This window comes from Streptomyces sp. NPDC052036 (assembly GCF_040680495.1).
Taxonomy (GTDB): Bacteria; Actinomycetota; Actinomycetes; order Streptomycetales; family Streptomycetaceae; genus Streptomyces.
In genome coordinates this window covers 129,549-244,891 of sequence record NZ_JBFAWW010000003.1, presented here as the reverse complement: position 1 = coordinate 244,891, position 115,343 = coordinate 129,549, and the positions used below count along the sequence as shown (strand labels likewise).

General features: G+C 70.1%; 99 protein-coding genes and 3 tRNA genes (2 of these 102 cut by a window edge). 62 read left to right on the top strand and 40 right to left on the bottom strand.

All coding sequences use genetic code 11. The features are described 5' to 3' along the window. Nucleotides 1-630: the 5' end (the start) of a transglycosylase domain-containing protein gene (locus AB0L95_RS07420; protein ID WP_365158341.1), read on the bottom strand. Its footprint begins 2,052 nt before the window's first position; only the first 630 of its 2,682 coding nucleotides appear in the window; it begins with the start codon at nt 628-630; its stop codon lies beyond the left edge, outside the window. A gap of 374 nt (nt 631-1,004) precedes the next feature. Between AB0L95_RS07420 and AB0L95_RS07415 the strand changes: the two genes are divergently transcribed. The 4 genes from AB0L95_RS07415 (at nt 1,005) to AB0L95_RS07400 (ending at nt 4,797) form a co-directional block, all read left to right on the top strand. Beyond that, complete coding sequence (locus tag AB0L95_RS07415) at nt 1,005-1,685, top strand: helix-turn-helix transcriptional regulator (protein WP_365158338.1); 681 nt, start codon at nt 1,005-1,007, stop codon at nt 1,683-1,685. Nucleotides 1,686-1,729: 44 nt separating this feature from the next. Beyond that, nucleotides 1,730-2,812, top strand: a complete 1,083-nt coding sequence (locus tag AB0L95_RS07410; RefSeq protein ID WP_365158335.1) for an inositol-3-phosphate synthase — start codon at nt 1,730-1,732, stop codon at nt 2,810-2,812. A gap of 80 nt (nt 2,813-2,892) precedes the next feature. Next, on the top strand, nt 2,893-4,155 hold the full coding sequence (locus AB0L95_RS07405; RefSeq protein ID WP_365158332.1) for an MFS transporter: 1,263 nt from the start codon (nt 2,893-2,895) through the stop codon (nt 4,153-4,155). A gap of 117 nt (nt 4,156-4,272) precedes the next feature. Then, nucleotides 4,273-4,797 (top strand): hypothetical protein, encoded by a 525-nt coding sequence (locus AB0L95_RS07400; protein WP_365158329.1) that lies wholly within the window; start codon nt 4,273-4,275, stop codon nt 4,795-4,797. A gap of 103 nt (nt 4,798-4,900) precedes the next feature. Here AB0L95_RS07400 and AB0L95_RS07395 read toward each other — a convergent pair whose 3' ends face one another. After that, nucleotides 4,901-6,370 carry a CCA tRNA nucleotidyltransferase gene (locus AB0L95_RS07395; protein WP_365158326.1) on the bottom strand — a complete coding sequence of 490 codons (1,470 nt, stop codon included), beginning with the start codon at nt 6,368-6,370 and terminating at the stop codon, nt 4,901-4,903. A 244-nt stretch (nt 6,371-6,614) separates the two neighbouring features. On the opposite strand from AB0L95_RS07395, the gene AB0L95_RS07390 reads away from it, so the two are divergent. The 7 genes from AB0L95_RS07390 to trxA all read left to right on the top strand — a co-directional run bounded on the left by AB0L95_RS07390 (nt 6,615) and on the right by trxA (nt 16,429). Further along, nucleotides 6,615-9,041, top strand: a complete 2,427-nt coding sequence (locus AB0L95_RS07390) for a DUF6049 family protein (protein WP_365158323.1) — start codon at nt 6,615-6,617, stop codon at nt 9,039-9,041. A 46-nt stretch (nt 9,042-9,087) separates the two neighbouring features. Then, nucleotides 9,088-11,388 (top strand): murein biosynthesis integral membrane protein MurJ, encoded by a 2,301-nt coding sequence (murJ, locus tag AB0L95_RS07385; RefSeq protein WP_365158320.1) that lies wholly within the window; start codon nt 9,088-9,090, stop codon nt 11,386-11,388. Nucleotides 11,389-11,506: 118 nt separating this feature from the next. Beyond that, on the top strand, nt 11,507-13,225 hold the full coding sequence (locus AB0L95_RS07380; RefSeq protein WP_365158318.1) for a protein kinase family protein: 1,719 nt from the start codon (nt 11,507-11,509) through the stop codon (nt 13,223-13,225). Nucleotides 13,226-13,249: 24 nt separating this feature from the next. Then, nucleotides 13,250-13,963, top strand: coding sequence for an RNA polymerase sigma factor SigM (gene sigM, locus AB0L95_RS07375; RefSeq protein WP_365158315.1), 714 nt, complete (start codon nt 13,250-13,252; stop codon nt 13,961-13,963). After that, on the top strand, nt 13,960-14,892 hold the full coding sequence (locus AB0L95_RS07370) for a hypothetical protein (RefSeq protein ID WP_365158312.1): 933 nt from the start codon (nt 13,960-13,962) through the stop codon (nt 14,890-14,892). The genes sigM and AB0L95_RS07370 overlap by 4 nt, the downstream gene beginning before the upstream one ends. A gap of 186 nt (nt 14,893-15,078) precedes the next feature. Then, on the top strand, nt 15,079-16,050 hold the full coding sequence (trxB, locus tag AB0L95_RS07365; RefSeq protein WP_355906678.1) for a thioredoxin-disulfide reductase: 972 nt from the start codon (nt 15,079-15,081) through the stop codon (nt 16,048-16,050). A gap of 43 nt (nt 16,051-16,093) precedes the next feature. Beyond that, the gene (gene trxA, locus AB0L95_RS07360; protein ID WP_355906675.1) at nt 16,094-16,429 is read left to right on the top strand and encodes a thioredoxin; all 336 of its coding nucleotides are present in this window, start codon (nt 16,094-16,096) and stop codon (nt 16,427-16,429) included. Between the two features lie 92 nt (nt 16,430-16,521). Here trxA and AB0L95_RS07355 read toward each other — a convergent pair whose 3' ends face one another. From AB0L95_RS07355 to rpmH, 9 genes are all read right to left on the bottom strand, one after another. Next, complete coding sequence (locus AB0L95_RS07355) at nt 16,522-17,139, bottom strand: GNAT family N-acetyltransferase (protein ID WP_365158307.1); 618 nt, start codon at nt 17,137-17,139, stop codon at nt 16,522-16,524. A gap of 342 nt (nt 17,140-17,481) precedes the next feature. Beyond that, complete coding sequence (locus tag AB0L95_RS07350; RefSeq protein ID WP_365158304.1) at nt 17,482-18,582, bottom strand: ParB/RepB/Spo0J family partition protein; 1,101 nt, start codon at nt 18,580-18,582, stop codon at nt 17,482-17,484. Beyond that, entirely contained in the window at nt 18,579-19,652 is a 1,074-nt protein-coding gene (locus AB0L95_RS07345) for a ParA family protein (protein WP_365158751.1), read from the bottom strand. Before AB0L95_RS07345 ends, AB0L95_RS07350 begins: the two co-directional genes overlap by 4 nt. A 306-nt stretch (nt 19,653-19,958) precedes the next feature. Continuing rightward, nucleotides 19,959-20,675: a 16S rRNA (guanine(527)-N(7))-methyltransferase RsmG gene (rsmG, locus tag AB0L95_RS07340; RefSeq protein WP_365158301.1), complete on the bottom strand. Its 717-nt coding sequence runs from the start codon at nt 20,673-20,675 to the stop codon at nt 19,959-19,961. A gap of 161 nt (nt 20,676-20,836) precedes the next feature. Further along, nucleotides 20,837-21,349 carry a R3H domain-containing nucleic acid-binding protein gene (locus AB0L95_RS07335; protein ID WP_365158298.1) on the bottom strand — a complete coding sequence of 171 codons (513 nt, stop codon included), beginning with the start codon at nt 21,347-21,349 and terminating at the stop codon, nt 20,837-20,839. Nucleotides 21,350-21,364: 15 nt separating this feature from the next. Continuing rightward, nucleotides 21,365-22,642, bottom strand: coding sequence for a membrane protein insertase YidC (yidC, locus tag AB0L95_RS07330; RefSeq protein ID WP_365158295.1), 1,278 nt, complete (start codon nt 22,640-22,642; stop codon nt 21,365-21,367). Nucleotides 22,643-22,645: 3 nt separating this feature from the next. Next, nucleotides 22,646-22,999: a membrane protein insertion efficiency factor YidD gene (yidD, locus tag AB0L95_RS07325; protein ID WP_365158292.1), complete on the bottom strand. Its 354-nt coding sequence runs from the start codon at nt 22,997-22,999 to the stop codon at nt 22,646-22,648. Next, on the bottom strand, nt 22,996-23,370 hold the full coding sequence (rnpA, locus tag AB0L95_RS07320; RefSeq protein ID WP_365158289.1) for a ribonuclease P protein component: 375 nt from the start codon (nt 23,368-23,370) through the stop codon (nt 22,996-22,998). The genes yidD and rnpA overlap by 4 nt, the downstream gene beginning before the upstream one ends. A gap of 18 nt (nt 23,371-23,388) precedes the next feature. Further along, nucleotides 23,389-23,526: a 50S ribosomal protein L34 gene (rpmH, locus tag AB0L95_RS07315; RefSeq protein WP_003956500.1), complete on the bottom strand. Its 138-nt coding sequence runs from the start codon at nt 23,524-23,526 to the stop codon at nt 23,389-23,391. 423 nt (nt 23,527-23,949) lie between these two features. Between rpmH and dnaA the strand changes: the two genes are divergently transcribed. The 9 genes from dnaA to AB0L95_RS07270 all read left to right on the top strand — a co-directional run bounded on the left by dnaA (nt 23,950) and on the right by AB0L95_RS07270 (nt 36,768). Further along, nucleotides 23,950-25,845 (top strand): chromosomal replication initiator protein DnaA, encoded by a 1,896-nt coding sequence (dnaA, locus tag AB0L95_RS07310; protein WP_365158285.1) that lies wholly within the window; start codon nt 23,950-23,952, stop codon nt 25,843-25,845. Nucleotides 25,846-26,818: 973 nt separating this feature from the next. Further along, nucleotides 26,819-27,949 carry a DNA polymerase III subunit beta gene (dnaN, locus tag AB0L95_RS07305; RefSeq protein WP_365158282.1) on the top strand — a complete coding sequence of 377 codons (1,131 nt, stop codon included), beginning with the start codon at nt 26,819-26,821 and terminating at the stop codon, nt 27,947-27,949. Nucleotides 27,950-28,127: 178 nt separating this feature from the next. Then, nucleotides 28,128-29,003: a phosphogluconate dehydrogenase (NAD(+)-dependent, decarboxylating) gene (gene gnd, locus AB0L95_RS07300; protein ID WP_365158279.1), complete on the top strand. Its 876-nt coding sequence runs from the start codon at nt 28,128-28,130 to the stop codon at nt 29,001-29,003. 54 nt (nt 29,004-29,057) lie between these two features. Then, nucleotides 29,058-30,182: a DNA replication/repair protein RecF gene (gene recF, locus AB0L95_RS07295; protein ID WP_365158276.1), complete on the top strand. Its 1,125-nt coding sequence runs from the start codon at nt 29,058-29,060 to the stop codon at nt 30,180-30,182. Further along, the gene (locus tag AB0L95_RS07290) at nt 30,179-30,712 is read left to right on the top strand and encodes a DciA family protein (protein WP_365158273.1); all 534 of its coding nucleotides are present in this window, start codon (nt 30,179-30,181) and stop codon (nt 30,710-30,712) included. Before recF ends, AB0L95_RS07290 begins: the two co-directional genes overlap by 4 nt. 361 nt (nt 30,713-31,073) lie before the next feature. Continuing rightward, nucleotides 31,074-33,149: a DNA topoisomerase (ATP-hydrolyzing) subunit B gene (gene gyrB, locus AB0L95_RS07285; protein WP_365158269.1), complete on the top strand. Its 2,076-nt coding sequence runs from the start codon at nt 31,074-31,076 to the stop codon at nt 33,147-33,149. Nucleotides 33,150-33,191: 42 nt separating this feature from the next. Beyond that, nucleotides 33,192-35,783 carry a DNA gyrase subunit A gene (gene gyrA / locus AB0L95_RS07280; protein ID WP_365158266.1) on the top strand — a complete coding sequence of 864 codons (2,592 nt, stop codon included), beginning with the start codon at nt 33,192-33,194 and terminating at the stop codon, nt 35,781-35,783. Between the two features lie 18 nt (nt 35,784-35,801). Beyond that, entirely contained in the window at nt 35,802-36,545 is a 744-nt protein-coding gene (locus AB0L95_RS07275) for a DUF3566 domain-containing protein (RefSeq protein ID WP_365158263.1), read from the top strand. A gap of 146 nt (nt 36,546-36,691) precedes the next feature. Then, nucleotides 36,692-36,768, top strand: a tRNA-Ile gene (locus tag AB0L95_RS07270). Between the two features lie 646 nt (nt 36,769-37,414). Here AB0L95_RS07270 and AB0L95_RS07265 read toward each other — a convergent pair. Further along, a complete protein-coding gene (locus AB0L95_RS07265) occupies nt 37,415-37,780 on the bottom strand; it encodes a DUF6344 domain-containing protein (protein ID WP_365158260.1) in 366 nt (121 codons plus the stop codon). Nucleotides 37,781-38,116: 336 nt separating this feature from the next. Between AB0L95_RS07265 and AB0L95_RS07260 the strand changes: the two genes are divergently transcribed. Both AB0L95_RS07260 and AB0L95_RS07255 read left to right on the top strand, forming a co-directional pair. Further along, nucleotides 38,117-38,245, top strand: coding sequence for a DLW-39 family protein (locus AB0L95_RS07260; protein WP_003999697.1), 129 nt, complete (start codon nt 38,117-38,119; stop codon nt 38,243-38,245). Between the two features lie 180 nt (nt 38,246-38,425). Further along, nucleotides 38,426-39,853: a hypothetical protein gene (locus AB0L95_RS07255; protein WP_365158257.1), complete on the top strand. Its 1,428-nt coding sequence runs from the start codon at nt 38,426-38,428 to the stop codon at nt 39,851-39,853. A 7-nt stretch (nt 39,854-39,860) separates the two neighbouring features. Here the strand turns inward: AB0L95_RS07255 and AB0L95_RS07250 are convergent, their stop codons facing one another. Beyond that, nucleotides 39,861-41,630, bottom strand: coding sequence for a serine/threonine-protein kinase (locus AB0L95_RS07250; RefSeq protein WP_365158254.1), 1,770 nt, complete (start codon nt 41,628-41,630; stop codon nt 39,861-39,863). Between the two features lie 86 nt (nt 41,631-41,716). After that, nucleotides 41,717-42,265, bottom strand: coding sequence for a DNA-binding protein (locus AB0L95_RS07245; protein WP_365158251.1), 549 nt, complete (start codon nt 42,263-42,265; stop codon nt 41,717-41,719). 180 nt (nt 42,266-42,445) lie between these two features. Here AB0L95_RS07245 and AB0L95_RS07240 point away from each other — a divergent pair. Beyond that, nucleotides 42,446-42,518 (top strand) — tRNA-Ala (locus AB0L95_RS07240). A 473-nt stretch (nt 42,519-42,991) separates the two neighbouring features. Here AB0L95_RS07240 and AB0L95_RS07235 read toward each other — a convergent pair. After that, on the bottom strand, nt 42,992-43,687 hold the full coding sequence (locus tag AB0L95_RS07235; RefSeq protein WP_365158248.1) for a DUF5324 family protein: 696 nt from the start codon (nt 43,685-43,687) through the stop codon (nt 42,992-42,994). 488 nt (nt 43,688-44,175) lie between these two features. Here AB0L95_RS07235 and AB0L95_RS07230 point away from each other — a divergent pair, with 488 nt between their 5' ends. Both AB0L95_RS07230 and AB0L95_RS07225 read left to right on the top strand, forming a co-directional pair. Beyond that, nucleotides 44,176-44,709, top strand: coding sequence for a peptidylprolyl isomerase (locus tag AB0L95_RS07230; protein WP_365158245.1), 534 nt, complete (start codon nt 44,176-44,178; stop codon nt 44,707-44,709). A 97-nt stretch (nt 44,710-44,806) separates the two neighbouring features. After that, the gene (locus AB0L95_RS07225) at nt 44,807-45,718 is read left to right on the top strand and encodes a rhomboid family intramembrane serine protease (protein ID WP_365158242.1); all 912 of its coding nucleotides are present in this window, start codon (nt 44,807-44,809) and stop codon (nt 45,716-45,718) included. 303 nt (nt 45,719-46,021) lie between these two features. Here the strand turns inward: AB0L95_RS07225 and crgA are convergent, their stop codons facing one another. Continuing rightward, nucleotides 46,022-46,276, bottom strand: coding sequence for a cell division protein CrgA (crgA, locus tag AB0L95_RS07220; protein ID WP_365158239.1), 255 nt, complete (start codon nt 46,274-46,276; stop codon nt 46,022-46,024). A 142-nt stretch (nt 46,277-46,418) separates the two neighbouring features. Between crgA and AB0L95_RS07215 the strand changes: the two genes are divergently transcribed. The 6 genes from AB0L95_RS07215 to AB0L95_RS07190 all read left to right on the top strand — a co-directional run bounded on the left by AB0L95_RS07215 (nt 46,419) and on the right by AB0L95_RS07190 (nt 50,789). Continuing rightward, complete coding sequence (locus AB0L95_RS07215; protein WP_365158237.1) at nt 46,419-47,222, top strand: DUF881 domain-containing protein; 804 nt, start codon at nt 46,419-46,421, stop codon at nt 47,220-47,222. 37 nt (nt 47,223-47,259) lie between these two features. Next, nucleotides 47,260-47,934 carry a class E sortase gene (locus tag AB0L95_RS07210; protein ID WP_365158234.1) on the top strand — a complete coding sequence of 225 codons (675 nt, stop codon included), beginning with the start codon at nt 47,260-47,262 and terminating at the stop codon, nt 47,932-47,934. Nucleotides 47,935-47,986: 52 nt separating this feature from the next. Next, nucleotides 47,987-48,148: a hypothetical protein gene (locus AB0L95_RS07205; RefSeq protein WP_355906606.1), complete on the top strand. Its 162-nt coding sequence runs from the start codon at nt 47,987-47,989 to the stop codon at nt 48,146-48,148. Next, on the top strand, nt 48,145-48,783 hold the full coding sequence (locus AB0L95_RS07200; RefSeq protein WP_311693748.1) for an aminodeoxychorismate/anthranilate synthase component II: 639 nt from the start codon (nt 48,145-48,147) through the stop codon (nt 48,781-48,783). The genes AB0L95_RS07205 and AB0L95_RS07200 overlap by 4 nt, the downstream gene beginning before the upstream one ends. After that, nucleotides 48,780-49,931 carry a class E sortase gene (locus AB0L95_RS07195; RefSeq protein ID WP_365158230.1) on the top strand — a complete coding sequence of 384 codons (1,152 nt, stop codon included), beginning with the start codon at nt 48,780-48,782 and terminating at the stop codon, nt 49,929-49,931. Before AB0L95_RS07200 ends, AB0L95_RS07195 begins: the two co-directional genes overlap by 4 nt. A 93-nt stretch (nt 49,932-50,024) precedes the next feature. Further along, a complete protein-coding gene (locus AB0L95_RS07190) occupies nt 50,025-50,789 on the top strand; it encodes a class E sortase (RefSeq protein WP_365158227.1) in 765 nt (254 codons plus the stop codon). A gap of 261 nt (nt 50,790-51,050) precedes the next feature. Here the strand turns inward: AB0L95_RS07190 and pknB are convergent, their stop codons facing one another. From pknB to AB0L95_RS07160, 6 genes are all read right to left on the bottom strand, one after another. After that, nucleotides 51,051-53,027, bottom strand: coding sequence for a Stk1 family PASTA domain-containing Ser/Thr kinase (pknB, locus tag AB0L95_RS07185; protein ID WP_365158225.1), 1,977 nt, complete (start codon nt 53,025-53,027; stop codon nt 51,051-51,053). 170 nt (nt 53,028-53,197) lie between these two features. Next, nucleotides 53,198-54,685, bottom strand: coding sequence for a penicillin-binding transpeptidase domain-containing protein (locus tag AB0L95_RS07180; RefSeq protein WP_365158222.1), 1,488 nt, complete (start codon nt 54,683-54,685; stop codon nt 53,198-53,200). Then, the gene (locus tag AB0L95_RS07175) at nt 54,682-56,118 is read right to left on the bottom strand and encodes an FtsW/RodA/SpoVE family cell cycle protein (protein WP_365158219.1); all 1,437 of its coding nucleotides are present in this window, start codon (nt 56,116-56,118) and stop codon (nt 54,682-54,684) included. The genes AB0L95_RS07180 and AB0L95_RS07175 overlap by 4 nt, the downstream gene beginning before the upstream one ends. A gap of 27 nt (nt 56,119-56,145) precedes the next feature. Beyond that, entirely contained in the window at nt 56,146-57,687 is a 1,542-nt protein-coding gene (locus tag AB0L95_RS07170; RefSeq protein ID WP_365158748.1) for a Stp1/IreP family PP2C-type Ser/Thr phosphatase, read from the bottom strand. A 90-nt stretch (nt 57,688-57,777) separates the two neighbouring features. Then, a complete protein-coding gene (locus AB0L95_RS07165) occupies nt 57,778-58,290 on the bottom strand; it encodes an FHA domain-containing protein (protein WP_365158216.1) in 513 nt (170 codons plus the stop codon). A 10-nt stretch (nt 58,291-58,300) separates the two neighbouring features. Next, nucleotides 58,301-59,155, bottom strand: a complete 855-nt coding sequence (locus tag AB0L95_RS07160) for a DUF3662 and FHA domain-containing protein (RefSeq protein ID WP_365158213.1) — start codon at nt 59,153-59,155, stop codon at nt 58,301-58,303. A 667-nt stretch (nt 59,156-59,822) separates the two neighbouring features. On the opposite strand from AB0L95_RS07160, the gene AB0L95_RS07155 reads away from it, so the two are divergent. After that, nucleotides 59,823-59,909 (top strand) — tRNA-Leu (locus AB0L95_RS07155). Nucleotides 59,910-60,188: 279 nt separating this feature from the next. Here the strand turns inward: AB0L95_RS07155 and AB0L95_RS07150 are convergent. Next, nucleotides 60,189-60,554 carry an MmcQ/YjbR family DNA-binding protein gene (locus tag AB0L95_RS07150; protein ID WP_365158210.1) on the bottom strand — a complete coding sequence of 122 codons (366 nt, stop codon included), beginning with the start codon at nt 60,552-60,554 and terminating at the stop codon, nt 60,189-60,191. A 217-nt stretch (nt 60,555-60,771) separates the two neighbouring features. Between AB0L95_RS07150 and AB0L95_RS07145 the strand changes: the two genes are divergently transcribed. The 4 genes from AB0L95_RS07145 (at nt 60,772) to AB0L95_RS07130 (ending at nt 64,891) form a co-directional block, all read left to right on the top strand. Next, nucleotides 60,772-61,626 (top strand): calcium-binding protein, encoded by an 855-nt coding sequence (locus tag AB0L95_RS07145; protein ID WP_365158207.1) that lies wholly within the window; start codon nt 60,772-60,774, stop codon nt 61,624-61,626. Between the two features lie 184 nt (nt 61,627-61,810). Next, nucleotides 61,811-63,289, top strand: coding sequence for a DUF2252 domain-containing protein (locus AB0L95_RS07140; RefSeq protein WP_365158205.1), 1,479 nt, complete (start codon nt 61,811-61,813; stop codon nt 63,287-63,289). A gap of 337 nt (nt 63,290-63,626) precedes the next feature. Next, the gene (locus tag AB0L95_RS07135) at nt 63,627-64,475 is read left to right on the top strand and encodes a hypothetical protein (RefSeq protein WP_365158746.1); all 849 of its coding nucleotides are present in this window, start codon (nt 63,627-63,629) and stop codon (nt 64,473-64,475) included. 86 nt (nt 64,476-64,561) lie between these two features. Then, complete coding sequence (locus AB0L95_RS07130) at nt 64,562-64,891, top strand: rhodanese-like domain-containing protein (RefSeq protein ID WP_365158743.1); 330 nt, start codon at nt 64,562-64,564, stop codon at nt 64,889-64,891. A 46-nt stretch (nt 64,892-64,937) separates the two neighbouring features. Here AB0L95_RS07130 and AB0L95_RS07125 read toward each other — a convergent pair whose 3' ends face one another. The 6 genes from AB0L95_RS07125 to paaA all read right to left on the bottom strand — a co-directional run bounded on the left by AB0L95_RS07125 (nt 64,938) and on the right by paaA (nt 69,886). After that, nucleotides 64,938-66,077 carry an acyl-CoA dehydrogenase family protein gene (locus tag AB0L95_RS07125; protein ID WP_365158202.1) on the bottom strand — a complete coding sequence of 380 codons (1,140 nt, stop codon included), beginning with the start codon at nt 66,075-66,077 and terminating at the stop codon, nt 64,938-64,940. A 120-nt stretch (nt 66,078-66,197) separates the two neighbouring features. Beyond that, nucleotides 66,198-67,262, bottom strand: a complete 1,065-nt coding sequence (locus AB0L95_RS07120; RefSeq protein WP_365158200.1) for a 2Fe-2S iron-sulfur cluster-binding protein — start codon at nt 67,260-67,262, stop codon at nt 66,198-66,200. After that, a complete protein-coding gene (gene paaD / locus AB0L95_RS07115; protein WP_365158197.1) occupies nt 67,262-67,834 on the bottom strand; it encodes a 1,2-phenylacetyl-CoA epoxidase subunit PaaD in 573 nt (190 codons plus the stop codon). Before paaD ends, AB0L95_RS07120 begins: the two co-directional genes overlap by 1 nt. Beyond that, a complete protein-coding gene (paaC, locus tag AB0L95_RS07110) occupies nt 67,828-68,547 on the bottom strand; it encodes a 1,2-phenylacetyl-CoA epoxidase subunit PaaC (RefSeq protein ID WP_365158194.1) in 720 nt (239 codons plus the stop codon). The genes paaD and paaC overlap by 7 nt, the downstream gene beginning before the upstream one ends. After that, the gene (gene paaB, locus AB0L95_RS07105; RefSeq protein ID WP_365158191.1) at nt 68,544-68,831 is read right to left on the bottom strand and encodes a 1,2-phenylacetyl-CoA epoxidase subunit PaaB; all 288 of its coding nucleotides are present in this window, start codon (nt 68,829-68,831) and stop codon (nt 68,544-68,546) included. The genes paaC and paaB overlap by 4 nt, the downstream gene beginning before the upstream one ends. A 2-nt stretch (nt 68,832-68,833) precedes the next feature. Continuing rightward, on the bottom strand, nt 68,834-69,886 hold the full coding sequence (paaA, locus tag AB0L95_RS07100) for a 1,2-phenylacetyl-CoA epoxidase subunit PaaA (protein ID WP_365158188.1): 1,053 nt from the start codon (nt 69,884-69,886) through the stop codon (nt 68,834-68,836). A 292-nt stretch (nt 69,887-70,178) separates the two neighbouring features. Here paaA and AB0L95_RS07095 point away from each other — a divergent pair, with 292 nt between their 5' ends. From AB0L95_RS07095 to AB0L95_RS07085, 3 genes are all read left to right on the top strand, one after another. Then, a complete protein-coding gene (locus tag AB0L95_RS07095; protein WP_365158185.1) occupies nt 70,179-71,006 on the top strand; it encodes a DUF5819 family protein in 828 nt (275 codons plus the stop codon). Next, nucleotides 71,003-72,226 carry an HTTM domain-containing protein gene (locus AB0L95_RS07090; RefSeq protein WP_365158182.1) on the top strand — a complete coding sequence of 408 codons (1,224 nt, stop codon included), beginning with the start codon at nt 71,003-71,005 and terminating at the stop codon, nt 72,224-72,226. Before AB0L95_RS07095 ends, AB0L95_RS07090 begins: the two co-directional genes overlap by 4 nt. A 120-nt stretch (nt 72,227-72,346) precedes the next feature. Continuing rightward, nucleotides 72,347-73,117 carry a TrmH family RNA methyltransferase gene (locus tag AB0L95_RS07085; RefSeq protein WP_365158179.1) on the top strand — a complete coding sequence of 257 codons (771 nt, stop codon included), beginning with the start codon at nt 72,347-72,349 and terminating at the stop codon, nt 73,115-73,117. A 7-nt stretch (nt 73,118-73,124) separates the two neighbouring features. Here AB0L95_RS07085 and paaN read toward each other — a convergent pair whose 3' ends face one another. Further along, entirely contained in the window at nt 73,125-74,816 is a 1,692-nt protein-coding gene (gene paaN, locus AB0L95_RS07080) for a phenylacetic acid degradation protein PaaN (protein ID WP_365158176.1), read from the bottom strand. 148 nt (nt 74,817-74,964) lie between these two features. Here paaN and AB0L95_RS07075 point away from each other — a divergent pair, with 148 nt between their 5' ends. Both AB0L95_RS07075 and AB0L95_RS07070 read left to right on the top strand, forming a co-directional pair. Further along, nucleotides 74,965-76,479 (top strand): 3-hydroxyacyl-CoA dehydrogenase, encoded by a 1,515-nt coding sequence (locus AB0L95_RS07075; protein WP_365158173.1) that lies wholly within the window; start codon nt 74,965-74,967, stop codon nt 76,477-76,479. After that, complete coding sequence (locus AB0L95_RS07070; RefSeq protein WP_365158170.1) at nt 76,476-77,066, top strand: TetR/AcrR family transcriptional regulator; 591 nt, start codon at nt 76,476-76,478, stop codon at nt 77,064-77,066. Before AB0L95_RS07075 ends, AB0L95_RS07070 begins: the two co-directional genes overlap by 4 nt. Before the next feature lie 59 nt (nt 77,067-77,125). Here AB0L95_RS07070 and AB0L95_RS07065 read toward each other — a convergent pair whose 3' ends face one another. Beyond that, the gene (locus tag AB0L95_RS07065; protein ID WP_365158740.1) at nt 77,126-77,611 is read right to left on the bottom strand and encodes an Lrp/AsnC family transcriptional regulator; all 486 of its coding nucleotides are present in this window, start codon (nt 77,609-77,611) and stop codon (nt 77,126-77,128) included. Between the two features lie 189 nt (nt 77,612-77,800). Between AB0L95_RS07065 and pdhA (AB0L95_RS07060) the strand changes: the two genes are divergently transcribed. The 6 genes from pdhA (AB0L95_RS07060) to AB0L95_RS07035 all read left to right on the top strand — a co-directional run bounded on the left by pdhA (AB0L95_RS07060) (nt 77,801) and on the right by AB0L95_RS07035 (nt 85,195). Then, nucleotides 77,801-78,946: a pyruvate dehydrogenase (acetyl-transferring) E1 component subunit alpha gene (gene pdhA / locus AB0L95_RS07060; protein WP_365158167.1), complete on the top strand. Its 1,146-nt coding sequence runs from the start codon at nt 77,801-77,803 to the stop codon at nt 78,944-78,946. Continuing rightward, nucleotides 78,943-79,947: an alpha-ketoacid dehydrogenase subunit beta gene (locus tag AB0L95_RS07055; protein ID WP_365158165.1), complete on the top strand. Its 1,005-nt coding sequence runs from the start codon at nt 78,943-78,945 to the stop codon at nt 79,945-79,947. Before pdhA (AB0L95_RS07060) ends, AB0L95_RS07055 begins: the two co-directional genes overlap by 4 nt. Beyond that, on the top strand, nt 79,947-81,437 hold the full coding sequence (locus AB0L95_RS07050) for a dihydrolipoamide acetyltransferase family protein (protein ID WP_365158162.1): 1,491 nt from the start codon (nt 79,947-79,949) through the stop codon (nt 81,435-81,437). Before AB0L95_RS07055 ends, AB0L95_RS07050 begins: the two co-directional genes overlap by 1 nt. Before the next feature lie 102 nt (nt 81,438-81,539). Then, complete coding sequence (locus AB0L95_RS07045; protein ID WP_365158159.1) at nt 81,540-82,496, top strand: NTP transferase domain-containing protein; 957 nt, start codon at nt 81,540-81,542, stop codon at nt 82,494-82,496. Continuing rightward, on the top strand, nt 82,493-84,052 hold the full coding sequence (locus AB0L95_RS07040; RefSeq protein WP_365158157.1) for a molybdopterin molybdotransferase MoeA: 1,560 nt from the start codon (nt 82,493-82,495) through the stop codon (nt 84,050-84,052). Before AB0L95_RS07045 ends, AB0L95_RS07040 begins: the two co-directional genes overlap by 4 nt. Nucleotides 84,053-84,214: 162 nt before the next feature. Further along, nucleotides 84,215-85,195, top strand: coding sequence for an NAD(P)H-quinone oxidoreductase (locus AB0L95_RS07035; protein ID WP_365158154.1), 981 nt, complete (start codon nt 84,215-84,217; stop codon nt 85,193-85,195). Between the two features lie 40 nt (nt 85,196-85,235). On the opposite strand, the gene AB0L95_RS07030 is transcribed toward AB0L95_RS07035, so the two are convergent. Then, nucleotides 85,236-85,973, bottom strand: a complete 738-nt coding sequence (locus AB0L95_RS07030) for a hypothetical protein (protein ID WP_365158151.1) — start codon at nt 85,971-85,973, stop codon at nt 85,236-85,238. Between the two features lie 215 nt (nt 85,974-86,188). Here AB0L95_RS07030 and AB0L95_RS07025 point away from each other — a divergent pair, with 215 nt between their 5' ends. From AB0L95_RS07025 to AB0L95_RS07005, 5 genes are all read left to right on the top strand, one after another. Continuing rightward, nucleotides 86,189-86,734: a bacterial proteasome activator family protein gene (locus tag AB0L95_RS07025; RefSeq protein WP_365158149.1), complete on the top strand. Its 546-nt coding sequence runs from the start codon at nt 86,189-86,191 to the stop codon at nt 86,732-86,734. A 767-nt stretch (nt 86,735-87,501) separates the two neighbouring features. After that, a complete protein-coding gene (locus AB0L95_RS07020) occupies nt 87,502-89,076 on the top strand; it encodes a protein kinase (protein WP_365158146.1) in 1,575 nt (524 codons plus the stop codon). A 712-nt stretch (nt 89,077-89,788) separates the two neighbouring features. Continuing rightward, nucleotides 89,789-90,979: a pyruvate dehydrogenase (acetyl-transferring) E1 component subunit alpha gene (pdhA, locus tag AB0L95_RS07015; protein WP_365158143.1), complete on the top strand. Its 1,191-nt coding sequence runs from the start codon at nt 89,789-89,791 to the stop codon at nt 90,977-90,979. Between the two features lies 1 nt (nt 90,980). After that, entirely contained in the window at nt 90,981-91,958 is a 978-nt protein-coding gene (locus AB0L95_RS07010) for an alpha-ketoacid dehydrogenase subunit beta (protein ID WP_365158140.1), read from the top strand. A 10-nt stretch (nt 91,959-91,968) separates the two neighbouring features. Beyond that, nucleotides 91,969-93,396 carry a dihydrolipoamide acetyltransferase family protein gene (locus AB0L95_RS07005; protein ID WP_365158137.1) on the top strand — a complete coding sequence of 476 codons (1,428 nt, stop codon included), beginning with the start codon at nt 91,969-91,971 and terminating at the stop codon, nt 93,394-93,396. Between the two features lie 75 nt (nt 93,397-93,471). Here the strand turns inward: AB0L95_RS07005 and AB0L95_RS07000 are convergent, their stop codons facing one another. Then, on the bottom strand, nt 93,472-94,365 hold the full coding sequence (locus AB0L95_RS07000) for a serine hydrolase (RefSeq protein ID WP_365158134.1): 894 nt from the start codon (nt 94,363-94,365) through the stop codon (nt 93,472-93,474). A 206-nt stretch (nt 94,366-94,571) separates the two neighbouring features. On the opposite strand from AB0L95_RS07000, the gene AB0L95_RS06995 reads away from it, so the two are divergent. Next, a complete protein-coding gene (locus tag AB0L95_RS06995; RefSeq protein WP_365158132.1) occupies nt 94,572-95,249 on the top strand; it encodes a GntR family transcriptional regulator in 678 nt (225 codons plus the stop codon). Further along, on the top strand, nt 95,246-96,562 hold the full coding sequence (locus AB0L95_RS06990; RefSeq protein WP_365158129.1) for an MFS transporter: 1,317 nt from the start codon (nt 95,246-95,248) through the stop codon (nt 96,560-96,562). Before AB0L95_RS06995 ends, AB0L95_RS06990 begins: the two co-directional genes overlap by 4 nt. A gap of 34 nt (nt 96,563-96,596) precedes the next feature. On the opposite strand, the gene AB0L95_RS06985 is transcribed toward AB0L95_RS06990, so the two are convergent. Then, a complete protein-coding gene (locus AB0L95_RS06985; RefSeq protein ID WP_365158126.1) occupies nt 96,597-97,391 on the bottom strand; it encodes a carbon-nitrogen family hydrolase in 795 nt (264 codons plus the stop codon). A gap of 178 nt (nt 97,392-97,569) precedes the next feature. On the opposite strand from AB0L95_RS06985, the gene AB0L95_RS06980 reads away from it, so the two are divergent. Further along, a complete protein-coding gene (locus AB0L95_RS06980) occupies nt 97,570-98,394 on the top strand; it encodes a maleylpyruvate isomerase family mycothiol-dependent enzyme (protein ID WP_365158124.1) in 825 nt (274 codons plus the stop codon). Between the two features lie 174 nt (nt 98,395-98,568). On the opposite strand, the gene AB0L95_RS06975 is transcribed toward AB0L95_RS06980, so the two are convergent. Then, nucleotides 98,569-99,063, bottom strand: coding sequence for an LURP-one-related family protein (locus tag AB0L95_RS06975; protein WP_311693665.1), 495 nt, complete (start codon nt 99,061-99,063; stop codon nt 98,569-98,571). Nucleotides 99,064-99,191: 128 nt separating this feature from the next. Further along, nucleotides 99,192-99,446 carry a hypothetical protein gene (locus AB0L95_RS06970; RefSeq protein ID WP_365158121.1) on the bottom strand — a complete coding sequence of 85 codons (255 nt, stop codon included), beginning with the start codon at nt 99,444-99,446 and terminating at the stop codon, nt 99,192-99,194. A gap of 143 nt (nt 99,447-99,589) precedes the next feature. Between AB0L95_RS06970 and AB0L95_RS06965 the strand changes: the two genes are divergently transcribed. After that, nucleotides 99,590-101,416 (top strand): NHL domain-containing thioredoxin family protein, encoded by a 1,827-nt coding sequence (locus tag AB0L95_RS06965; RefSeq protein ID WP_365158118.1) that lies wholly within the window; start codon nt 99,590-99,592, stop codon nt 101,414-101,416. 24 nt (nt 101,417-101,440) lie between these two features. Here the strand turns inward: AB0L95_RS06965 and AB0L95_RS06960 are convergent, their stop codons facing one another. The 3 genes from AB0L95_RS06960 to AB0L95_RS06950 form a co-directional block, all read right to left on the bottom strand. After that, nucleotides 101,441-101,683 (bottom strand): DUF6458 family protein, encoded by a 243-nt coding sequence (locus AB0L95_RS06960; RefSeq protein WP_365158116.1) that lies wholly within the window; start codon nt 101,681-101,683, stop codon nt 101,441-101,443. Between the two features lie 196 nt (nt 101,684-101,879). Next, the gene (locus tag AB0L95_RS06955) at nt 101,880-103,178 is read right to left on the bottom strand and encodes a M18 family aminopeptidase (RefSeq protein ID WP_365158113.1); all 1,299 of its coding nucleotides are present in this window, start codon (nt 103,176-103,178) and stop codon (nt 101,880-101,882) included. 156 nt (nt 103,179-103,334) lie between these two features. Further along, the gene (locus AB0L95_RS06950) at nt 103,335-105,161 is read right to left on the bottom strand and encodes an acyl-CoA dehydrogenase (protein WP_365158737.1); all 1,827 of its coding nucleotides are present in this window, start codon (nt 105,159-105,161) and stop codon (nt 103,335-103,337) included. Between the two features lie 145 nt (nt 105,162-105,306). Between AB0L95_RS06950 and AB0L95_RS06945 the strand changes: the two genes are divergently transcribed. From AB0L95_RS06945 to AB0L95_RS06920, 6 genes are all read left to right on the top strand, one after another. Continuing rightward, nucleotides 105,307-105,798, top strand: coding sequence for an SseB family protein (locus AB0L95_RS06945; RefSeq protein WP_234512551.1), 492 nt, complete (start codon nt 105,307-105,309; stop codon nt 105,796-105,798). A gap of 188 nt (nt 105,799-105,986) precedes the next feature. Continuing rightward, on the top strand, nt 105,987-107,927 hold the full coding sequence (locus AB0L95_RS06940) for an Ig-like domain repeat protein (protein WP_365158110.1): 1,941 nt from the start codon (nt 105,987-105,989) through the stop codon (nt 107,925-107,927). 122 nt (nt 107,928-108,049) lie between these two features. Continuing rightward, complete coding sequence (locus AB0L95_RS06935) at nt 108,050-109,030, top strand: pirin family protein (protein ID WP_365158107.1); 981 nt, start codon at nt 108,050-108,052, stop codon at nt 109,028-109,030. 107 nt (nt 109,031-109,137) lie between these two features. Beyond that, on the top strand, nt 109,138-110,202 hold the full coding sequence (locus AB0L95_RS06930; protein ID WP_365158104.1) for an AI-2E family transporter: 1,065 nt from the start codon (nt 109,138-109,140) through the stop codon (nt 110,200-110,202). A gap of 229 nt (nt 110,203-110,431) precedes the next feature. Continuing rightward, nucleotides 110,432-112,195 carry an aspartate--tRNA ligase gene (gene aspS / locus AB0L95_RS06925; protein WP_365158101.1) on the top strand — a complete coding sequence of 588 codons (1,764 nt, stop codon included), beginning with the start codon at nt 110,432-110,434 and terminating at the stop codon, nt 112,193-112,195. Nucleotides 112,196-112,365: 170 nt separating this feature from the next. Further along, the gene (locus tag AB0L95_RS06920) at nt 112,366-113,343 is read left to right on the top strand and encodes an intradiol ring-cleavage dioxygenase (protein WP_365158099.1); all 978 of its coding nucleotides are present in this window, start codon (nt 112,366-112,368) and stop codon (nt 113,341-113,343) included. 343 nt (nt 113,344-113,686) lie between these two features. On the opposite strand, the gene metG is transcribed toward AB0L95_RS06920, so the two are convergent. Next, nucleotides 113,687-115,343, bottom strand: the 3' portion of a protein-coding gene (metG, locus tag AB0L95_RS06915; RefSeq protein WP_365158096.1) for a methionine--tRNA ligase. 59 nt of this gene lie beyond the right edge of the window; 1,657 of the gene's 1,716 nt are visible here — the last part of the coding sequence; its start codon lies off the right edge, out of view — the gene reads right to left on this strand; its stop codon occupies nt 113,687-113,689.

Sequence of the window (115,343 nt, the reverse complement as noted above, 5' to 3'; positions counted from 1 at the left end):
CTTGGGGTCGACGCCGCTGTCCGTCTCGAAGGTCTTGTTCTCCTGCGAGATGACGGCGTACCGCATCTCCCTGGGGATCTGCGCGTAGTTGATGATCTGGCGGTTGATCTCACCGCCGGTGGCCACCATCTGGCTGCCGTCGGCCCAGTAGAAGACGTTGTTCTGGGCTGTCGACGTCTTGGCCACGTCCGGAACGCTCACCAGCGCGTAGCCGACTCCCGCGACCGCCACCAGGCTCCCTATGAAGCCGATGAACAGGCCCGTGACCAGCTTCCACGAGGGCACCCAGCGCGCGGCGCCGTACTTGCCGGCGCGTGGGTAGTCGATGAGGCGTTTCCTGTCGGGTGGGGTGTTTCGTCCTCTGCCCCGGCCGGGACCGGCCCCACCGGGACCGCGCCCCGGGCCGTCGGGCCCTCGGCGTCGGCCGCCACCATTTCTCTGGGCCGCCCGCCGGGCCTCGGCACGGCTGCCGTACGGGCGCTCCTCACCTCCCGTTCCATAGGAATCGGAAGGGGACCCGGTGGCGCCTCGCGGTGCCGCACGGCGGCCGGAGGGCGCCGATTGGCCGCGTCGGGCCGCGGCACGTCCGCCTCCCTGCGGCTGCGGCGGTTTGCGACGGTGCTCGCTCATCGAACGATTACTCCTCGGGCAGGCGCATCCACGCGCGCCTGGAAACGGCGGCTGGTTTCCGGTCCCCCCGAAGTACGGATGCGGTCGTTTGTGCATTCACCCGTACTGCACCAGGGACAAGGACGTCCCCGGGCGTCACTCGGTTCCCGGCGGTGTGCATGCCGCACAGACTACGCACCGCCAAAACCGACCGAGCCCAGAAGTTCACCCCAAATCAGGCAACTTGCATCCGACGAATCGGTGATGTGACCCCGTTCACCCTGCCCCCTCTTGTCGCACCCGGAGGGGCGTTCTATCGTGCTGATGTATCGAGTCGATACATCAGCACGGCATAAAGACCGCGCGGACGAGACAGCGGCAGAGAGGAGGCGCACATGAGCCGGCGTTCCGGGATCCTTGAGTTCGCCGTCCTCGGCCTGCTCCGCGAGTCCCCGATGCACGGCTACGAGCTGCGCAAACGACTCAATACGTCACTGGGTGTATTCCGTGCGTTCAGCTACGGGACGCTCTACCCGTGCCTCAAGACGCTGGTCGCCAACGGCTGGTTGATCGAGGAGACGGGCGGTACCGCCGACGATCCCCACGCCGCTCCGCTCGCGGGGCGTCGCGCCAAGATCGTCTACCGGCTCACGGCCGAAGGTAAGGAGCACTTCGAGGAGCTGCTCACGCAGACGGGCCCCGACGTCTACGAGGACGAGCACTTCGCCGCTCGCTTCGCCTTCTTCGGGCAGACGTCCCGCGACGTGCGCATGCGCGTGCTCGAGGGCCGCCGCAGCCGGCTGGAGGAACGCCTGGAGAAGATGCGGGCCTCCCTGGCGCGTACCCGGGAGCGCCTCGACGACTACACCCTCGAGCTCCAGCGCCACGGGATGGAGTCCGTGGAGCGCGAAGTGCGCTGGCTGAACGAGCTCATCGAGAGCGAGCGGGCCGGACGGGTCAGGGGTTCCACCGCCGACGGGTCCGCTCACGGCAGCACAACATCTGGAGAGACGGGCGGCCTGCCCCGGCACCGGGACAGCACCCGGCCGGATCCGTCCGACGACACCACCACGTGAGGTCCAGTCGGGGCTTCACCTCGCACACACAGGGAGCAACCGGAATGGGTTCGGTTCGCGTAGCCATCGTCGGCGTGGGCAACTGCGCCGCATCGCTGGTGCAGGGCGTCGAGTACTACAAGGACGCCGACCCGGCGTCCAAGGTCCCGGGCCTGATGCACGTCCAGTTCGGCGACTACCACGTCCGTGACGTCGAGTTCGTCGCCGCGTTCGACGTGGACGCCAAGAAGGTCGGTCTCGACCTCGCGGACGCCATCGGCGCCTCGGAGAACAACACCATCAAGATCTGCGACGTCCCCTCCACCGGCGTGACGGTCCAGCGCGGCCACACCCTCGACGGCCTCGGCAAGTACTACCGCGCCACCATCGAGGAGTCCGCCGAGGAGCCGGTCGACATCGTCCAGATCCTCAAGGACAAGCAGGTCGACGTCCTGGTCTGCTACCTGCCCGTCGGCTCCGAGGCCGCGGCGAAGTTCTACGCCCAGTGCGCCATCGACGCCAAGGTCGCCTTCGTCAACGCCCTTCCGGTATTCATCGCCGGCACCAAGGAGTGGGCCGACAAGTTCACCGAGGCGGGCGTCCCGATCGTCGGTGACGACATCAAGTCGCAGGTCGGCGCCACCATCACGCACCGCGTCATGGCGAAGCTGTTCGAGGACCGGGGTGTCGTCCTGGACCGCACGATGCAGCTGAACGTCGGCGGCAACATGGACTTCAAGAACATGCTCGAGCGCGAGCGCCTGGAGTCCAAGAAGATCTCCAAGACGCAGGCCGTCACCTCCCAGATCCCCGACCGGGACCTCGGCGAGAAGAACGTCCACATCGGCCCGTCCGACTACGTGGCCTGGCTGGACGACCGCAAGTGGGCCTACGTCCGCCTTGAGGGCCGTGCCTTCGGCGACGTCCCTCTGAACCTCGAGTACAAGCTCGAGGTCTGGGACTCCCCGAACTCCGCGGGTGTCATCATCGACGCCCTGCGCGCCGCGAAGATCGCCAAGGACCGCGGCATCGGCGGCCCGATCCTGTCGGCGTCCTCGTACTTCATGAAGTCCCCGCCGGTCCAGTACTTCGACGACGAGGCACGCGAGAACGTCGAGAAGTTCATCAACGGCGAGGTCGAGCGCTAAGACGCCCGTTCGCCTACGAACGGTGCGGGGTCCCCGGGCCAGGTGCCCGGGGACCCTGCGCGTATGTGAGGCTGGGCCCCATGTCCGTCGTGCGCGACCTGAGCGTCCTCCTGCGCTTCCAGGGCTTCCGACGCCTGCTCGCCGTGCGGCTGCTCTCCCAGGGGGCCGACGGTGTCTACCAGGTCGCACTCGCCGCCTATGTCGTCTTCTCCCCGGAGAAGCAGACCTCGGCCGCGGCCATCGCCTCCACGATGGCGGTACTCCTCCTTCCGTACTCCCTCGTCGGCCCGTTCGCGGGAGTCCTGCTGGACCGCTGGCGGCGGCGTCAGGTCTTCCTCTACGGCAATCTGCTGCGCACCCTGCTGGCCTGCGGGACAGCCGTGCTGATGCTGGCTCACGTCCCTGACTGGCTCTTCTACGCCTCCGCGCTCTGTGTCACCGCGGTCAACCGCTTCGTTCTCGCGGGACTGTCGGCCTCGCTGCCGCACGTGGTCGACGGCGAGCGCCTCGTGATGGCCAACTCGCTCTCCCCGACGGCCGGCACCCTCGCCGCGACCGCGGGCGGCGGACTCGCTCTCCTGGTGCGCCTGGTGGCCGCGGGATCCGACGCCGCGGTGGTCGTGCTGGGCGCGGCCCTGTATCTGGGATCGGCCCTCGTCTCGCTCAGCCTGGCACCGGACCAGTTGGGGCCCGACCGGACCGCGGTGCCACCACGGCTGGGCACAGCGCTGGCCGGCACTCTGCGCGCCCTGGTGGCGGGCGTACGTCATCTGGCCGAGCCCCTGCGCCGGGAGGCCGCCTGGGCGCTCACCGCGATGACGCTGATGCGGTTCTGCTACGGCGCACTGCTGGTCCTGCTGCTCATGCTGTGCCGCTACGCCCTGGCCTCGGATCCGGCCCACGGGCTCGCCCTGCTGGGGATGGCGCTGGCGATGTCCGGTGCCGGATTCTTCGCCGCGGCCGTGGTGACACCGTGGGCGGCGGGACGGCTCGGTCCCGGCCGCTGGATCGTCGTGTGCGCCGCGGCAGCCGCGGTGCTGGAGCCCGCGCTCGGCCTTCCGTTCGCCACCGGCCCCCTGCTGGTCGCGGCCTTCGTCCTGGGGCTGATCACCCAGGGCGCCAAGATCTCCACGGACACGATCGTCCAGTCGGCGGTCGAGGACGCCTTCCGAGGCCGGATCTTCTCGGTGTACGACGTGCTCTTCAACGCCGCCTTCGTCGGCGCGGCCGGACTCGCCGCTCTGATGCTGCCTCCTGACGGCCGCTCAGCCGCCCTGGTGGTCACGGTCGCCGTGATCTACGCAGCAGTTGCTGTGGCTATGTCCCGCTTCGAACGCCAGTAAGTGTCACATCAAGGCCACGGAACCCCTCTGAGCTTCAAGGTTGTCAGTGGGTGCCGGTAACTTACGTGCGTCTTACTTTCACGCATGACGCATTCACGTTCGAGGGGGACCCCCATAGTGACCACTCCGCCGCCGCCCCAGGGCACGAACCCGTACGCCCAGCAGCCTCCGGCGCCCATGGGACAGCAGGCCGGTCAGCCCGGAGTTCCGCCGCAGCAGGGCGGCTACCCCGGAGCCCCGCAGGCCCCCTACGCCCCGTTCCCGGACCAGGGAGCCCCCGCTCCGATGCCGCCGCAGCCGACTCCCGGCAAGCATGCCGGCAAGAAGGCGCTGCGGATCGTCGGGACCGTCATCGTTGCCATCCTCCTCCTGGCCGTGAAGTTCGGCATCGGCTGGTGGAGCAGCCAGACGGACGCGGAGACCACGTCGGTGGGCTCCTGCATGCACAACGACGGGACGAACTCCAAGGCAGACCTGAATCAGGTCGACTGCTCCTCCAGCGAGGCCCAGTACAAGGTCGTCCAGAAGTTTGACGACACCACCGATGACAGCAAGTGCGAGGCCGTCAAGGACGCGACGATCTCCTACGTCCAGTACGGCAACGGCCACGATGTGGTGCTGTGCCTGAAGGACAACAAGTAACACGGCGGTCCACACAGGCCGGAGGGGCGATGTTTCACGTGAAACATCGCCCCTCCGCACATCCGGGGGCATGTTTCACGTGAAACATGCCCCTCCTTCCATCTCAGGAGCCGCGCTCGGCCCACCACTCCTTGAGTGCCGCCGCTGCGGCGTCGTGCTCCATGGGCCCGTTCTCCAGCCGCAGCTCCAGCAGGAACTTGTACGCCTCACCGACGGTGGGGCCGGGGCGGACACCCAGGATCTCCATGATCTGGTTGCCGTCCAGATCGGGTCGGATCGCGTCCAGCTCCTCCTGCTCCTGGAGCTGGGCGATGCGGTCCTCCAGCCCGTCGTACGCGCGGGAGAGCGCCGCCGCCTTCCGCTTGTTGCGGGTGGTGCAGTCGGACCGGGTGAGCTTGTGGAGACGCTCAAGGAGCGGGCCCGCGTCACGGACGTACCGGCGCACTGCGGAGTCGGTCCACTCTCCGGTGCCGTAGCCATGGAAGCGCAGATGGAGCTCGACCAGCCGGGAGACGTCCTTCACCAGGTCGTTCGGGTACTTGAGCGCCGTCATTCGCTTCTTGGTCATCTTGGCGCCCACCACCTCGTGATGATGGAAGGAGACACGACCGTCCTTCTCGAAGCGCCGCGTCCTCGGCTTGCCGATGTCATGCAACAGAGCGGCGAGCCGCAGGGTCAGGTCCGGGCCCTCGCTCTCGAGCGCCATGGCCTGTTCCAGGACGATCAGCGTGTGGTCGTAGACGTCCTTGTGCCGGTGGTGCTCATCGCGCTCCAGCCGCAGCGCGGGCAGCTCCGGCAGAACATGGTCGGCGAGGCCCGTCTCGGCGAGGAGCCTCAGCCCGCTCCGCGGCTGCGCGGACAGGAGCAGCTTGTTCAGCTCGTCCCGCACGCGTTCGGCGGACACGATCTCGATGCGCCCGGCCATCTCCTTCATCGCCGTGACGACCTCGGGAGCGACCTCGAAGTCCAGCTGGGCCGCGAACCGGGCGGCCCGCATCATCCGCAGCGGATCGTCGGAGAAGGACTCCTCCGGCGTGCCCGGTGTACGCAGCACCCGCGAAGCGAGGTCGCCGAGTCCATGATGGGGATCGATGAACTCCTTCTCGGGCAGCGCGACGGCCATGGCGTTCACCGTGAAGTCACGGCGGACCAGGTCCTGCTCGATCGAGTCGCCGTACGAGACCTCCGGCTTGCGCGAGGTCCGGTCGTACGCCTCGGACCGGTAGGTCGTCACCTCGATCTCAAAGCGCTGTACCGCGTCGCCGACGCGGGCTTCCTTCTGGGCGCCGACCGTTCCGAAGGCGATACCGACGTCCCAGGTGGCATCCGCCCACGGCCGCACGATCTTCAGCACGTCCTCCGGGCGGGCGTCGGTCGTGAAGTCGAGATCGTTACCGAGCCGGCCGAGGAGGGCATCCCGCACCGAGCCGCCGACCAGGGCGAGCGAGAACCCGGCCTCCTGGAAGCGGCGGGCGAGGTCGTCGGCGACAGGGGACACCCGCAGCAGTTCGCTCACCGCGCGGTGCTGCACCTGGCTCAGGGCACTGGGATTGTCTTCGTTGGCGTTCGGCACAACAGAAAAGGGTACGTGCCCCGGGCGAGCGGAGGCGCCTCCATTAAACGTCCACGAGCTTTAGCGTAACCATGCATAAACGCCCTGTGCGGATCCCCTGGTCGATACGCCTTTATATAGGACAGCCCTCCCTCGTTCCTGATCTTGGGAGGCGGACCGCGGCACTTCCCCTCCGCGCGCATCGTTACCATGCCTGGACGCACATTCCGACGACCACTGACGACGACGAGGGACGGGCGAGCGCGTGGCCGAGGCGGCAGACTTCCAGGGGATGAGTCCCTCACCTGCCCGCCGGTGGCTCCGGCGCACCGGAGCACTGCTCATGGGTGCGCCCCTGCTGGCGGGCCTGCTACAGCTGCCCGCCGGGCCGGCGGCACACGCCGCAGAGAAGAGCGCCCCGGTGGCAGCGAGCGGTTCCGGCACGGTCAGTGTCTCCCTCGACGCGGTCACCCCCAGCGCTCCGAGCGACGGCGACACCCTGACCGTCTCCGGCACGGTCACCAACAACGGCAAGCAGACGGTCACGGACGCGCATGTGGGTCTGTGGGTCGGCCCGTCCCTGAACAGCCGCGGGGCGATCGACAGCGCCGCCCGGCGCACCGGCTACGCCCCTGGCCTCGACGGCACCGAACTCGGCGGCAAGTACGTCGAGGACTTCGACAAGATCACCCCCGGGGGGCGGCAGGACTTCAGCCTCTCCGTGCCCGTCAAGGAGCTCGACCTGGGCTCCGACGGGGTCTACCAGCTCGGCGTCTCGCTCTCCGGACAGACCTCCGCGCAGCCGTACGAGCAGGTCCTCGGCATCCAGCGGACGTTCCTGCCCTGGCAGCCGGACGGCGCGGACGCCAAGACGAAGACGACGTACCTCTGGCCGCTGATCTCCTCCGTCCACATGACCGCGGAGACCCTTCCCAACCAGCAGCAGACCCCCGTCTTCCGTAACGACGAACTGGCCAAGGAAATCGCTCCGGGCGGCCGCCTCTCCCAGCTCCTGTCGCTGGGCAGGGGCCTGGACGTCACCTGGGTGATCGATCCCGACCTGCTCGCGTCCGTGGACGCCATGGCGGGCAGCTACAGCGTCAAGGGCAGCGGCGACTCGGTCACGGCGGGCAAGAACCAGGCGGTCGCCAAGCAGTGGCTCGCCGAGCTCGAGCAGGCGGTCCAGGACAAGGAGGTCGTCGCCCTCCCGTTCGCCGACCCCGACCTCGCCTCGCTCGCGCACGACGGCAAGAACGTCACCGGCTCCCTGAGCCATCTCAAGGACGCCACGGATGTGGCCGGGAGCACCGTGGAGACCATCCTCCACGTGAAACCCGAGACCGACTTCGCCTGGCCCGTGGAGGGCGCGATCGACCCCTCGATCGTCAAGGTCGCCACCTCCGCCGGCGCCGACAACATCATCGCCCGCAGCGACAGCCTCCAGGAGACCGGCGGCCTGGACTACACCCCGACCTCGGCGCGCCCCATCGGGGGTGGCACCACGGCGGTGGTCGCGGACGCCGGTCTGTCGACGGCGTTCGAGGACGACATGTCCCCGGCCGGCGCCTCCACACTGGCGGTGCAGAGGTTCCTGGCCCAGAGCCTGATGACCAACCTGGAGGAGCCGCAGAAGCAGCGCAGCATCGTGGTCGCCCCGCAGCGGATGCCGTCCGCGAGCCAGGCTCAGGCGATGGCGCAGGCCCTGAAGACCCTCCAGAGCAGCAACTGGTCGCAGTCCGCCGGGCTGTCCGCGGCCGCCGACGCCAAGCCGGACCCGCAGGCCACGACGCACGTGCCGTCCACCTCCCGCTACCCCTCGTCGCTGCGCCGAGAGCAGCTACCACAGGCGGCGTTCCAGGAGATCGAGGACACGCAGGACAAACTCGACAACTTCAAGGTGATCCTCACCGACCGCGATCGGGTCGTCACCCCCTTCGGGCGGGCCATAGACCGCGCCATGTCCACCTCCTGGCGAGGGCACCCCATCAAGGCCGCGGACTTCCGCCTGGACGTGGGGTCGTATCTCGACGGGCTCACCGACCAGGTCCGGCTGATCCAGAAGTCGGAGACCAAGCTCTCGGGGCGCAGCGCCACGATCCCTGTGACGGTGCAGAACAACCTCATGCAAGGGGTCGACCATCTGGTGCTGCGGCTCACCTCGCAGCAGCCGACGCGTCTCAAGATCGGCAACGGCCCCTACTCGGAGCAGCCCATCAGCGTCTCCGGCGGGCACAGCCAGTCCGTGAAGTTCACCACCACGGCCAACGCCAACGGCCGGGCCACCGTGGTCGCCCAGCTCTTCACCGAGGACGGCCAGGCGTACGGCCCCGCCGTCACCTTCGACGTGAACGTCACCGAGATCACGCCCACGGTGATGCTGGTCATCGCGGGCGGTGTCCTGCTGCTCGTCCTCGCCGGATTCCGCATGTACACCCAGCGCAAGCGCCTGGCCGCACGACAGGCCCAGGAGGAGCAGAGCGACCCGGACGCCACCGCGTCGGAGGGGGGTCTGAACGACTCGGCCGACGGCACCGTAGACACTGAAGACACCGAAGGCCCCGCGACGGGACCCGAACAGGAGTCGGACGCGGAGCACGGGGCAGACGACCCGGAGCAGCCGAGTGACCCGGCACCGGACACCGACCCCGAAAGCGCCGACCCGTCCAGCACGGGTGAGAGAGTGGACCGTTGAGCGACGTCGTGGCCGGTCGGCCCGGGGACAATGAGGTGGGGTAACCATGAACGCGCCGTACGACGGTGACCGCGGCCAGGGCGCCGTGGGCGGCTCGGGCCACCCCGAGGGCCCGCCGCCGCACGAGCCCGGCCAGGTGCCGCCGCACTCCCAGGCGGACATGTACCTCCAGGACGTCTACCGGCAGGACCCCTACCGGGGGCAGGACCTCTCCGCCCAGGATCCGGTCACCGAGGCCCTCTACGACCGCGCCGCGCACCCTCCGCCGCCCCCGGGCACCTACCAGCCGCAGCAGCCGCTCTACGGGCAGCCGCCGACGCCGCAGTACACCCCGGACCCCCAGGTGTGGGCCCAGCCGCCCGCGCCCGAGCCGGCGGGCCCGACGCAGTACCTGCCCTACGGCGACGACCCCCGCACGACCCAGTACGTGGGCGTCGACGACCTGGTCATCCAGGCCGGCGAGGAACGCCACGAGCCGGACGCCTTCGCCCACCTCCTCCGCGACCAGCAGCAGGGCGGCGGACAGCCGTACCCGCAGCAGCCGTCCGTGCCCGCCCCCGCTCCGGGCCAGGACCTCGGGGGCCGCTTCCAGCAGCCCGTCCACGCCTCCGCGCAGGCCGGGGCGTACGCGCCCGCGCCCGGACCGGCCGCCGAGGCGGCTCCGACGGCCGCATCGGCCCCCGCCGTGTCCGAGCTCCCCGCCAAGAAGGGCGGGCGCGCCTCGGGCCTGCTGAAGTCCAGCGCCGTGATGGCGGCGGGCACGATGGTCTCCCGGCTCACCGGGTTCATCCGCTCCGCGATGATCGTCTCCGCGCTGGGCGTCGGCATGCTCGGCGACACCTTCCAGGTCGCCTACCAGCTCCCGACGATGATCTACATCCTCACCGTCGGCGGCGGCCTGAACTCCGTCTTCGTGCCGCAGCTCGTCCGCGCGATGAAAGAGGACGAGGACGGCGGCGAGGCCTACGCCAACCGTCTCCTCACGCTGGTGATGGTGGCCCTCGGCCTCCTGACAGCTCTTGCGATGCTCGCCGCGCCGCTGCTGGTCCGGGTGCTGTCGAACGCGGTCGCGACCAACCCGCAGGCCGACGGCGTCGCCATCACCTTCACCCGCTACTTCCTGCCCTCGATCTTCTTCATGGGCATCCACGTGGTGATGGGGCAGGTCCTCAACGCCCGTGGAAAGTTCGGCGCGATGATGTGGACGCCCGTCCTGAACAACATCGTCATCATCGTGACGCTGGGCATGTTCCTGTGGGTCTACGGCAGCGCCGCGCACTCCGGGATGACGGTGGACAACATCCCGCCGGAGGGTCAGCGGCTCCTCGGCATGGGCGTTCTGCTCGGTCTCGTCGTACAGGCCCTCGCCATGATCCCCTATCTGCGCGAGACCGGGTTCCGGCTGCGACTGCGCTTCGACTGGAAGGGCCACGGCCTGGGCAAGGCCGCCATGCTCGCCAAGTGGACCGTCCTCTTCGTCCTGGCGAACCAGGCGGGCGCCCTGGTCGTCAGCCAGTTGTCCACCGCCGCGGGCGAGCACGCCGGCAAGAAGTTCCCCGGCACCGGCTTCGCCGCCTACGCCAACGCCCAGCTGATCTGGGGCCTCCCGCAGGCCATCATCACCGTCTCCCTGATGGCCGCCCTGCTGCCCCGCATCTCGCGCTCCGCAGCCGAGGGCGACGGCGGTGCCGTACGGGACGACATCTCCCAGGGCCTGCGCACGACGGCCGTCGCGATCGTGCCGATCGCCTTCGGGTTCGTGGCGCTCGGCATCCCGATGTGCACCCTGATCTTCGGCTCCTCCGGCATCGGCTCCGCGACCAACATGGGCTACATGCTGATGGCCTTCGCCCTCGGCCTGATCCCCTATTCGGTGCAGTACGTGGTGCTCCGCGCCTTCTATGCATACGAGGACACCCGCACCCCCTTCTACAACACGGTCATCGTGGCCGCCGTGAACGCCGGCGCCTCGGCCGCCTGCTACGTCCTGCTCCCGGCCCGCTGGGCCGTGGTCGGCATGGCGGCCTCCTACGGCCTCGCGTACGCGATCGGTGTCGGAGTCGCCTGGGCCCGGCTGCGCAAGCGGCTGGGCGGCGACCTGGACGGCGCCCGGGTGCTGCGGACGTACGCGCGGCTCGGGATCGCCTCGGTGCCTGCCGTTCTGCTGAGCGGGGCGGCCTGCTACGAAATCGGCCACACGCTGGGCCAGGGCGTCGGCGGTTCGCTCGTCGCCCTGATCGGCGGTGGTGCCCTTCTTCTCGGTGTCTTCTACGTGGCCGCACGCAAGATGCGCATCGAGGAGCTCAACTCAATGGTCGGCATGGTCCGCGGGCGCCTGGGGCGCTGAGTCGGGGGTACGCGCACAACCATCGTGCGTCGCTGTGTGTCGTGCATAGCGCCGGACTGTGGGCACAATTGGTTTCTGCGTCGGACAACGCGCAACGGATGGGGAGGCAGGAACGACGGTGGCGGAACGGAGCACGGCTGCCGTCGACGTGGCAGACAACAGCGGTGACGAGCCGCTGACCGCCAAGGCGGACCAGTCCACGTCCGACGGGGTGGCCCATATGCGGAAGCGGGAAACGGACGGCGACGAGTCGCCGGGGGGCGGCGGGACCGAGCATCCCGAAAAGGCCTCACCCCCCGAGCTGCACAGCGGCCACAAACTCGCCAGACGCTACCGACTCGAGGAATGTCTCACCCGACTGGACGGCTTCAGCAGCTGGCGTGCGGTGGACGAGAAACTCCGCCGCGCCGTCGGTGTGCATGTCCTGCCGTCGGACCACCCACGGGCCCGTTCCGTGCTGGCCGCGGCCCGCTCGTCCGCGCTGCTCGGCGACCCCCGCTTTGTGCAGGTCCTGGACGCCGTCGAGGAGAACGACCTCGTCTACGTCGTGCACGAGTGGCTGCCCGACGCCACCGAGCTGACCACGCTGCTGGCGTCGGGGCCGCTAGAGGCCCATGACGCCTACCAGATGGTCACCCATGTCTCCCAGGCGATGGCCGCCGCGCATCGCGAGGGACTCTCCCATCTGCGCCTGAACCCGGGCACCGTGCTGCGCACCTCCTCCGGCCAGTGGCGCATCCGGGGCCTCGCGGTGAACGCCGCCCTGCGCGGCTTCTCCTCCGACACCCCCCAGCGCACCGACACGGAGGCCCTCGGCGCACTCCTGTACGCCGCCCTCACCCAGCGCTGGCCCTACGAGGACGACGCCTTCGGCCTGTCGGGGCTGCCCAAGGGCGTCGGCCTGATCGCTCCCGACCAGGTGCGCGCCGGCGTCCACCGTGGGCTGTCCGAGCTCTCCATGCGGGCGCTGGCCAACAACGGCGCCACCGCCTCCCGCCATGAGTCCCCGTGCACCACGCCCGAGGAGCTGGCGAAGGCGATCGGTGAGATGCCCCGCATCCGCCCCCCGGAGCCCGCGTTCACCGCACCGCCGGAGTACCAGCGCACGACGTACCAGCAGGGCACGTACGGCCGCCCGTCGGCCCGCCCCGGCGTCACCCAGCCCGTAGCGGCCCCGCCGGCCCCGCTGCAGAGCCGAACCGGCAAGGTCCTCAAGTGGGTCGTGTCCGCGCTGCTGATCGCTGCGCTCGGGCTGGGGAGCTGGCAGCTGGCCGAGGTTCTGATGGACCAGGGCGGCAAGTCCAACGACACCCATCCGACGCAGACGAACGACGGGAACGACAAGAACGGCGGCAAGACCAAGCCCGGCACGCCGCTCAAGATCCAGGGCGCCCAGGAGTTCGTCGCCAGCGGTGACCCCCAGGCACCCGACGACGTCGCGAAGACGTACGACGGTGACCGGTCCACTTTCTGGCGGACCAAGCGCTACAACGCCGGTCCGAAGTTGGCGCCGTACAAGCCCGGCGTCGGCATCGTCTACGACCTGGGCTCCGCGAAGGAGATCTCGACCGCGTCGATAGGACTCCGGTACGGCGGGGACCACACAACGGTCCATCTCTACGCCGCGGACTCGCTGACGCCGTCGACCGGAGTCGACACGATGAAGGAGATCGGAACCGCGACGACGAGCGGGACCTCTCTCACGGTGAAGGCGGCGAAGTCGATGAAGACGCAGTATGTGCTGCTGTGGATCACTGATGTGCCAAAGGCGCCCAGCGACGGCTACAGCGGCGCCGGCTACAAGCAGGCCATCACCGACGTGACGTTCGCGAGCTGAGCACACCGAGGGGGAGGGGGTCCGGTGGCGGACGAAGCCGCATACGGTGATGTAAGCGATCAGGACCTCCTCGCCCGTCATACAGGGGGCGATCCCGACGCCTTCGGGGAGCTGGTGCGGCGGCACCGCGACCGGCTGTGGGCCGTGGCCCTGCGGACGCTGGGGGACCGTGAGGAGGCCGCGGACGCCGTTCAGGACGCCCTTGTCTCCGCCTACCGGGCCGCCCATACCTTTCGCGGGCAGTCGGCCGTCACGACCTGGCTGCACCGGATCACGGTGAACGCCTGCCTGGACCGTGCCCGCAAGGCGGCGTCCAGAAAGACCTCGCCCGTCGATGACACGGAGCGGCTGGAACAGCTCCTGGAGCCCCACGAGTCGGCCTCCGCTCCGGCCGAACGCAACGATCTGCACCGCGAGCTGGTGGAAGCCCTGGGTACTCTCCCGGCCGACCAGCGGGCCGCCCTGGTCCTGGTGGACATGCAGGGATACCCGGTGGCGGAGGCCGCCCGCATTCTCGGTGTGCCGACCGGCACGGTGAAGAGCCGATGCGCCCGTGGCAGAGCCAGACTGCTGCCGCTGCTCACCCATCTACGGACCGAGAGCAGCGGCCAGGACGGCAAGAAGTCGGGCGGCGGGCGGAACCGGACGCAGGGGGCGTCCGTCCCACCCGCAGCGGGTCCACGTGACACCGGGTCGAGCGATTCAGCTGCTGTGAAGGGCGGAGGTGGGCGAGCGTGACATCCACGACCGGCACGGCCGAGCATCCGGACGTCGAAGAGCTCTCCGACCTCAGTGAAGGTCTCCTTGAGCCGTCCCGTACCGCGGACATACGGCGGCATCTGGAGGACTGCGGTCTCTGCGCCGATGTGTATGACTCCCTTGAGGAGATCCGCGGTCTCCTGGGCACACTGCCGGTACCGCAGCAAATGCCGGACGATGTGGCGAGCCGCATCGACGCCGCCCTTGCCGCGGAGGCCCGGCCAGGGGCGACCACGTCCGGCACCACGGAAACTCCCTCCACGAGGTCGGCCGTCCCGCATGTTTCACGTGAAACATCGCCCCCCTCCCCGACCGACCGGCCCTCAGGCCACGGCCGCGCGGCCACGGGACCCGGCCGTGCACAGCGCGCAGGCCGCGGCGGCCGCAGGGCCGTCGCTCTGGGAGCCGTCTTCACGACCGCGGCCCTCGGCCTGGGCGCCCTGTTGGTGCACACCCTGGGCGCCAGCGACACGGGCAAAACCCCGAGCAGGACCGCAGAGCAGCACACCGACGCGGCCCACACCTACGCCGGAGGCACCCTGGAGAAGCAGGTGACCGACCTTCTCGCCGGACAGAAAGCAGGCGGGGGCCGGGCCGGTAGCAGCAAGCCTTGGGGAGTCGAGTCCGAAGGAGACACCACGGGGCCCTCGGGCATGCAGCCCAACAGGACCTTCCAGGACACCACCGGAAGTGTGCCGGGCTGCGTCGAACAGGCCATCCACACCGGCCAGCCTGTGCTCGCCTCCGACAAGGGTGTGTACCGGGGAACCCTCGTCTATCTGCTCGTCACCCCCGACGCTTCCGACCCCACCAAGGTCACGGCCTATGTTGTCGATGCGGCCTGTGCGAAGAAGGCATCGGTCACGCCCGGCACGGTGCTGCTGACCCGCTCGTACGAACGCCCCTGAGAGCTCCCGCGTCAGACGGACCCTGCCCGGCTTCCGGTTGGCATCTGTGTGCGGTGCAGGGTACTGCGTGTGCCCGGACACACCGGGAATGCGCGCCCCTTAGGATCCGTTGGGTGGGGTGAGAGTACTGAGAGATGCTCCCACCGGCAGAAGCAGCAGCAGTCTCCAGAGACGAGGAATCAAGCCGTGAGCGACGTCCGTAACGTGATCATCATCGGCTCCGGGCCCGCCGGCTACACGGCGGCGCTCTACACCGCCCGCGCTTCGCTGAAGCCGCTGGTGTTCGAGGGCGCCGTCACCGCGGGCGGTGCCCTGATGAACACGACCGAGGTGGAGAACTTCCCCGGCTTCCAGGACGGCATCATGGGCCCCGAGCTCATGGACAACATGCGCGCACAGGCCGAGCGCTTCGGTGCCGAACTGATTCCGGACGATGTCGTCTCTGTCGACCTCAGCGGTGAGATCAAGACGGTCACGGACACTGCCGGCACGGTCCACAAGGCGAAGGCCGTCATCGTCACCACCGGCTCCCAGCACCGCAAGCTGGGTCTGCCGAACGAGGACGCCCTCTCCGGCCGCGGTGTCTCCTGGTGCGCCACCTGTGACGGGTTCTTCTTCAAGGACCAGGACATCGCCGTGATCGGCGGCGGCGACACCGCGATGGAGGAAGCCACCTTCCTGTCGCGCTTCGCCAAGTCGGTCACGATCGTCCACCGCCGTGACACCCTGCGTGCCTCCAAGGCGATGCAGGACCGTGCGTTCGCCGACCCGAAGATCAAGTTCGTCTGGGACAGCGAGGTCGCCGAGATCAAGGGCAGCCCGAAGCTGGAGAGCCTGACACTGCGCAACCTGAAGACCGGAGAGCTGTCGGAGCTGCCGGTGACCGGTCTGTTCATCGCGATCGGACACGACCCGCGTACCGAGCTCTTCAAGGGGCAGCTGGACCTCGACGAGGAGGGCTACCTGAAGGTGGACGCCCCCTCGACCCGGACCAACCTGACGGGTGTCTTCGGCGCCGGTGACGTCGTCGACCACACCTACCGTCAGGCGATCACCGCGGCCGGCACCGGCTGCTCCGCCGCCCTCGACGCCGAGCGCTTCCTCGCCGCTCTCGCAGACAGCGAGCAGCAGGCGGAGCCCGAGAAGACCACCGTCTGACCCTCTCCCCGCCCCACCGCACCACCGAGTTAAGGAGCCCACTGTGGCCGGCACCCTGAAGAACGTGACCGACGACTCTTTTGAGCAGGACGTGCTCAAGAGCGACAAGCCCGTCCTGGTGGACTTCTGGGCCGCTTGGTGCGGCCCGTGCCGCCAGATCGCGCCCTCGCTGGAGGCGATCGCCTCCGAGTACGGCGACAAGATCGAGATCGTCAAGCTCAACATCGACGAGAACCCGGCCACGGCGGCCAAGTACGGCGTCATGTCGATCCCGACTCTGAACGTCTACCAGGGTGGCGAGGTCGCCAAGACCATCGTCGGTGCCAAGCCGAAGGCTGCGATCGTTCGCGACCTTGAGGACTTCATCGCCGAGAAGTGAGCGACGCCGCCGCCGAGCCGAAGCGGTGATGTTTCACGTGAAACACGAATGGGCCAGCCCGCCAGGGCTGGCCCATTCGCATGAGCGGCCCCTCACAGCGGCCGCAGCGCAGGCTCCTTCTGTACGGCTCCCAGAAGCCGGTCCAGTGCCATCTCGACGTCTTCCTTCCAGGAGAGCGTCGAGCGCAGCTCCAGCCGCAGTCGGGGGTATGTGGGGTGCGGGCGTACCGTCTTGAAGCCCACAGCCAGAAGGTGGTCGGCGGGAAGGAGACACGCCGGCTCCTTCCAGCGGGCGTCACCGAAGGCCTCGATCGCTCTGAAGCCACGGCGGAGCAGATCCTTGGCCACCGTCTGGACCATGACACGTCCGAGCCCCTGGCCCTGGTACCCCGGCATGATGAAGGCGGTCATCAACTGGACCGCGTCCGGTGAGACCGGACTCGTGGGGAACGCCGTGGAGCGCGGAACATAGGCAGGCGGCGCGTACAGGACGAAGCCCACCGGAACATCGTCGACATAGATCACCCGGCCGCAGGAACCCCAGTCCAGCAGAACGGCGGAGATCCACGCCTCTTTCTCCAGCCCGGAGGTTCCGGCCTTTACCGCTGCCTCACCACTGACGGGGTCCAACTCCCAGAAGACACACGCGCGACAGCGCTTGGGAAGGTCCGGAAGGTTGTCCAGCGTGAGCGGTACGAGCCGACGCCCCATGAAGGCAGTTCCTCGCTTCCTTCGCCCGCAGCGCCACGGGCGGCTGTCAGAGCACTCCGCTCCCTGAGCAGGCTGCCGACGAACCCGCCGACCGCACCCAGGCTCAAGCCTGCGGTCACCAGTCCGGCACGGCTCATGACTCGCATGGCCCCCGCCTCCCCACTGAAGGTACCGTCAGGTGGATGCGCCATACCTGATCGCATCGTATCCATGATGCGATTCCCTCGATACCGCCTGAAAGCAAAGAGCGGGCCGTGTTCCGGTACACACCGGACACAGCCCGCCTTCTCTCCAGGGACCGATCGTCCCCGGCCGACGTCTCCAGCCGACGCCCCGGGAGACTTAGTCCTCCGGCTCCTCCATGTCGTCGTCCACCAGGCTCCGCTCAAGGACCGGTCCCTCACCCGGCGCAAGGCTGCTCAGGATCCGCTCGAGATCGTCCATCGAAGCGAACTCGACGGTGATCTTTCCCTTCTTCTGACCGAGGTCGACCTTCACCCGGGTCTCGAAACGATCCGAGAGCCGGCTCGCCAGGTCGCTCAGCGCGGGCGAGACACGAGCACCGGCGCGGGGCCCCTTGGACCGCGGAGCGCTCTGCGGCCGGGACCCCATGAGCGTGACGATCTCCTCGACGGCCCGCACGGACAGCCCTTCGGCCACGATGCGGTGAGCCAGCCGGTCCTGCTCCTCCGAATCCTCCACGGACAACAGGGCCCGGGCATGTCCGGCGGACAGCACCCCGGCGGCCACCCGCCGCTGCACAGCTGGCGACAGCTTCAACAGCCTCAGTGTGTTGGACACCTGCGGCCGCGACCGGCCGATGCGGTCGGCCAGTTGGTCGTGGGTGCAGTTGAAGTCCTTGAGGAGCTGGTCGTAGGCGGCGGCCTCTTCCAGCGGATTCAGCTGAGCCCGGTGCAGGTTCTCCAGAAGGGCGTCCAGGAGAAGCTTCTCGTCGTCCGTGGCCCGCACGATCGCCGGGATGGCCTCCAGACCGGCCTCACGGCAGGCCCGCCAGCGCCGCTCGCCCATGATGAGCTCATAGCGCGAGGACGACAGCTGCCGCACCACGATGGGCTGGAGCAGCCCGACCTCCTTGATGGAGGTGACGAGCTCGGCGAGCGCGTCCTCGTCGAACACCTCACGGGGCTGCCGGGGGTTCGGCGTGATCGAGTCGAGCGGCAGCTCGGCGAAGTGAGCACCCAGCGGAGGCGCGACGGTCTCCGTGGTGCCGAGCGTCGACTCCTCGGTTTCATGTGAAACAGACGGAAGCGTGGCCACTTTCGCGGCCGCCACTCCTCGGTCCGTGGTCAGTGCGGGCCCCGCCCCGGGCGCGAGGGACGGACCGCCGCCCGCCGCAGCCGGGGCCGCCACCTTCTCCCCTGTCGGGGCGGCAGGGATCAGTGCGCCGAGACCACGGCCCAACCCCCTCCGTCGCTCGCTCACTGGATCCCCTCCACCATGCTCTGTTCCGTCTGGACGCCCATGGGGGCGTGCTGCGCGTCATAGCTGACGCCGACACCCTTGAGCGCGATTTCGCGTGCCGCCTCAAGATACGAGAGAGCGCCACTCGAACCTGGATCGTAGGTCAGCACCGTCTGTCCGTAACTCGGCGCCTCCGAGATACGGACCGAGCGGGGAATGCTCGTCCTCAGCACCTCGTCGCCGAAGTGGCTGCGCACCTCTTCCGCGACCTGGGACGCAAGGCGCGTCCGGCCGTCGTACATGGTGAGCAGAATGGTCGACACATGCAGGGCGGGGTTGAGGTGTCCCCGCACCAGGTCGACATTGCGCAGCAACTGCCCCAGACCCTCCAGTGCGTAGTACTCGCACTGGATCGGGATGAGGACCTCCTGCCCCGCGACCAACGCGTTGACCGTCAAGAGGCCGAGTGAGGGCGGGCAGTCGATGAGGATGTAGTCCAGCGGCTGCTCATAGGCCTGGATCGCCCGCTCCAGCCGGCTCTCCCGTGCCACGAGAGACACCAGCTCGATCTCCGCACCGGCGAGATCGATGGTGGCGGGGGCGCAGAAGAGGCCCTCGACATCGGGAACGGGCTGGACCACCTCAGCGAGAGGCTTGCTCTCGACCAACACGTCATAGATGGATGGAACTTCGGCGTGATGGTCGATCCCCAGCGCAGTGGACGCATTGCCCTGAGGGTCGAGGTCGATCACCAGGACACGACCACCGTGGAGCGCAAGCGACGCGGCGAGGTTGACCGTCGTCGTGGTCTTACCCACCCCACCCTTCTGGTTGGCGACCACGATGACCCGGGTCTGCTCGGGTCGTGGCAGCCCCTCACCGGCGCGCCCCAGTGCCTCCACCGCCAGTTGGGCAGCACGACCGATGGGAGTGTCGTCCATCGGGGGCGGTGTTTCACGTGAAACATCCTCCCCCATCGACTCGGTACGGGGACCGGGGACCGGATCGGTCATCGGTCCCGCGATATTGGCGTCGGACCGCAAGGATTCACTCTCCTCGACTACAGGCTCGCAATGAACAGAGCCTCCCATGCCTTCGGGGTCGTGAACCAGTGAGGTCTGGTCTTCTGTGGAGAAATCCACCTCTGTGGACAACTCCGTGCCCTTCACGGGGGACGAAGCCCTCGAGGTGGACACCCCTCCGAGGGCTCCGAGCGGTTTACGGTCGCGGGGTTCGGCCGCAGCCCGGCCGCGACTGATGATGCCGTGTAGCAGTGAGCGACGTTTCACGTGAAACACGATGCACAGCGGCCCTGACCGGATCTCCGCGACACTCCGAGATGCGTAGAAGGGGCAGCTTGTGTGGAGTACGACGGCTCATCGAGAATGCGCGCCCGATCAGCGACGCCGACGCGTCCGCCCCGTCCGTGCCGCCTTCGCGCGCTTGGCCGCGAAGCGCACGCCGCCGGGGCTCTCCCCCACCTCCACACGCACCACGGTCGACAGCGGCTCCACGATGCCCTCGCCGACATGGAGGATGGACGTCTCCACGGCACCGAGCTTCGCCAGGGCGGTGGCGGCGCTCTTCAGCTCCTCCTCCGCGGTGTCACCCTTCAGGGCGAGCATCTCCCCGTAGGGGCGCAGCAAGGGGATGCCCCAGGTGGCCAGGCGGTCCAGCGGAGCCACGGCCCGGGCGGTGACCACATGGACCGGCTGGATCGTGCCCATGACCTCCTCGGCGCGGCCGCGGACAACGGTCACATGGTCCAGTCCCAGCAGCTCGACGACCTCGCTGAGGAAATTGGTGCGCCGCAGCAACGGCTCCAGCAGCGTGATCTTCAGGTCGTCTCGGACGAGCGCGAGGGGAATGCCGGGCAGTCCGGCACCGGAGCCCACATCGCACACGGTCACCCCGTCGGGCACGACCTCAGAGAGCACGGCGCAGTTCAGCAGATGGCGCTCCCACAGCCGGGGCACTTCCCTCGGGCCGATGAGACCGCGCTGCACACCTGCTTCCGCGAGCAGTTCCGCATAGCGGACCGCGTCCGCGAAGCGATCGCCGAACACCTCGCGCGCCTGCTCCGGCGCAGGGGGAAGCGCTGCTGCCTCCGTCACGGGGACCGTCCTTCCGTACCGCACGAGCGCACTGAGCGCAGACCACCAGAACTATCAGGGACTGCCGGCTGCCGGGCACACAACCGCCAGGAACTACCAGGCTGACAAAGTTCGGCCCCGCCTGCTCAACAGACGGGGCCGGAGAAAGCTGCGAACCGATTTCAGGCGGGCAGCACGACAACGAAGCGCTGCGGCTCCTCGCCCTCGGACTCGCTGCGCAGGCCCGCGGCCTTGACCGCGTCATGGACGACCTTGCGCTCAAAGGGCGTCATCGGCTTGAGCTTCACGGGCTCGCCGGAACTCTTGACCTCGGCCACCGCCTTGGCGCCGAGTTCCGAGAGCTCCGCACGCTTCTTGGCCCGGTAGCCGGCGACGTCCAGCATCAGCCGGCTGCGGTCGCCGGTCTCCCGGTGCACGGCCAGGCGCGTGAGCTCCTGGAGTGCCTCCAGCACCTCGCCGTCACGGCCGACCAGCTTCTGCAGGTCCCGGCTGGCCGTGTCACTGATGATCGAGACGGACGCGCGGTCGGCCTCGACGTCCATGTCGATGTCGCCGTCGAGATCGGCGATGTCCAGCAGACCCTCGAGGTAGTCCGCCGCGATCTCGCCCTCCTGCTCCAGGCGGGTCAGGGTGTCTGCACCCTCGGCAGCCGCGGAGGTGGTGCCTTCCGTCACGGGATGGACTCCTTCTTACTTCTTGGACGGGGACTTGGGCCGCTGCGGCCCCTTGCGCTGGCCGGACTGAGCCCTGCTGCGGGAACCGGAGCTGGGCCCCGACTTCTTGGCGGCGTCGTCCGGCTTGGTGTCCTGCGGCTCGTCGGACTTGGTCAGCGACGGCGACGAGGACGACTCCTCGGAATCATCCGCCGGCTTGGGCGCACCGGACTGACGCTGGGACTTGCTCTGCCGCTTGGGCTGCTGGCGCTTGGGGGCCCCGGCGCTCGACGTACCGTCCTCGACGGTGGCGACGGCCACGGCCTCGCTCGTCGCCACGGTGCCGTCGGCCTGGGCCGCGAGGCCCGCCTTGCTCAGACCGTTGATGAACTTGCGCTCGAACTCGTTGCGCTCACGGCCCTTGGCGACGATCGCCTTGACGATGGCCTTCTCGCTCCGCCTGCGGATCTTGCCGTGGTGCGTGACGTGCTTGGTCAGACGCTCCAGGTAGGCGGCCTGGGCCTTGGAACCCGGGGTCGGGTTGTTGTGGATGACGTACATCTGCTGGCCCATGGTCCACACGTTGGTGGTCAGCCAGTAGACGAGGACACCGACCGGGAAGTTGATACCGAAGACGGCGAACATGACCGGGAAGACGTACATCAGCATCTTCTGCTGCTGCATGAACGGCGTCTTCACCGTGGTGTCGACGTTCTTCGTCATCAGCTGGCGCTGCGTGTAGAACTGCGACGCCGACATCAGGACGATCATGACCGCGGTGACGACCCGCACGTCGGTCAGCGAAGCGCCGAGCGCGGAAACCTTGTCCGCACCGTCGGTGAACTTCGCTGCCAGGGGGGCACCGACGATGTGCGCATGACGAGCGCTGGCCAGCAGCGGCTCGTTGATGACGCCGATCGTCTTGCCCGTCGCGATGCCGTTGAGCACGTGGTAGAGGGCGAAGAAGAACGGGGACTGCGCCAAGATGGGAAGGCACGAGGAGAGCGGGTTGGTACCCGACTCCTTGTACAGCTTCATCATCTCTTCGGACTGGCGCTGCTTGTCGTTCTTGTAGCGCTCCTGGATCTTCTTCATCTCGGGCTGCAGTGTCTGCATCGCCCGAGTCGCCTTGATCTGCTTCACGAAGAGCGGGACCAGGCAGATTCGGATCAGAATCACCAGGGACACGATGGACAGGCCCCAGGCCCAGCCTGTGTCAGCGCCGAAGATCGCGCCGTACACCGTGTGGAACTGGACGATGACCCAGGAGACGGGTGTCGTGATGAAGCTGAAGAAGCTGGCAATCGTGTCCACTAATCATGCTCCTTGGGCATGGGACGGGGTCTCTGCGGCCGGGCTTGAGAGGAGATCCCCCTCGGTGGCCGGTTCGGCGGCGGAGGGCCCGCCCTTGCGTGCGCGCCACGCGTCGCGCAGCATTTCGTGCCACCGCGGGCGCTTGCGCGGCGGGACATGGTCCACCCCGCCGAGCGACCACGGATTGCACCGCAGGATGCGCCAGGCGGTCAGTGCCGTTCCCTTGATCGCACCGTGCCGGTCGATGGCTGTGTAGCCGTAGTGAGAACACGAGGGGTAGTACTTGCACACCGGCCCCAGCAGTGGACTGATCGTCCACTGATAGATCTTGATCAGGGCCAGCAGTGGGTACTTCATCGCGCGCCCCCTCCTCCCAGCAGCCGCTGAAGGGCGGCATCCAGGTCTCGGGCCAGCTGTGCAGGGTCAGCGTCACCCGATCCGGGCAGCGCTCGTACGACTACCAGGCTACCGGGGGGCAACTGGGCCACTCGGTCACGCATGAGATGGCGAAGCCTGCGCTTCACCTTGTTGCGTATGACCGCTCCGCCCACGGCTTTGCTCACGACGAAACCCGCACGCGTCGGGGGAGCGCTCTCCCCAGGCGCGTGCGGGTCCGTGGCACCGCTACGAAGGTGGACGACGAGAAGCGGGCGTCCAGCCCGGCGTCCTCGGCGTACCGCGGTCGCGAAGTCCTCGCGCCGCCTCAGCCGATGCTCGGTAGGCAGCACGTCATGACCTGTACGCGATCAGGCGGACAGACGGGCGCGACCCTTGCTACGGCGGGACGCCAGGATGGCGCGGCCGGCACGGGTGCGCATACGCAGCCGGAAGCCGTGGGTCTTCGCGCGACGACGGTTGTTCGGCTGGAAGGTGCGCTTGCTCACTCGGGGGCTCCAGTAATGATTCGGTGGTTGGCGGGGTGTCGCCTGGCTGTCACCGTGCGCCCACGAGTAGCTCGCTTACGCCCGAGTGCACCGCTTCCCGATCACCGGCGTGTTCCCTGGTCGGAACACTGGTACGTGATCTGTGCCCATCGGAGGCAGGCGGCAGCAGCCATCGACAACTCGACCTGGTTACGGTACGCGGGCCCGCGCCGTCCGGTCAAACCAGCGAGCCATGAGAGACACTTGTCCACAGGCTGGGGACAACAACTTGAACCACGCCGGTCGCCCTGACTACCGTGACTGGACTCCGATTCGTTCCCTTGTCGCCTGCCCAGCTGTTTCGTCCCGGGCCCGACCCGCCCGACCTGTATTCCGACCTTCCCGCGACCTCATGTGCGTGGGACCTGTGAGAGAGCGTGCCCTGTGGCTGACGTACCTGCCGATCTTGCCGCAGTGTGGCCGCGCGTTCTTGAGCAGCTCCTCGGTGAGGGGCGAGGGCCGGGGGTCGAGGCGAAGGACGAGCATTGGATCCGGCGCTGCCAGCCGTTGGCGCTGGTCGCCGACACCGCCCTGCTCGCGGTGCCGAACGAGTTCGCGAAGGGTGTCCTGGAAGGCCGGCTGGCGCCGATCGTCAGCGACACGCTCAGCCGTGAGTGCGGCCGCCCCATCCGCATCGCGATCACCGTCGACGACTCCGCGGGCGAGCCCCCGGCACCCGCTCCGCCCGCACAGCCGCGCTACGAGGAGCCCGAGCTCCCCGGCCGCGACGCCTACGACGGCCCGAGCGGCTACGAGGGATACGGCCGCCACCGCGCGGACGACCACCGAGCGGGCCGGGCCGACCAGCTGCCCACCGCCCCCGCGGACCAGCGCCAGGCCGCCCGCCCGGACCAGCACCCGCACACCCGTGCCGACCAGCTCCCGCACGCCCGTCCCGCGTATCCGGGGGAGTACCAGCGCCCCGAACCGGGTGCCTGGCCGCGCTCGTCGCAGGACGACTACGGCTGGCAGCAGCAGCGTCTCGGCTTTCCCGAGCGCGACCCGTACGCGACACCGGCGCCCGACTACCGCACGCAGTCGCTGGAGCGCTCGCCGTACGAGCAGCAGCGCCCGGACTACGAGAGCGCGCGCTCCGACTTCGACCAGCCGCGCCCCGACCGGCGCGAGCTGCCGGAGCCGCCCGTCGGCGGCGGCCATGCGCACCGGGGCGGCCCGGGGCTGCCCACCACCGGCGCCCCCGGCCCGCTGGCCGCGCAGCCCGCGCCCGCGACCGGACCGGGCGAGCCCACCGCGCGGCTCAACCCGAAGTACCTCTTCGACACGTTCGTCATCGGCGCCTCGAACCGGTTCGCGCACGCGGCCGCGGTCGCCGTCGCCGAGGCACCGGCGAAGGCGTACAACCCCCTCTTCATCTACGGCGAGTCGGGCCTCGGCAAAACGCACCTGCTGCATGCCATCGGCCACTACGCGCGCAGCCTCTACCCGGGCACCCGCGTGCGGTACGTGAGCTCCGAGGAGTTCACCAACGAGTTCATCAACTCGATCCGCGACGGCAAGGCGGACGCGTTCCGCAAGCGCTACCGCGACATGGACATCCTGCTGGTCGACGACATCCAGTTCCTGGCGCAGAAGGAGTCGACGCAGGAGGAGTTCTTCCACACCTTCAACACGCTCCACAACGCCAACAAGCAGATCGTGCTGTCCTCGGACCGACCGCCCAAACAGCTGGTCACCCTGGAGGACCGGCTGCGCAACCGCTTCGAGTGGGGACTGATCACCGACGTCCAGCCGCCCGAGCTGGAGACGCGTATCGCGATCCTGCGCAAGAAGGCGGTGCAGGAGCAGCTCAACGCGCCGCCGGAGGTGCTGGAGTTCATCGCCTCCCGCATCTCGCGGAACATCCGGGAGCTGGAGGGCGCGCTGATCCGGGTGACGGCGTTCGCGTCGCTCAACCGTCAGCCCGTGGACCTCGGTCTGACAGAGATCGTGCTGAAGGACCTGATCCCGGGCGGCGAGGACGCGGCCCCCGAGATCACCGCGACGGCCATCATGGCCGCCACCGCCGACTACTTCGGCCTGACGGTGGAGGACCTGTGCGGCACCTCGCGCGGCCGCGCCCTGGTGACCGCCCGGCAGATCGCGATGTATCTGTGCCGTGAGCTGACGGATCTGTCGCTGCCGAAGATCGGCGCCCAGTTCGGGGGCCGCGACCACACGACGGTGATGCACGCCGACCGCAAGATCCGCGCGCTGATGGCCGAGCGGCGTTCCATCTACAACCAGGTCACCGAGCTGACCAACCGCATCAAGAACGGCTGACGGCCGCACCCGCGGACACCGCGGAGGGCGCCCCCGGGAATCGTCCCCAGGGGCGCCCTCCGCCGTTCCCGGGCACGCTGCGGGGGACCCGGCCGGACGCCTCCGGGCGCCCTCTCGTGCCGTCCTGAGGCCCCCCGCGTCCGCCCGCTTCCACGGAACCGGCCCCCTTCAGGGGCAGCACGTCGGCAACCTGCTGTTCGAATACCTGCCGGGTTACGGCCACTCTCCACAGATTCGGCGACTTTCTTCCGTCCACATGCTGGGGACTGCCGAGTTGTCCAGATCGCATCCACAGGCCGACCTGTCGAAAGAACATCCGTCCAGGTCAGCCACCTGTGGATTCGTGGACGAACGATCTCCACAGCCTGTGGAGGAAACGAAGATCCACAGGCTGTGCACGGAGTTGTCCACCGACGGCCCACAGGCTGTGGCCGGTTGTCCCCAGTGTTCACCAGCTTCTCCACATGCCTGTCCACTGTTCGGCAACGAGACGCGGGTCCTCACCGGACGGAGTGAAAGGCGTCACACCAAGGTGCCTGGTTGGCCTGTGGGAAAGGTGGGTAAAGCTGGGGACGGCACTGGGGAGAAGTGCCCCTCGGCTGTGCACGGGGTGTGCAGAACTTTCCGTTCTCCACAGAGACCCCGGGTTGTCCACCGCCTCCACCCACAGGGTCCGTGGACAAAATATCGCCGCTGAGCTGGGCAAACGCGGTTATCCACGGTTTCCACAGGCCCTACTACTACCCCTACTCAGAGAGTCCGGGGAATTCGTCTGGAAGCGGGTCCTGTGCACAACTCGCCCTCCGGCCGCCGACCGCCCCTCGTCACGACTTGACCCCGAGCGGCACCGACTGTCAGCGGTGTGCGTCAGACTGGTCCCCGGTGTCCTTCCCGTCACAGGGGCTCTCGACACCGAGTCAGACGAGAAGGCCAGCAGGGCGAGAACGCCGGCAACAGCAGGAGGCGGCTTACGGTGAAGATCCGGGTGGAACGCGACGTACTCGCGGAGGCAGTTGCCTGGGCGGCGCGCAGCCTCCCGGCCCGTCCGCCGGCGCCTGTCCTCGCCGGCCTGCTGCTGAAGGCCGAGGACGGTCAGCTGAGCCTCTCCAGCTTCGACTACGAGGTCTCCGCACGGGTGTCGGTGGAGGCCGAGGTCGAGGAGGAGGGCACGGTCCTCGTGTCCGGCCGTCTTCTCGCCGACATCTCCCGCGCCCTCCCCAACCGTCCGGTGGAGATCTCCACAGACGGTGTACGGGCGACGGTGGTGTGCGGCACCTCCCGGTTCACCCTCCACACCCTCCCTGTGGAGGAGTACCCGGCGCTGCCCCAGATGCCGAACGCGACGGGCACGGTCCCGGGCGAGGTCTTCGCCTCCGCCGTCCAGCAGGTCGCCATCGCCGCCGGCCGCGACGACACCCTGCCCGTCCTCACCGGTGTCCGCATCGAGATCGAGGGCGACACGGTCACGCTGGCCTCCACCGACCGCTACCGCTTCGCGGTCCGCGAGTTCCTGTGGAAGCCGGAGAACCCGGACGCGTCCGCGGTCGCCCTGGTGCCCGCCAAGACCCTCCTGGACACGGCCAAGGCGCTGACCAGCGGTGACTCCGTGATCCTGGCGCTGTCGGGCTCGGGTGCGGGCGAGGGCCTGATCGGTTTCGAGGGCGCCGGCCGGCGTACGACGACCCGCCTGCTGGAGGGCGACCTCCCGAAGTACCGCACGCTGTTCCCGACGGAGTTCAACTCGGTCGCCACCATCGAGACCGCCCCCTTCGTGGAGGCCGTCAAGCGCGTCGCCCTGGTCGCCGAGCGCAACACCCCGGTGCGGCTCAGCTTCGAGCAGGGCGTGCTGATCCTGGAGGCCGGCTCCAGCGACGACGCACAGGCTGTGGAAAGGGTCGACGCCCAGCTGGAGGGCGACGACATCTCGATCGCCTTCAACCCGACCTTCCTGCTGGACGGTCTGAGCGCCATCGACTCCCCGGTGGCCCAGCTGTCCTTCACGACGTCCACGAAGCCCGCGCTGCTCGGCGGCAAACCGGCTGTGGACGCCGAGGCGGACGACGCGTACAAGTACCTGATCATGCCGGTGCGGCTCAGCGGCTGACGGCTGTCCACAGGATGCCCCGGGCCCGGTGGATCACCGGGCCCGGCGGGCAAAGCCGCAGGTGAGAGGGGCTACGCATGAGCGCGTGGGCCCACAGGTGTGCATGAGGACCCGGGTTTAGGCTCGGACACAGGTACGAAAGTGCCCTCATGCCACATCGCAACCTAAGGAACAACTGATGGAGCTCGGTCTCGTCGGCCTCGGCAAGATGGGCGGCAACATGCGCGAGCGGATCCGCCGCGCAGGCCACACCGTCATCGGATACGACCGCAACCCGGACCTCGCCGACGTCCACAGCCTCGAAGAGCTTGTGGACAAGCTGCAGGCCCCGCGGGTGGTGTGGGTGATGGTCCCGGCCGGCGCCCCGACCCAGTCCACGATCGACGAGCTGGCCAAGCTGCTGGAGCCCGGAGACGTCGTCGTGGACGGCGGCAACTCCCGCTGGACGGACGACGAGAAGCACGCCGAGGAACTCGCGGCCAAGGACATCGGCTTCGTCGACTGCGGTGTCTCCGGCGGCGTCTGGGGCCTGGAGAACGGCTACGCGCTGATGTACGGCGGCGACGCCCGGAACGTCGCCAAGGTGCAGCCGATCTTCGACGCCCTCAAGCCCGAGGGCGCCTTCGGAGCGGTGCACGCGGGCAAGGTCGGCGCGGGCCACTTCGCGAAGATGGTCCACAACGGCATCGAGTACGCGATGATGCAGGCCTACGCCGAGGGCTGGGAGCTGCTGGAGAAGGTCGACTCCGTGGAGAACGTCCGCGAGGTCTTCCGCTCCTGGCAGGAGGGCACGGTGATCCGTTCCTGGCTGCTGGACCTCGCGGTCAACGCCCTCGACGAGGACGAGCACCTGGACAGGCTGCGCGGCTGGGCGGCTGACTCCGGCGAGGGCCGCTGGACCGTGGAGGCGGCCATCGACAACGCGGTGCCGCTGCCGGCGATCACGGCGTCGCTGTTCGCGCGCTTCAGCTCGCGGCAGGACGACTCGCCGCAGATGAAGATGATCGCGGCGCTGCGGAACCAGTTCGGCGGCCACGCGGTCGAGAAGAAGTGATCCACAGGACCGCCCGGCGGTCCGCGAACCCCTGAGGGAGGTCGGCGAACGACCATGCACGTCACGCATCTGTCGCTGGCCGACTTCCGCTCGTACGCCCGGGTCGAGGTCCCGCTCGACCCGGGCGTCACCGCCTTCGTCGGACCCAACGGCCAGGGCAAGACCAACCTCGTGGAAGCGGTCGGCTACCTCGCCACCCTCGGCAGCCACCGGGTCTCCTCCGACGCGCCCCTGGTCCGGATGGGCGCCGAGCGCGCGATCATCCGGGCGCAGGTCCGGCAGGGCGACCGGCAGCAGCTGGTCGAACTGGAGCTGAACCCCGGCAGGGCGAATCGCGCCCGCATCAACAGGTCCTCGCAGGTCAGACCGCGTGACGTGCTCGGCATCGTGCGCAGCGTGCTGTTCGCGCCCGAGGACCTCGCGCTGGTCAAGGGCGACCCTGGCGAGCGGCGCCGCTTCCTGGACGAGCTGATCACCGCGCGCTCCCCGCGCATGGTGGGCGTCCGCTCCGACTACGACCGGGTCCTCAAGCAGCGCAACACCCTCCTCAAGTCGGCCGCGCTGGCCCGCCGCCACGGCGGACGCACGGGGGCGGATCTGTCCACCCTCGACGTCTGGGACCAGCACCTCGCGCGCGCCGGCGCGGAGCTGCTCGCCCAGCGCCTCGACCTGATCGCCGCGCTCCAGCCGCTCGCCGACAAGGCGTACGAGCAGCTGGCACCCGGCGGCGGCCCGCTCGCCCTGGAGTACAAGCCGTCCGCGCCCGGCGAGGCCCACACCCGCGAGGCCCTCTACGAGCAGCTGATGGCCGCGCTCGCCGACGCCCGCAAGCAGGAGATCGAGCGCGGCGTCACCCTGGTGGGACCCCACCGCGACGATCTGCTCCTCAAACTCGGTCAGCTGCCCGCCAAGGGGTACGCGTCCCACGGCGAGTCCTGGTCCTACGCGCTGGCGCTGCGCCTGGCGTCGTACGACCTCCTCCGCGCGGAGGGCCCCGAGCCGGTGCTCGTCCTCGACGACGTCTTCGCCGAGTTGGACACCCGCCGCCGCGAGCGCCTGGCCGAACTGGTAGTGCCCGGTGAGCAGGTCCTGGTGACCGCCGCGGTCGACGACGACGTACCGGACGTACTGACGGGGACGCGGTACGCCGTGTCCGACGGCACCGTGGAGCGCGCATGAGCACCGACGAACCCGCACCGAAGAAGTCTCCCGAGCTGTCGGGCGTGGACCTCGCGCGTGTGGCGCTCCGGGCGGCCAAGGAACAGGCACGCGCGCGGGGGGACGCGGCACAGCAGAAGAAGCAGGCGCGACGCGGTGGCCTGCGCTCCGGCGCGCGCACCGATCGCCGCGACCCCATGGCGCTGGGGGCGGCCATCAACCGGCTGATCACCGAGCGCGGCTGGGAGACCCCGGCCGCGGTGGGCGGTGTGATGGGCCGCTGGCCGCAGATCGTCGGCGAGGACCTCGCCAAGCACTGCGTCCCGCAGCGGTACGACGAGGACGAGCGCGTCCTGACGGTGGGCTGCGACTCCACGGCCTGGGCCACGCAGCTGCGGCTGCTGGCCCCCCAGCTGGTCGCGCGGCTGAACGAGGACCTCGGGCACGGCACGGTCCGGTTGATCAAGGTCCATGGCCCCGGCGGCCCCGCCCGCCGCTTCGGCCCGCTGCGCGCCCCGGGGAGCACCGGCCCCGGTGACACCTACGGGTGACCGACATCACGTCGGGCCGCCGGACGCATGCGCCGGCGGCCCTTTCGCTGTGCCCGCACGCGGTTGCGAACACCCACCGGACTCCGACGTTGCCAAGGGTTGACAGCCGGAAGCGCTGAGTGCCTCGTAGAGCCTCTTGGAGCCCCGTTCCGCATATGGGGAGTCGGGCGAGACCGGTTGAGGGCGGCACATGCGGATCCAGGTACCGGCAAACCCCCATCACTGTCGGCGCTACCGGTAGACTGGGAGACAATCCCGCCCCGATCGTGGGGACCGTCCGGGTAACGCTGAGCAACGCTGATCAAGGCTTACCAACGCAACATGCCGCAGCCGCTCCGGCAACCGCCGACGAGCCTGGCTTGTGCTGTGCCAGAAAGGGCGCTTCGTGGCCGATTCCGGCAACCCCAACGAGAACATCCCGTCCACCGACGCCGGCGCGGCGACCAGCGCGAACGGCGAGGTGACCGTGTCGTACGACGCCAGCGCCATCACCGTCCTCGAGGGTCTGGACGCGGTCCGCAAGCGACCCGGCATGTACATCGGCTCGACCGGCGAGCGCGGTCTGCACCACCTCGTGTACGAGGTCGTCGACAACTCGGTCGACGAGGCGCTGGCCGGCTACGCGGACACGATCGACGTGACGATCCTCGCCGACGGCGGCGTGCGTGTCGTCGACAACGGCCGCGGTATTCCGGTGGGCATCGTTCCTTCCGAGAACAAGCCGGCCCTCGAGGTCGTGCTGACCGTGCTGCACGCAGGCGGCAAGTTCGGCGGCGGCGGCTACGCGGTCTCCGGTGGTCTGCACGGTGTCGGTGTCTCCGTCGTGAACGCCCTGTCCGGCAAGGTGTCCGTCGAGGTCAAGACCGACGGGCACCGCTGGACACAGGACTACAAGATGGGCGTCCCCACGGCGCCGCTGCAGCAGCACGAGCCCACCGACGAGACCGGCACATCGGTCACCTTCTGGGCCGACCCGGACATCTTCGAGACGACCGAGTACTCCTTCGAGACGCTCTCGCGGCGCTTCCAGGAGATGGCGTTCCTCAACAAGGGCCTGACGATCAGGCTCACCGACGAGCGGGAGTCGGCGAAGGCCACGACCGGGGCGGACGAGGCGGGTGCGGACGAGAAGGCCGAGGTCAAGACCGTCACGTACCACTACGAGGGCGGCATCGTCGACTTCGTGAAGTACCTCAACTCCCGCAAGGGAGACGTGGTGCACCCCACCGTGATCGACCTGGAGGCCGAGGACAAGGACAAGAGCCTGTCCCTCGAGGTCGCGATGCAGTGGAACAGCGGCTACAGCGAGGGCGTGTACTCCTTCGCCAACATCATCCACACCCACGAGGGCGGTACGCACGAAGAGGGCTTCCGTGCCGCGCTGACCTCGCTGATCAACAAGTACGCGCGTGACAAGAAGCTGCTGCGCGACAAGGACGACAACCTCACCGGCGACGACATCCGCGAGGGTCTGACCGCGATCATCTCGGTCAAGCTGAGCGAGCCGCAGTTCGAGGGCCAGACCAAGACCAAGCTCGGCAACACCGAGGCGAAGACCTTCGTCCAGAAGGCGGTCTACGAGCACCTCAACGACTGGCTCGACCGCAACCCGAACGAGGCCACGGACATCATCCGCAAGGGCATCCAGGCGGCCACCGCGCGCGTGGCGGCCCGCAAGGCCCGTGACCTCACGCGCCGCAAGGGCCTGCTGGAGACGGCGTCGCTGCCGGGCAAGCTGTCCGACTGCCAGTCGAACGACCCCACCAAGTGCGAGATCTTCATCGTCGAGGGTGACTCCGCCGGCGGCTCGGCCAAGTCCGGCCGCAACCCGCAGTACCAGGCGATCCTTCCGATCCGAGGCAAGATCCTCAACGTCGAGAAGGCGCGGATCGACAAGATCCTGCAGAACCAGGAGATCCAGGCGCTGATCTCCGCCTTCGGCACCGGCGTGCACGAGGACTTCGACATCTCCAAGCTCCGCTATCACAAGATCATCCTGATGGCGGACGCCGATGTCGACGGCCAGCACATCAACACCCTGCTGCTGACCTTCCTGTTCCGCTTCATGCGGCCGCTGGTCGAGGCCGGCCACGTGTTCCTCTCCCGTCCGCCGCTCTACAAGATCAAGTGGGGCCGGGACGACTTCGAGTACGCCTACTCGGACCGTGAGCGCGACGCGCTGATCGAGCTGGGCCGCCGCAACGGCAAGCGGATCAAGGACGACTCGGTGCAGCGCTTCAAGGGCCTCGGCGAGATGAACGCCGAGGAGCTGCGGGTGACGACCATGGACATCGACCACCGCGTCCTCGGCCAGGTCACCCTCGACGACGCCGCCCAGGCCGACGACCTCTTCTCGGTCCTGATGGGCGAGGACGTCGAGGCACGCCGCGCGTTCATCCAGCGCAACGCCAAGGACGTCCGCTTCCTCGACATCTGAGTCGGTCTCAGCTGACCGCACCAGGAAGGATCTTCACCAGCAATGGCCGACGAGAACACTCCAGTGACGCCCGAAGAGGGCGGCGAGACCACTGTGCGCATCGAGCCCGTCGGGCTCGAGACGGAGATGCAGCGCTCGTACCTCGACTACGCGATGTCCGTCATCGTCTCGCGTGCGCTGCCCGACGTGCGGGACGGTCTGAAGCCCGTGCACCGCCGTGTCCTGTACGCGATGTACGACGGCGGCTACCGCCCCGAGAAGGGGTTCTACAAGTGCGCCCGTGTCGTCGGCGACGTCATGGGCAACTACCACCCGCACGGTGACTCCTCGATCTACGACGCGCTGGTCCGCCTCGCGCAGCCGTGGTCGATGCGGATGCCGCTGGTGGACTCCAACGGCAACTTCGGCTCCCCGGGCAACGACCCCGCCGCCGCCATGCGCTACACCGAGTGCAAGATGGCGCCGCTGTCGATGGAGATGGTCCGCGACATCGACGAGGAGACCGTCGACTTCACGGACAACTACGACGGCCGTTCCCAGGAGCCGACGGTCCTTCCGTCCCGCTTCCCGAACCTGCTGATCAACGGCTCCGCCGGTATCGCGGTCGGCATGGCGACCAACATCCCGCCGCACAACCTGCGCGAGGTCGCGGCCGGCGCCCAGTGGTACCTGGAGAACCCGGAGGCCTCGCACGAGGAGCTGCTCGACGCCCTCATCGAGCGCATCAAGGGCCCCGACTTCCCGACCGGCGCCCTGGTGGTGGGCCGCAAGGGCATCGAGGAGGCCTACCGCACCGGCCGTGGCTCGATCACCATGCGCGCGGTCGTCGAGGTCGAGGAGATCCAGAACCGCCAGTGCCTGGTGGTCACCGAGCTGCCGTACCAGGTCAACCCGGACAACCTCGCGCAGAAGATCGCCGACCTGGTCAAGGACGGCAAGATCGGTGGCATCGCGGACGTCCGTGACGAGACCTCGTCCCGCACGGGACAGCGCCTGGTCATCGTCCTGAAGCGGGACGCGGTCGCCAAGGTCGTCCTGAACAACCTCTACAAGCACACCGACCTGCAGACGAACTTCGGCGCCAACATGCTGGCGCTGGTCGACGGCGTGCCGCGCACTCTGTCCCTGGACGCGTTCATCCGCCACTGGGTGACGCACCAGATCGAGGTCGTCGTCCGCCGTACGCGCTTCCGGCTGCGCAAGGCCGAGGAGCGCGCGCACATCCTGCGCGGTCTGCTGAAGGCCCTGGACGCCATCGACGAGGTCATCGCGCTGATCCGGCGCAGCGACACCGTGGAGATCGCCCGCGACGGCCTGATGAGCCTGCTGGAGATCGACGACATCCAGGCCAACGCCATCCTCGAGATGCAGCTGCGCCGCCTCGCGGCCCTGGAGCGCCAGAAGATCGTCCAGGAGCACGACGAGCTCCAGGCGAAGATCCGCGAGTACAACGCGATCCTCGCCTCGCCCGTCCGCCAGCGCGGCATCATCAGCGAGGAGCTCGCAGCGATCGTCGAGAAGTACGGCGACGACCGGCGCAGCCAGCTGGTGCCCTTCGACGGCGACATGTCCATCGAGGACCTCATCGCCGAGGAGGACATCGTCGTCACGGTCACCCGCGGCGGCTACATCAAGCGCACCAAGGCCGACGACTACCGCGCGCAGAAGCGCGGCGGCAAGGGCGTGCGCGGTACGAAGCTGAAGGAAGACGACATCGTCGACCACTTCTTCGTGTCCACCACGCACCACTGGCTGCTGTTCTTCACCAACAAGGGCCGCGTCTACCGGGCCAAGGCCTACGAGCTGCCGGACGCCGGCCGGGACGCGCGCGGTCAGCACGTCGCGAACCTGCTGGCCTTCCAGCCGGACGAGTCGATCGCCGAGATCCTCGCCATCCGCGACTACGAGGCCGCGCCGTACCTGGTGCTCGCCACCAAGGGCGGACTGGTCAAGAAGACGCCTCTGAAGGATTACGATTCGCCGCGGTCCGGCGGTGTCATCGCGATCAATCTCCGTGAGATGGAGGACGGTTCCGATGACGAACTGATCGGGGCCGAGCTGGTGTCGCCCGAGGACGATCTGCTTCTGATCAGCAAGAAGGCTCAGTCGATCAGGTTCACCGCGACCGACGAGTCCCTGCGCCCGATGGGCCGTGCCACCTCGGGCGTCAAGGGCATGAGCTTCCGCGGCGGGGACGAGCTCCTCTCGATGAATGTTGTTCGACCCGGTACGTTCGTGTTCACTGCCACCGACGGCGGGTACGCGAAGCGGACCGTCGTCGACGAGTACCGCGTCCAGGGTCGCGGCGGCCTCGGCATCAAGGCTGCCAAGATCGTCGAGGACCGTGGCTCGCTCGTCGGCGCGCTGGTGGTCGAGGAGACGGACGAGATCCTCGCCATCACGCTGTCGGGCGGTGTGATTCGTACGCGAGTCAACGAGGTCAGGGAGACGGGCCGTGACACCATGGGCGTCCAACTGATCAACCTGGGCAAGCGCGATGCCGTGGTCGGTATCGCACGTAACGCCGAGGCGGGGCGTGAGGCGGAGGAGGTCGACGGTGACGACACTGTGGACGAGACCGCCGAGGCCGCGGCCACCGGCACGGACGAGGGTGAGGCGCCCTCGGCCGAGTAGCACGAGGAGTGAGTCAGCGTGAGCGGAGCCACGGGCGCCGGATCGACCGGTACGGACACGGACGGCGGCGGCCGTGGCTCCGCCACGGACTCGACGCACTCCCATGAGTCTCATGGATCCCAGGGGGGAACTGTGACGGACACCCGAGGCCCGCAGACCCAGCAGTACGAGGCTGGAGCGGGCCCGGCCGCTCCGGGCGCCGCTCCGGCCGCCCAGCCCCAGGCCGCGCCGGAGGCACAGCCTGCCGTGGCGCCGGCCGACCCGTCTCCCCTGCCGGGGGAGCGCCGGTCGCAGCAGGCCGCGGGCCCCTACCACCCGCCGCAGGCCTACCAGGCGCAGCCGGCGACGGGCACGGTGCGCCGCCCCCGGACCGGCGCGAGCACCACTCCCCGCACCCGCAAGGCGCGGCTCAGGGTGGCGAAGGCCGACCCGTGGTCGGTGATGAAGGTCAGCTTCCTGCTCTCCCTCGCGCTCGGCATCTGCACGATCGTGGCGGCCGCGGTGCTGTGGATGGTCATGGACGCCATGGGGGTCTTCTCCACGGTCGGCGGGACGATCTCGGAGGCCACCGGTTCTAACGAGTCGAACGGCTTCGACCTCCAGTCGTTCCTGTCGCTGCCGAACGTGCTCATCTTCACGACGGTCATCGCGGTCATCGACGTGATCCTGGCGACCGCCCTCGCGACGCTCGGCGCGTTCATCTACAACCTCTCCGCGGGCTTCGTGGGCGGCGTCGAGCTGACGCTGGCGGAGGACGAGTGAGTCGGGCCTGAAGGGGCGCGACGGCACCCGAGGTCAGGGCCCCGGCGGCCCGGCCGCGCGCCCCCGGGTAACCGATTTTGGGACTTCCCACGTCGTGCGCTAATCTTCAGGGGTCAGCGCGCGGGACACACACCGCACAGCGCGGCGGGGCTATAGCTCAGTTGGTTAGAGCGCATCCCTGATAAGGATGAGGCCACAGGTTCAAATCCTGTTAGCCCCACCAGCGAAAAGACCCCCGGTCCACTAGGGCCGGGGGTCTTTTGACACCAACGGTTGACACCGACCGCAGGGTCGCGTCAGGTGGCGTGGAGCGGACACGCGCTCTCCCTGGTTCTACGAGCTGCCGTACGGCCTGCCGGAACCGTCGCGTGGCCTCGAGTGCACCAATCACGGCCCGACCAGCCCCAGGGGGAAACGTGATCCGGGTCGAACCGGTATGGACTTGGAAGAACTGGCTCCAGATCGCCATTTTCCTTGCATGGGGAGTTGTGGTCGGACAGTTCCAAGATGACGGCTGGTGGTTCTTTCTCAGCCTTCTCGTCTTGATCGCCCAGCTCGTCTACCTGCCCCGCACTGCGCCGTTCCGTCGGGCCAGGTAACGCCGACTGACGTGTCGAGGCCGCGTGGGGCGGCTGACATCAGCGGCTGGCACCAGCCGGCGCGAACAGCGGCGGTCGGCTCCGGACCTCGGCGGACGATCTGCTGAGGCCTGGAACTCGTCCGGTTCCGAGCGCGCATATGTGTCAACGGCCCGGCACCAGGGAGCAGGTGCCGGGCCGTTTGCCCTGGGGTGTTGTTGTACGCAAGATCGCCCGGGGTGGGGCCGCGGTGCCTTCGGGGACGGTGGCGCGCGCGGTCAGAGGGGTCAGTCAGTGCTGGAGCCGCACGGTCGTTTCGGGGGGATCGGTGGGCCGGCTGGGGGCTCTGAGGGCGCAGCGGGCCAGGCGGAGCGTCGGGGCGGAGACCGGTAGGCGGTTACGGCAGCCCGGGGAGGAACCGTGGGCCTCGGCGCGGATCCGTTGCTTCATCGTGGGGAGCAGGGACCGGTCGCGGGGCCAGCGTCCGTGGACCGGTCGCGACGGTGTCACCTGGGCGACGCTGGTGTTGCGGGCCGGCTGGTGCTGCGGTACCTCCGCGGCGGCCGTGGTCGTGGTGATGAATCCCAGCGCGGTGAACAGCGCGATGAAGGCGGTGACGACGGCGGTCCACAGCTTCATGACCGTGATGCGGGCCATGACCCCTCACTTTCGGGTCGAGCGATTTGCGTACTTTCCTCATGATGTGTATGGGGGTCGCGAAGTGGTGGACCGACGCCCGTGGCGCGTCGATCTTCGGATGAACACCACTCGGATGGACGCACAAGACCCGGAAAGGTCAGAAAAGGTGCGGGAGGGCGTCGAACATCACACTCTGCGAGGGGCGCTCACGCGGTGACGTGACCGGGGTGTCCGGGCGTACTGCGGTCTCCCGGACCGGAGTTGAGCACCGGCTCAGGTCACCGATCGATATCGATCGGTGTGTATAGTCGGGCGCCAGAAGTCCCCTACGTCAAGGAAAGACGAGGTCGCGCGGTGAAGAAGCTTCTCCTGGTCGCACTGGCCGCCATCGGCGGGCTCCTCGTGTACCGCCAGATCCAGGCGGATCGCGCCGAGCAGGATCTGTGGACGGAGGCGACCGACTCCGTGCCCACGGGTTCCTGAGTCCTCACGGACAACAGACATCAGAGCAGGCCCCGACCGCCGGTGCGGTCGGGGTTTTGTGTTTCCCCGGCTCCTCAGGGGGGCGTTTCGGCCGCTCGTACGTAATACCGGGGTGCCGCCGTGGCCCCCGGGGCAGGATGGGCGGCGGCCCGGGACAGCGGAGCACGGCGGGGGTGGAGCGTGAGGAAGCGGCGTACGGAAGCGGGCGACGGAGCCCCGCGGTGCGGTCGTACGCCGGCGCACGCGGCCCTGGCGTCGTGCGCGGCGGTCGCGCTCGCCGCGGCATCGGCGCTCCCCGCGCGGGCCGCGCCCGCCTCCGCGGCCGACGACGGCAGGCCCGCCCCGTACGCGTTCGCCCGTGACGCCCGGACGATCACCGGCGCGACGGGCACCACGGACGCCGTACGTCTGGATCCCGGACACCTCTATCGCAGCGCACTGCCCCCGGGTGCCAAGCGCTACTACCGGCTGGATCTCGACGCCGCCGACGACGCCTACGTCTCCGCGACGGCCGTGCCGCGGGCGGGGGCACGGGTCACCTCCTCCGACGGCCTCAAGGTGTCCGTCCAGGACGCCGACGGCACCACGTGCTCCTCGGGCACCGCGCACTTCGGCCCCACCCAGAGCCCGCATCCGATCGCCGCCTGGGCCTCGCGCGAGACCGGCCCCGGGACCTACGGGTGCAAGGGTGCGGGCCCGTACTACGTGGTCGTCGAACGGCGCGATCTGACCGCCGCCCTGCCCGTCAGCTGGGACCTGGAGCTGGACTACGTCTCCGAACCCGCCCCGCGCCGGGCCGGGGCCGTCACCCCGCCCGGCACCTGGAACTCCGCGCCCCCGGAGCCCCTCCTAGGCGAGGCCGCGCGCCGCGCGGGAGGGGCCGGCTTCGCCGCGGCGAGCGCGGTGGGGCAGGGCGTCTGGCAGGACGGGATCAGGCCGGGAGAGACCCTCTTCTACAAGGTGCCGGTCGACTGGGGACAGCAGCTCTCCGCCAGTGTCGAGATGGGCAGCTCCGGAGGCGGCGACGGCTATGTCGGCACCGCCCTGGCCATGTCCCTCTACAACCCCGTCCGGGCCTACGTCGAGGACGCCGACGCCGGCTACAGCGGCGCCCAGACCTCGGCGGCACTGGATCCGCTGCCGCCCGTCGACTACGCCAACCGCGGGGCCGTCGGCAGCCGTGCGGGCGGTATGCGGTTCGCGGGCTGGTACTACCTGGCCGTCCACCTCGGGGCGCCCATGGCGGAACGGTTCGGCAGCGGCCCGTTCGGGCTGACCCTGCGGGTGCGGGTGAGCGGGAAACCGGTGCCCGGGCCGGTGTACGCGGGGCGGTCCGCGCCGCGCGATGTGTTCCAGGTCACGGACGCGGACCGGGAGGAAGCGGCGGCGGGGGCCGGGACGCGGTCCGACGCGGGCCCGGGCGACGGCTCGGGCGGGTTCTCGCCCCGCACCACCCCGGCCCGCGTCGGCAAGGTGGCGGCAGCGGACACCCGCGCGATGACGATGGTCGCCGTGGGCGGGATCGGCACCGGAAGCGCGCTGGTCCTGTGGCTCGGCCTGTGGACCGTGGCCGCCCGTCGGCGGGAGCGCCGCCGGGCGGCCGGGTGAGCGCCGCTCAGATCCGGGTCAGGGCCCAGAAGCCCACCGCGAAGCAGACGAGCGCGAGGAGCAGGACCGGCACGGCGACCTTCGCCGGTGGTCCCGCCGGCCGGGGAGCCGCTCTTCTGCCGTGCCGCGCGACCCGCTGCGGCCCGGTGGGGGCGTACGGCGACGGTACGGCGCCTGCGTAGGCGGTCTGCCCGGCGGCTGCCGCCGGGGCCGTGTGCGGGCCGGGTGCGGGCACGTACGTGGGTTCGTGATGCAAGGTGGATGCCGTGTACGCGGGCGCCGGAGCCGGAGCCACGACGGTTGCGGGGGGCGTGGGCGGCTGTCCGGGCGCCCCCGGCACCGTACTGAGCGCCGCTCGTGGCAGCGGCGGCGGCAGCGGGAAGCTTCCGGTGTCCGACATCGTGGACGGCCGCGAGGGAGGCGTGGGATCGACGGCAGGCCTCGGCGGTACGCCGTCGGGCCCGGCCTGTGGTCGTACGGCGGGGGGAGGCGGCCCGGGCACCACGGCGGAGGTGCCGGTGCCATGACCAGGGGGAGGGGGCGCGGGAGGGGCGGCGGGCGCGGCGACGGGCGTGCCGGACGCTGTCGGCGCGGTGGTCGGCCGTGGCGGGATCGCACCGGTAGTGAGCCGTGCCGGTCCCCCCTCGGCCCCGGCGGAGCCGCCGTGCGAGGGCCGCGGGCCGGCTCCGGCGGATGCCGTCCATGCGACGCCGCTCGCCCCCGCACCGCTCGCCCCCGCACCGCTCGCCCCCGAGCCGCTCGCCCCCGCGCCACCGGCCGCACCGCCCGACGCGTCGAGCGCGGGGCCCGACACCCCGTCCGCCGGGCTTGATGCCCTGGCCGCGGCGCCCGACGTGCGCATGCGTCCCGCGCCCTCCGACACCCCCGACGCCGTGGCCAGCGGGCCCTCGGGTCCGAATCCCGCCGGAAGCGGCCCGAGTTGGTCGAAGATCTCGACCTGTTCGTCGTCGTCGCCCGGCTCGGGCAGCAGCTCCCTGGCCGAGCCGAGGGCCTTGCGCGCCCCCGTGGCGGTGCGGAAACGCGCGGCCGGGTCCGGTTGCAGCAGCGTCGCCACGACCTCCCACAGGGGTCCGGGAACGCCGCGCGGTGCTCCGGGAGTGCCGTGGGACGCGAAGTGCTCGACCAGGGCCCTCGCGTCCGGTTTGGCGCCCTGGAGCAGATACAGCGCGACCAGACCCACGGCGAACAGATCGGACGGGAAGTCCGGTTCCGAGCCCAGCAGTTGTTCGGGTGCGAGATAGCCGGGGGTCCCCACCACGTAGTCCGTCTCCGTCAGCCGCGGCTCTCCCAGGCGCATCGCGATGCCGAAGTCCGACAGCCGCAGCCGGGGCCGGGCGGTGCCGGTGGCCTCCAGAAGTACGTTGGCGGGCTTGATGTCCCGGTGCACGACCCCTTCCGCGTGCACGGCGGCGAGCCCGGACAGCAGCTGGTCGAGCAGGGTGCAGACGAACGCGGGAGGCAGCGGGCCGTAGTCCCCGACGAGATGGACCAGCGAGCCCCCGGCGACCAGGTCCATGGTGAACAGGACCTTGTCGTCGTCCGCGGCCCAGCTGGCGGGGGCGAGCACATGGGGATGGTCGATGCGCAGCGCCTGCTCGCGCACGAAGCGCAGCAGCGCGTGGGCGTCCCTCTGCTGCAGGACCTTCGCGGCCACATAGCGGCGCCGCCGGTGGTCCCAGGCGCGCCAGACCGCGCCGACTCCCCCGCGCCCGATGGGATCGACCAGTTCGTACCGTCCGGCGAAGACCTCACCCATGGTCGTACGTCGCTCCCCCTTCCGGACGGCGCCGGGGACTCCCGCGCACCCCCCGGCGCGGGAGCCCCCGGCGGCCGAGGTCTCGGCTAGCTCTGGTGGGACTGGTAGTGGGCGACCGCGTCGGACGTGCGGCCGGCGCCGTACACCCGGAGGAACTCTGCCAGCTCCGGGTGGCTCGGGGCGAGGGTGTCCGCCGCCTCGATGATGTCGCCGGCCGCGGCCACCGAACGCAGCAGCGACTGGATCTCGCGGACCACCCGCTTGACCGTGGGCGCTCCCGAACTGCTCGTCGTCTGCGTGGTGTTGTTGAGCACGGAGCCCCCCTGCGACTTTCTGATCTCGTCCATCCGCTCGGTTGCCTCGGCCGCGCTCACGCTGCCGTCCGCGACCTGCCCCGCCAGGTCCTGCAGCAGTTGCACCCGCTGGACCACCGCGGGATTGCCGATCTTGGCGCGCTGACCGCTCATCAGCTGTGACAGCATCGGCGCGGACAGGCCCAGTACACCGGCGAGACGAGCCTGGTTGAGGCCGAGATCCTCGATGAGTTTACGGAAGAGCGCCCCCAACGGCTCCCCGTACCAGTTCCGCTGCAGCTCCCGCGCTCTTGCGGTGGCTTCCTGCTGTGCGGCGTCCATTGCGTCTCCCCATCGCTTCCCCAAGTACCGCGGTTCGCTGTCGCGAACCACGACGAGCATCTTACGGAGAGTGGTCGTCCACGGGGACCCCCCTCTTTTTGCGAGATTCCGGGGGTGACCCGGTACGCTTGTGCGCAGCGCCCGGCGGTGTGTGTACGCGTCGCCCGGACGTGCCTTCTCGGGGCCTTAGCTCAGTTGGTAGAGCGCTGTCTTTGCATGGCAGATGTCAGGGGTTCGACTCCCCTAGGCTCCACATCTCGGACCGGCCAGACGCCTTCCCGGCGGCTGGCCGGTTTTCGTATGGGGTGACCTGTGCCACTCCTGCGCATTTGCAGATATTGCATTTCTTTGCGCAAACGATATCGGCGAGTGCCGGGCTCCCGGACTCCAGGGTGAGTGACCGGTGGGGCCGGCGGGCGGTGCGGGGTGGTTTGGGGCACCTTGTGCGGGCCGGTGTGCCTGGAGGTGTGTAAGCGTAGGGATGCGCTCCGTAAGTGAAGTCTCCGTGGAATATGCACACATGAGGCGTTGCAAACGTCATCGCGCGGAGAAAATGTGAACGGTCCCCCCGGGGTGAGGGGGAATTCTTTCGCTGTCTCAGGGGTGTGGTTCGGGCTCCCGTGCCGTTCCACGTGAAACATCACCAGGGCAGCAGTGTGGGGCAGGAGCCGTTCAAGTCTCCTGCCCCACACGGGTGTTGAGGTCCGGCGCCGGGGCCGGCCGGATTCAGCGGCGGTCGTCGTTCTCCGAGGAATCCTCCTCGGCCTGTTTCGCCTGTACCTCCGGGTCCAGGGGCTCGCTGCCGTCCACCGACGTCAGGCGGTCGTCCTGCGGGACCTCGGTGGCGGCGGGCGGCTCCACGAGCCAGTCGGGGTTCGCCTGCTTGTCCCACCACTTCCAGGCGGCGAAGGCACCACCGGCCAGCACACCCAGCAGCGCCAGCCCCTTGGCGGCACGGCCTGCCCTGGCCCGCCGCTGCTGTCGGCGCACCAACTTCTGGACCTGCTGCGGCGAGACCTGGCCGCGCAGCGCGGCCAGCGCCACGACTCCACGGGCCAGGGCCTCCTCCCGTGCCGGACCGGCGACCGCGACCGCCTGCTCGATCTTCGGGCGGGAGTAGTCGGCGGCCTGGCGGGCGGCCTTGAGGGTGTAGGCGGCGGCTTCCTGCGCGGCATGGTCCACCTTGGGCGGCACATGGGTGCGGGCCTGTTCCAGTCGCGGGGCGAGGTGGGCGCCGTACTGGATACGAGCCTGCTCGGCGGCCTGCGACACCCGGGGTGCGAGACGCACGCGCGCCTCGTGTGCGTAGTGCGCTGCCTTGTCCTTGGCCGTGTCGGCGTAGGGCGCCACCACTTCCGCGGCATGCAGCACGCTGTCCTTCGCCGAACCGGTCGCGGCGCGCACGCTGTCGATGCGGGTCACGGGGTTCCTCCTCCTCGGTGGCGTATGGTCATTCGACTTTCCCGCCTTTTACGGATCATGCCTCTCGAAGGACTCCCGAGCATGCGAGGACGGGCATCCGGGTCACAAGGGCCATGAGGAGCCACACGGGACGCCTCCGGCCGGCACCCGGACCGACGACGGACGGGACGATCATGTGCATCGGCTGATCACGCGCGATAGCGGATGAATACGGGGCAACAGGTGCTTGTCCCCGACAATGCCACGGATCGCCGGGCCGCGCCCCCGTGACGGGAGGACCCGGCCGGATTTCCGCTCACCCGGACTCCGGAACGGAGCCCGTGGCGACCCGGAACCCGGTCCCGGATCCTCCCCGTCGCGCGCTCAGCCGGCCGGGGGTGTGCCAGGGGAACACACCGTGGATGCGGGCCCAGAAGCGGTGGCCGGACGACTCGGGACGCGTACCGTGCGAGGATCGGGGAGTCACAGAGGACAACGGAAGGCACATCGTGGCTGAGCAGCTTTACGCCACCCTGAAGACCAACCACGGCGACATCCTGGTCCGGCTCCTGCCGAACCACGCGCCCAAGACGGTCCGTAACTTCGTCGAGCTCGCCCAGGGCGAGCGCGAGTGGACCCACCCCGCCACAGGTGAGAAGTCCACGAAGAAGCTCTACGACGGCACGGTCTTCCACCGGGTGATCAGCGGTTTCATGATCCAGGGCGGTGACCCGCTGGGCAACGGCACCGGTGGTCCGGGCTACCAGTTCGAGGACGAGTTCCACCCGGACCTCGCCTTCGACAAGCCGTACCTGCTGGCCATGGCCAACGCCGGCCCGGGCACCAACGGCTCGCAGTTCTTCATCACGGTCGCCCCGACGGCCTGGCTGACCCGCAAGCACACCATCTTCGGTGAGGTCGCCGACGCGGCGAGCCAGAAGGTCGTGGACGCCATCGCCACCGCCCAGACCAACCCGCGCACGGACCGCCCGGTCAACGACGTCGTCATCGAGTCGGTCGTCGTGGAGTCCCGCGAGGGCTGACCCCACCGGGACACTCCGCACGAGGGAACAAAAGTGCCCCGCCCATCCGTAAGAGGATAGGGCGGGGCCAACCCGTCGTACGGAGAGTGAGGGGACCATGGGCCAGGCGCCAGGCAGTCCGCAGGACCCGCAGAACCAGGGGCCGCACGGAGCCCGGGAGCTGCCGGTCTGCTACCGGCACCCGGACCGCGAGACGGCCGTCCGCTGCACCCGTTGCGAGCGGCCCATCTGTCCGGAGTGCATGGTCAGCGCCTCGGTCGGCTTCCAGTGCCCCGAGTGCGTCCGCCGCGGCTCCGGCACGGGCCACGCCCCGGCCGCCTCCCAGCCGCGCACGCTCGCGGGCGGCACCGTCACCGCCGACCCCCGGCTGGTCACCAAGATCCTCATCGGGATCAATCTGCTCGTCTTCCTGCTCCAGCAGGCGCTGGGTGACACCTTCACCGACCGCTTCGCCCTCATCGGGCGGGCGACGTTCTCGATGGGCGGTCCGCTGCAGGGCGTCGCCGAGGGGCAGTGGTACCGGCTGCTGACGGCGATGTTCCTGCACGCCAACTACGTCCACATCCTGTTCAACATGCTCAGTCTGTGGTGGATCGGCGCGCCCCTGGAGGCGGCTCTCGGCCGCGCCCGCTACATCGCGCTCTACTTCACCTCCGGACTGGCCGGCAGCGCGCTCACCTATCTGCTCGCCGCCCCGGTCGAGCCCTCGCTCGGCGCCTCCGGCGCGATCTTCGGGCTCTTCGGCGCCACCGCCGTGCTCATGCGCCGGCTCAGGTACGACATGCGTCCGGTGATCGGCCTGCTGGTGGTCAACCTGATCATCACCTTCGGGTGGGGCAACATCGCATGGCAGGCCCATATCGGGGGACTCGTCGCCGGTGTGGTGGTCGGCTACGCCATGGTCCACGCCCCGCGCGAGCGGCGGAACCTCGTCCAGTACGGGATCTGCGCGCTGGTGCTGGCCGTCGTGGTCGTGATGGCCCTCGTGAGGACGGCCCAGCTCACCTGAGCGGCGTATCCGTACAGGCCGTAGCCTCAGGTTGTACCCAGCGTTATCCACAGTCTGTGGCGGATCTTGTGCATGCCGTGGGGAACAAGCGTGCCCCCTGTCACCGCCTGGAGTTTTCGCAGGTGGGACAGGGGGCGAACAGGCTTGCGGAGGCCGGTGATTCCGTCATACCGGCGTCAATGCCCGACGGGTTATCCACAGATCGTCGTTCTTTTTCCACTGGTCGCCGTCTCTGTGGACAAAGGCTGTGGATAACTCGCCGGGAATCCTGGGCGGAGTCGGCCACGGAACCCTGCGAGGCCGCTACTTCCACTGTGTGGAGACGCCGAACCCCGCCGCGATGAAGCCGAAGCCCACCACGATGTTCCAGTTGCGCAGTGCGTGGATGGGCAGCGAGCCGTCGGTCACGTAGAAGACGACGATCCATGCGAGACCGATGACGAACATCGCCAGCATGACGGGCGCGACCCAGCCCCGGCTGCCCAGCTTGATGTTCGTGGCCTGCTTGGACGGCGGCGGCGTGTAGTCGGCCTTCTTGCGGATACGTGACTTCGGCACGAGGGTCTCTCCTGTCGATGCGCTGCGTGGCCGCGCAGGGAACGGGGCGGGGCTCCGGAGCAGCGTACAAGGGGACACTGAGCGCTCCCCCGGGCGTCCGTTAGCGTAGTGCTTCCGCGGCGCCTAAGGAGATAAGGGTACGTTGAGCAATACGGCCGACTCCCCACAGCCGGGTTCCGGTTCCCCCCGAACGGGGACCACGCCCCGTCCTCCGCGCCGGCTGCGGCCCGTGCGCGTGCTCACCGTGGGCGTCTTCGCCCTCGCCGGGCTCCTCTTCTTCACGAGCTTCAACACGGCCAGAGGCACCAACATCCGTACGGACTCCTCGCTGCTGAAGCTCTCCGACCTGATCCACGACCGCAGCCACAAGAACGCCCGTCTCGATGAGTCCAACGCGACACTCCGCGATGACGTCGAGGCGCTCGCCAAGCGGACCGGCGGCGGCAGCAGCAAGGCCGAGGAGGCCCGGCTCGCGGCGCTGGAGAAGAACGCCGGCACCCAGAAGCTCACCGGCAAGGCCGTCACGGTCACCCTCAACGACGCCCCGCCGGGCGCCACCGCCAAGCTCCCCGGCTACCCCGAGCCGCAGCCCGATTACCTGGTCATCCACCAGCAGGACCTGCAGGCCGTGGTGAACGCGCTGTGGCAGGGCGGCGCCCGCGGCATCAAGGTCATGGACCAGCGGCTGATCTCCACCAGCGCCGTGCGCTGCGTCGGCAACACCCTGATCCTCCAGGGCCGCGTCTACTCGCCCCCTTACAAGATCACCGCGATCGGTGACCCGGACAAGCTGCAGAAGGCCCTCGCCGCCTCGCCCGCGATCCAGAACTACATGGTCTACGTCAACGTCTACGGCCTCGGCTGGAACGTCACCGAGGACGGAACGGTGACTCTTCCCGGCTACTCGGGCACAGTGGACCTGCACTACGCGAAGCCCGTGGAGTAGGGGCCCGGGAACGGCTGCCGCTGGGGGACCTGTGCCGGTGCGCGTGATCGTCAGGACCGTCAGCGAACTGTGCATCACCGTCGGCACCCTCGTCGTGCTCTTCGTGGTCTACGTCCTGTTCTGGACCGGAGTGCGCGCGGACAGCGCCATGCACGACCAGATCGACCGGCTGACCCGGCAGTGGGCCGGCGGCACGACGACGCCCGGCAGCCCCGCCGGCCCTGGGAGACCCGACCCATACGTCCCCGGCAGGCCGTTCGCGGTCATGTACATCCCGCGGTTCGGTTTCACGTGGAACAAGCCCGTCCTGGAGGACACCGCCGCGGGCACTCTCAAGAAGGGACTCGGCCACTACGCGGACACCGCCCAGCTCGGCCAGGAGGGCAACTTCGCGGTCGCCGGACACCGGCGCACCTACGGCGACCCCTTCAAGGACTTCCCCCTGCTGCGCCCCGGCGACGCGATCGTCCTCACCGACGGAACCACCTGGTTCACGTATCGGATCGACAAAGGCCCTTACAAAACCGTGCCCACCGACGTTGAGGTGATTGACCCTGTGCCACGTAAGTCGGGGTATACGCGTCCGGGACGCTATCTGACGCTGACCACGTGCGATCCGGAATGGGGGCACAGTCATCGTCTGATCGTCTGGGCGCACCTCGATGTCACACAGCCTGTGGACGCAGGGAAACCGACGGCCCTGCGCCGTTAGTCTGGTGACGTGCGGCGGGAGTCTGGTGCCGTGGTGAGACGGAAGGGACGGCATGTACGGCTGGATCTGGCGGCATCTGCCGGGGAACGCTTGGGTGAGGGCACTGATCTCGATCGTCCTGGCCCTGGCCGTGGTCTACGTCCTCTTCCAGTACGTCTTCCCATGGGCCGAACCGCTGCTGCCCTTCAACGATGTGACGGTGGACAACCAGTGAGTGCACGCATTCTCGTCGTCGACAACTACGACAGCTTCGTCTTCAACCTGGTGCAGTACCTCTACCAGCTGGGCGCCGAGTGCGAGGTGCTGCGCAACGACGAGGTGTCCACCGCCCACGCGCAGGACGGCTTCGACGGCGTGCTGCTGTCGCCCGGCCCCGGCACCCCCGAGGAGGCCGGCGTCTGCGTCGAGATGGTGCGGCACTGCGCCGCGACCGGCGTCCCCGTCTTCGGCGTCTGCCTGGGCATGCAGTCGATGCAGGTGGCCTACGGCGGCGTCGTCGACCGGGCACCGGAACTCCTGCACGGCAAGACCTCCCTGGTCGAGCACGAGGGCAAGGGCGTCTTCGCCGGGCTCCCCTCCCCCTTCACCGCGACCCGTTACCACTCCCTGGCCGCCGAGCCGGAGACGGTGCCGGCCGAGCTGGAGATCACGGCACGGACGCACGACGGGATCATCATGGGTCTCAGACACCGTGAACTCCCGGTCGAGGGTGTGCAGTTCCACCCCGAGTCGGTGCTCACCGAGCACGGCCACCGGATGATGGCCAACTGGCTGGCGGAGTGCGGTGACCGGGAGGCCGTGGCGAGATCGGCGGGGCTCGCCCCGGTGGTGGGCAGGGCCACGGCGTGACCGCGCTGCGCCCCGAGCGCGACTCCGCGGACCACGCCTCGTACGGGCAGCAGCCGTACGAGGGCGGTGGCGCGTGGCAGGGGCAGGCGTGGCAGGGCGCAGGAGGTCACGGTGACCCGCGGCCGTACAGGCAGCAGGCACCGCAGCAAGCGCAGGACGCGACAGCGGTGTTCCCGGCGTACGAGGAGTCCTCGGCCGCCGCGTCCTACGACCCGCCCGTGCCGGCGGACAACGAGACGGTCGCGCTGCGTGCCGTGGACATGGGGGAGGCGCGCCGTGCCGCGGCCCGCGCGGCCGGGCCCGCCGCCCCGCAGGGCGGCCGTGCAGCGCGGCGCAAGGCGGCCAGAAGGCACGGACGGCGCGGTGGCGGCCCGGGGGGCCCCAGTGGGCCGCAGACGGCCCCAGAGGGCCCTGGGACGGCCTCGGGGGCGCCCCGGTCCCGGGTGGAGGCCCGACGGGCCGCACGGGCCCAGAAGCCCGGTGCGGCGGTTGTGATGAGCCGGCTGGTGGGCGAGCTGTTCATCACCACCGGTGTGGTGATGCTGCTGTTCGTGACCTACCAGCTGTGGTGGTCGAACGTGCGGGCCCACCAGGAGGCGGGCAGCGCCGCCCAGCACCTCCAGCAGGACTGGGCGAGCGGCAAGCGGGCGCCGGGCGCGTTCGCGCCCGGGCAGGGCTTCGCCATCCTGCACATCCCGAAGCTGGACGTGGTCGCTCCGATCGCGGAGGGCACCAGCAAGACCGGGGTCCTCGACAAGGGCATGGTCGGCCACTACGGCGAGGGCAGCCTCAAGACGGCCATGCCGGACGCCAAGACGGGCAACTTCGGGCTGGCGGGGCACCGGAACACGCACGGCGAGCCGTTCCGGTACATCAACCGTCTCCAGCCCGGCGACGCGATCGTGGTGGAGACACAGGACGACTACTTCGTCTACAAGATGACGTCCACCCTCCCGGTGACCTCGCCGTCCAACACCAGCGTGCTGGAGCCCATACCCAGAGGGTCGGGCTTCACCGGGCCGGGCCGTTACATCACCCTCACCACCTGCACGCCGGAGTTCACCAGCAAGTACCGGTTGATCGTCTGGGGCAAGATGGTCGAGGAACGACCGCGCAGCAAGGGCAAGCCGGACGCGCTCATCTCGTAGGGCACGCTATGTTCCGAAGCCGCTCATTTCGTGGGCCGCTCATTGGCAAGGCCCGTGGACGCACGGGCACATGGGACAGACGGGGCAGATGCAGTGGGAGTGACGACCGACCAGGACGAGCAGACCGACGCGCACGCGACCGGTCCCGGGTCCCCCTCCGCGTCGCGGCGCCGCGGGTCCGGCCGGATCGCGTTCGCCGTCAGCGTCTTCGGGGAACTCCTCATCACCGCGGGCCTCGTGCTCGGCCTGTTCGTCGTGTACTCCCTGTGGTGGACGAACGTCCTCGCCGACCGCAAGGCGGACCGGCAGGGCGACAAGGTGCGTGACCACTGGGCGGCCGAGCAGGGCAGCGGCCCGGGGGCCCTGGACACCAAGGACGGCATCGGCTTCCTGCACGTGCCCGCCATGCACAACGGCGAGGTGCTGGTGGAGAAGGGCACGTCGACGAGTGTTCTCAACGACGGTGTGGCCGGCTACTACATCGACCCCGTCAAGGCGGCCCTGCCGATGACGGACAAGACCGGAAACTTCGCGCTGGCCGCGCACCGCGACGGGCACGGGGCGAAGTTCCACAACATCGACAAACTGAAGAAGGGCGACCCGGTCGTCTTCGAGACGAAGGACGACTGGTACGTCTACAAGGTCTTCGCGATCCTCCCGGAGACCTCGAAGTACAACGTGAAGGTTCTCTCCGCCGTCCCCAAGGAGGCGGGCGTGAAGAAGCCGGGCCACTACATCACCCTGACGACCTGCACCCCGGTCTTCACCTCCGAGTACCGCTACGTCGTGTGGGGCGAGCTGGAACGCGTGGAGAAGGTGGACAGCAAGCGGACGCCGCCGAAGGAACTGCAGGACTGACGGTTCCCCCGGGGGCGGGCAGGTCCCGCCGGCGCGGCTGCTTGGGCTGGGTGTCCGCGCAGGCGGAGAAGCGGTCACCGGGCTCGCTGTTCGCTTCCATGGTGCGGTCACCCGGCTCGCTGTTCGCTTCTATGGTCACGCACCTCAGGCCGTGGGAGTTCTGCGGGGTGCTGCCCAGGTGGGTCACGACGTGCGCGGTCCGGGTACGACAAGGGCCCGGCACCATGAGTGCCGGGCCCCTGATCGCCGATCTTGGAACGGTCAGCCGAAGTTGCCGCCGATGAAGCCGCCGTTCCCGCCGTTGTTGCCGTTGCCCTGGTCCTGGGTGACCAGGGTCACCGCGGTGCCCTGTGGGACCTGGCTGCCCTGGTTCGGGTTCGACCCGATGACGGTGGCGTTGGGGTCCTGGGAGCCGACGATGTTGCCGACCTTGAGGCCCGCCTGCGCCAGCGCCTGCTCGACGTCCTTCAGCTTCTGGCCCTGGATGTTCGGGACCTGGGTCTGCTGGGCCGCCTTGCCGAACTGGATGGTGACCGTGGAGCCCTTCCTGACCGTGCTGCCCGGCTGGGGGTCGATCTTGACGACCTTGCCGGCCTGGTTCGGGTCGGTGACGTCCACCTCGGCACAGTTGGCGGTCAGGTTGCTGGCCTGCAACTGCTGCTTGGCGGCGTCACAGTTCGCGGCGGCCGACACGTCCGGCACGGTCGTCGTCGCCGGGGCGACGGCCACGGTCAGCGTGATCGTCGAGCCCTTCTCCTTGTCCACGCCGCCGTTCGGGTCCTGGGCGGTGACGACGCCCGGCGTCTGGTCGGACTCCTGCGTCTTCCGTTCGACCTGGAACCCCTTGTCCTCGAGCTGGGACTTCGCCTTGTCGAACTGCACACCGCGGACGTCGGGCACCGTCACCTTCGGGGCGCCCGTCGACACCACCACGTTGATCGCGGTGCCCTTGTCGACCGAGGCCTTCGGCTGCGGGTCCTGGTCGCAGACGTTGCCCTTCGCCTGGTTGTCGCAGGGCTTCCGGGTGACGGTACCCACCTTCAGGTCGGCATTCGTCGCCAGCTGCCGCGCGTCCTTCAGGGTCTGTCCCACGAGGTTGGGCACCTCGGCGGAACCATTGCCCGCGCCGTTGCCCGTGAACATCCACTTGCCGATGAGGATCGCACCGACCAGCACCAGCACACCGGCGACGACCAGCAGGATCGTCGACGTGTTGGACTTCTTCTGGCGGCGGCGGTCCGGGCGGTCGTCGTAGCCGAAGCCGCCGTCGTCCGGGTTCATCGGCGGCAGCATCGTCGTGGCGCCGGCACCGGGCTCGGCCCGCAGGGCCGTCGTCGCCTGGTCGTTGGGGTAGCCGCCGTAGCCGACCGAGCCCATCGCCGCCGTCGCCGCGACCGGCTGGCCGTCGAGGCACGCCTCGATGTCCTGGCGCATCTCGTCGGCGGACTGGTAGCGGTAGTCCGGGTCCTTGACCAGCGCCCGGAGCACGATCGCGTCCATCTCGGGCGTGATCTCGGGGTCGAAGACGCTCGGCGGCTGCGGCTCCTCGCGCACATGCTGGTAGGCCACCGCGACCGGGGAGTCGCCCACGAACGGCGGCCGGACCGTCAGCAGCTCGTACAGCAGGCAACCCGTCGAATACAGGTCGGAACGCGCGTCGACCTGCTCGCCCTTGGCCTGCTCCGGCGAGAGGTACTGGGCCGTTCCGATGACGGCGGCCGTCTGCGTCATCGTCATGCCGGAGTCGCCCATCGCGCGGGCGATACCGAAGTCCATCACCTTGACCTGGCCGTTGCGCGTCAGCATGACGTTCGCCGGCTTGATGTCGCGGTGGACGATGCCGTTGCGGTGGGCGTACTCCAGGCCCTGGAGGATGCCGATGGTCATCTCCATGGCCCGCTCCGGCAGCAGCTTGCGGCCGCTGTGAAGAAGCTCACGGAGCGTGGAGCCGTCGACGTACTCCATCACGATGTACGGGATCGAGACCCCGTCGATGTAGTCCTCGCCCGTGTCGTACACCGCGACGATCGCGGGGTGGTTGAGCGAGGCGGCCGACTGGGCCTCCCGGCGGAACCGGGCCTGGAAGGAAGGGTCACGCGCCAGGTCGGCGCGCAGCGTCTTCACCGCCACGGTGCGGCCGAGGCGCGTGTCATGCGCGAGGTAGACCTCCGCCATGCCACCACGGCCGAGCACATGGCCCAGCTCGTACCGGCCGCCGAGGCGACGCGGCTCTTCCATAGCTTCCTACCAGCCCTCTCCGTCGGTCCCGACCACACCCGCGTATGGTCCGGCGGTGTGCTGTCCGGGCATACGCTACCCGGCTCGCTTTGTGTGACCTGGCCACATCCGCCACCCGATACAGGACCGGTATCGCAACGTGCACCGATGTGAAGGGGACGTGACAGGGGTCACTTCTTGCTGTTGATGACCGCCTCCATGACGTTCTTCGCGATCGGGGCGGCAAGACCGCCACCGGAGATGTCGTCACGGTTGGCGGCGTCGTCCTCGACCACCACGGCCACGGCGACCGGCGAGCTGCCGTCGCCGACCTTGGCGAACGAGATGAACCACGCGTACGGCTTCTCGCTGTTGTTCAGACCGTGCTGGGCGGTACCGGTCTTGCCACCCACGGTGGCGCCGCCGATCTGAGCGTTCTTGCCCGTACCGTCCTTGACGACCGTCTCCATCATCGACTGGAGGATCTGGGCGTTCTTCTCGGACAGCGGACGGCTCATCTCCTGCGGCTGGGTCTGCGTGACCACGTCCAGGCCGGGCGTCTGCAGCTTGTCCACCATGTACGGCTTCATCAGCTTGCCGTCGTTGGCGACCGCCGAGGCGACCATCGCCATCTGCAGCGGGGTCGCGGCCGTCTCGAACTGGCCGATCGAGCTGAGCGCCGTCTGCGGCTTGTCCATGTCCTTGGGGAAGTTGGACGCGTTGGACCGCACCGGCGTGAACTGCTCGGAGTCGAAGCCGAACTTCTTCGCCTCCTCCAGCATCTTGTCCTTGCCGAGGTCGGCGCCGATCTTGCCGAAGACCGTGTTGCAGGAGAACTGGAGCGCGACCCGCATGGTCGCGTTCTTGCAGGGGATGTTGCCCTCGTTCTTCAGCTCGGTCGAGGTGTTCGGGAGGATGTACGGCAGCGGGGAGTCGGTGTTCTGGTCCGCGCTGCTGTACAGCCCGTTCTCCAGCGCCGCCGCCGCCGTGACCACCTTGAACGTGGAGCCCGGAGGGTAGGTCTCGCGCAGCGCCCGGTTCAGCGTCGGGTCGCTCGGGTCGTTCTTCTTCAGCAGCTTCGTCCACGCCTTGGAGTCGGTGGTCGTGGAGTTGCCCGCGAACGACGACGGGTCGTACGACGGGTAGGACGCGAGCGCCAGGATCGCGCCCGTCTGCGGGTCGAGCGCGACGGCCGCGCCCTTGCCGCCGACCTTCTGCAGACCGTCGTAGGCGGCCTTCTGCGCGGCCGCGTTGAGCGTGGTGACGACGTTGCCGCCCTGCTGCTGCTTGCCGGTCAGCATGTTGAGCGTGTTGCGGAAGAACAGCCGGTCGTCGTTGCCGGTGAGGATGCCGTCCTCGATGGACTCCAGCTGCGTGGCACCGAACGCCTGGGAGGCGAACCCGGTGACCGGCGCCCACATCGGGCCGTCCTTGTACGTGCGCTTGTAGGCGAAGTCGTTCAGGCTGTCGGTGGATGTCTTCTTGGACCCGGTGATCGGGTTGCCGTCGACGATGATGTCGCCACGCGGCGTCGAGTACCGGGCGATCAGCACACGGCGGTTGTCCGGGTCGCTGCGCAGCGCGTCGGCCTGGACGTACTGGAGCCAGTTGTCGCGGGCGAGCAGTGCGAGGACGAGGAGCCCGCAGAAGATCGCGATCCGGCGCAGGGGCTTGTTCACGGGCGGACCACCTGGGTCATCTCGGCGTCGGGGTTCGGGGCGGGGGACGGGGCCGGACGGCGCGCGGTGTCGCTGATGCGCAGCAGGATGCCGATCAGACCCCAGTTGGCGATGACGGAGGAACCGCCGTACGCCAGGAAGGGCATCGTCATACCGGTCAGCGGGATGAGACCCATGACACCGCCGGCGACCACGAACACCTGGAGCGCGAAGGCGCCGGACAGGCCCACCGCGAGCAGCTTGCCGAACGGGTCGCGGGCGGCGAGGGCGGTCCGCACGCCGCGCTCCACGATCAGACCGTAGATCAGCAGGAGCGCCATGATGCCGGCCAGGCCCAGCTCCTCGCCGAAGGTCGCGAGGATGAAGTCGGAGTTTGCCGCGAACCGGATGAGATCGGAGTGGCCCTGGCCGAGACCGGTGCCGAGGGTGCCGCCGGAGCCGAACGCCCACAGGGCCTGCATGGCCTGCTCGGAGTGGCCCACCACACCCTTGCGGCTGAGCGCGAACTCCCCTGTCGGGTTGAGCCAGGCCTGGACACGCTGCTGCACATGCGGTTCGAACGACGCCACACCAACCGCACCGACCGCGGACATCAGCAGACCGAAGACGATCCAGCTGGTCCGCTCGGTGGCGACGTACAGCATGATCACGAACATTCCGAAGAACAGCAGCGACGTACCGAGGTCGGTCTCGAAGACCAGGATCAGGATCGAGATGAACCAGACGACGAGGATCGGGCCGAGGTCGCGGCCGCGCGGCAGGTACAGGCCCATGAAGCGGCGGCTGGCCAGGGCGAGCGCGTCCCGCTTGACCATCAGATAGCCGGCGAAGAAGACCGCCAGCACGATCTTGGCGAACTCACCGGGCTGGATGGAGAAGCTGCCGACGTGGATCCAGATCTTCGCGCCGTAGATGTTGGCGCCGAGACCTGGGATGAGCGGCAGCAGCAGCAGGACCAGCGCGCCCACCATGGAGATGTACGTGTAGCGCTGCAGGACCCGGTGGTCCTTCAGGAAGACCAGTACGACGGCGAAGAGGGCGATGCCCATCGCGGTGTACAGCAGCTGGCGGGGCGCCGCGGTGCCGGCCTGCTTGATGGACTGCAACAGCTTCGACTGGTCCAGCCGCCAGATGACGACCAGGCCGAGCCCGTTCAGCAGTGTCGCGAGCGGCAGCAGCAGCGGATCCGCGTACGGGGCGAACTTCCGCACGACGAGATGGCCCACCCCGGCCAGCAGACCGAGGCCGAGGCCGTAGCTCAGCAGGCCGGGCGGCACCTTGCCGTTGATGGCGAGGCCCACGTTGGCGTAGGCGAACACCGGAATGACGACGGCGAAGACCAGTAGCGCCAGTTCGGTGTTGCGGCGGCTCGGCGCGCCGATCGCGCCGATCGTGGACGTGTGATGCGTCGTCGTGTTCGTACTGCTGCTCATGGTGTGACAGGGCCCCTCACGGCTTGCTTACTGCTTACCGCACAGTGAGACGACCTTCTGCTCTTCCTCCGAGAGGCTGGGGCCGGGTGTGGGAGTGGGTGCGGTCGGTGACTTGGACGTCGGTGCGGAGGACGTCGGCGACGGTGTGGCCTTGGACGTCAGGGAGGTCCTTGTGGTTCCCGTGGCGCCGCTGCCGGGCTTCGTGCCGCTCTGGCTGCCGCTCGTCTGGCGCTCGTTCTCCTTGCGGCACGCGGACGCCTGCACGGACAGCTCGGAGATCTTCGACTGGGCCGCCGTGAGACCACTCTCGGCGATGGTCGCCCGGATCTGCTTCTGCTGGTACGGCGGCAGGTACTTGAGTTCGATCTCGGGGTGGTCCTTCTCCACCTTCGACAGCGACACCCAGGCGAGGTCCTGGCTGATACCGCGGTAGAGCGCCACATGCTCGTCGTTGGCGCCGACGTAGTACTGCGTCTGCGTCCACTGGTAGGCGCCGTAGCAGCCGCCGCCGATCATTCCGAGCACGAGGGCCGTGTAGAAGGATCTCTTCAGCCACCTGCGGCCCTTGCGCGGCTTGGTGAAGTCCTCGTCGGTGTAGTCACCGAAGCTGCCCGCCGGGGCGTAGCCGGCGGTGTCACCGCTGCCGGGCGGGCCGAACTCACCGCCGCCCTGCCCGGGCACCTGCCGGCCGAGACCGGCGGCGCGGCCCGCGGGCGTCTGCATGATGCCGTTGTCGTGCAGGTGGAGCTGGTTCTCGGCGACCGCGCCCACCACGACCGGGGTGTCGGACAGCTGCCCGGCCAGGGTGTCCCCGGTGTCCAGGTCCAGGACGTCGGCCACGATGACCGTGATGTTGTCGGGGCCGCCTCCGCGCAGCGCGAGCTGGATCAGCTCCTGCACGGTCTCCTGCGGGCCCTGGTAGCTGGCGAGGGTCTCCTCCATCGTCTGATGGGAGACCACCCCGGACAGCCCGTCGGAGCAGATCAGATACCGGTCGCCGGCCCGCACCTCACGGATCGACAGGTCGGGCTCGACATGGTCGCCGCTGCCCAGCGCCCGCATCAGCAGCGAGCGCTGCGGATGCGTCGTGGCCTCTTCCTCCGTGATGCGGCCCTCGTCGACGAGCCGCTGCACCCAGGTGTGGTCCTGGGTGATCTGCGTCAGGACGCCGTCCCGCAGCAGATACGCGCGCGAGTCGCCGACGTGCACGAGACCGAGCCGCTGACCGGTCCACAGCAGAGCGGTGAGCGTGGTCCCCATGCCCTCCAGCTGGGGATCCTCGTCCACCATCGCCCGCAGCTGGTCGTTGGCGCGCTGCACCGCCGTGCTGAGCGAGGTGAGGATGTCCGAGCCCGGGATGTCGTCGTCGAGCGCGACGATCGTGGAGATCACTTCGGAGGAGGCGACCTCGCCCGCGGCCTGGCCGCCCATCCCGTCGGCGATCGCGAGCAGCCGCGGACCGGCGTAACCGGAGTCCTCGTTGCCCTCGCGGATCATGCCTTTGTGCGATCCGGCGGCGAAGCGCAGTGACAGACTCATGCGCACCTCGCCTGTCGGCTCCGGGTACATCCGCACGGTGCCCACCCTCCGGTCGGGAGCGCGCCGGGGCCCATGGTGAGGACCGCCGCTGCGTGCTCGCTCCGCTCGCTCATTGTCGTACTACTTCCGCAGCTCGATGACGGTCTTGCCGATGCGGATCGGCGCACCCAGCGGGATCGGTGTGGGGGTCGTCAGCCGGGTCCGGTCGAGGTACGTGCCGTTGGTGGACCCGAGGTCCTCGACGATCCACTGGCCGTCCCGGTCGGGGTAGATCCGGGCGTGCCGGCTGGAGGCGTAGTCGTCGTCCAGCACGATGGTGCTGTCGTGGGCGCGGCCGAGCGTGATGGTCTGGCCCTGCAGCGCGACCGTCGTGCCGGTCAGGGACCCCTCGGACACGACCAGCTTGGTCGGGGCGCCACGGCGCTGGCGGCTGCCGCTCGGCTGCTGCCGCTGCGGCGGCGGCCCCGCCGGCCGGGCTGCCTGCTGCGGCCGTCCGGCGTCACGGCGCGAGCCGCGCTGTGTGACACGCGTACCGAACAGGTCGCTTCGGATGACCTGCACGGCCACGATCACGAACAGCCACAGTACGGCCAGGAAACCCAGCCGCATGACCGTGAGGGTCAGCTCTGACATTGCCCCCGCTTCACCCTTCGGCTTGCCGGTAAATGATGGTGGTGCTGCCCACGACGATCCGCGAGCCGTCGCGGAGCGTAGCGCGGGTGGTGTGCTGCCCGTCCACCACGATGCCGTTGGTGGACCCGAGATCCTGGATCGTCGAGGGCGTTCCGGTCCGGATCTCGCAGTGCCGGCGGGAGACGCCGGGGTCGTCGATCCGCACGTCCGCCTCGGTGCTGCGACCCAGCACCAGCGTGGGACGGGAGATCTGGTGGCGGGTGCCGTTGATCTCGATCCAGTAGCGGGTGCGCCCGCCGGATGCCGGTGCGGCACCGGGACGCTGCCCCGCGGGCTGCTGCGGGTACCCATAGCCGCCGGGGCGCCCGCCGGGCGGCGGCGCGGACGGCATGGGAGGCGCTCCCGCCGGCGCGGCGGACGGCGGATAGCCGTAGCCGCCCGGGGCCTGCCGCCCGGAGGGGGCGGCGGGGGCGGAAGCCTGCTGGTCGGTGGAGGAGGCCAGGGTGCGGCTGCGCACCCGGTACAGACCGGTGTCGAGGTCGTCGGCCTTCTCCAGATGGACCTTGATGGGGCCCATGAAGGTGTAGCGCTGCTGCTTGGCGTAGTCGCCGACCATGCCGGCCAGCTCGTCGCCGAGCTGGCCCGAGTACGGGCTCAGGCGCTCGAAGTCCGGCGTGCTGAGCTCCACGATGAAGTCGTTGGGGACCACGGTCCGGTCGCGGTTCCAGATCGTCGCGTTGTTGTCGCACTCGCGCTGCAGCGCGCCGGCGATCTCCACGGGCTGGACCTCGGACTTGAAGACCTTGGCGAAGGTGCCGTTGACCAGACCTTCGAGACGCTGCTCGAACTTCTTCAGGACTCCCATGGGGCACCTCCTCCGTCGTTGCCGTCCTGGGTACTGCTTACCTGGTACTGCTTACTGATCGTATCCACGCGCCGGAAAATCGGCTGGTTCCCCCTGTCGGCCCTGTCGACCGGTGTCGACGCCTGCGGAGTTCCCTCCGCGCGACCTCTTCGAACTCCTTCTGCTCGTACTGCGTGCCCGTACCGCGTGCGCGCACTCCTGTGCATGGATCGTAGAGGCGGCTGCAGACCAGTGTCCCGCACCTGACCGTGGACCCTGTCCTCTCCTGGAGAGATGGGCGGGACCGGTACGAGGTTGATACGTGAACCGATTCGGGTTGAGACGTTGGGCGGGGACGTCGGTGGGGTGCTGGGGGCCGGGGCGGGGCGAGGGTGTGGGCGCATGGGGTCGTCGGGTCGGCGCGGCTGAGGCGGTGGGGTGGGGTCGAGTGTCGGGGCTGGGGGTCGGCAGCAGGGTGCGAGGTGAGGCGTGAGGGCGGCCGTGGTTCGCAGGTGGGGGCGCTGATCGGGGGTGAGCGCCCCTCGTCGCTGGTCGGATGAGGGGCCGCGCGGGCGGCCCGGGCCCCTGGGGGAAAGGGATGTGAACCCACCCTCTCCACCGTGCTAATGTTCTGGATGTCGGAAGGGGCCAGCGCCGAAAGGGGCAGGAGCCGGAAGACACACCCAATGCGCGGGTGGCGGAATAGGCAGACGCGCTGGATTCAGGTTCCAGTGCCCGCAAGGGCGTGGGGGTTCAACTCCCCCCTCGCGCACCACTAGGTAGTTGACGTACGGGTCTCTGTCGGTGACGAAAGTCACCGCAGGGGCCCGTTTGTCGTTGTCACTTGTTGCCCGACAGTCGGGGGTGGATCCCGCGGTCCGGGTGGATGCCGGATTGTGGGATACCGGATGCCGAGTGACGGACGCCGAGATGCCGGGTGTGAGTCATCGCACGATCGCATCGGCCCGGGGGAAACAGGCAGGGCGGACCAGGCGCCCGCGTGAGGTATCTCACGTGTCCGGCTGTGGGACGCGTGCTTCCGGGAGCCGTTCGCTCAGGGGCGGTCGAGGCGCAGGCGTGCGGGCCGTGGCAGGCCCGCGACGACCAGGTCGTAGGAGTCCTCGACGAGTTCCCGGACCAGCCGGTCCGGCAGTTCGCCGTCCACCGTCACCGTGTTCCAGTGACGCTTGTTCATGTGCCATCCCGGGACGATCAGCGCCGGGTGCTCACCCCGCAGCCGCAGCGCGTCCTCCGGATCGCACTTCAGATTCACGGTGAGCGGGCGGGCGCCCAGGCTCGTCAGGGCGAAAGCCTTGCCCTCCACCTTGAAGACGGAGAGCTCCTGGGCGGAGGGGAAGGGGAATTCCTCCACAGCCGCATTGAAGGAAAGGCAGAAGGACCGCAACTGCTCGGGGGTCAATCCGGAGTCTCCTCGTCCTCGGCGGCGGGGCCTGCCGGCTCGGCCGGGACCGAGCGCGAGTGTGAACGCCTGGCGCGACGTCACTTGCTCATTGGAACACGACCGCCGGAAAGGGGCCCCGACGCTGTCGCGTTCGAGGCGGTGGACAACCAGGCACATGCGTCGGACGTCCCATGTGGCGTCGCCCAACTCGCCAGTTCCTCCTGGAGGTTCCGCAATGCGCACTCCCCTCGTCAGCCGCCGTGTGTCGGGTGCCGCATCGGTGCTGACGCTGGCCCTCGGCACCTGCCTCACGGCCTCGGTCGCCCTGGCCACCAAGGCAGGCGCCGCGACGACGTCGGCCACCGCCGCACTGGGCGCCAACGGCCGCCAGCTCTTCTACACGGCCGCCTCCGGCCAGACCAACAAGGTGACCGTCACCGAGTCCTCCACCCGCAACACCGCGAAGATCACCTATGTGATCGACGACATCGTCCCGATCAAGGCCGGGACCGGCTGCACCTACCCCGTCGGCACGGACCACACCAAGGTCTCCTGCATCGTGGCCACCGTGGACAGCCAGGACCCCTACGCCGCCCTCACGCTGAACGCCGGCGACGGCAACGACACCGTGACCGTCCACAACAACACCGGCCAGGCCTACTACCTCAACGAGATCTCCCTGGGCAGCGGCAACGACAGACTGACCGACACCGGCACGGTCGACGGCAGCTTCGTCTCCGGCGACGCGGGCAACGACACCATCACCGCGGGGGTGGCCTCCGTGGTCTTCGCCGGTGACGGCAACGACACGGTCCACTCGACGGGCGACATCGTCGACGCCGGCAAGGGCGACGACGTGATCCACGGCGGCGCAGGCGACCAGAACCTGTCCGGCGGCGACGGCAACGACACCCTCTACGGCGGAACCGGCAACGACCTGCTGTACGGGGGCAAGGGCAACGACGTCCTCTACGGCAACAGCGGCGTCGACCAGCTGTACGGCAACAGCGGCAACGACAGGCTGTACGGCGGCACCGGCAAGGACATCCTCTCCGGCGGCCCCGGCAGGAACGTCGTCCACCAGGACTGACCGCTCACCCTCCTGCCCGCCCCGGGACACCGCCCGACCGTCTGCCGCGGCGTCCCGGGGCACGCCGGCCGGCCGGTCGGCCGCGCCGCCCACACACCGGCTCTGACCAGGTTGTCCACAACCGCCGAGTTGTCCACAGGGTCTGACGCCCCCCGCCCACCGCCTGTACGGTCATCCGCAGTTGATGTTCGTACAGCCGCAAGAACAGCGGACAACGGGGGAGGCGGTCGATGTGACCGAGACCGGCACGGTGACCGGGGCGGCGCTGCCGCTGCAAACAAGCAGGATCGCCGCAGTGCGGGGCTTCGCACCATGGCCCGCACCGGAATCACCCAAGGACGAGGGCAAGGCGCTACGCGCACGGATACGGCGCCGGGCACACGCCGAACTCGTGGTGGACACCGACCGCCCAGACGCGGTCACCGCCGTCGAGGAGTCCAACCACGGCCGCCTCCCCGAACTCACCCCCATACGCGTCGGCAGAATGGCCGCCACGCCCTTCGCGTTCCTGCGCGGCTCCGCCGGCCTCATGGCCTACGACCTCGCCCGCACCCCGGCCACGGGCATCCGCGCCCAGATCTGCGGCGACGCCCACGCAGCCAACTTCGGCCTCTACGCAGATGCCCGCGGCGGCCTCGTCATCGACCTGAACGACTTCGACGAGACGGTCCACGGCCCCTGGGAATGGGATCTCAAGCGCCTCGCCGCCTCACTGGTCCTCGCCGGCCGCGAGGCCGGAGCCGACGAGGACACCTGCCGGGCGGCGGCCCAGGACGCCGTCGGCGCCTACCGCCGCACGATGCGCCTGCTGGCCAGACTCCCCGTCCTGGACGCGTGGAACGCGATCGCGGACGAGGAACTGGTCTCCCACACCGACGCCCACGACCTGCTCGGCACCCTGGAAAGGGTCTCCGAGAGGGCGCGGGCCAACACGAGCGGACGGTTCGCGGCGAAGTCGACCGAGCCGGTAGACGGTGGGGGCCGCCGCTTCGTGGACGCATCGCCGGTGCTGCGCCGCATACCGGACGCGGAGGCGGCGGCGGTGGCCGCCTCGCTGGAGCACTATCTGACGACCCTGTCCGAGGACCGCCTCCCCCTGCTCGGGCGGTACGCGGTGCACGACGTGGCGTTCCGCGTGGTCGGCACGGGCAGCGTCGGCACCCGCTCCTACGTGGTACTCCTCCTCGACCACCGCGGCGAACCGCTGGTCCTCCAGGTCAAGGAGGCCCGCCCGTCCGCCCTGCTCCCGCATCTGGCGACGGCCGGCCACCCGATACCGGAGACGGAACACGAAGGCCGCCGGGTCGTCCTCGGCCAGAAGCGGATGCAGGTCGTCAGTGACATCCTGCTGGGCTGGACATCGGTCGCCGGACTCCCGTACCAGGTACGGCAGTTCCGCAACCGCAAGGGCAGCGTCGACCCCGCGGCACTGGCCGCCGACCAGGTCGACGACTACGCCCGCATGACCGGAGCGCTGCTGGCCCGCGCCCACAGCCACAGCGCCGACCCGCGCCTGATCGCGGGCTACTGCGGCAAGAACGAGGAACTGGACGAGGCGATCGCCACGTTCGCCGTGGCCTACGCGGACCGCACGGAGGCGGACCACGCGGAGTTGGCGGCGGCCGTGCGGAGTGGGCGTTTGGCGGGGGAGATGGGGGTCTGAGGGTTTTGAGGGGGGTGGGGAGGGAGGGGGCGGGGGGAGGGGGAGCCCCCCGAACGGTGCGGTGATCTGCGCGAAGGCCCAGGACTCCCCACAGCCCCCCGCAGCCGCCCTCCCCGTGTCATACGCTGGTGCGGTGACGACGCCCGAAGCCGAGCAGAGCGAGTCTGTGTCCGCTGCCGAGGAGCCGCTCGCCGAGGGCGCCGGTTCCGGGTCAGCCCTGGGGACCGGGGCGGTGAGTGCCGCTTCCGGTGAACCCGCGGAGGTCGGCGAGGACCCCGTCGGCTCTGGTGAGGCCGCGGGGACCCACGAAGGCTTCATCGTCTCCGGTGAGGCCCCAGTGACCGGTGAAGGCTCCACCGCCTCCCCTGAGGCCGCGGAGACCGGCGAGGGCGGTAGCGGCGGGTCGTCCGGGCCGCGGCCCGAGGAGCGGCTGGAGCGGGCCGTGCGGGCTGCTGAGCAGGCGTTGATCGAGTACGAGATCGCCGTGGAGACCTTCCGCGTCGAGGTGGAGAACTTCTCCCGGCTGCACCACCAGAAGCTGGGCCCGATGTACGCGCGCCTCGACGAGCTGGAGGCCGAGATCGCCGAGGCGCGGGCCGCCCGGAGCGGGGATCCGGAGGACATTCGGCTCGCTCACGAGGCCCGGTCCCGGGTCATGCCGATGCCGGGTGTGGAGGAGCTGTTCCACGGCTGGATGAACTCCGAGGGGCTGTTCCCGGAGGCGCAGGCGATGCTCACGGACCAGCCCGTGCGGCCCCCGCAGCGTGTGCGCCCCAGTGAGGAGGCCCGCAGGCTGTATCGCGAGCTGGCCCGTAAGGCACACCCCGACCTGGCTCAGGACGAGGCCGAGCGCAAGCGGCGCGACGAGTTCATCTCCCGGGTCAACGTCGCGTACGCGCGCGGTGACGAAGCGCAGCTCCGGGAGCTCTCCGAGGAGTGGGCGGCCGGTCCCGTCCCCGAGGAGCGCAGGCCGAGCCCCAGCGAGGAGCTGTACGCCCGCCTGGAGTGGCTCGCCCAGCGCAAGGACCTGCTCACGCTGGTGGCCCAGGAACTGGAGGAGAGCGCGATCGGCTCGATGCTGCGGCTGGCCCCCGACGACCCCGACAGCCTTCTGAACGAGATCGCGGAGCAGCTGCTGGCCCAGGTCACGCAGAAGGAAGCCGAGCTGGCGGCGCTGCGCGGCTGAGCCGCCGGGTCCGGCCCGGTGGGGCGGGGCCGGGCAGGTCCGTGCTCCCGTCGGGTAGCGTCGGGGGTATGCATTTCGGAGCTGGTGTGCCCACGGTCGAGGTCGCGGACCTCAAGGACGGCGATTTTCTGCTGGACGTCCGTGAGGACGACGAGTGGCAGGCGGGTCACGCCGAGGGGGCGCTGCACATCCCCCTCAGCGAGTTCGTGGCTCGGTACGGTGAGTTCACGCAGGCGGCGCCGCAGGACGGGCGGGTCCATGTGATCTGCCGCTCCGGTGGGCGCTCGGCCCAGCTCACGATGTACCTGGCCCGGCAGGGTGTGGACGCGGTGAACGTTGACGGCGGTATGCAGGTCTGGGCCGCCGCGGGCCGTCCTGTCGTGGATGGCAAGGGCGAGCCGGGCTTCGTGCTGTAGCTCCGGGAGTCGGCTCTGCTGGATGCGGGGCGGGTTTTTGTGGCGGTCAGCCCAGGGGGTGTGCCGCCAGCAGGGCGCCGAGGGTTTCCTCGTGTGCCGCCGCGGGGCCCAGCGAGAGTTCCAGGTGCTTGGCCCAGGCGTGGTACCGGTGCAGGGCGTAGTCCGTGTCGGCGCCGAATCCTCCGTGAAGATGCTGCGCGGTCTGCACGACCCGTCGGATGCCTTCCGATGCCCAGATCTTCGCGGTCGCCACGTCGCCGGCGGCGGGCAGCGCGCCCGGTGCCCCGGAGCTGATCCGCCATGCCGCCTGCCACAGCGTGGCCTCCATGGCGCGCAGGTCGATGTACCGGTCGGCTGCCTGTACGGCGACTGCCTGGAAGGTGGCGATGGGGTGGCCGAACTGCTCTCGCCTGCCGGTGTAGCCGCTGGTCATCTCCAGTACTTTCTCGCCGAGGCCGAGGGCGAGTGCGCAGGTTCCGGTGGTGAGGAGGAGCCGGAGTTCCTCCCAGGCCCCCTCGGCGTCGAGCAGGTATCTGGCGGCGATGCGTACGGAGTCCAGGTGGAGTTCCGCGAGGCGTTCTCCGGCCGTGGAGAACTGGTCGGCGAGTACGACGCCTTCGTGTGCCCGCGGGACGAGCGCGAGGACGGTGCGGCCGGAGTCGTGGGTGTGTGCCGGTACGAGGACGAAGTCGGAGGTGTGGGCCCAGGGGACCGCTGTCTGGATTCCGTCCAGCACCCAGATGTTGTCTGCCTTCTGGCGTGCGACGACCGCGAGGTCGGCCGGGTCGTGGCCGGTGCGGCCGTGGGCGGCGACCGTCAGGGTCAGTTCTCCGCGGCCCGCGCGGGTGAGCAGGTCCTCCTTGGTTTCGGTGCTGCCGTGGGCCTGAACGGCGGTGGCCGCGGCCGTGTGCTCCAGCAGGGGGACCCGGGCCAGTGCCTTGGCGGACTCCCGGAGGACCAGGCAGAGCGCGATGGGGTCGAGGCCGGCGCCGCCGTATTCGCTGTCGAGGAGCAGGCTGAGCAGGTCCGCGTCCGCGAGCCGGGTCCACAGTGTGCGGTCGAAGTCGTCGGCGACGGCACCCGGGGTCAGTGCGGGGCTGGGTACTCCGTCCGGCGCGACTCCGGCGAACTGGGCCTTCGCTGCTTCGAGTGCCGCCTGCTGCTCCTCGCTGAAGGTGAAGTCCACGGCCTGTCCTCCCGGCGGCTCCGCTGATCTGACGGAGCGTCAAGATAGAACAGGTTCTACGAGAAGGGAACGGTGCGGGGACGTGGAGCGGCATGGGTTCCGGCGGCGCGCCGGTGCCGCTCACCGGTCGAAGTCCAGCTCCACCTTCTCCGTGACCGGGTGCGACTGGCACGCCAGCACATATCCCGCGCCCGTCTCCTCCGGTTCCAGCGCGAAGTTGCGGTCCATGCGTACCTCGCCCGAGACCAGGAAGGCCCGGCAGGTTCCGCACACTCCGCCCTTGCAGGCGTACGGGGCGTCGGGCCGGTTGCGCAGAACCGTCTCCAGCAGCGATTCGCCGTCGCGGACCGGCCAGGTGCCGCCGCGCCCGTCGAGCCGTGCTGTCACCGTGCTGTGGGCGGGGGCCGGTGCGGACGAGGTGGCCGCGGCGCCCGCGTCCACGTGGAAGATCTCCTCGTGGATCCGTGTCCGCGGCACCCGGAGCCCGCGCAGTGCCCGCTCCGCCGACTGCACCAGTCCGAACGGTCCGCACAGGAACCAGCCCGCGACCTCGTCCACGGGGAGCAGCGCCGGCAGCAGCCCGGTCAGCCGGTCCTCGTCGAGCCGGCCTGTCGGCAGTCCCGCCTGCTGTTCCTCCCGGGAGAGCACCGTGACCAGCTGGAAGCGCTGGGGGAAGCGGTCCTTGAGGTCGGCGACCTCCTCCAGGAACATCGTGGAGGCGGACGTCCGGTCGCTGCGTATGAGGCAGAACCGGGCGCGGGGCTCCCGTGCCAGCAGGGTCGCGACGATGGACAGCAGGGGGGTGATTCCACTGCCGCCGACGATCGCCGCGTACAGCCCGGGCGCGGGTTCCAGCGTGAACCGGCCTGCCGGGGTCATCACCTCCAGCTCGTCGCCGACGGCGATCTCCTTGAGCGCGTAGGTCGAGAAGGCGCCTCCGTCGACCAGCCGGACCCCGACTCGCAGGGTGCGCGGACCTTCGTCGTCCGGGGCCGGTGCGGGGGAGCAGATCGAGTACGTACGCCGGACCTCCGTGCCGTCGGTGGTGCGGCGCAGGGCGAGGTGCTGGCCGGGTGCGTGCCGGTACTCCTCGCGCAGTGCGGGCGGCACCGTGAAGGTCAGGGCCACGGAGTCGTCGGTGAGCCGGTCGACGGCGGCCACGGGGAGCGGGTGGAACCGGGCCATCACAGCTCCTTGAAGTGGTCGAAGGGCTCACGGCAGGCGAGGCAGCGGCGCAGCGCCTTGCACGCGGTGGACGAGAAGCGGCTGAGCAGTTCGGTCTCGTCGGATCCGCAGAACGGGCAGTACACGGGCTCCTCGGGTCCGGGGGCGTTCGCGGCCGTGGGTGCGGAGCCGGCTTCGCGGGAGCCCGCGGCCGTGCGGGTGGGGCCGAGTTCCAGGGGCACGGGCCCGGACGTCGGCAGGGCGCGGGGTGGCGCTATCCCGAACGCGAGCAGTTTGCGGCGGCCTTCGTCGGTGATGTCGTCCGTCGACCAGGCCGGGGCGAGCACCGTGCGCACCACGACGTGGGGTACGCCGTGTTCCTGGAGTATGCGCTCGATGTCCAGGGCCATCGCCTCGATCGCGGGGCATCCCGTGTAGGTGGGGGTGAGTTCGACCTCCACCGCGTCGGGGCCGTGTACATGGACGGCTCGCAGGACGCCCAGTTCTTCCAGGGTGAGGACGGGCAGCTCGGGGTCGGGGACCGAGCCGGCGAGCCGGCGCAGTTCCTCTTCGAGGGCGGTGGCCGTCACCATGACGCCCCCGGGTGGCTGCGGTGCAGGTGCTGCATCTCGGCGAGCATCCGTCCGAAGGGTTCCGTGTGCAGTCCCTGCCGGCCGGCGCCCGCGGTCCATGCCCCGGACTGGGGGCCTTCCGGCATGTCCAGGGTGGCGCGGCGCAGAACGTCACCGATCGAGTCCAGCCAGGCGGTTTTCATCCCTGGCCAGTCGATGTCCAGGCCTTCGACGGGCTGGAACATCTCTCCTGTGAACCGCCACAGGGCCTGGCACGCGTGCTGCATCCGCTCGTGGCTGATGTCCGTGCCGTCGCCGAGCCGCAGGGTCCACTGTTCGGCGTGGTCCTGGTGGTAGGCGACCTCCTTGACCGCCTTGGCGGCGAGGCCGGTGAACTCGCTCTCCGTGGCGGCCAGCCGGGTGTACAGCAGCCGCTGGTAGGTGGAGAAGTAGAGCTGGCGGGCGATGGTGTGCGCGAAGTCGCCGTTGGGCTGTTCCACCAGTTGGAGGTTGCGGAAGGCGCGCTCCTCGCGGAGGTAGGCGAGTTGGTCCTCGTCACCGGCCATGGACAGCAGCACCCGGGCCTGGCCCAGCAGGTCCAGGGCGATGTTGGCGAGCGCGACCTCCTCTTCGAGCACGGGCGCGTGGCCCGCCCACTCCCCCAGGCGGTGCGAGAGCACCAGGGCGTCGTCGCCGAGGGCCAGGGCGGCCGTGGTGTGCCGGGTGACGGTCACAGGTGCTTCACCCCTTCCGGGATCTCGTAGAACGTGGGGTGCCGGTAGGGCTTGTCGGCGGAGGGCTCGAAGAAGGGGTCCTTCTCGTCCGGTGAGGAGGCGGTGATCGCGGCGGACGGCACGACCCAGATGGAGACGCCCTCGCCGCGCCGGGTGTACAGGTCGCGTGCGTTGCGCAGGGCCAGCTCGGCGTCCGGGGCGTGCAGGCTGCCGGCGTGGGTGTGCGAGAGCCCTCGTCGGGAGCGCACGAACACCTCCCACAGCGGCCACTCTTCGGTCGTCATGGTCACGCCTTTCCGTTCTCGTCGGCCCTGGTCGCCGATCCCGCGCCCGCTGTGCGCGCGTGCTCGCCGGTTGTGCTCGTCCCGTTGTGCTTCGCCGCGTACGCCGCGGCCGCTTCCCGTACCCAGGCGCCCTCGTCGTGCGCCCGCCTGCGCTGGGTCAGTCGCTGTTCGTTGCACGGGCCGTTGCCCTTGATGACGTCCCAGAACTCGGTCCAGTCGATGGGTCCGAAGTCGTGGTGTCCGCGTTCCTCGTTCCATACGAGGTCCGGGTCGGGGAGGGTGAGGCCCAGCGACTCGGCCTGGGGGACGCAGATGTCCACGAAACGCTGGCGCAGTTCGTCGTTCGAGTGCCGCTTGATCTTCCAGGCCGTCGACTGGGCGGAGTGCGCCGACTCGTCGTCGGGCGGCCCGAACATCATCAGGGAGGGCCACCACCAGCGGTTCACCGCGTCCTGGGCCATCGCGTGCTGCTCCGGTGTGCCGTGGCTGAGGGCCATCAGCAGCTCGTATCCCTGGCGCTGGTGGAAGGACTCCTCCTTGCAGATACGGACCATCGCGCGGGCATAGGGGCCGTAGGAGCAGCGGCACAGCGGGACCTGGTTGGTGATGGCGGCGCCGTCCACCAGCCAGCCGATGGCGCCGACGTCGGCCCAGGTCAGCGTGGGGTAGTTGAAGATCGAGGAGTACTTCTGGCGGCCTGAGTGGAGCTTGTCGAGCAGCTCGTCGCGGCTGGTGCCGAGCGTTTCCGCGGCGCTGTACAGATACAGGCCGTGGCCTGCCTCGTCCTGGACCTTGGCCATCAGGATCGCCTTGCGGCGCAGGGAAGGCGCGCGGGTGATCCAGTTGGCTTCCGGCTGCATGCCGATGATCTCGGAGTGCGCGTGCTGGGCGATCTGCCGGACCAGGGTGGCGCGGTAGGCGTCGGGCATCCAGTCGCGCGGCTCGATGCGCTCGTCGGCGGCGACGGCGGCGTCGAACCCGGCCTCGTAGGCCGCTGTGTCCGCCTGTGCCGTGCCGTCCGCGCGGGCCGTCCGGTGCGCTGCTGCTGTCGCCATGCGATCCCCCTCGACCACTCTCTCCCGACCGATCGTTCGGTCGTGACGGTTCAATGGTGGAACGCGGCGCCGTAGGGTGTCAACCGCTGTGGACAATCTCCGGGCGGCCGTCCGCCGCTGTGACCGATGCGCTGTGCGGGGCGGGCGGGTCTGAGTACCGTTCCCGTGCGCACACCGTGGGGTGCTGCGAACGGGTGACACGGCCGGCCCGGCCCGGTCGGAGACGGTCGCCGGACAGCGCCTGCGGCACAGGACGGCACCGAGGGCACGGAAGCTCGGGAGACGGGGCGGGATGGACGCGTACGACGAGGAGCCGGTCGCCCGGCGGGAACAGCCGGGCGACCCGGGCGACCCGGTGTCCCCCCTGCCCGTCGGCGCCGCCCGCGACGTACCTCACGACCCGCGCCCCGAGGAGGCCACGGGCGGGTGGGACAGGGAGGGGCCCGCCGCGCCGGACCCGGCAGCCCCGCGCACCGGCGTCGCCGCCCTCTCCCTGCGCTACCAGATAGCCGCCGCGCTGGCGCTCGCCGTCGTCGCCGTCGCTGCCTGTGTGCACCTGGGCATGGTGTTCCTGCACGTCGCGCCCGCGAACGTCGTCAGCAAGGAGCACAGCAAGGCGGTCAGCGACTGGATCTACCCCGAGTTCGAGCAGAACTGGAAACTGTTCGCGCCCGACCCGCTCCAGCAGAACATCGACGTCCAGGCACGGGTCGAACTGCGCACGGGAGACGGCGACCGGCGGACGACGGGCTGGTACGACCTGTCCGCGCTCGACGGTGCCGCCATCGACGGCAACCTGCTGCCGAGCCACACCCAGCAGAACGAACTGCGCCGGGCCTGGGACTTCTACGTCACCTCGCACGACGGCCAGAACCGTCCCGTGGGCCTGCGCGGCGCCTTGGCCGAGGACTATCTCCGCCGGGTCGTCGCGCTGCGTCTCGGCCGTGAGCACGCGGCCCGCGACGGCGAGAGCGTCGAAAGCGTCCAGGTCCGTTCCCGCACCACCGAGGTGCCGCCCCCGAAGTGGAGCGGTGAGAAAGTCAGCACGGCGCCTGTGTACCGCCGGCTGCCCTGGTGGCTGCTGCCGGACGGCGAGCGGGCGGAGGCGAGTGCCCGATGAACCGGTTCGCCGTGTGTGTCTCGCGCGGTATCGCCCGCGTCACCGACGCCGCCCTCGGCCCGTACCAGACCGCGATCGTCCGCATCGGGTTCGCCACCACCTGGCTGCTGTTCCTGCTGCGCGAGCTGCCGCACCGCCAGGAGCTGTACGGGCCGGACGGCCCCTGGAGCTGGGACCTGGCCCGGCAACTGACCGCGAACAACCACGCCTTCACGGTCCTGATGTGGTCCGACGGGCAGGTGTGGTTCGAGACCGTGTACGCCCTGGCCGTGCTGTCGAGCGTCCTGCTGCTGGCCGGTTGGCGGACCCGCACCATGTCGCTGCTCTTCATGGTGGGGGTGCTGTCGCTGCAGAACCGCAGCGTCTTCATGGGCGACGGCGGTGACAACGTCATCCATCTGATGGCGATCTACCTGGTGTTCACCCGCTGCGGGCAGGTGTGGTCGTTGGACGCGCGGCGCGCCCGGCGGGCCGCTGCGGCGCGCGCGCGTGGTGACGAGCCGCGGCCCGACCGGGCGGGCCCCGTCCTGTGGGTCGTGCTCGGTCTCGTACTGGCCGTGCCGTCGGTCGCGGACTGGATCAGCGAGGCCTGGCTCGTCGTGTTCTGGGGGCTGTGGGCCGTGCAGGGCCTGTGGTGGTACGTCGGCCGGCGCGCCCCTCATGGGGAACCGCGCATCCTGCTGGACGTCGTCGCCAACCTGGTCCACAACGCCGCCCTGCTCGTGATCATGGCGGAGGCGTGTCTGATCTACTCGACCGCCGGCTGGTACAAGATCCAGGGGTCGCGCTGGCAGGACGGCACCGCGGTCTACTACCCGCTCCACATCGACTACTTCTCGCCTTGGCCCGCCCTGTCCGACCTGTTGTCCGCGCATGGTCTGACCGTGCTGCTGATGACGTACGGCACGGTCGCCGCGCAGGTCGCGTTTCCGTTCACGCTGTTCAACCGACGGGTGAAGAACGTGCTGCTGGCGGTCATGATGACCGAGCACGCGGTGATCGCCGTGGTGCTCGGGCTGCCCTTCTTCTCGCTCGCGATGATCGCCGCCGACGCCGTGTTCCTGCCGACGTCTTTCCTGCGGCGGCTGGGGGGCTGGGCGGCACGCGCGCGTGGACGGCTCGCGAGGCCCGCCGCCCGGCTCCCGCTGCCCCGCCCGCGCGGGCCTCGGCCGCCCACCGAGGAGCCGGCCGATCAGTCACAGGCGAGCCCTGCTACATGAGCCCGCCGGCGGCCCGGCCCGGCGGCCCGGCCCGGGGGTGCGTCGTACGAGCCGTGCCGAGACGCCATGGCCCGGCCGCCCGGAAGCCCGGCGGCCTGCCGCGCACGTAGGCTGCACGGCATGACGGACCCGTATCGCAGCACCGCCGATCCGCTGGGCACCTGGCACCGGCTCGCCGACGACCTGGTCCTGCTCGACGGCTTCCACGCACTCAAGCACGCGGTCCGCTTCCACGCGCGTGTTCCGGTCGCCGTCACCACCGACCGGCGGGCGGCGCTCGCGCTGGCCGACGAGCTGGCGCCCGATGTGCTCGGCGTGCTGGAGGCCCTGCTGACGGAGGTGCCCGAGGACACCTACCGGGCCCTCGTGCCGCGCCCGCATCCCACCGCGGTCGCCGCCCTCGCCGAGCGGCCCTCGCACGAGGCCCGTCTCGAAGCGCTGCGGCGCATGCCCCGGACCGCCCCCGTGATCGTCCTCGACAACCCGCGGAACCTGGGCAACGCGGGAGCGGTGATCCGGCTCGCGGCCGGGTTCGGCGCGACGGGTGTGGTGACCACCGGCACGCTCGACCCGTGGCATCCCACGGTGGTGCGAGGCGGGGCAGGGCTGCACTTCGCGACCGCCGTGGAGCGGCTGTCCGTGGCCGAGCTGCCGCCGGGCCCGGTGTTCGCCCTGGACCCGGAGGGCGACGACATCCGTGCCCTGAAGCTGCCGGACGACGCCGTGCTCGCCTTCGGCTCCGAGCGCACCGGTCTGTCGGCCGACCTCCGCGCCCGCGCCGACCACCTGGTGTCCCTGCCGATGCGCCCCCAGGTCTCCAGCTACAACCTCGCCACCAGTGTGGCCATGACGCTGTACCACTGGAGTGCCACCGGGGGCGCACCCGCCTGAGCCGCCGCTACGCCTCCCGGCGCACCTCCACCGTCCGGAAGCGGTTCGCCACGAACGCTCCGTCGCACAGGGCCGCGTTGGCCGCCGGGTTGCCACCCGAGCCGTGGAAGTCGGAGAAGGCGGCCGTCTGGTTGACGTACACCCCGCCGGTCAGGTTGAGCGAGAGCTGCGCGGGCTCCTCCAGGCAGGCCTCCTCGACGGCCTGCTCGACCTCCTCGGAGGTGGTGTAGGCGCCGACGGTCATCGCGCCCTTCTCCCGGACGGTGCGGCGCAGCAGCTCCACCGCCTCCGTCGCCGAGTCGACCGCGACGGCGAAGGAGACCGGGCCGAAGCACTCGCTCATGTAGGCGGCCTCGGAGTCCGGCTTGGCGCCGTCGAGCTTCACGATCACCGGGGTGCGCACGATCGCCTGCGGGAACTCCGGGTTGGCGATCTCGCGGGAGGCCAGGGCGACCTCGCCGAGTCCGGCCGCCGCCTCCAGACGGGCCTTGACGTCGGGGTTCACGATCGCCCCGAGCAGTGCGTTGGCCCGCGCGTCGTCGCCGAGGAGGCCGTCGACCGAGCGCGCGAGATCCGCGACCACCTCGTCGTACGACTTCGGGCCCTCGTCGGTGGTGATGCCGTCCCGGGGGATCAGCAGGTTCTGCGGGGTGGTGCACATCTGTCCGCTGTACAGCGACAGGGAGAACGCCAGGTTGGACAGCATCCCCTTGTAGTCGCCGGTGGACTCCACGATCACCGTGTTGACGCCGGCCTTCTCCGTGTAGACCTGTGCCTGGCGGGCGTTGGTCTCCAGCCAGTCGCCGAACGCCGTGGAACCCGTGTAGTCGATGATGCGGATCTCGGGGCGCACCGCGAGCGTCTTGGCGATGCCCTCGCCCGGGCGCTCGGCGGCCAGCGCCACCAGGTTCGGGTCGAAGCCCGCCTCGGCGAGCACCTCGCGGGCGATCCGCACGGTGAGCGCGAGCGGCAGCACCGCGCGCGGGTGCGGCTTGACGAGGACCGCGTTGCCGGTGGCCAGGGAGGCGAACAGGCCCGGGTAGCCGTTCCACGTCGGGAAGGTGTTGCAGCCGATGACCAAGGCGATGCCCCGTGGGACGGGCCGGAACGCCTTGGTGAGGACCAGCGGGTCGCGCTTGCCCTGGGGCTTGGTCCACTCCGCGGTCCCGGGCGTGCGGACCTGCTCCGCGTACGCGTACGCCACCGCCTCCAGGCCGCGGTCCTGGGCGTGCGGGCCGCCCGCCTGGAACGCCATCATGAACGCCTGGCCGCTGGTGTGCATGACCGCGTGCGCGAACTCGTGCGTCCGGTCGCTGATGCGCTTGAGGATCTCCAGGCACACGACCGCGCGCGTCTCGGGGCCCGCGTCCCGCCAGGCCCGCTGGCCGGCGCGCATGGCGGGCAGCAGGACGTCGATGTCCGCGTGGGGATAGGTGATGCCCAGCTCGATCCCGTACGGCGAGACCTCGCCGCCCGTCCAGTCGTCCGTGCCCGGCTGGCCGAAGTCCAGACGGGTGCCGAGGAGGGCGTCGAAGGCGGCCTTGCCCGCTGCGGCGTCCAGGCTGCCGTGCTCCCCGTAGGCCTTGGGGTGCTCGGGGTGCGGGGACCAGTACGCGCGTGTGCGGATGGCTTCCAGCGCCTGGTCGAGAGTGGGCCGGTGCTGGGCGATCAGTTGCTGCGCGGTGAGTTCGGCGGCCATGCGGGACCAACTCCTCGTCTCAAGAACTCTTCGTCGAGCTCATGACCTGGGCAGGAACAGGCGGACAGGGTTAGAGTAACCGAACGATCGGTCGGGACAAGGGGGCCTGCCGTATCTGTGGAAAACGGCGTGCGGGAGGATCGCGCACATGACAGCACTCGACCTCAGCAGCCCTGTGGCCGTCGTGGGCACCGGCACCATGGGCCAGGGCATCGCCCAGGTCGCGCTGGTCGCAGGGCATCCTGTGCGGCTGTACGACGTCGCTCCGGGCCGCGCCCGCGAGGCCGCCGCCGCGATCGGTGCCCGTCTCGACCGGCTGGTGGCGAAGGACCGGCTCACCCCGGCCGAGCGGGACGCGGCCCGCGCCCGCCTGCTGGCCGTCGAGAACCTGGCCGAGCTGGCGGACTGCTCGCTCGTCGTGGAGGCGGTCCTGGAGCGTCTCGACGCCAAGCAGCAGCTGTTCCGGGAGCTGGAGGACGTCGTCGGCGAGGACTGCCTGTTCGCCACCAACACCTCGTCCCTGTCCGTGACCGCCGTCGGCGGCGCCCTGCGCAGCCCGGGCCGCTTCGTCGGCCTGCACTTCTTCAACCCCGCGCCGCTGATGCCACTGGTGGAGGTCGTCTCCGGGTTCGCCACCGACGTCACGTCCGCCACGCGCGCGTACGAGACGGCCCGCGCCTGGGGCAAGACACCGGTCGCCTGCGCGGACACCCCCGGCTTCATCGTCAACCGCATCGCCCGGCCCTACTACGCCGAGGCGTTCGCGGTGTACGAGGCGCAGGCCGCCGACCCCGCCACCATCGACGCTGTCCTGCGCGAGTCGGGCGGCTTCCGGATGGGCGCGTTCGAGCTGACCGACCTCATCGGGCAGGACGTCAACGAGTCCGTCACCCGCTCGGTGTGGGAGTCCTTCTTCCAGGACGTGCGCTTCACGCCCTCCCTCGCCCAGCGTCGGCTGGTGGAGTCCGGCCGGCTCGGCCGCAAGACCGGACAGGGCTGGTACGGCTACGGGGACGACGCCGAGCGGCCCGAGCCGCACACCGCGGAGCCGGCGCAGGCACCCGCCTACGTCGTCGTCGAGGGCGATCTGGGTCCCGCCTCGGAACTGCTCGCGCTGATCCGTGAGGCGGGCATCGGCATCCGTGAGGACGACGAGGACCACGGCACCCGTCTGGTGCTGCCCGGCGGCGGGCAGCTGGCTCTCGCGGACGGACAGACCTCCGTCGAGTTCCGGGACGTCGTCTACTTCGACCTGGCGCTCGACTACCGCAGGGCGACCCGGATCGCCCTGTCCGCCTCCCAGGACACCTCGCAGAGGACCCTCTCCGAGGCCGTCGGGCTCTTCCAGGCGCTCGGCAAGGACGTCAGCGTCCTCGGGGACGTGCCCGGCATGATCGTCGCCCGGACGGTGGCCCGGATCGTCGACCTGGCGCACGACGCCGTCGCCAAGGGCGTGGCCACCGAGGAGGACATCGACACCGCGATGCGGCTCGGCGTCAACTACCCGCTCGGTCCCTTCGAGTGGAGCCGCCGACTCGGCCGCGGCTGGGCCTACGACCTCCTGGACGACCTGCACATGCGTGACCCCTCCGGACGGTACGCCCCGTCCCTCGCGCTCTACCGCCACGCGTACGCCTCCGAGAAGCGGGAGGGCACCTCATGACCACGGCCAGGCGCGACACGTACACCCCGGAGAGCCTGCTCTCCGTCGCCGTGCAGGTGTTCAACGAACGCGGCTACGACGGCACCTCCATGGAGCACCTCTCCAAGGCCGCCGGCATCTCCAAGTCGTCGATCTACCACCATGTCTCGGGCAAGGAGGAGCTGCTGCGCCGGGCCGTCAGCCGGGCGCTGGACGGCCTCTTCGGGATCCTCGACGAGGACCACGCGCGCGGGGGCCGTGCCGTGGAGCGGCTCGAGTACGTCGTGCGGCGCATGGTCGAGGTGCTCATCACCGAGCTGCCCTATGTGACGCTGCTGCTGCGGGTGCGCGGCAACACGGGCACCGAGCGGTGGGCGCTGGAGCGGCGCCGCGAGTTCGACCATCAGGTCGCCGAGCTGCTCAAGGCCGCCGCCGCCGACGGGGAGGTACGCGGCGACGTGGAGGTGCGGCTCGCGACCCGGCTCGTCTTCGGGATGATCAACTCGATCGTGGAGTGGTACCGGCCCGAGGGGCGGGGCATGGGCGAGCGCGAAGTGGTCGACGCGGTCGTGCAGTTGGTCTTCTCGGGGCTGCGCACCGAGCACTGAGGGGGTCGGCCCGGACCGGGGCCCGCCTGTTCGGCTGCCGGCCTGCCTGGTCTGACCAGTCAGTTGTCCGGTTCCAGATCCTCTTCCTCGAACACCAGCAGCGTGCGCGTGCTGAGTACTTCGGGGATCGCCTGGAGCCGGGTGAGGACCAGTTCGCGCAGCGCCTTGTTGTCGGGCGTGTGGACCAGGAGCAGGACGTCGAAGTCGCCGCCCACCAGGGCGATGTGGGAGGCGCCGGGCAGCAGGCGCAACCGCTCGCGGACCGTGCGCCAGGAGTTCTGGACGATTTTCAGGGTGATGTACGCCGAGGTGCCCTGACCGGCGCGTTCATGGTTCACCCGGGCGCCGAAGCCGCGGATCACGCCGTCCTCGATGAGCCGGTTGATCCGTGCGTAGGCGTTGGCGCGGGAGACGTGCACATGTTCGGCGACCGACCGTATCGAGGCGCGGCCGTCCGATTGGAGTATCTGCAGGATGTCCCGGTCGATGGCGTCCAGGGGGCGTGGGGGTGGCAGGGCCGGGCCGTGCTCCGGCGGCTCGGCCATTTGTTCAGGTGCCATGCGCCCCCGCCTCTCTACCATGGACGTACTGCGTCCATCTCAGGTTGTGGAGAACCGTTTGTCCACAGCCTTGAGGTGCCTGTAGCCAAAATGTGCCGACGACCGAACAATCGGTAGGTGAGGCGCATCACTCCCGTGGCGCGTCCGAAGCCGCTCCCACGAGGAGGTGCCGTCATGACGGTCATGGAGCAGCGGGATGCCTACCGGCCGACCCCGCCGCCCGCCTGGCAGCCCCGTACCGATCCCGCTCCGCTGCTGCCCGATCCCCTGCCGTACCGCGTCCTCGGCACCGAGGCGGCCGCCAAGGCCGACCCGGAGCTGCTGAGCCGGCTGTACACCCAGCTGGTGCGCGGCCGCCGGTACAACGCGCAGGCGACGGCGCTCACCAAGCAGGGCCGCCTGGCCGTCTACCCCTCCAGCACCGGGCAGGAGGCCTGCCAGGTCGCCGCGGCGCTCGTCCTGGAGGAGCGCGACTGGCTCTTCCCCAGCTACCGCGACACCCTCGCGGCCGTCGCCCGCGGCGTCGACCCCGTCGAGGCCCTGACCCTGCTGCGCGGCGACTGGCACACCGGCTACGACCCGTACGAGCACCGGGTGGCGCCCCTGTCCACCCCGCTCGCCACCCAGTTGCCGCACGCCGTGGGACTCGCCCACGCCGCCCGCCTGAAGGGCGACGACGTGGTCGCGCTCGCTCTGGTGGGCGACGGCGGCACCAGCGAGGGCGACTTCCACGAGGCGATGAACTTCGCCGCGGTGTGGCAGGCGCCGGTCGTCTTCCTGGTCCAGAACAACGGCTTCGCGATCTCCGTCCCGCTCGCCAAGCAGACCGCGGCGCCCTCCCTGGCGCACAAGGCGGTCGGCTACGGCATGCCGGGCCGGCTGGTCGACGGGAACGACGCGGCCGCTGTGCACGAGGTCCTCGGCGAGGCCGTACGGCACGCGCGCGCGGGTGGCGGCCCCACCCTCGTCGAGGCGGTGACGTACCGCATCGACGCCCATACGAACGCCGACGACGCGACCCGCTACCGCGGCGACGCCGAGGTCGAGGCCTGGCAGGCCCACGACCCGGTCGTGCTGCTGGAGCGTGAACTGACGCAGCGCGGCCTTCTCGACGAGGGCGGGATACGGGCCGCGCGCGAGGACGCCGAGGCGCTGGCGGCCGACCTGCGGGCGCGTATGAACCAGGACCCGGAGCTCGACCCCATGGATCTCTTCGCCCATGTGTATGCCCGGCCCACCACCCAACTCATCGAACAGCAGGCGCAGTTGCGGGCGGAGCTGGACGCCGAGGCGGCCGGACCGGAAGGAGCCGGGCGATGACGACCGTTGCCCTCAAGCCGGCCACCATGGCGCAGGCGCTCACGCGCGCGATGCGCGACGCCATGGCGGCCGACCCGTCCGTGCACGTCATGGGCGAGGACGTCGGCACGCTCGGCGGTGTCTTCCGGGTCACGGACGGGCTCGCCAAGGAATTCGGTGACGATCGCTGCACGGACACACCGCTCGCCGAGGCGGGCATCCTCGGCACGGCCGTCGGCATGGCGATGTACGGCCTCAGGCCGGTCGTGGAGATGCAGTTCGACGCCTTCGCCTACCCCGCCTTCGAGCAGCTGGTCAGCCATGTCTCGCGGATGCGCAACCGCACCCGCGGCGCGATGCCGCTGCCCCTGACGATCCGGGTCCCCTACGGGGGAGGCATCGGCGGCGTCGAGCACCACAGCGACTCCTCCGAGGCCTACTACATGGCGACCCCGGGCCTGCATGTCGTCACGCCCGCGACGGTCGCCGACGCCTATGGACTGCTGCGCGCCGCCATCGCCTCCGACGACCCCGTCGTCTTCCTCGAACCCAAGCGGCTGTACTGGTCGAAGGCCGCCTGGAACCCCGACGAGCCCGACACCGTGGAACCGATAGGCCGTGCGGTGGTACGGCGTTCGGGCCGCAGCGCGACGCTCATCACCTACGGGCCGTCGGTCTCCGTCTGTCTGGAGGCGGCGGAGGCGGCTCGCGCCGAGGGCTGGGACCTGGAAGTCGTCGATCTGCGCTCCCTGGTGCCGTTCGACGACGAGACGGTGACCGCGTCCGTGCGCCGCACGGGCCGGGCCGTGGTGGTGCACGAGTCGACCGGCTTCGGCGGGCCGGGCGGGGAGATCGCCGCGCGGGTGACCGAGCGCTGCTTCCACTATCTGGAGGCGCCGGTGCTGCGGGTGGCCGGATTCGACATCCCCTACCCGCCGCCGATGCTGGAGCGGCACCATCTGCCAGGTGTGGACCGGATCCTGGACGCCGTGGGGCGCCTGCAGTGGGAGGCGGGGAGCTGATGGCCCAGGTGCTCGAGTTCAGGCTGCCGGACCTCGGGGAGGGGCTGACCGAGGCGGAGATCGTCCGCTGGCTGGTGAAGGTCGGGGACGTCGTCGCGGTCGACCAGCCGGTCGTCGAGGTCGAGACGGCCAAGGCGATGGTCGAGGTGCCCTGCCCCTACCAGGGTGTGGTCACGGCCCGCTTCGGCGAGGAGGGCGCGGAACTTCCGGTCGGCGCACCGCTGTTGACGGTCGCCGTGGGTGCCCCCGTGGACGGCGGGGGCGAGGAATCGTCCGGGAACGTGCTGGTCGGGTACGGCACATCGGCGGCTCCCGCCCGGCGCCGTCGGGTCCGGCCGCCCCAGCCCGGCGCCCGCCCCACGGACGGAGCCTCGCGGGCGGTCGATTCCGTGGCCGCGGCGGCTCCGCTCCCGGCTGCCGCCGGACCTGAGTCCGCCACCCGGGCAGCGGGGCTTCCCGCAGGCGTCCCGGCCTCCGCTGCTCCGATCCCGGCGGCTGCGGCCCCGGCGGCTGCGGCCCCCGGCCACCGCGCGGACGGCCACCGGCATCTCGACGGCCCCGTTCCGGTGATCTCCCCGCTCGTCCGCAGGCTCGCCCGCGACAACGGGCTCGATCTGCGGAAGTTGACGGGTTCCGGGCCCGACGGGCTGATTCTGCGGGCGGACGTGGAGGACGCACTGAGGACCGCCGCGGCTCGCGGCGGTGCGACGAGGACCACGGCGGTCGCGGCCGCATCCGCGGTTCCCACCGGATCCGCTTCCGAAGCGCCCGCACCCGCTACGGCAGCCGCGGCGACCACCTCCGGCACCCGGATCCCCCTCAAGGGCGTCCGCGGGGCCGTCGCCGACAAGCTCTCCCGGAGCCGGCGTGAGATCCCCGACGCGACCTGCTGGGTGGACGCCGACGCCACGGACCTGATGCGCGCGCGGACGGCCATGAACGCGGCGGGAGGCCCCAAGATCGCCTTGCTCGCCCTGCTGGCCCGCATCTGCACCGCCGCGCTCGCCCGGTTCCCCGAGCTGAACTCCACCGTGGACCTGGAGGCCCGGGAGATCGTCCGGCTCGATCAGGTGCACCTCGGGTTCGCCGCCCAGACCGAACGGGGACTCGTCGTCCCCGTGGTGCGGGACGCGCACGCACGGGACGCCGAGTCGCTCACCGCGGAGTTCGCCCGCCTGACCGAGGCGGCTCGGGCCGGCACGCTCACACCCGGGGAACTCACCGGCGGGACCTTCACGCTGAACAACTACGGAGTGTTCGGCGTCGACGGCTCGACACCGATCATCAACCACCCGGAGGCGGCCATGCTCGGCGTCGGCCGGATCGTCCCCAAGCCATGGGTGCACGAGGGGGAGCTGGCGGTGCGGCAGGTCGTGCAGCTCTCGCTCACCTTCGACCACCGGGTGTGCGACGGCGGTACGGCGGGCGGATTCCTGCGGTACGTGGCGGACTGCGTGGAACAGCCGGCGGTGCTGCTGCGCACCCTCTGAGCCGGGTCCGCGGCCGGCCGGCCGCGAAACTGTGAGCAAGTTCCCGCACCCGGCCGAGGTGCGGGGGTGTCACTGATCGACGCGGCGCCCATACTCGGGAACATGACCGAGTACGAGCCCTCGGGCGACCCGGGCGCCGATGTGTACGACGCCGTCGTCCTGGCCGGCGGTGCCGCCCGGCGGCTCGGCGGGGCCGACAAACCGGGTGTGCGCGTCGGCGGGCGGGCGCTGCTCGACCGCGTTCTGGCGGCCTGCGCCGGCGCGGCCACCACGGTGGTCGTCGCCGGCCCCCGGCCTACCGCGCGCCCCGTGCTCTGGGCCCGCGAGGAGCCGCCGGGCGCCGGCCCGGTCGCCGCGCTCGACGCGGGGCTGCGGCGCACCACGGCCCGGTATGTCGTCGTGCTCTCCGCCGATCTGCCGTTCCTGGAGGCGGGGACGGTACGGCGGCTGCTGGCCGCGTTGCGGGCGAGCGGCGCCGAAGGGGCGGTGCTCACCGACCCCGAGGGGCGCGACCAGCCCCTCGTGGCCGCCTACCGGAGCGCTGCACTGCGCCGCGAACTCACACGGCTGGCCGCCGAACAGGGCCCTTCCGGCGCACCGGAACTCCCCCGTCCTCCAGACCTCGGCGATCCTTCGGAACTTCCCCCGCGCCCCGGTCTTGCCGGCCTTCCGCTGCGGCGGTTGGTCGCCGGGCTCGGCCTCACCCGTATCTCCGACCCCGTCGCGTCCTTCGACTGCGACACCTGGGACGACATCGCCGCCGCCCGATCACGCATCAGGGAGCATGGGCACGTGTTGGATGAATGGATTTCCGCAGTCAAGGACGAGCTGGGCATCGACCTCGACGTCGATACCGGCGTCCTCCTCGATCTCGCCCGCGACGCCGCGCACGGAGTGGCCCGGCCCGCGGCCCCGCTGACGACGTTCCTCGTCGGCTACGCCGCCGCGCAGGCGCAGGGAGGCCCCGAAGCGGTCGCCGAGGCCGCCCGCAAGGCCGCCGCCCTGGCCCTGCGCTGGGCGGACGAGGAGGCCGCCGAGGCCAAGCCGGACGCCGGATGAGAGGGAGCGGCGCCCGGGGAGGTCCGGACATCGACGAACGGTATGTGGAGGAGGCTCTGGCCGTGGTCGACGACAGCGGCGGGCGCGGCCGTCCGGGCGAGGCCCGCTCCGCCCGCCCGGCCGAGCAGCGGCACGACCCGGAACAGCACGACCGGGACCTCGAAGAGGCCCTCGCCCTGGTACGGGACCTCGGCCCAGGTGACGGCCGGTCCGATCCGCGTACGTCCGGAACCGGACCCCGTACCCCCCGGCATCCCGGCGCCCGGGACGACGGCCAGGACGGCCCGGGGGCAGCAGCCTCCTCGGCGGCCTCGTCCGAGCACCACCCGGGCCATCAGGCCACGCCCTGGCCCGAGGCCCGGGCCGTCGCCGCGCGCGCGGCCCGTTCCGTGCCCCGCCGCGACCCGGTCGACGTGCCCCTCGACGCCGCCCTCGGCCTGGTTCTCGCCGACCCCCTCACCGCGCTGACCGACCTTCCCTCCTTCAACACCTCCGCCATGGACGGCTGGGCGGTCGCTGGCCCCGGCCCCTGGGAGGTGCGGGAGGAAGGAGTCCTCGCCGGGCACACGGAGCCGGCTCCCCTCGAGGACGGGGAGGCCGTGCGGATCGCCACCGGTGCGCGCATCCCCCCGGGCACCACCGCGGTCCTGCGCAGCGAACACGGGCGCATGGACGACAAGGGCCGGCTGCACGCTGCCCTTCCCCCGGCTCCCGGCTCCGCGCGGACCGGGGGCACCCCCACGGTCGCGCACGGCCAGGACATTCGGCCGCGCGGCCAGGAGTGCCACGCGGGCGACCAGTTGCTCCCCCCGGGGGCCCTGATCACCCCGGCCGTGCTCGGGCTCGCCGCGGCCGCCGGGTACGACACGCTGTCCGTGCGGCCTCGCCCCCGGGTCGAAGTTCTGGTCCTGGGGGACGAGTTGCTCACCGAGGGGCCGCCCAGGGACGGCCTGATCCGGGATGCGCTCGGCCCGATGCTGCCGCCCTGGCTGCGCGCGCTCGGCGCGGACGTGGTGGCCGTCCGGAGGCTCGGTGACGACGCCGAGGCCCTGCACCGGGCGGTCACCTCCTCGACGGCCGAGATGATCTTCACGACCGGGGGCACAGCCGGGGGACCCGTCGACCATGTCCATCCCACCCTGCACCGTATCGGCGCCGAACTCCTCGTGGACGGCGTGAAGGTGCGCCCGGGACACCCCATGCTCCTGGCCCGCACCCGGGACGACCAGCACCTCGTCGGGCTGCCCGGCAATCCCCTCGCGGCCGTCTCCGGCCTGCTGACCCTCGCCGAGCCCCTGCTGCGGGGCCTGACGGGGCGTGTGGCCTCCGAGCCGTACACGCTGCCCCTGAGGGGCTCCAGTCACGGTCACCCGTACGACACCCGGCTCGTCCCCGTCGCCGTTCACGCCGACCATGCCGTTGCGCTGCACTACAACGGCCCGGCCATGCTGCGCGGCATGGCCGCCGCGGACGCTTTGGCGGTCGTACCGCCCGGAGGCGCTCAGCCCGGTCAGGAACTGGAACTGCTGGACCTGCCCTGGGTGTGGGCGCAGTGAGCCGGACCGGGGGAGATGGGGACTGTTTCACGTGAAACATCGGAATCCGGCGCCATCACGCAGCCCAGACGGGACGCACCCCTGCCCCACCTGAGGCATCTCTGGTCCGCCACCGGGAACTGCACGGCGGGGCGGCCCACCGCCAGGAGTAGCGTCCCTCTCATGTACGCGATCACGATTTCTGAACCCGGTGGGCCCGAGGCGCTGGTGTGGGCGGAGGTCCCTGACCCCGTACCGGCCGAGGGCGAGGTGCTGGTCGAGGTGGCGGCCAGCGCGGTCAACCGCGCCGACCTCCTCCAGCGTGCGGGCCACTACAACCCGCCGCCCGGTGCGTCCCCGTACCCCGGACTCGAGTGCTCCGGGCGGATCGCCGCCCTCGGTCCCGGTGTCTCCGGGTGGGCCGTCGGCGACGAGGTGTGCGCGCTGCTCTCGGGCGGCGGCTATGCCGAGAAGGTCGCGGTCCCGGCCGGACAGCTGCTGCCGGTGCCGAAGGGGCTCGACCTGCTTCAGGCTGCCGCACTGCCGGAGGTGACCTGCACGGTCTGGTCGAATGTGTTCATGATCGCCCATCTCCGTCCGGGTGAGACGCTGCTCGTACACGGCGGCACCAGCGGTATCGGCACGATGGCGATCCAGCTGGCCAAAGCGGTGGGCGCGAAGGTGGCGGTCACGGCGGGCAGCAAGGAGAAGCTGGACCGCTGCGCCGAACTGGGCGCGGACGTGCTGATCAACTACCGCGAGCAGGACTTCGTGGAGGAGATCCGGCAGGCCACGGCCGGGGCGGGTGCGGACGTCATCCTCGACAACATGGGGGCGAAGTACCTCAACCGCAATGTCCAGGCCCTCGCGCTGAACGGCAGGCTGGCGATCATCGGCATGCAGGGCGGTGTGCAGGGCGAACTGAACATCAATGCGCTGTTGCGGAAGCAGGCGGCGATCACCGCGACCTCGCTCCGGGCGCGCCCGCTCGGAGAGAAGGCGGCGATCGTTGCAGCGGTGCGGGAGCACGTCTGGCCGCTGATCTCCTCGGGCCATGTGCGTCCGGTCATCGACCGCGAGATCCCGATGAGCGACGCGGCCGCGGCGCACCGGTTGCTGGACGAGAGCGGACACATCGGAAAGGTGCTGCTGGTGAAGCCTTGAGGGGCTGCCGGTCCGGCACTGGCGAGGGGCGGCGGCCGGGTCACTCCCGGCGCAGGCGCAGACCGAACAGGGCGATGGCCATGCCGAGGCCGATGAGCATCAGGCCGCTGCCGAGGGGCAGGACCTCGACCACCGGTCTCGGGGCGGCGGCCTGCCGGGCGGGCAGGGCGGAGGCCTGAGCGGAGGTCTGGGAGGGGGCGGGCAAGGTCCCCGGGGGGACGGCCGCACCGAGGGAGGCCTCCGCGTCCGCGCTGGAGTCCTGGACATCGGGCTCCGTAGTGGTCGTGGCGTCCTCCTCGTCCGGCGCCGTCTCGGCGGGGTCCGTGTATGCGCCGTCGCCCTCGTCCTCCCCCGGCTCGGTGTCCGTCTCTCCCGGCTGTACCCGTCCCTCACCGGCCCAGTTGCCGGGCCGGGAGGGATCGGCCGAGGGCTGCGAGGGAGGCGACGAGGGGGACGAGAGCGAGAGGGGAGCGGCCGGCTGAGGGGGTGGCGCGGGCACCGGCCGGCCCAGTGCCGCCGTCCCGGCGGGTGTCACGGATGACGGGGGGCCCGCCGCGGCCGTTCCGGGGGACGCCTGGGTCGCTGTCGCGGGTGGGGGCTGAACGGAGTACGAGACGGTCCGGTCGCCGTGCGCGGGGCGTATCCCGGACCCGGGCGATATGACGTATGCGGCGGTTATCCCGTACGCGCTGAGGACGGCGGTCGTCGTCAGGACCGGTGGCAGGACGGCGGCGCGGAGTGTGCGGAACGTGGACGGCGTAAGCAGCCATGGAGTCACGCGCGTGACCCCCTCCCGTGCTCGGAGGCCAAGATCAACGGAACCAGCGTCACACGGACCCCCGTGTCCGGCATCTCGACCGCCCGCCGCTCCGCCGCCCCGGTCCCGGCTCCGGCGGGCGTGCCCGACGCCTGCCGGGCGGCTTCCAGAGGGTGGATCACCCTTCACCGAGGGCACATGCCTGATGTCGTGTACGGGTACGAGAGAATGGCCGCATGGAGATGCCGAGGAACGACAGGTCGTCGGAGAACCCCCAGAAGATCCTGGTCGTGGGCCAGGACGGAATGGCTCTCGGCGGCACCGGAGACGTTGACTCCCGCGAGATCCCGGTGACGGAGCAGGTGGAGCAGCCGGCGAAGGTCATGCGCATCGGCAGCATGATCAAACAGTTGCTGGAGGAGGTGCGCGCCGCTCCTCTGGACGAGGCGAGCCGGCAGCGTCTGAAGGAGATCCACGCCAGCTCGGTGAAGGAGCTGGAGGACGGTCTCGCTCCCGAACTCGTCGAGGAGCTCGAGCGGCTCTCCCTGCCCTTCACGGACGAGGCGATCCCGAGCGACGCGGAACTGCGCATCGCGCAGGCACAGCTGGTGGGCTGGCTGGAGGGCCTCTTCCACGGGATCCAGACCACGCTGTTCGCCCAGCAGATGGCGGCGCGGGCCCAGCTGGAGCAGATGCGCCGCGCCCTTCCGCCGGGGGTCGGCTCCCCCGACGGCGAGGAGGACCTTCGCACGGGCGGCCGTGCGGGCGGCCCGTACCTGTGATCCAGGGCGTGCGGCCCGGTTGAGCCCGGCCGCACGAGCCTGTGACCCCGGTCTTGCGAAGGGTCCGGCACCACGACGGTGCCGGACCCTTCGCACTGTGCCGGGAGAGAGCGAGCGGCACCGCGGCCGACGACGAAGGCGGTGTTCGCGCGCGTGAGTTTCGCCACGGACGGCGCCCCGTGGCGAAACTGCCCCTGGGCGGCCCGTTCGCGACTCGGCTCGGTGTGAAGTGTCTGGATCGGGACCTGGCAATCCGGCATCGCGTCCGGTAAGGACGCACCGAAGCCCTACCGCTCCCGTCGGGCGAGGCGCACGGCCGTCGCCGGCCGCCGACGGGGAAGCGCCCCGCATACGGCCTGGTGCGCCGTCGTGGCACATGCCCGGCTCGGGTCCAGCGGCCCCCTTCGCGCGCGTCGGCGGCGGCCCGCCGTGCCCCCGCCTTCCGTGATCGACGTGCGTACCGTCGTCGCTTCGAAGCGGTTGCTCCGTGATCGACGGACCTCTTCCGGCCATGTCTGCTTCAGGGCACCGAGATGCCCGGCCCGGTGCCCGTTCGTGACCGTACGCGCAAGAAGCATCGCGGAAGCGTTACGGGGGTCGTACGGCCTGTGGACGGAATTTGCACATGGAACCGGGCACGCGGTTTGATGACCGGTCCGTCTCGGATGCATCTCGGACCGGGGCCTTGCGCGAAGCCTGTAGCGTGGCCCGTCGGAGACCGTAACAACCACCGCGCAGACCGCGGGCAGAAACGACGGCGAGGACTGATGGCACAGACGCAGCGCGCCCAGGGCCCGTCCGACCCCGAGGCGACTGGCGGCGGGATGTCAGACGCGCCGGAGAACTGGGGCAACGGCGGGCTTGTCGGGGACGGCCGGTACCGGCTGACGCGCAGACTCGGCCGGGGTGGCATGGCCGAGGTGTTCGCGGCCGAGGACGTGCGCCTCGGGCGGACGGTCGCGGTCAAGCTGCTCCGTGCCGACCTGGCCGAGGACCCGGTCTCCAAGGCCCGCTTCACGCGCGAGGCCCAGTCGGTGGCCGGCCTCAACCACCACGCGATCGTCGCCGTGTACGACTCCGGCGAGGACCACGTCGGCGGCCAGTCGGTGCCGTACATCGTGATGGAGCTGGTCGAGGGCCGTACGATCCGCGATCTGCTGCTCAACGCGGAGGCACCCGGACCCGAGCAGGCGTTGATCATCGTCTCGGGCGTCCTGGAGGCACTGGCCTACTCCCACCAGCACGGCATCGTGCACCGCGACATCAAGCCGGCGAACGTCATCATCACCAACAACGGCGCCGTGAAGGTCATGGACTTCGGCATCGCGCGCGCCCTGCACGGGGCGTCCACGACGATGACGCAGACCGGCATGGTCATGGGCACGCCGCAGTACCTCTCCCCGGAGCAGGCGCTCGGCAAGGCCGTCGACTACCGATCGGACCTGTACGCGACGGGCTGCCTGCTGTACGAACTGCTCGCGCTGCGGCCCCCGTTCGTCGGTGAGACCCCGCTGTCCGTGGTGTACCAGCACGTTCAGGACATCCCGGTGCCCCCGTCCCAGGTCTCGGACGGCGCCTCGCCGCCGGAGCTGGACGGGCTCGTGATGCGGTCCCTGGCGAAGGAGCCGGACGATCGCTTCCAGACCGCGGAGGAGATGCGCGGTCTGTCCCAGTACGCCCTGCAGATGCTGTACGACCAGGGCGGCCACACCGGCACCTGGAACACCGGCCCGGTCGCGGTGCACGAGGGCCGGCACACCCCCGCGGGAGGCTTCGCCGGTACGACGGCGATGCCGCACCCGGGTGAGGCCGGCACCACGCAGATTCCGCAGCCCATCCTGCCCACGGGGTACGGCGCCCGGGACGACGGCGGCTTCGAGGGACACGGCAACCGCGGCAGCGGACGCGGCAAGCTGTGGATCCTCGCGGTCCTCGCGGTCATCGCCGTCGCGGCGGGCGTCGCGCTGGCGCTGCACAACACGGGCGGCAGCGGCGGCGGGACGGGCACCACGCAGTCACCGCCCGCGACCAAGAACAAGGACGACAAGCAGTCCCAGAAGACACCGACCGACGAGGCCACCGACACGTCCACGAACGACACCTCGGACTCGAGCGGCGGCTCGGACTACACGCCCTCGTACACGCCGTCGTACAGCTACAGCCAGCAGCCGCCAGCGCAGCCGTCGACGACGCCGGACCAGCCGAGCGCCCCGCCGACCGAGTCGACTCCCTCGGACGAGCCGACGGACACGCCCACGGGCGGCGGCGGCGACCCCTCGGACCCGACGGCGTCGGGCGGCGGCGGGGACACGGCGGGCGCGGGCGACCCGCAGGTGCCCTGAGGGGTCCCGGGGCCTGACGGGCCCCGCAGGACCGTCACGCAGGGAGCGGTGGGACGACCGCAGGGCGCCGGCAGCCGTGCGAGCGGCTCCCGCCCGACGACATGAGGGGGGCCGCCCCGCGAAAACGGCCGCCACGCGCGCGTGGGACCCGGAGACGGGCTCCACGCGCGCGTTGCTTTTCGGCAGGCTCCACGCGCGCGTGCTCGTCCGGACGGCGGCCGCGACGAAGCTGACGGCGGCCCCGGCCGGGCTGGGCGCGCAGCCGCGCGTGCTGCCCCGCCGCGTACCCCGGAGAAGAGCACCTGGCCCGGTCACGGCCGGGACGGAGTCCGAGCGAACGGGCGGTTCCTCACCCTGCGACACCAGCACCACCCCAGAATGAGTCTTCCCGTGCTCCAGGTGAGCGGGATAACGTGCCGTTGTTCCGGCCCCCTGCAAGGCTGTGACCAGCATCTGTGCCCGACTTACTCGATTTACTTGGATATCCAAGCAAAATCCCAGGTCAGGAGGGGTTTCACAGAAATGTGGCGCACTGGGTAACGTGCCCTTTGCAGGGCGCTCGCCGGGGCACCTGTCCGTCTGTCTCGAACGCGTCGCACCCACCCCGTGCGTCCGTGCGCTGCAGGCGAGCCGCTCTCACCGGCCCCAAGCGGGCCGAGGGGATCCCCAGGCACCCGGCGAACCCGGGGGCCGGACCGACGGAGGAGCACACGTGACCGTGGAGAGCACTGCCGCGCGCAAGCCGCGACGCAGCGCCGGAAGCAAGGCCGGCACCACCGGCACCAGGCGCACCACCCGCACCACGCCCAAGAAGGGCGCCGAAGCGGATCTCGTTCAGTTGCTGACGCCCGAGGGCGAGCGCGTCGAGAACCCGGAGTACGACCGGTTCGTCGAGGGCATCACGCCCGAGGAGCTGCGCGGCCTCTACCGGGACATGGTGCTGACCCGCCGCTTCGACGCGGAGGCCACCTCCCTGCAGCGTCAGGGCGAGCTGGGGCTGTGGGCCTCGCTGCTCGGCCAGGAGGCCGCCCAGATCGGTTCGGGACGGGCCACCCGCGAGGACGACTACGTCTTCCCGACCTACCGCGAGCACGGCGTGGCCTGGTGCCGGGGGGTCGACCCCACCAACCTGCTCGGCATGTTCCGTGGTGTGAACAACGGCGGCTGGGACCCCAACAGCAACAACTTCCACCTCTACACGATCGTCATCGGCTCGCAGGCGCTGCACGCGACGGGCTACGCCATGGGCGTCGCCAAGGACGGGGCGGACTCGGCGGTGATCGCCTACTTCGGCGACGGCGCCTCCAGCCAGGGCGATGTCGCGGAGTCGTTCACGTTCGCGGCGGTCTACAACGCGCCGGTGGTGTTCTTCTGCCAGAACAACCAGTGGGCGATCTCCGAGCCGACCGAGAAGCAGACCCGAGTGCCGCTCTACCAGCGCGCGCAGGGCTTCGGCTTCCCGGGCGTGCGGGTGGACGGCAACGACGTGCTGGCCTGCCTCGCGGTCACGAAGTGGGCGCTGGAGCGGGCGCGCAACGGCGAGGGCCCGACCCTGGTCGAGGCGTTCACGTACCGCATGGGCGCGCACACCACCTCCGACGACCCGACCCGCTACCGTCACGACGACGAGCGGGCCGCCTGGGAGGCGAAGGACCCGATCGCCCGCCTGCGTGCCTACCTCCTCGCCTCAAACCACGCGGACGAGGGATTCTTCGCGGAACTCGAGGCGGAGAGCGAGGCGTTGGGAAGGCGGGTGCGCGAAGCGGTCCGTGCCATGCCGGACCCGGACCACTTCGCCATCTTCGAGAACGTGTACGCGGACGGGCATGCGCTCGTCGACGAGGAGCGGGCCCAGTTCGCCGCCTACCAGGCGTCGTTCGCGGACGCTGAAGGGGGCAAGTGACATGGCCGAGAAGATGGCACTCGCCAAGGCGATCAACGAGTCGCTGCGCAAGGCCCTGGAGTCGGACCCCAAGGTCCTGGTGATGGGCGAGGACGTCGGCAAGCTCGGTGGTGTCTTCCGTGTCACCGACGGTCTGCAGAAGGACTTCGGCGAGGAGCGGGTCATCGACACCCCGCTCGCCGAGTCGGGCATCGTCGGCACGGCGATCGGCCTGGCCCTGCGCGGGTACCGCCCGGTGGTGGAGATCCAGTTCGACGGCTTCGTCTTCCCGGCGTACGACCAGATCGTCACCCAGTTGGCGAAGATGCACGCCCGCTCCCTGGGCAAGGTCAAGCTGCCGGTCGTCGTCCGGATCCCCTACGGCGGCGGCATCGGCGCGGTCGAGCACCACAGCGAGTCCCCCGAGGCGCTGTTCGCCCATGTGGCCGGCCTGAAGATCGTCTCTCCGTCGAACGCGTCGGACGCGTACTGGATGATGCAGCAGGCGATCCAGAGCGACGACCCGGTGATCTTCTTCGAGCCGAAGCGACGCTACTGGGACAAGTCCGAGGTCGACCCCGAGGCGATCCCGTACCCCCTGCACAAGGCGCGGGTGGTGCGTGAGGGCACGGATGTCACGCTGGCCGCCTACGGCCCGATGGTGAAGGTGTGCCAGGAGGCCGCCGTGGCCGCCCAGGAGGAGGGCCGGTCACTGGAGGTGCTGGACCTGCGCTCGGTCTCGCCGCTGGACTTCGACTCCGTGCAGGCGTCGGTGGAGAAGACCCGCCGCCTGGTGGTGGTGCACGAGGCACCGGTGTTCTTCGGTTCGGGTGCGGAGATCGCGGCCCGGATCACGGAGCGGTGTTTCTACCACCTGGAGGCGCCTGTGCTGCGGGTCGGTGGCTATCACTCCCCGTATCCGCCGGCGCGGCTGGAGGAGGAGTACCTGCCGGGCCTGGACCGGGTGCTGGACGCCGTCGACCGCGTCCTGGCGTACTGAGGAGAGGGTCGTGACGACGATGACTGACGCGTCCGTGCGCGAATTCAAGATGCCCGACGTGGGCGAGGGTCTCACCGAGGCCGAGATCCTCAAGTGGTACGTCCAGCCCGGGGACACGGTCACCGACGGGCAGGTCGTCTGCGAGGTGGAGACCGCCAAGGCGGCTGTGGAGCTGCCCATCCCGTACGACGGGGTGGTCCGGGAACTGCGCTTCCCCGAGGGCACCACGGTGGACGTCGGCACGGCGATCATCGCGGTCGACGTGGCCGGGGGCGCCCCCGCCGCACAGGCACAGGCGCCGGCGCCCGCCGAGACGGCCCCGGCACCGGAGCCCGTGGCCGAGCAGCCCGCGCCCGCGGCGGAGGAGCCCAAGCCGCAGGGCCGCAAGCCGGTCCTCGTCGGGTACGGCGTCGCCGAGTCCTCCACCAAGCGCCGCCCCCGCAAGACGACCGCGGCCGTCGCCGAGGCCGCCCGTCACGCGGCCTCGGCGCTCCAGGGCGAGCTGAACGGGCACGGCGGCAAGTCCCGCCCGCTGGCGAAGCCTCCGGTGCGCAAGCTCGCCAAGGACCTGGGTGTCGACCTCACGACGGTCATCCCCTCCGGCCCGGACGGGATCATCACCCGCGAGGACGTACACGCGGCCGTGGCCCCCGCCCCCGCGGCGCCCGCCGTGGTGGTCCCCGCTCCGGCGGTGGAGCGCCCGGCCGCCCCGGCGCCCGTGGTGACGTACGACACCGTGCGGGAGACCCGTATCCCCGTCAAGGGCGTCCGCAAGGCCACCGCGCAGGCGATGGTCGGCTCCGCGTTCACCGCGCCGCACGTCACGGAGTTCGTCACGTGCGACGTGACCCGCACGATGAAGCTGGTCGAGGAGCTGAAGCAGGACAAGGACCTCCAGGGTCTGCGGGTCAACCCGCTCCTGCTGATCGCCAAGGCTCTGCTGGTCGCGATCAAGCGGAACCCTGACATCAACGCCTCCTGGGACGAGGCCAACCAGGAGATCGTCCGCAAGCACTATGTGAATCTCGGGATCGCGGCGGCCACCCCGCGCGGTCTGATCGTGCCGAACATCAAGGACGCGCACGACAAGACCCTTCCGCAGCTCGCGGAGGCGCTGGGTGAACTGGTGAGCACGGCTCGCGAGGGCAAGACGTCCCCGGCGGCGATGCAGGGCGGCACGGTCACGATCACCAACGTCGGGGTGTTCGGTGTCGACACGGGCACGCCGATCCTCAACCCGGGCGAGTCGGCGATCCTCGCGATCGGCGCGATCAAGCTCCAGCCCTGGGTCCACAAGGGCAAGGTCAAGCCCCGTCAGGTCACGACCCTCGCGCTCAGCTTCGACCACCGCCTGGTGGACGGCGAGCTGGGTTCGAAGGTCCTCGCGGACGTGGCGGCCATCCTGGAGCAGCCGAAGCGGCTGATCACCTGGGGCTAGCGCCCGGGGCAGATCACGACGAAGGGGCCGGCCGCGAGAAGCGGCCGGCCCCTTCCGCCGTGGTGCGCGAGGGAATCAGACGGCGAAGCCGTAGTTCAGCAGCTTCTTCGCGTCGGCGGTGCGGTTGTCGATGGACGTCGCCGCCAGGACCGTACCGATGATCGTCTTGCCGTTGCGGGTCGCGGCGAAGACCAGGCAGTACTTGGCCTCCGGGCCCGAGCCCGTCTTCACGCCGATGGCGCCGCTGTAGGTGCCGAGCAGCGGGTTGGTGTTGGTCCAGTTGTAGTAGCGGTAGCCGTTGCTCTTGGTGGTGACCTTCTGCTTCGTCGACTTGGTGTTGACGACCGAGCGGAAGGTGGAGCTCTTCATCGCGTTGCTCGCGAGCTTCGTCAGGTCGCGCGGCGTCGAGTAGTTGTTGCCGTTGCCGATGCCGTCGAACGAGTCGAAGTGCGTGTTCGTCAGGCCGAGGCTCCGGGCGGTGGTGTTCATCTTGCCGATGAACGACTTCACACGCGCGGCGCGGGTCGAGCCGGAACCGTACTTGTCCGCGAGGGCGTAGGCAGCGTCACAACCGGAGGGCAGCATCAGCCCGTACAGCAGCTGACGCACGGTGACCTTGTCGCCGACGATCAGGTGAGCCTGGGAGGCATTGTTCGCGACGACGTAGTCGCTGTAGGCCTTCTGGATCGTGACCTTGGAGTCCAGGTTCAGGTTCGACTGGGACAGCACCACCTTGGCGGTCATGATCTTGGTGGTGGAGCCGGTGGACAGCTTCGAGTCGGCGGCCTTGGTGAACAGGCTCTTGCCGGTGCTGTTGTTCATCACGAACCCGCCCTTGGCGGTGATCGTGGGCTTTGTGACGGCCTGCGCGGGGGCCGCGGTGAGGGCAGCGGCGGTCAGTACGGCGCCGGTGGTGAACACTGCCGCGGCGGCTCGGCGAACTCGCGCACTCTTAATGCCGGTAATCAAGTTGAACGCTCCGATTGCGTCTCTGATGCACCATGTGCATCCAAATGCCCAAGGAGGGCGGCCAGATGACAGGGCCGCTTCATGGTGAGACACGTAACTAGCACAAAAGGATGTGCGGTTGCCGGGACGAATGTGGAGAGGGTTCCGGCGGGTCCATATCGTGGACGCACATCGGGTTGCGTACCTGTTGTATCTATGATGTGCGCATGCCTTCAGCGCCGTCCGCCGCCCCCGAGAAGCCGTCCGTCAAACAGCCACCCGCCGCCGACCGCGTGTACGCGCACGTCAAACAGGGCGTCCTGGAGCGCCGTTACGAGGGCGGGACACTGCTCACCGAGGGAGAGCTGGCCGAGGCGGTGGGGGTCTCCAGGACGCCGGTGCGCGAGGCGCTGCTGCGGCTGGAGGTCGAGGGGCTGATCAGGCTCTACCCGAAGAAGGGGGCCCTGGTCCTGCCCGTCTCCGCGCAGGAGATCGCAGATGTGGTGGAGACCCGTCAGCTGGTGGAGGCGCACGCGGCCCGCAAGGCCGTGCCCGCCCCGCCCACCCTGATCCACCGTCTGGAAGAACTGCTCGCACGCCAGAAGGAGCAGGCCGCCGCCGGGGACCTGGCCGGGGCGGCGCTCACCGACCGGACCTTCCACGCCGAGATCGTGCGCAGCGGCGGCAACGAGATCCTCTCCCGTCTGTACGACCAACTCCGCGACCGCCAGCTGCGGATGGGGGTGGCGGTCATGCACTCGCACCCCGACCGGATCGCCAAGACGCTCACCGAGCACGAGGAGATCCTCGACGCCCTGCGGTCCGGCGACGCCGAGGCGGCCGTCGACGCCGTCCATCGGCACGTCAGCTGGTTCTCCCACCTGGCGCGGGGTGAGGTGCGATGAGTTCCCGTTCCCTGAGCTCCCGCTCGGTCTCCCTGCCCGGGGATCCGCCGGGCGGCCGTCGTGCCGTCGCGGTGTGGATCATCGGTGTCGCGGTCTACTTCGTCGCTGTGATATTCCGCACATCCCTGGGTGTGGCCGGACTCGATGCCGCGGACCGTTTCCATGTGAACGCGTCCGCCCTGTCCACCTTCTCGATCCTCCAGCTCCTCGTGTACGCGGGCATGCAGATACCCGTCGGCCTGCTCGTGGACCGGCTCGGCACCAAGAAGGTGCTGACCATGGGTGTCGTGCTCTTCACGGCCGGCCAGGTGGGGTTCGCGTTCTCCCCGTCGTACGGCACGGCGCTCGCCTCCCGCGCACTGCTCGGCTGCGGCGACGCCCTGACGTTCATCAGCGTGCTGCGCCTCGGCACCCGCTGGTTCCCGGCCCGCCGCGGTCCGCTGATCGCACAGCTCGCCGGTCTGGTGGGGATGGCGGGCAACCTGGTCTCGACGCTCGTGCTGGCCCGGCTGCTGCACGGGATCGGCTGGACGGCCGCGTTCGGCGGCAGCGCGCTCGCCGGGGTCGTCGTCCTCGTGCTGCTCCTCCTCTTCCTGAAGGACCACCCCGAGGGCTTCGAGCCGGAGCCGTTCCCGCACCACGGGTCGGCGTACGTACGACGGCAGATCGCGGCGTCCTGGCGGGAACCCGGCACCCGCCTCGGTATGTGGGTGCACTTCACGACCCAGTTCCCGGCGATGGTGTTCCTGCTGCTGTGGGGCCTGCCGTTCCTGGTCCAGGCGCAGGGGCTGTCACGGGCGGCGGCCGGGGAGCTGCTCACGCTCGTGGTGCTGTCGAACATGGTCGTCGGCCTGGTCTACGGGCAGATCGTCGCCCGGCATCACCGGGCCCGGCTGCCGCTGGCGCTCGGAACGGTCGGGGCGACTGCGCTGCTGTGGGCGGCCACGCTGTTCTGTCCGGGCGCGCACGCACCGATGTGGCTGCTGGTCATGCTGTGCGCGGTGCTCGGGGCCTGTGGCCCGGCCTCGATGCTCGGCTTCGACTTCGCGCGTCCGGCGAACCCGCCGGAGCGTCAGGGCACGGCCTCCGGCATCACCAACATGGGCGGTTTCATCGCGTCCATGACGACGCTGCTGGCGATCGGTGTGCTGCTGGACGCGACCGGCGACGACTACACCGTGGCGTTCTCCGCCGTGTTCGTGCTGCAGGCGCTGGGACTGAGCCAGATCCTGCGGCTGCGCGGAAAAGCGGCGCGCAGGGAACAGGAGCGTCTGGTGGCCAGCCGGGTGGAGACGGTCCACGTGCCGGCCTAGGTCCTGTCGTGGCCTCGCCCGGCACGGCCGGGCGTCAGTGCCGCGGGGGTTCCAGGCCCAGCACCCGGTCCTTCAGCGCCGGGAACTGCTCCCGTGTGGACGCGACCTTTCCCGGGTCGAACTCCACCGTGAGGATCTCCTCGTCGGCGCCGGCCTCCGCGAGGACCTCACCCCACGGATCCACCACGATCGAGTGACCCGCCTGCGGAACTCCCGCGTGCGTCCCGGCCGTTCCACACGCAAGGACGTACGCCTGGTTCTCGACCGCCCGCGCCTGGGCCAGCAGCGTCCAGTGGGACCGGCGGCGCTCCGGCCAGCCCGCCGGGATCACGAGCGTCTCGGCCCCCGCGGCCACGAGTGAGCGGAACAACTCGGGGAAGCGGAGGTCGTAGCAGGTGGCGACGCCGATGGTCGTCTCCGGCAGGCGCACCGTCACCAGCTCGCTTCCCGCACCCATCAGCACGGCCTCGCCCTTGTCGAAGCCGAAGCGGTGGATCTTGCGGTAGGCGGTGGCCAGTTCACCGGAGGGGGAGAAGACGAGAGACGTGTTGTAGAGGGGGCCCTCAGGGGCGCGTTCGGGGATCGAGCCGGCGTGCAGCCACACACCCGCGTCGCTCGCCGCCTTCGCCATCGCCTCGTGGGTGGGCCCGTCGAGCGGTTCGGCCTCGGTCCCGAAGTCCTCGTAGGCGAAGGCGCCGGTGGTCCACAGCTCGGGCAGCACCACGAGATCGGCTCCGGCTTGATCTCGCACCAGGGACGCGGCTCGTCGTCGGCGTGACTCGACCGATTCGTCCTCGTCCACCCGGATCTGGATCAGGGAGGCGCGCACACTACCACCGTCCTGGCATTCGAGGGTTCTCTTCAGGCCTACGATCGTCACACGAAAGCACTGCCGGGGTGCCTCACAGGAGCGTAACTTAACGTCCCAAGACACCCGCCGACAGTCGCCTCCCGTCGACACAGCTGTCAACCGCCCGTGCTCCGACCTGCCCGAGGGGTCCCGTTCCGTGAGTCTGCATCCCACCCTCCAGCCCTACGCCGACGCCTGGACCCACTCGATCGAAGCGATATCAGAGCTGGTGCAGCCGCTCGTGGAGGGCGAGTGGAACCGACGGACGCCCTGCCCCGCCTGGTCGGTGCGGGACGTGGTCTCCCACGTCATCGGCATGGACTGCGAGATGCTCGGCGACCCCCGCCCGATCCACACGCTCCCGCGCGACCTGTTCCACGTCACGAACGAGCACCAGCGGTACACGGAGATGCAGGTCGACGTCCGCCGCCACCACACGGCGCCGGAGATGACGTCCGAGCTGGAGTACACGATCATCCGCCGCAACCGTCACCTGCGGAACGAGTCGCGGGACCCGGGCACCAAGGTGCGCGGACCGTTCGGCACCGAGCAGACGCTCGAGGAGGCCATGCGGTACCGCGCGTTCGACGTGTGGGTGCATGAGCAGGACCTGCGGACGGCGCTGGGGCGCCCGGGGAACCCGGACTCGCCGGGCGCGCTCATCACCCGGGACGAGCTGCTGGCCGCGCTGCCGAAGGTGGTGGCCGAGGGCGCCGGGGCGCCCCCTGGTTCGGCGATCGTCTTCGACGTGCACGGCCCCGTCGAGTTCCTGCGCACGGTCCGGGTCGACGCGGAGGGACGCGGCACGATCGACGGCACGCCCTCGCTGGGCCCGGCGGTGTCGCTCACGCTGGACTGGGAGACGTACGTCCGTCTCGCCTGCGGCCGCGTCACCGCGGACGTCGTGGCGGACCGCATCAAGGCGGAGGGCGACCCGGATCTCACGGCGGCGATCCTGCTGGCGTTCGCGGTCACCAAGTAGCCGACGCCACGGCAGGGGCGCCCGCCCTCGACGCCCTGCCGTGCCGGGTGGCTCCCTGCCCGCGATGTCCCCGGCGGGAACCACGCCCGGGCTGCCCGCTCGGCCTGGAGCCCCGGCCCGAAGTCCGGCGGCGCGCCCCCGCGGCGCGATCCGCCGGTCCGGTCCCGGGGTCGCTCAGTCCTCCTCCCGCTCCTTGTCCGCCAGGTGGATCACGCACACGGCCACCGCGATCAGCAGCGCCGGATCCGCGTCCTCGCGCACGATGTCGACGCCGTACGTCTCGCGGAGGGTCAGCCAGCGGCGGGAGATCTGCGCCAGCAGCTCCTCCTCGTACTCGACGGCGAACTCACGGTCGAGGATCTTGCCGCTGACGTCGAGTTCCGTGCCGTCCGCCAGCGAGACGCGGTAGTGGTTGCGCAGCAGGGACAGGCGCTTGCGCCTGATCCGGGCCAGCGGTTCGCCGTCGCGCTCGATGACCATCGTGTCGCGCAGGGCGAACATCTTCTGGTGGATGTCGATCAGGACGCGCCCCTGCGTGTCCTTCAGCTCGAACGTGTCCCGCAGCCGCATCGCCTTGCCGTCGACCAGGAACACCTTGTTGCCGTGCTGGTCCTCGATCCAGTAGTCGTCACCGAAGCCGAGGAGCCGGTCGCGTACGAGGAATCTCATACGAGGAGGGCTTCCCCCGTGGCCGGTCCGAAACTCCGTCGGCGGGCCGACGTACTCAACGCGGACGAGTCCCCCGCCGTCGGCGAGGGACTCGCGCACGAACCGCGCGGGGGGTGCGGGCGGCCGGACTACCGGTAGCCGTCCCGCGTGTCCCGCAGGTCCCGCCGGTCGCGCAGGTCTTCGTCGTCCTCGTCCCAGGACGAACGGTTGTCATCGTCGTGCTCCCGGCGCAGGCCGGCGCCCTCCACATCGCCGTCCGCCCCGCCGGACCCGCTCATGTCGGGGTCGCGCCGGCTCCGGTCGCGCCTGTCCTCGCCTGTGATCTCCCCGTGCTCGCGCTCACGGTCCCGTCGGCGGATCTGGTCGTCGATGTCTCGCGGCATGGAACTGCTCCCTTGCGATGGCCCCCCTGTCTGTCACGAGCATCTCTCCGTGACGGCATGTGCGCATCCCGTACGGGTACGGACCGTCACCGGGTTGTCCACAGGCTTCCCGGCTCTCCGCGCGCAGATGGCACCCTTGAGCCATGAACGACTCCGCACCGCGCCGCGTCCGTGTCCGTGCCCCCGAGCTGATCGGCAAGGGTGGCTGGCTGAACACGGGCGGAAAGCAGTACACCCTCGCCGACCTGCGAGGACGTATCGTCATCCTCGATTTCTGGACGTTCTGCTGCGTCAACTGCCTGCATGTCCTGGACGAGCTGCGCGAGCTGGAGGAGAAACACCGCGACACCGTGGTGATCATCGGCGTGCACTCGCCGAAGTTCGTCCACGAGGCGGAGCACGAGGCAGTGGTGGACGCCGTCGAGCGGTACGGGGTGGAGCACCCGGTCCTGGACGACCCGGAGCTCGCCACCTGGAAGCAGTACGCCGTCCGCGCCTGGCCGACGCTCGTCGTCATCGACCCCGAGGGATACGTGGTCGCCCAGCACGCGGGCGAGGGCCATGCCCACGCGATAGCGCGGCTCGTCGAGGAACTGGAGCAGGAGCACGCCGCGAAGGGCACCCTGCGCCGCGGCGACGGCCCCTATGTGGCGCCGGAGCCCGAGCCCACGACCCTGCGCTTCCCGGGCAAGGCGCTCCTGCTGCCGTCCGGCACCTTCCTGGTCAGCGACACCACCCGGCACCAGCTGGTGGAGCTGGCGGCGGACGGCGAGACGGTGGTGCGGCGCATCGGATCGGGCCTGCGGGGCTTCTCGGACGGCCCGGCCGACGTGGCGGCCTTCAGCGAGCCGCAGGGTCTGGCGCTGCTGGACGAGGGCGCGGTGGTCGTCGCCGACACGGTGAACCACGCGCTGCGCCGCCTGGACCCGGCGACCGGGGAGGTCACCACGCTCGCGGGCACCGGTGCCCAGTGGTGGCAGGGGTCGCCCACGTCCGGTCCCGCCCGGGAGGTGGACCTGTCCTCGCCGTGGGACGTGGCGGTCTTCGGCGGCCGGGTGTGGATCGCCATGGCGGGCGTGCACCAGCTGTGGACGTACGACCCGGAGACGGCCACGGTCGCGGTGTCGGCGGGCACCACCAACGAGGGGCTGGTGGACGGCCCGGGAGCCGAGGCGTGGTTCGCGCAGCCGTCGGGTCTCGCGGTCTCGGCCGACGGGGAGCGCCTGTGGCTCGCGGACTCCGAGACGAGCGCCCTGCGCTGGGTGGACCGGGACGGCGCGGTCCACACGGCGGTCGGCACGGGGCTGTTCGACTTCGGGCACCGGGACGGCGCGGCCGAGCAGGCCCTGCTCCAGCACCCGTTGGGCGTGACCGCGCTGCCGGACGGCTCGGTGGCGGTCAGCGACACCTACAACCACGCGCTGCGGCGCTACGACCCGGCGACGGGCGAGGTGACGACGCTGGCGACGGACCTGCGGGAGCCGTCGGACGCGGTACTCGTCGGTGAGGACATCGTGGTGGTGGAGTCGGCCCGCCACCGGCTGACCCGGCTGCGGCTGCCCGAGGAGGCGGTGCAGGTCGCGTCGGTCGCCCACCGCACTCAGCGCGCGGCGACCGAAGTGGCGCCCGGCGGGCTCCGGTTGGACGTCGTCTTCCAGGCCCCCGCCGGACAGAAGCTGGACACGCGCTACGGCCCGTCGACCCGTCTGCTGGTGTCCTCGACCCCGCCCGAGCTGCTGCTCCGGGGCGAGGGGGCCGGCACGGATCTCGCGCGCGAGCTGGAGCTGAACCCGTCCATATCGGAGGGTGTCCTGCATGTCTCGGCGATGGCCGCGTCCTGCGACGACGATCCGGCGAACGAGTATCCGGCGTGCCACGTCCACCAGCAGGACTGGGGCGTCCCGCTCCGTGTCACCGAGGGCGGGGCGGAGCGGCTTCCGCTGGTGCTGGCGGGCATGGACGCGGAGTAGGCGCCCGGGCGGCCGGGCGCGGGGTCAGACCCCGTACCCGCCGTATCCGTCACTGTGACGGTGCCGTTCCTCCTCGACGACGGGGGTGGGCGGCACCACGACCCGCCTCCGGCGGTAGATGCTGCTGAACGTGGCGACACCGATCAGCCCGGCGATCATGAATATGACGCCGACGAGGTGAAGGTTGACGCCCTGCATGTGCCAGTCGGTCGCAAACGCGAGGATGGCCCCCACAGCGATCAGGATGATGCATCCACCCAGGCCCATTGGTCCTGCCCTCCCTGTGGGTCCGGTCCTTCCGGCCCCGAACCCGGGTACCCGGGAGGGCGGTGGGCATGCCGGGGTGATCTCACGGGCGCCCGAGCGAACGCCCTGAACGTTCTGAACGGCCGGAACGCCGTGGACAGCCGGAACGCTCTGAGCGCCCTGACGGGCCGGGCCGCCGTGGGAGGGGCGGGGCCCCTCAGCCCTCCAGGAACGCCACCAGTGCGTTCGCCAGCAGGTACGGGTCGTCCGCGGCGCACAGTTCGCGGGCGCTGTGCATCGAGAGGATCGCCGCGCCGATGTCGACCGTCTTGATGCCGTGGCGGGCCGCCGTGATGGGGCCGATGGTCGTGCCGCAGGGCATCGCGTTGTTCGAGACGAAGGTCTGGAAGGGGACGTTCGCCTTCTCGCAGGCCGCGGCGAAGATCGCGCGGCCCGAACCGTCTGTGGCGTAGCGGTTGTTGACGTTCACCTTGAGGATGGGTCCGCCGCCCGCGCGCGGGTGGTGGGTCGGGTCGTGCCGCTCCGGGTAGTTGGGGTGGACGGCGTGCCCGGTGTCGGAGGACACACAGACCGAGCCGGCGAAGGCCCGGGCCCGGTCGTCGTAGGAACCGCCCCGGGCGAACACCGAGCGTTTCAGCACGGATCCGAGCAGCGGGCCGTCGGCGCCGGTGTCGGACTGGGAGCCGTTCTCCTCGTGGTCGAAGGCCGCGAGCACCGGGATGAAGGAGAGGGCGCCGCCGGAGCCGGCGACGGCCGTGAGCGCCGCGGTGGCCGCGTGCACGGACAGCAGGTTGTCCATCCGCGGGCCCGCGACCAGCTCCTTGTCCCGGCCGAGGTAGGCGGGCGGTTCCACGGAGTGGGTCATCAGGTCCCAGCCCGTCACCTCACCCGAGGACAGGCCCAGCTCCTGTTCCAGGAACGCGATGAGGTCTCCGTCGCGCACCTCGTCGCCCAGGCCCCAGACGGGCTGCAGATGACGCTGCTTGTCCAGCTTCAGTCCCTCCGTGGAGACCGAGCGGTCCAGGTGCACGGCCAGCTGGGGCACGCGCAGCAGCGGTCTGTCGATGTTCACGAGGCGGGTGGCGCCGTCGCGCAGGGAGAGCCGGCCGGACAGGCCCAGGTCGCGGTCCAGCCAGGAGTTGAGCAGCGGGCCGCCGTAGATCTCGACCGCGATCTGCCGCCAGCCGTGGGCGCCGCTGTCCGGTCTCGGCTTGACCCGCAGATTCGGGGAGTCGGTGTGTGCGCCGACGATCCGGAACGGCGTGTGCGCGTCGGCGCCCTCGGGGACGTACCAGGCGATGATCGCGCCCCCGCGGAGCACGTACTTCCCGCCGCTCGTGCCGTCCCACGCGTCCGTCTCCGAGACCTGCCGGAAGCCGGCCTTCTCCAGCCGCTCGGCGGCGTGCGCCACGGCGTGGTACGGCGACGGGCTGGCCGCCAGGAAGGACATGAGGTCGTCGGTGTGGCCGCGGTCGAAGCGAGGGCTTGAGCTCATGGGTTCACCTTAACGACGGGCGAGGGCCCGCTCCCGTTGATGGGGAGCGGGCCCTCGTAAGGGGGATGTGGAGGTTGGCCGACGCCAGGGGCGGCCCGGCCGGCCCGGCGGACAGGGCCCGGCCGGCCGAACGGACGCGCCGCGTCCGGCGCGCTCCTAGAACGCGGCCTCGTCCAGCTCCATGAGGTCCAGGTCCACGCCCTCGGCCACCTTGCGGGCCAGGGTCACGCCCGGCAGGACGTTGGCCGCGAAGAACTTCGCCGCCGCGATCTTGCCGGTGTAGAAGGGCTTGTCCTTGGCGGAGGCCGTCTCAAGCTTCTCGGCCGCGACCGCGGCACCCTTGAGCAGCAGGTAGCCGACGATCACGTCACCGGAGGCCAGCAGCAGGCGGGTGGTGTTCAGGCCCACCTTGTAGATGCTCTTGACGTCCTCGGCGGTGGCCGCGAGGTCGGTCAGCATCAGGCCGACGATGGCCTCCAGCTCCACGGCCGCCTTGGCCAGGTGGTCGCGGGCGCCTGCCAGCTCCTCGCCGCCGGTCCCGATCGCCAGGAACTTCTTGATGTCCTCGGCGAGCGAGTTCAGCGCGGCGCCCTGGTTGCGGACGATCTTCCGGAAGAAGTAGTCCTGGCCCTGGATCGCGGTAGTGCCCTCGTAGAGGGTGTCGATCTTGGCGTCGCGGATGTACTGCTCGATCGGGTACTCCTGCAGGAAGCCGGAGCCGCCGAAGGTCTGCAGCGACTGGGCGAGCTGCTCGTAGCCCTTCTCGGAGCCGTAGCCCTTGACGATCGGCAGGAGCAGGTCGTTGAGGGCGTGCTCGGTCGAGGCGTCCTCGCCGTTCGCCTCCTTGACCGCGATCGCGTCCTGGACGGTGGCGGTGTAGAGGACGAGCGCGCGCATGCCCTCCGCGTACGCCTTCTGCGTCATCAGCGAGCGGCGCACATCGGGGTGGTGGGTGATGGTGACCTTGGGCGCGGTCTTGTCCATGAAGTTGGCCAGGTCCGGACCCTGGACGCGCTCCTTGGCGTACTCCAGGGCGTTCAGGTAGCCGGTGGACAGCGTGGAGATCGCCTTCGTGCCGACCATCATGCGGGCGAACTCGATGATCCGGAACATCTGGCGGATGCCCTCGTGCCTGTCGCCGATCAGCCAGCCCTTGGCGGGGTGGCGGTCGCCGAAGGTCATCTCGCAGGTGTTGGACGCCTTCAGGCCCATCTTGTGCTCGACGTTGGTGGCGTAGACGCCGTTGCGCTCGCCCAGCTCGCCGGTCTCGAAGTCGAAGAGGTACTTCGGGACGAGGAAGAGGGACAGGCCCTTGGTGCCGGCGCCGGCGCCCTCGGGGCGGGCGAGGACGTAGTGGAGGATGTTCTCCTCCATGTCGTGCTCACCGGAGGTGATGAAGCGCTTCACGCCCTCGATGTGCCAGGAGCCGTCCGCCTGCTGGACCGCCTTGGTGCGGCCGGCGCCGACGTCCGAGCCGGCGTCCGGCTCGGTGAGCACCATGGTGGAGCCCCAGGTCCGGTCGACGGCTATCTGCGCGATCTTCTTCTGGACCTCGGTGCCCTCCTCGAAGAGGATGCGGGCGAACGCCGGGCCCGAGGAGTACATCCACACCGCCGGGTTGGCGCCGAGGACCAGCTCCGCGTACGCCCAGATCAGGGACGGCGGGGTGACGGTGCCGCCGAGCTCCTCGGGCAGGCCGAGGCGCCAGTACTCGGAGTCCATGAAGGCCTTGTAGCTCTTCTTGAAGGACTCGGGGACCGGGGCGGTGTTGGTCTCGGGGTCGAAGACCGGCGGGTTGCGGTCGGCGTCGACGAAGGACTCCGCCAGCTCGTTCTCCGAGAGGCGGGTCAGCTCCTCGAGGACGCTTTTGGCGGTGTCCGTGTCCATCTCCGCGAACGGGCCGGTGCCGTACAGTTTGTCGCGACCGAGCACCTCGAAGAGGTTGAACTCGATGTCGCGGAGATTCGACTTGTAGTGCCCCATGGCGACGGCTCCGTAGAGAGATCGGCGAGGCACTGACTCCTCGCATGCGGTTCAGGCGTACTGGCAAGTAGCACCGATGATGCTACCCGTCGGTAATAAGAATCAACCCCTCGTGGGCCATATGTGGCCCACTACTCTTTGGGGCATGTACGGCTACCAGAACGCGGGCGCGCAGCAGCAGTACGCCTCACCGCAGCAGCAGATGCCCGGGCAGCAGATGCCGGGCGGGCAGATGCCCGGCGGATACGGCCAGCAGCCTCCGCTGTATCCCGAGCCGTCGCCGCCGTCGCTCGCGGACGCGGTCCGCGCGTTCACCACGGGGTCGATGTCCGCCGAGGACTTCCAGCAGATCTTCGCCACGTCCAAGGTGTACTGCCCGCGCGGCGACAACCCCGGGTTCCTGGCGCTGCACAACACCCAGCAGCCGGTGATCCCGATGTTCACCTCGCTGAAGGAGCTGCGGCGGTACGCGGGCAAGGAGTCCAAGTACTTCGTGATCACCGGGGCGGAGGTGATCGACCTGCTGCCGACGGGGTACGGGTTCGTGCTCGACATGGAGGGGGAGCACCGGATGGTGTTCGACGCGAAGGCGGTCGAGCAGATGGTGGAGTTCGCGATGCGGCGCATGTACGGCTGACCGTGCCGGGCCGGGCGGCCCGGAGCCGCCCGGAAATCCCTCCTCGCTTGTCACGGCCATGCCATAGAGTTCCCCTGGCAGCCGCGCCCCGCGCGCCACCGCTCTCATGCGGTCGCGTCCGGGTGTCGCGCGGCGCTCTCATCTCCCGGGCGTTCCGGGATCTTTTGTGGGGGTTCATCACTGTGCGCATGCGCAGCACTTCGGCCGCGACGGCGCTCGCGGTCCTCTTCAGCTCGGTCGCGCTGAGCGTCGCCGCGGCGGGCTCCGCCTCGGCCGAGCCGGCCGTCCTCGCCCAGCCCGTGGGCCTCGTCGCGGACGGCGCCCTCCAGCGTGTCTTCGTCGCCGACCAGGACAACGGACGGATCCTGGCCACCGACTACAACGGCACCCTGGTCGACCTGAACGTCGGCTTCGGCCGCCCCAGCGACCTCGCGCTCTCCGACGACGGTCGCACCTTGTACGCGTCGCTGCCGACCACCCACGAGATCGTGGCCCTCGACGCGGCCGACCTGCAGGTCAAGACCCGCTACGACCTCGGCGCCGGCACCGACCCGCGCGAGGTCGCCTTCGCGGGCGGACGGCTCTGGTTCTCGTACCGGGTCACCGCTGACGACGGCTTCCACGGCAACCTGGGCTCCATCGACCCCGCCGTCACCGACGCGGCCGCCGCGGTGGCTCTCGGACAGCTCCCGGACACGGTCGCCCCGTACTACGACGCGGCGGTCCTCGACGCCGACCCGTCCGTGCCCGGTCTGCTGTCCGTCGCCGACAGCGGCGACAGCCCGGGCGCGCTGAACGTGCTCGACGTCTCCGGGGCCTCCCCGAAGCTGGTCGCCAAGAGCGACGGCGGGCAGTACTTCGGCGACATCGACCTCGTACCCGGCACCTCCCAGGTGCTGTGGAACGGCTCCCGGAAGCTCTCGTACGCCGACGGGACCTTCACGGAGGCCGGGGAACTCGCGGAGACGGGCTGGTCCGGCGATGTCTCGCCGAGTGGTCTGATCGCCCAGGCCTACGACCGCCATGTGTCCGTCTACAAACCGGGCGCCACCACCCCGGTGCGCCGCTTCGACACGGGGACGTCCTCCAGCATCGGCGAGGTGGCGTGGGCCCCCGACTCCTCGCGGCTGTTCGCCCTCGCCGGTACGGGAAGCACCTTCACCCTGAAGGCGTACACCGGCCCGTCGCTGAGCGTGCCGAGTCTCACGGTCGACGCGCCCGCCTCCGCGACCCGCGCCAAGCAGCTCACGGTCAAGGGCAGGATCACGGCCAACGTGCCGCTCCCGGCGGGCGCGAAGCTCGCGGTCACCCGCACCGACCTGGACAGCACCGGCGGCAAGGCGCTCCCGGCCGTCACGGTGAAGGCGGACGGCACCTACTCCTTCACGGACACCCCGCCGGCCGGCGGCACGGTCACCTACAAGGTCGGCTACGCGGGCGACGCCGAGCACACGTCGGCCTCCGCCTCCGACAAGGTCGCGGTCTCCCGCGCCGCGACGACGCTGAGCCTGAACAACAACGGCAAGCTGTACGACTACGGCGCCGACGTGAAGTTCACCGCCCACCTCGGCACGACCTACAAGAACCGCAAGGTCGACATCTACGCGGACCCCTACGGCTCGGACAAGCCGAAGAAGCTGGTGAAGTCCGGCACGGTCAACAGCGGCGGCTATCTGTCCGTGACCCTGGACATGTCCCGCGACACGGCCGTCACCGCGGTCTTCGCGGGCGACTCCCGGTACCAGCCGAAGACGGTCAAGGTCGATGCGTACGCCCGCGTCAGGATCTCCACGGCCGTCGCCCGGCACTACAAGACGGCCAAGATCGGCTCGACGTCGTACTACTGGTTCCACAAGAACACCGACCCGCTGCTCACCACGAGCATGACCTACTACCCGGGTCGCCGGCAGCGTTTCGACCTGCAGGTCTACTACGGCGGCAGGTGGTACTCGGCCGACTCCGAGTACTTCTCGCTCGCCACGAACGGCAGGTCGGCCGTGAGTCTCGAGGCGCCCGGCGAGGCCGGGATCAAGGCGCGGATGCGCTCGGTCTACGTCAGCGGCTCCTCCGGTGACACCGTGAACTCCACGACGTACGGGGCCTGGAAGTACCTGTACTTCAGCAACTGAGCAGGCCGAGGCGACTGCCGCGGCGACGGGAGCCCGGAGGGAATGTCCTCCGGGCTCTTCGTGTTGGGGCTGGCAGAAAGTTCAACCATCAACTAAAGTGGGAGTACAAGGAGGTACCAGACATGCCTGCAGTGACCGTTGAGAACCCGCTGACCCTTCCCCGTGTGGTCGCGCCGACCGACGCGGTGTCCCGTCCCGTGCTCGGTGTCACGACCGCGCCCAGCGGATACGAGGGCGAGGGATTCCCGGTCCGCCGGGCGTTCGCCGGGATCCACTACCGCCACCTCGACCCGTTCATCATGATGGACCAGATGGGCGAGGTGGAGTACGCGCCGGGCGAGCCCAAGGGCACCCCCTGGCACCCCCACCGGGGCTTCGAGACCGTGACCTACATCATCGACGGCGTCTTCGACCACCAGGACTCCCACGGTGGTGGCGGCACCATCACCAACGGCGACACCCAGTGGATGACGGCGGGCTCGGGCCTGCTGCACATCGAGGCTCCGCCGGAGTCGCTCGTCGTGTCCGGCGGCCTGTTCCACGGCATCCAGCTCTGGGTCAACCTGCCCGCCAAGGACAAGATGATGGCCCCGCGCTACCAGGACATCCGCGGTGGCCAGGTCCAGCTGCTGACCACCCCCGACGGCGGCGCGCTGATCCGCGTCATCGCCGGTGAGCTGGACGGCCACGAGGGCCCCGGTGTCACGCACACGCCGATCACCCTGATCCACGCCACCGTGGCGCCGGGCGCCGAGGTCACCCTGCCCTGGCGCGAGGACTTCAACGGCCTCGCGTACGTCCTGGCCGGCCGCGGCAGCGTGGGTACGGAGCGCCGTCCGATCCACCTCGGGCAGACCGCCGTGTTCGGCGCGGGCTCCTCGATCACCGTCCGCGCGGACGAGAAGCAGGACTCCCACACGCCGGACCTGGAGGTCGTGCTGCTGGGCGGGCAGCCGATCCGTGAGCCCATGCAGCACTACGGCCCGTTCGTGATGAACACCCGCGAGGAACTCCAGCAGGCCTTCGAGGACTTCCAGAAGGGGCGTCTCGGCAGCATCCCCGCCGTGCACGGGATGACCGACGGCGGTCCGCAGGACGCCTGATCGGCGGCCCGACGCCGGGCAGGGTCTGATACGGCGGTCTGATACGGCGTCACCCGGGCGGGCTGTCCGCACAGGACAGCCCGCCCTTCGCATGATCGGGTGGGAGGGTGCAGCTCCTTCCCGAGCCCGTACGCCGCCTCGCTGCCTGGTGCGCCGCCGCCCTGCTGGTCGCCGGGGTCGTCTGGATCGTGATCCGGCTGTGCGGGCAGTTCCGTACGGCCGTCGTGCCGGTGCTGCTCGCGTTGCTCGGCACCGCGCTCCTCGGGCCGCTGCACCGATGGCTCGTGCGGGTCGGCGTCCACCGCTCGCTCGCGGCCGGGATCACCTGCGTCGCGGTGGTGACGGTGGTCGGCGGGGCCGTGTACATCGTCGTCGCCGCGCTCGTCGACACCGGCGACCAGATCCTGGCCTCGCTCAAGCGGGCCGCGAAGTCGGTCGCGGGGTACTTCGGGGCGGCCGGCACCTCGCTGGACGACCTGACCACCAACTCCAAGGAACTGATCTCCAAGTTCGGCGGCAGCGCCGCCTCCAACGTGATCAGCGGGGTCGGTGTCGTGGCCGAGTACATCGCCATGGCCGTACTGGCCCTGCTGCTCGTCTTCTTCTTCCTGCGCGACTCCCACCGCGTGGCGGACCAACTGCGCTCGCTCGCCCCGCGCGGCTCCGCCGACACCGTGGAGGCGGTGGCGCGGCGGGCCTTCGAGTCCGTCGAGGGGTTCATGCGCGGCACCACGGTCATCGCGCTCATCGATGCCACGCTGACCACCGTGGGGCTGCTGGTGCTGCGGGTGCCGGGGGCGATCGGGCTGGGCGCGCTCGTCTTCGTGGGTGCGTACATCCCCTATCTCGGCGCCTTTCTCTCCGGCGCGGTCGCGATCCTGGTCGCCCTCGCGGACCGCGGGCTGGTCATCGGGCTGTGGGCGCTGGGTGTCGTCGTCGCCGTACAGGTGCTGGACGGACATGTGCTGCAACCGGTGGTGCAGAGCCGGACCGTGCGGATGCACCCGGCCGCGGTGCTGCTGGCGCTCACCGCGGGCGCGTCGGTCGCCGGGATCCTCGGGATGCTGCTGGCGGTACCGCTGACCGCGGCGGCGTTCGGCGTCGGGCACGAGCTGCGGTCGCGCTACGGACGCGAGGAGCCGGAGGCCCGGAAGGAGCCGCCGGGCGCGTGACGGCCCCTGACGCCCGCGCCCCAGGACGGCACCCGCGGCGGTCTCGGAAGCCGCCCGGGGAGGGCCTCGCGGAGCGTCGAGCGTCGATCGGCGGAGCGTCGCCCGCTGATCAGGGGGAGGTGACGGCGGGGCGGCCGGTACCCTTGGTAGGTCCGGGCCGTGCCCGCCCGGAGGCGCCGGGGCGAGCGACCCCGGGAAGACCCGAACCGCGAAGACTGGATGAACGACGATGCATCGGTACAGGTCCCACACCTGCGGCGAGCTCCGCGCCTCTGACGTCGGCAGCGACGTCCGGCTGAGCGGCTGGCTGCACAATCGGCGCGACCTGGGCGGCATCCTCTTCATCGATCTGCGCGACCACTACGGCATCACGCAGCTCGTCGCCCGCCCCGGCACGCCCGCCTACGAGGCGCTGGACAAGGTCTCCAAGGAGTCGACCGTCCGTATCGACGGCAAGGTCGTCTCCCGCGGCACGGAGAACGTGAACCCGGACCTGCCGACCGGCGAGATCGAGATCGAGGTGAGCGAGGTCGAGCTGCTCGGCGCGGCCGCCCCGCTCCCCTTCACGATCAACACCGAGGACGGGGTGAACGAGGAGCGGCGCCTGGAGTACCGCTTCCTGGACCTGCGCCGCGAGCGCATGCACCGCAACATCATGCTGCGCACCGCGGTGATCTCCTCCATCCGCCGCAAGATGGTGGCGATGGGCTTCAACGAGATGGCGACCCCGATCCTCAGCGCCACCTCCCCTGAGGGCGCCCGCGACTTCGTCGTCCCCTCCCGTCTGAACCCGGGCAGGTTCTACGCGCTGCCGCAGGCCCCGCAGCAGTTCAAGCAGCTGCTGATGATCTCCGGCTTCGACCGGTACTTCCAGATCGCGCCCTGCTTCCGTGACGAGGACGCCCGTGCGGACCGTTCGCCGGGCGAGTTCTACCAGCTCGACGTCGAGATGAGCTTCGTCGAGCAGGAGGACGTCTTCCAGCCGATCGAGAAGCTGATGACGGAGATCTTCGAGGAGTTCGGCGGTGGCCGTCACGTCACCTCCCCCTTCCCGCGGATCCCGTTCCGTGAGGCGATGCTGAAGTACGGCTCCGACAAGCCGGACCTGCGCGCCAAGCTGGAGCTGGTCGACATCACCGACATCTTCGAGGGCTCGGAGTTCAAGGCCTTCGCGGGCAAGCACGTGCGCGCGCTGCCGGTGCCGGACGTGTCGGCGCAGCCCCGCAAGTTCTTCGACCAGCTCGGCGAGTACGCGGTGGAGCAGGGCGCGAAGGGCCTGGCCTGGGTGCGGGTCGGCGAGGACGGCTCGCTGACGGGCCCGATCGCGAAGTTCCTGACGGAGGAGAACGTCGCGGAGCTGACAAAGCGGCTCCAGCTGGCCGCCGGCCACGCGGTCTTCTTCGGCGCGGGCGAGTTCGACGAGGTCTCGAAGATCATGGGCGCGGTGCGGGTGGAGGCCGCCAAGCGGGCCGGCCACTTCGAGGAGGGCGTCTTCCGCTTCTGCTGGATCGTCGACTTCCCGATGTACGAGAAGGACGAGGAGACCGGCGCGATCGACTTCTCGCACAACCCGTTCTCCATGCCGCAGGGCGGCTTGGAGGCCCTTCAGACCCAGGACCCGCTGGACATCCTGGGCTGGCAGTACGACATCGTCTGCAACGGTGTCGAGCTGTCCTCCGGCGCGATCCGGAACCACGAGCCGGAGATCATGCTCAAGGCGTTCGAGATCGCGGGCTACGACCGCGAGACCGTCGAGGAGAAGTTCGCGGGCATGCTCCGCGCCTTCCGCTTCGGCGCCCCGCCGCACGGCGGCATCGCCCCAGGCGTCGACCGCATCGTGATGCTGCTGGCCGACGAGCCCAACATCCGCGAGACCATCGCCTTCCCGCTCAACGGCAACGCCCAGGACCTGATGATGGGCGCGCCGACGGAGCTGGAGGAGGCGCGGCTGAGGGAGCTGCACCTGTCGGTGCGCAAGCCGCAGCCGAAGTAGCAGTCCCGGGGAGCGGCCCGAAGGGGCGGCTGAGCGAGGCGGTGCGGTGAGCGCCGCGTTGACGAGGTGGCTCGGAATCGATGGTCGGTTCCGAGCCACTTTGCGTGAATCCCGGGAACCACAGCCCTCTCCCATGGATTTGACAGGTCCAGTTCATAGCGTCCCCGCTCATGACTGAGACCCCCGAACCCAAGGAAGAAACCCAACCACCCGAGGAGCAGGGACAGTTGACGCGCCGTGGGCTGATGATGGCCGGCGGTGCGACGGTGGCCGCGATGGGCCTGGGCGCCGCCCTGACGGCGAACGCCTCGGCTCAGGACGCCCCGGGCACCGCCTCCCCGGCGCCCGGCGCGTCGAGTACGGGAACCACGGCTCCGGAGACGTGCTACACGCTCACCTCGGAGCTGGTCGAAGGCCCGTACTACATCGACGCGGACAAGATCCGCCAGGACATCACCGAGGACCAGGAGGGCATCCCCCTGCTCCTGAAGCTGAAGGTGATCGACGCGGAGACCTGCCGACCCGTCCGCGACGCGGCCGTCGACATCTGGCACTGCTCGGCGCTGGGCGTCTACTCCGGCTACCAGTCGACGGGCAACGGCGGCGGTGGCGGCGCCCCCACGGACGCGCCGACCGGAACCCCCGCCGACGCACCCCCCTCGGGCGGGCCCGGCGGCGGAGGGGGCGGCCACCAGGACCCCACGGACAGCACACGCTATCTGCGGGGCACCTGGAGGACGGACAGACACGGCTACGTCACCTTCAGATCCGTCTTCCCGGGCTGGTACCGGGGCCGCTGTGTCCACATCCATGTGAAGGTCCATGTGGACGGCACCTGGACGGACACCGGCTACGAGGGCGGCCACACCTGTCACACGGGCCAGCTGTTCTTCGACGAGAAGTCGGTGCTCGCGTCGGCGGAGGTGGCGCCGTACTCCGCCAACACGACGACGCGCACGACCCTGACGGAGGACACGATCTATCCGCAGAACGGGCATGCGGGCGGCCTGCTGTACCTCTCGTACGACCGGAGGCACCTCGCGAAGGGCGTACGGGCGCAGCTGACGCTGGGGGTGGCGCCGGACGAGACCCACGAGGGAACGGGTGGGCCGGGGCCGTCCGCGCCCCCGTCGGCGAGCGCGAGCTGAGGCTCCGTCGCCCCGCTGACATCCGCATCACGCTGACACCCGCACCATGCAGACACCCGCACCCAGGGCCCGGAACCGACCGCGCGGTTCCGGGCCCTTCCCGAGGGGTCGTAACACATAGGGCCGGCCGTCGGCACTCCGCGCCGCACACATGGGTCCGTAACACGTGCGTCCGTAACACGTGGGTCCGGAGCACATAGGGAGGCACGCATGAGGGACGAGGAACTCGGTGAGGCGCTGTCCTTGGTGGTGTGCGATCTCCGTGCGCACCGGGCCGTGCTGCCCGAGGTGCGGGAGGGACCCGGAGAACGCTTCCCCGGACCCGTGACGTGTAGCGGCGGTGCTACTCGCTCTCGCCGCCGAAGCGCTCCTTGTAGGCGGCCAGGTCGTCGTCCGTCAGCTTCGCGAACAGCACCGGGGGAACCGTGAAGGGCGTGCCGACCGGGACCGCGGCGAGGGCCTTCGCCTCCTCCTGCGTCACCCACACGGCCGTGTCGTCCTTCAGGTCGAAGGCCGCGCGCATGGTCGCGGAGGACGTCGGGATGAAGGGCTCCGAGACCACCGCGTAGAGGTGGATCAGGTTCATCGCCGTCCGCAGGGTGAGCGCCGCGCCCTCCTTGTTGGTCTTGACCTCCAGCCAGGGGGCCTTCTCCTCCAGGTAGGAGTTGCCGGCCGACCACAGGGCGCGCAGGGAGGCCGCCGCCTTGCGGAACTGGATGGCCTCCATGTGCTCCTCGTACTCCGCGAGGAGACGGGCGATCTCCTCGCCGAGCCGCGCCTCGGCCTCGCCCGGCTCGCCGCCCTCGGGGACCGCGTCGCCGAAGCGCTTGCGGGAGAAGGACAGCACCCGGTTGACGAAGTTGCCCAGCGTGTCCGCGAGGTCCTTGTTCACCGTGGCCGTGAAGTGCTCCCAGGTGAAGGACGTGTCGTCCGACTCCGGCGCGTTCGCCATCATGAAGTAGCGCCAGTAGTCGGCGGGCAGGATCTCCAGCGCGTCGTGCGTGAAGACACCGCGCTTCTGCGAGGTGGAGAACTTGCCGCCGTAGTAGTTGAGCCAGTTGAAGGCCTTGATGACGTCGACCTTCTTCCACGGCGAGCGGGTGCCCAGCTGGGTGGCCGGGAACATCACGCTGTGGAAGGGGACGTTGTCCTTGCCCATGAACTGCGTGTAGTGGACGTCGGCCTCCGACTCCCACCACCACGAGCGCCAGTCCCGGTTCTCCGGATCCTGGTCCGCCCATTCCTTCGTCGCGCCGATGTACTCGATCGGGGCGTCGAACCAGACGTAGAAGACCTTGCCCTCGGCGGCCAGCTCGGGCCAGGTATCGGCCGGAACCGGGACGCCCCAGTCCAGGTCACGGGTGATCGCACGGTCGTGCAGACCCTCGGTGAGCCACTTGCGGGCGATCGAGGAGGCCAGCACCGGCCAGTTGTCGGCGCGCTCGTCCACCCAGGCCTCGACCTCGCCGGCCAGCGCCGACTGGAGGAGGAAGAGGTGCTTGGTCTCGCGGACCTCCAGGTCGCTGCTGCCGCTGATGGCGGAGCGCGGGTCGATCAGGTCCGTGGGGTCGAGGACGCGGGTGCAGTTCTCGCACTGGTCGCCGCGGGCCTTGTCGTAGCCGCAGTGCGGGCAGGTGCCGATGATGTACCGGTCGGGCAGGAAGCGGCCGTCGGCGTTGGAGTACACCTGGCGGATGGCCCGCTCCTCGATGAACCCGTTCGCCTTGAGCTCGCGGGCGATCTCCTGCGTGATCTCGCGGTTCTGCGGGGACGAGCTGCGGCCGAAGTAGTCGAACGCCAGATTGAAGCCGTCGTAGACCGCCTTCTGCGCGTCGTGCGCCTGGGCGCAGAACTCGTCGACCGGCAGGCCCAGCTCCTTCGCCGCAAGCTCGGCGGGGGTGCCGTGCTCGTCCGTCGCGCAGATGAAGAGCACGTCGTGGCCGCGCTGGCGCATGTAGCGGGAGTACACGTCAGCCGGGAGCATGGACCCCACCATGTTG

What these genes read in the sequence shown, in the direction of transcription:
- AB0L95_RS07415 (WP_365158338.1), top strand. Translation starts at nt 1,005, where the DNA reads ATGAGCCGGCGTTCCGGGATCCTTGAGTTCGCCGTCCTCGGCCTGCTC.
- AB0L95_RS07410 (WP_365158335.1), top strand. Translation starts at nt 1,730, where the DNA reads ATGGGTTCGGTTCGCGTAGCCATCGTCGGCGTGGGCAACTGCGCCGCA.
- AB0L95_RS07405 (WP_365158332.1), top strand. Translation starts at nt 2,893, where the DNA reads ATGTCCGTCGTGCGCGACCTGAGCGTCCTCCTGCGCTTCCAGGGCTTC.
- murJ (WP_365158320.1), top strand. Translation starts at nt 9,088, where the DNA reads ATGAACGCGCCGTACGACGGTGACCGCGGCCAGGGCGCCGTGGGCGGC.
- AB0L95_RS07355 (WP_365158307.1), bottom strand. Translation starts at nt 17,139, where the DNA reads ATGGGGCGTCGGCTCGTACCGCTCACGCTGGACAACCTTCCGGACCTT.
- AB0L95_RS07345 (WP_365158751.1), bottom strand. Translation starts at nt 19,652, where the DNA reads ATGGGAGGCTCTGTTCATTGCGAGCCTGTAGTCGAGGAGAGTGAATCC.
- yidD (WP_365158292.1), bottom strand. Translation starts at nt 22,999, where the DNA reads ATGAAGTACCCACTGCTGGCCCTGATCAAGATCTATCAGTGGACGATC.
- gnd (WP_365158279.1), top strand. Translation starts at nt 28,128, where the DNA reads ATGGAGCTCGGTCTCGTCGGCCTCGGCAAGATGGGCGGCAACATGCGC.
- recF (WP_365158276.1), top strand. Translation starts at nt 29,058, where the DNA reads ATGCACGTCACGCATCTGTCGCTGGCCGACTTCCGCTCGTACGCCCGG.
- AB0L95_RS07290 (WP_365158273.1), top strand. Translation starts at nt 30,179, where the DNA reads ATGAGCACCGACGAACCCGCACCGAAGAAGTCTCCCGAGCTGTCGGGC.
- gyrA (WP_365158266.1), top strand. Translation starts at nt 33,192, where the DNA reads ATGGCCGACGAGAACACTCCAGTGACGCCCGAAGAGGGCGGCGAGACC.
- AB0L95_RS07265 (WP_365158260.1), bottom strand. Translation starts at nt 37,780, where the DNA reads ATGGCCCGCATCACGGTCATGAAGCTGTGGACCGCCGTCGTCACCGCC.
- AB0L95_RS07250 (WP_365158254.1), bottom strand. Translation starts at nt 41,630, where the DNA reads ATGGGTGAGGTCTTCGCCGGACGGTACGAACTGGTCGATCCCATCGGG.
- AB0L95_RS07245 (WP_365158251.1), bottom strand. Translation starts at nt 42,265, where the DNA reads ATGGACGCCGCACAGCAGGAAGCCACCGCAAGAGCGCGGGAGCTGCAG.
- AB0L95_RS07225 (WP_365158242.1), top strand. Translation starts at nt 44,807, where the DNA reads ATGGGCCAGGCGCCAGGCAGTCCGCAGGACCCGCAGAACCAGGGGCCG.
- AB0L95_RS07205 (WP_355906606.1), top strand. Translation starts at nt 47,987, where the DNA reads ATGTACGGCTGGATCTGGCGGCATCTGCCGGGGAACGCTTGGGTGAGG.
- pknB (WP_365158225.1), bottom strand. Translation starts at nt 53,027, where the DNA reads ATGGAAGAGCCGCGTCGCCTCGGCGGCCGGTACGAGCTGGGCCATGTG.
- AB0L95_RS07175 (WP_365158219.1), bottom strand. Translation starts at nt 56,118, where the DNA reads ATGAGCAGCAGTACGAACACGACGACGCATCACACGTCCACGATCGGC.
- AB0L95_RS07170 (WP_365158748.1), bottom strand. Translation starts at nt 57,687, where the DNA reads ATGTACCCGGAGCCGACAGGCGAGGTGCGCATGAGTCTGTCACTGCGC.
- AB0L95_RS07165 (WP_365158216.1), bottom strand. Translation starts at nt 58,290, where the DNA reads ATGTCAGAGCTGACCCTCACGGTCATGCGGCTGGGTTTCCTGGCCGTA.
- AB0L95_RS07160 (WP_365158213.1), bottom strand. Translation starts at nt 59,155, where the DNA reads ATGGGAGTCCTGAAGAAGTTCGAGCAGCGTCTCGAAGGTCTGGTCAAC.
- AB0L95_RS07145 (WP_365158207.1), top strand. Translation starts at nt 60,772, where the DNA reads ATGCGCACTCCCCTCGTCAGCCGCCGTGTGTCGGGTGCCGCATCGGTG.
- AB0L95_RS07140 (WP_365158205.1), top strand. Translation starts at nt 61,811, where the DNA reads ATGTTCGTACAGCCGCAAGAACAGCGGACAACGGGGGAGGCGGTCGAT.
- AB0L95_RS07120 (WP_365158200.1), bottom strand. Translation starts at nt 67,262, where the DNA reads ATGGCCCGGTTCCACCCGCTCCCCGTGGCCGCCGTCGACCGGCTCACC.
- paaD (WP_365158197.1), bottom strand. Translation starts at nt 67,834, where the DNA reads ATGGTGACGGCCACCGCCCTCGAAGAGGAACTGCGCCGGCTCGCCGGC.
- paaB (WP_365158191.1), bottom strand. Translation starts at nt 68,831, where the DNA reads ATGACGACCGAAGAGTGGCCGCTGTGGGAGGTGTTCGTGCGCTCCCGA.
- paaA (WP_365158188.1), bottom strand. Translation starts at nt 69,886, where the DNA reads ATGGCGACAGCAGCAGCGCACCGGACGGCCCGCGCGGACGGCACGGCA.
- AB0L95_RS07095 (WP_365158185.1), top strand. Translation starts at nt 70,179, where the DNA reads ATGGACGCGTACGACGAGGAGCCGGTCGCCCGGCGGGAACAGCCGGGC.
- AB0L95_RS07090 (WP_365158182.1), top strand. Translation starts at nt 71,003, where the DNA reads ATGAACCGGTTCGCCGTGTGTGTCTCGCGCGGTATCGCCCGCGTCACC.
- AB0L95_RS07085 (WP_365158179.1), top strand. Translation starts at nt 72,347, where the DNA reads ATGACGGACCCGTATCGCAGCACCGCCGATCCGCTGGGCACCTGGCAC.
- paaN (WP_365158176.1), bottom strand. Translation starts at nt 74,816, where the DNA reads ATGGCCGCCGAACTCACCGCGCAGCAACTGATCGCCCAGCACCGGCCC.
- AB0L95_RS07075 (WP_365158173.1), top strand. Translation starts at nt 74,965, where the DNA reads ATGACAGCACTCGACCTCAGCAGCCCTGTGGCCGTCGTGGGCACCGGC.
- AB0L95_RS07070 (WP_365158170.1), top strand. Translation starts at nt 76,476, where the DNA reads ATGACCACGGCCAGGCGCGACACGTACACCCCGGAGAGCCTGCTCTCC.
- AB0L95_RS07065 (WP_365158740.1), bottom strand. Translation starts at nt 77,611, where the DNA reads ATGGCCGAGCCGCCGGAGCACGGCCCGGCCCTGCCACCCCCACGCCCC.
- pdhA (WP_365158167.1), top strand. Translation starts at nt 77,801, where the DNA reads ATGACGGTCATGGAGCAGCGGGATGCCTACCGGCCGACCCCGCCGCCC.
- AB0L95_RS07055 (WP_365158165.1), top strand. Translation starts at nt 78,943, where the DNA reads ATGACGACCGTTGCCCTCAAGCCGGCCACCATGGCGCAGGCGCTCACG.
- AB0L95_RS07050 (WP_365158162.1), top strand. Translation starts at nt 79,947, where the DNA reads ATGGCCCAGGTGCTCGAGTTCAGGCTGCCGGACCTCGGGGAGGGGCTG.
- AB0L95_RS07045 (WP_365158159.1), top strand. Translation starts at nt 81,540, where the DNA reads ATGACCGAGTACGAGCCCTCGGGCGACCCGGGCGCCGATGTGTACGAC.
- AB0L95_RS07040 (WP_365158157.1), top strand. Translation starts at nt 82,493, where the DNA reads ATGAGAGGGAGCGGCGCCCGGGGAGGTCCGGACATCGACGAACGGTAT.
- AB0L95_RS07035 (WP_365158154.1), top strand. Translation starts at nt 84,215, where the DNA reads ATGTACGCGATCACGATTTCTGAACCCGGTGGGCCCGAGGCGCTGGTG.
- AB0L95_RS07025 (WP_365158149.1), top strand. Translation starts at nt 86,189, where the DNA reads ATGGAGATGCCGAGGAACGACAGGTCGTCGGAGAACCCCCAGAAGATC.
- AB0L95_RS07020 (WP_365158146.1), top strand. Translation starts at nt 87,502, where the DNA reads ATGGCACAGACGCAGCGCGCCCAGGGCCCGTCCGACCCCGAGGCGACT.
- AB0L95_RS07010 (WP_365158140.1), top strand. Translation starts at nt 90,981, where the DNA reads ATGGCCGAGAAGATGGCACTCGCCAAGGCGATCAACGAGTCGCTGCGC.
- AB0L95_RS06995 (WP_365158132.1), top strand. Translation starts at nt 94,572, where the DNA reads ATGCCTTCAGCGCCGTCCGCCGCCCCCGAGAAGCCGTCCGTCAAACAG.
- AB0L95_RS06990 (WP_365158129.1), top strand. Translation starts at nt 95,246, where the DNA reads ATGAGTTCCCGTTCCCTGAGCTCCCGCTCGGTCTCCCTGCCCGGGGAT.
- AB0L95_RS06975 (WP_311693665.1), bottom strand. Translation starts at nt 99,063, where the DNA reads ATGAGATTCCTCGTACGCGACCGGCTCCTCGGCTTCGGTGACGACTAC.
- AB0L95_RS06970 (WP_365158121.1), bottom strand. Translation starts at nt 99,446, where the DNA reads ATGCCGCGAGACATCGACGACCAGATCCGCCGACGGGACCGTGAGCGC.
- AB0L95_RS06965 (WP_365158118.1), top strand. Translation starts at nt 99,590, where the DNA reads ATGAACGACTCCGCACCGCGCCGCGTCCGTGTCCGTGCCCCCGAGCTG.
- AB0L95_RS06960 (WP_365158116.1), bottom strand. Translation starts at nt 101,683, where the DNA reads ATGGGCCTGGGTGGATGCATCATCCTGATCGCTGTGGGGGCCATCCTC.
- AB0L95_RS06955 (WP_365158113.1), bottom strand. Translation starts at nt 103,178, where the DNA reads ATGAGCTCAAGCCCTCGCTTCGACCGCGGCCACACCGACGACCTCATG.
- AB0L95_RS06950 (WP_365158737.1), bottom strand. Translation starts at nt 105,161, where the DNA reads ATGGGGCACTACAAGTCGAATCTCCGCGACATCGAGTTCAACCTCTTC.
- AB0L95_RS06945 (WP_234512551.1), top strand. Translation starts at nt 105,307, where the DNA reads ATGTACGGCTACCAGAACGCGGGCGCGCAGCAGCAGTACGCCTCACCG.
- AB0L95_RS06940 (WP_365158110.1), top strand. Translation starts at nt 105,987, where the DNA reads ATGCGCAGCACTTCGGCCGCGACGGCGCTCGCGGTCCTCTTCAGCTCG.
- AB0L95_RS06935 (WP_365158107.1), top strand. Translation starts at nt 108,050, where the DNA reads ATGCCTGCAGTGACCGTTGAGAACCCGCTGACCCTTCCCCGTGTGGTC.
- aspS (WP_365158101.1), top strand. Translation starts at nt 110,432, where the DNA reads ATGCATCGGTACAGGTCCCACACCTGCGGCGAGCTCCGCGCCTCTGAC.
- AB0L95_RS06920 (WP_365158099.1), top strand. Translation starts at nt 112,366, where the DNA reads ATGACTGAGACCCCCGAACCCAAGGAAGAAACCCAACCACCCGAGGAG.